The following is a 93,853-nucleotide window of genomic DNA, read 5'->3' on the forward strand; positions in this document are numbered from 1 at the left end:
GCCGCGGCGGCAGCGGCTCGCGCCAAACGCGCGGCTGCCGCCGCCGCCGCCGCTTCCGCTGCCGCTGCCGCTGCTGGCTCGGCTCCGGCGGCACCCGCACCCGCAGCCGCACCCGCACCCGCACCCGCACCCGCAGCGGCGCTCAGGTTGACGCCGGCACCCGGACCCGCGCCGGCAGCCTCGGACACGAGCGCCGGGCGGGGCGGCGGCAAATCTCAGTGAACCGGACCCCGTCGTAGCGCAACTCAGCGACGAACGACAGCCAGGACTGGAGACTCCCATGCGCCTTCTATTCAAGTTCAACCTGATCTTCCTGGTGGTCTTCGTGGCCGGCGTCTTGGGCACGGGGAAGATTTCGTATGACCTGCTGCAAAGCAATGCCAAGCAGGAAGTGCTGAACCAGTCGCGCCTGACCATGGAAAAGGCGCTGGCGATTCGCGCCTACACCAACGACCAGATCCGGCCGTTGCTCGAAACGCAGATGAAGTACACCTTCCTGCCCCAGACCGTGCCCGCGTATTCGGCCACCGAAGTGCTGGCGACGCTGTCCAAGAGCTTTGCCGACTACACCTACAAGGAAGCGACCCTGAATCCGACCAATCCGCGCGATCGTGCGGTGGACTGGGAAGCCGACATCGTGAATCGCTTTCGGAGCCAGGCCGACCAGAAGGAGTTCGTCGGCGAGCGCGAATCGGGCACCGGGCGGACGCTCTACATTGCACGCCCGATCCGCATCACGAACGCCGCCTGCCTGGCTTGCCACAGCACGGTCGAAGCCGCGCCGCACACGGTGATCGACAAGTACGGCCCGGCCAACGGCTTCGGCTGGCAGATGAACGAGGTGATCGGCGCGCAGGTCGTCTCGGTGCCCATGTCGGTGCCGCTGGCGCGCGCCGAGCAGACCTTCAAGGTCTTCATGGGTTCGCTCATCGGCATCTTCGTGGCCATTGGCATCGTGCTGAACCTGATGCTCTACCTGCTCGTGATCCGGCCCGTGGTGGCGCTCTCGAAGGTGGCGAACCGCGTCAGCCTGGGCGAGCCCGACGTGCCGGAGTTCGACACGCGTGGCCGCGACGAGATCGGGACGCTGGCGCATTCGTTCACCCGCATGCGACGCAGCCTCGACCAGGCCATCAAGATGATCGACACCTGAAGCACGCATCCCTATGTCGACGCCCACGCATGTCGGTCCGTACCCCATTCGCGGGGTGATCGGCTCGGGCGCGATGGGCATCGTCTACCTCGCGCACGATCCGGGGATCGACCGCGAGGTGGCCGTGAAGACGATCCACCGCCGCCTGCTCGATTCAAGCGACGACATGAGCGTCGCCGCGCGCTTCCGGGTCGAAGCCAAGGCGGCCGGACGGCTGACCCACCGCAACATCGTCTCGATCTATCAGTTCGGCGAGGACGAGGACTTCGCCTATATCGTCATGGAGTACGTTGCCGGACGCAACCTGCGCGACTACCTGCAGGCGCCGCGCAAGCTCGACGTGCCGCAAGTGCTGTGCGTGATGACGCAACTGCTCGACGGCCTGCACTATGCGCATGAGCGCGGCATCGTGCACCGGGACATCAAGCCGGCGAATCTGCTGATTGCCGACGATGGCCGCCTCAAGATCACCGATTTTGGAATCGCGCGGACCGAAACGTCGAACCTGACCCGCGCCAGTTCGATCGTCGGCTCACCGGGCTACATCGCGCCCGAGCAATACACCGACCGGGAGATCGACCGCCGCGTCGATGTCTTCTCGGCGGGCGTGCTGCTCTACCGGATGCTGAGCGGGACCACGCCCTTCGTCGGCACGGACGACGCCATCATGTACAAGATCGTCTACGAGCCGCACAAGCCGCTCAGCGAGCTGACGAACAACCCCGCACACAAGCCATTCGACGCGGTGCTCGACCTGGCACTGGCGAAGGACCCGGCGCAGCGCTTTGCGACCGCGATGGCCATGCGAACGGCGCTGCATGCGCTCGCCACCGAGACGCTGCCTGAAGTGCTCCCGGCGCAGATCCTGATGTCGCCTCTTCTGGAGGACATCAGGGAGAGCCCGACGCTGCGGGACCGGCCGGAGGGTCCCGATGCGTATTCGTCCATCGTGCCGACGGTGCCCGACTCGGCGCGGGTTCCCCAAGCCGCCGCGAAGTCGCTGCCGGGTAGCAGCCCCCCTTCGATTCCCACGCCGACCGGATGGGACAGCGCCGCGCTGGCCGAGGTCGAACGCGAACTCGCCCAGCATGTGGGCGCAGTCGCGCGCGTGCTGGTGCGTCGCGCCGCGCGTGGGTTGTCCACGCTGGCGGAAGTGCGCCATGCCGTCGCGAGTGCCATCGTCGACATCGAAGCGCGAGAGCGCTTCCTCGCCAAGGCCGGCGCGCTGCCGACGCATGGTGCGGTCTCTTCAGGAGCCTCCGGCTCCCAAGCCCCGCAAACCCGCGGCACGATGCTGAATGGCTCTCCGATGCGTGAAGGCGACGTGGAAAAGGCAGCCGCCGCGCTGCTTTCCTCACTGGGGCCGATTGCGCGCGTCGTCGCCAAGCGCTGTGCGGCGACCTCGAACACGCGCGAGCAGTTCGTTGCCAGCGTGATGGAACAGCTCACGCCAACGATCGATGCCCGCCGTGTGCAGGCCGACCTGTGGCGCGCGCTGGGCTGAATGCGGACGGAGCCGCACTTGATCGCGCTGCACGTCATGCGCCGCCCCGGGACCAGCGAGCCCGACGCAACGGCGCTCGCGCTGCCGCCGAAGGGCCTCGTCATCGGCCGATCGCCTGAATGCGACCTCGTGCTGGCGGATCCGCTGCGAAGGGTGTCGCGCCAGCACGCGGAGGTGGCCATGCTCGGCCAGGACGCGCTCGTGCGCTGCATCAGCGGCACCACGCCTTTGTGGGTCAACGATGCGCAGCTCGCACCGGGTGATCAACGGGTGCTTGCCGTGGGCGACTGCCTGCGCATCGGCGCGTTCGAATTGGCCGTCGAGTGCGTTGCGGCGCCGGAACCGCCGCGCGCGAGGCTGGATCGCTGGTTCGATCTGGACGGCGCGCACGATCCGCTTGCCGCTCAATCGCCTCTTCCCGCACTGGCGCCGGGGCTTGCTCCCGCACTGGACCCGCCGGAAGAAGTGACACCAGCGAGCGCGAGCGCAAGCGCAAGCGCCGTGGTGTCGTGGAAGACCGACCTCCTGGTCGTGCGAACCGGCACGCCGATGGTCCACAGCGCGCCAGCCGAGCCGCCGGCGGCCGCTGCCGCGCCAGAGAGCGGATCGATGACGCCGGAGTCTGTTCAATCGAGTTCGGCTGCGGCTGCGGCCGCGGAAGCCGGCTCGCCGGACCTGACCGAGCTTGCTGCCGCGTTCTGTCGTGGCGCCGAATTGACCGGCCCCCAGGTGCCGCCATTGACGCCGGAGTTGATGGAGCACCTCGGCGCGCTGCTGCGCGCGACCGCCGAAGGAACGCTCGCCTTGCTGAAAAGCCGTTCGGTCGCCAAACGCCACATGCGCGCCGAAGGCACGGTGATCGCGCCGCGTCACAACAACCCGCTCAAGTTCTCGCCGGACGCCACCGAAGCGTTGACCCGAATGTTGCAGCGCGTACCGAGCCCCGGCTTTCTCGGCCCGGTGGCGGCATTGCGCGATGCGAACCGCGATCTGCTGGTGCACCAGGTCGCCATGGTCGCCGGCATGCGCGCCGCGGTGTTCGAGCTTTTCTCCCGCCTGGGCCCTGAAGCCGCCGAGAACGCGGAGGGGCCGCCGCGCGACATTCTTTCGCGTCTTCCCAAACGTCGCGCGGCCGCCTTGTGGGAGCGCCATCGGCTGCAGCACGCCCATCTGCTCGAACACCTGGACGACGACTTCGAGGCCATCTTCGGACGCGAATTCCTGCGCGCCTATGAAGCCCAGTCGCGCGGCGACGCCGACGCGCCACCACCGGAGTCGCCATGGCACAGCGTGCGTTGAACGTCTCGGTCGCTGCGCTGTCGCAAACGGGCCGGCGCGGGTGCAACGAAGACGCCTTCGGCTATTGGCAGGGCGCCGACTCCCTCATCGCTACGCTGTGCGACGGCGCAGGTGGCCACGGCGGCGGGCAGACGGCGTCGCGCGCGGCCGTGACGCATGTGCTCGAGGCCTTCGCCCTGCGCCCCGAAGTCAGCCCGGGCGCACTGAAACGGCTCGTTCAGGGCGCCAACGACGCGGTGCTCGCGCAGCAGGTTGCGGGCACCATGACAGCGGACATGCGCACCACCATCGTCGTGCTCCTGGTCGACCTGCGCAGCGGCGCCGCCATCTGGGCGCATGCCGGCGACTCGCGCCTGTACCGTTGGCACGATGCCCGCTTGCTCGGACGCACGCGCGATCAAAGCCTCGCGCAGAGCCTCTGGGATGCGGGACTGAACGCAAGCGATGCGGCCCCGGGCCAGCTGACTTCGGCACTCGGCTCGCGCGAAGGCTTCGACGTCGAGGTCCTGGAGACGCCGCAGGTGCTGGCGTCGCGCGATGCGCTCCTGCTGTGCAGCGATGGCCTCTGGTCGGTCTTCGACGATCTGGCGATGGAGCGCAGCCTCGATGGCTGCAGCGGCATCCAGGCGTGGCTCGACCGGCTTGAAGCGGGTGTGCGGCGAGCCGATCGCATCGACCAGGACAACTATTCGGCGCTCGCGATCTGGTGCGAGGCGGGTTGAAGGTCGAGCAGTTCAAGCAGGAGTGCGGGTTCCGGCGGCCAGGCTGATGGCCGTGCAACGGCATCATCTGCAGCGGTGAGCGGCCACCAGAGGCTGGCAGGCTCCGGAGGCCACTCCCGTGTGGGTCCGGATGCCTTCTCGGGACGCGGCGGCAAGGCGGCGATCGCAGCCTCCAGCGCTTCCGGTCCTTCTGCGATGGCGTCAAGCAGCGACGCCAGCCGTGCGGCGCTTTCTTCGGATGAAGACGGCGCGTCGAGTCGTTCCACCAGCGTCATCGGAAACACGCGTCCGACCCGATCGCGTGACGCCGTGATGATGCCGCACCAGAATTCGCCGGGCATCGGATGCGCCAGGTATCGCCACGGCGCAAAGCTGCCCAGACGATCACGCAGCGTGGCGGCGTCGACGTGCGTGGCGGCGAGGGCGATACCAGCCTGCAGCCAGCCATCCCACTCATTGCGCCAACGCGCAGGGAGGCCACGGCCCACGAAGTCGCCGCGCGCGGGCAATTTTCCGTACCAGGAGACGCGACGCGACAGCGATCTGGCCATGTTCTTCACCATGTTCACCACGAGGCCTGCGGGCAACGAAAACGTGCCAGCTCCCGGAGGGTCCAGATATCGGAGCCGGGCGTTCCCGCTGCACTTGCCTCGACTTCGAGCGCGCGCGTATCGACGACGAATGTCAGCCGCGCCGGCCCGCCGTGCTCGCCTTTCCAGTCGCCGCGCAGCAATACCCGGACCCAGGCGAACGGACCTTCGTGGACTTCGGCGGCAACCCCGCCTGGGCCGGGCGGTAGCACGCGCATCAGGACCTTTTGCGTCGAAGCCGGTCCCGGCCAGACCAATTCCTTGGCGCGTCGGGGGCCGTTCTCGAAGCGCAGGAGCTGGCCGTCGACGTCGATGCTGAACTGCAGCAGTTCGGCATCCATGCGCTGCGGCGTCAGGCGCAGCCTGAGTTCAGGCAGCGGCGCGCCTTGGGGAAAGAACAGGCTGCCGATCGCCGCTGCCCGCTCGAATGCATCCGAATTGTTCGCATTGGCGCCTGCGCGGCGCCCTTTCAACTCCTTCAATTGATTGCGCCGGAAGTCGTCGAACAGGCCACCCGGGCCGAACAGGCGTGCAAAGTCGGAGGGCGCCATGTCCCGTGTCGCCGTAGCGCTGAACGGAAAGCGCTCGCGCGTCAACGTGCTGCAGGCTTGCGAGAGTTCGATCAGCGCGGCGTCGAAGCTCTGCTTCGCACCGCCGCGCGAGCGGATCAGTGTCCCGAGATCCAGGTAGAGCCTTCGCAGAGCCGCCGGCGCTTCGGCCGCCTCGGTGCGCAAGAGCGCATCGAGCTTGGCACTTTCAGTCTGGCCGCGCCCGCCTGCGGCGAGGGCCTGGAGCCTGTCGAGCGCTTGCGGGCCCGGCCCTGCCGCGTAGTCGCCGAGAGAACCGAAGCGCGCCCGCAGTGCGGTGTCGAAGGCAATCTCGGCCGCGCTGTTGCCCTGCGAGGTGGCGCTGAAATCGTCCGCGAGCCTCGTCAGCAGGCGGCGCAGCGGTGAATCGGGTGCCGTGAGTTCGGACGCCTGTCGGGATGCGTCGATTGCATCGCTGTCGGGCGCCAACGCCAGGGCATCGAGTTGGCGCGACCATGTGGCGATCACCCGTTCGGCCTGGCGTCGGCCGACCTGGGTGGCGATTTCATCGCGCCATGCGCGGTCTTTCTGCAGGCGTCGTACGTCGCCGCCGCTGTCGCCGAGCACCCAATCCGCTTCACTCGCGAGGTCGTCCATGGAGGATTCGAGGGCAGGCGCCAGATTGCGCCGCCAGTCGCTGGCGCTCGAATGCGCCGGCATCGTCCCGGCGCTCGAGGCCGCGAACAGAAGCGCGCTGGCCGCGCCAAGCCGCGTCGGCAGATCCTGGGGCGGTTCGGGATCGGGAACGTGTCGCAGCAAGTGCTCGTGGACCCGCTGCGCCACCGGGAGCGCCGCGAGGGCGCCGCGCGCGATGCGTACGCCGTCATCGTCGGGGCGCATCGCCTCGGGCAGCCCATTGCGTTCGAGCAAATTCTCGGCATGGCGCGCCACCTCGCCGTGCTCACCCGCGCCGCTGGCCTGTGCCAGCGTCTGTTCGACCCAGCCGCGCAACTCGCTGCGGACCAGGCGTGGTGGATTGGCGAGCATCAACGAAGTACGCAGCGCGTCGTAGCGGGTCGCGCCGTCCTCGGCCTGGCGCAGGTCGCGATGCAATCGTTCGACGAGCAGCGGCGCGAGGCTCCGGTCGAGCATCTCGCGGTAGACCTGTTCGGCCGAGCGCGCCAGCCGTGGTCCCTGAAAGAGCCCGAAGCCGAAGCCTGCAGGCGGTTGATCGGGATCGATGCCGTCGTTCGAGGCCAGATGCTCGAGCATCGAATAGAGCGGCAAAACTTGCTCCAGACTTGCCGATTCCAGCGGGCCGATGCGCCGCGTCAACCGCTCGACGCGTGTGCGCACGGCTTCGATGTAGTCGAGGTTGCGCAGATAGCTCTGCCACCACAGGCCGGACACGGCGAGCAGCGCGGCACCCGCCAGGGCCGCGCCGGCGATGCCGATGCGCCGACGCCATTGCAGCCGCTGCAAGCGCTGGCCTGCCAGCGGCGCTTCGACGATCACCAGGCGCTTGAGCAGCGCAGTCAGAAAGAACGATTTGCCGCCGGCATCCGGGCGCGGCAGCGGCTTCAGCGCGAGGCCGTGGCTGCGCGCGAGTTCGCCGATGACCCGGTCGATCGGGTTGCCCTCCTGCGTGCCACTCGTCAGTGCGATCGAGCGCAGGCGTTGCGCCGGTGCGGCGGCGATGTCGCCGAAGGCGTCACGCACGAATGCTTCGAGCGGCGCGAGCAGGGCCTTGAACTGCGCCGCGAACGCGTAGATCGGCAGGCGCCGCTGCGGCATGCGTTCCTGCTGCAGCAACGCGGGACTGCGCTGCGCCAGGCGGTGCCCGAGGTCGTCCAGGCGTGCTCCAAGGTCGGCCGGGATGCCCGCCACGTCGGCATCGAACACCAGTCCCCAGAGCTGCTCGCGTTGCGCGACGTCGAGATCACCGAAGGTTTCGACGAAGCCGGCAAGCAGGTCGCCCTTGGTGACCAGCAGGTAGATCGGAAAGGAGAGACCGAGCTCTCGGCGCAACTCTGCGAGGCGCGCCGCGACCGCCGCCGACTGGCGCGCGAGTTCCGCGCCGCCTTGCAGCAGGTCGGGCACGCTGACGCTGACGATCACGCCGTTGATCGGCTGCACGGGCCTGTGGCGCCGCAGGAGCGCGAGGAACTGCTGCCATTCGCCGGCGTCGGCCGTGGCGTCGCTGTCCTGCGTGGTGTAGCGCCCGGCGGTGTCGATGAAGACAGCGTCCTCGCTGAACCACCAGTCGCACTGGCGCGTGCCGCCGATGCCTGCGAGCGGGTCGCGTCCGAGCTTTTCTGCAAGCGGAAAGCGCAGGCCCGAATGCAGGAGCGCGGTGGTCTTGCCGCCGCCGGGCGCGCCGATGATCAGGTACCAGGGCAACTGCTGCACCTGTCGCCGACGCTGCCACCATCGATGTGCGCCTTGTGCGTCGACGCCTTGCCGCAACATCGCAAGCGCCTCGCGAAAACGCTGGCTCAGCTCGACGGTGGCATCGCCCGCTTCGAGGCTCTTCAGGAGCCTGTCGTTGCGCCGACGCGCCCACAATAAGCGCAGCCCATACAGGCCGGCCAATACGAGCGAGACCAGCACCAGCAAGGCCACGCGCGCGCGGATGCTGTCGAATGGCTGCCAGTTGCCAAAGGCCACCAGTGGTGCCGCAAACCACACCAGGACAGCCGCCGCGCCGAGGTTGACGGCGCGCTGGATGATGCGTGGCGAGAGCGTCATTGCGGAAACAAAACGATCTCGACGCGTCGCAGCGGCGCGCCGGCCGTGGGATCGACGCGGGCCTCGACAGCCAGCCGCTCACTGCCGAGTTGCGGCCGCAAGGCATCGGCCGTGCCACGCGCCCATTCCATCGCCTGATGCCAAGCCGAAGGCGTGCGCGCAGTCGGGGGATCGCTGCCGTCGGTATAGCCGATGACGAGCACCTTGCCCGGCACTTTCTTCAACGCTGCACTCACGCGCGTCAACGCGCCAGTGGCGTCGCCGAGTGCATCGGCGCCGATCACCACCACGCTGCGCAGCGCTTCGTCGCGCACGGACAGCCGGCCTGCATCGATGTCTTCACGCAGGCTCGAGGCCAGCCGCGGAGGCACCGGCATTGCGCTCACGGCTGCTTGCATTCCGGGCGCCTGCGCCGGCACGAGCCGCTGCAAGGACGCCAGCACCCCGTCGACGCGCGCTGCAAGCTGAAGCTGGCTTGCGGTGTAGATGCCTACGGCCAGCACGCCCAGGAGCAGGACCGCAGGCAATGCGATGCGCGACGCACGCGGCGGGCTGGCCGCGGCGGGCGCGCAGTGCCACGGCGCCACCAACGCCGGGGTAGCAGACGCCTGCTCCAGCGCGAGATGCACGCGTGCGCGCAAGGTCTCGTGGTCGCCGCTGCCGGACGACAGGCCCGCACGCAGGCCGAGACTGAGGCAGGTATGGAAGAGTTCGAGCAGGGCGCGATGCTCGCGCGGCCTTTCCGCGAGCCGCGACAGCAGGCGCAAGAGCTTGCCGCTCCCGTCGGCCTCGCCATGGAAACGCTGCAGGAGTCCGGCGGCCCGCGTGCCCGAGGGCGTGGCGCCCAACTGTTCGTCCGCCCAGGCGCACAGCACATAGCTTGCCGCTGCGACGCTGGGCTCGTCGACTCCCGCAACGCGTGCGTTGGCTTCGAAATGGGCGACCGCGGCAGCGAGCGTTCGGCGCAGCTCGGCCGGGTCGACCGGCGCCGAGTCGCGCAAGCGCGACAGCAGGGCAACGAGCGGGAGCGCCTCCATGCGCAAGGCGCGGGCTGCAGTCGGCTCGTCGACGGCTTGCGAATTCGCTCGCGTCATTTGGCCCATCCCAACTGCAGTCGGCGCGCCTGCGCATCGAGGCGGGCGCGCGCCAACGATCCACTCGGCAAAGGCAGCACCGCCCGCCACTGCGAACTCTCGATCTCGCGAAATGCACCGAATACCGCGACGGCACGTGCGTCGCCGCGCAGCTCGAGGTCCAGTTCCCGCGCCTCGCCGGGGCGCAGAAAGAGACTCTGGCGCGCGAGCATGTTCGATCCGAGCGTGCCTTCGTCATCGTCGTAGAGGCTGTCGAAGCTCGCCTTCTCGAATTCGCTCGCATCGCTCAGCACATAGACGCGCACCGCCAGCGAGGCCGATGCATCGCGCGCGTCGGTGTTCAGGCTGCGCTGGGCCTGCACGAGCAGCTGCAAACTGCGCTTCGGTCCGGCGAGTGTGGGCGCGGGGCCGGGGTTGAACATGAAGTTCACGACCATCGAGGTGTTGACCCATGGGATCTGGCGCTCCGCGGTATCGCGCAGCACCTTGATGCGCACGGTCTTCATCATTTCCTCGACGTCGACGCCCGGCGTGCGCATCTCGGTGGCGAGGTAGCGCGTGTAGATGCTGTTGCCGCCGACCGGACCGTCCTCGGCGACACGACCGGGCGCGGCGGAGAAGGCGATGAGCGCCCCCGGCGCCGCCATCTCGGCCAGCCCATTGGCGTTTCGCGAAGCGCCAGCACGCGACGCGAACGGGTCGTTGCGGCAGGCGTCGATGATGAAAATGCGCGCGCGCGCTCGCACCCGATCTACATGCGTGAGCAGTGCTTCCTGCAAGTCGATGGCTTCGTCGCGCACTTCGGCCTCGTCGCGCAAGGCGATGTCGACCGGCAGCAGGAAGTTGCGGCCTCCGATCTGCACGCCGTGGCCCGCGTAATAGAAGACCGAGGCGACCTGGTCGTCATCCATGCGGCGCCCGAATTCGCGCAGCACACGCTTGAATTCGCGCGCGTTGAGATTGAGATATTCACCCACCTCGAAATTGAGACCGCGCAGTGTCTGCGCGACCAGCCGCGCGTCATGCTCGGGATTGTTCAGTGGGAGTTCGGGGTAGCGCCCGTTGCCGATGACCAGCGCGATACGGCGTTGCCCCGGCGATTCGATCGCGGACCGCTGCGCTTGCGCCTGGGCCTGCGCAACGTCGGCCCGGCTCCACCACACAGGAATGAGACCGAAGCCAAGGCAGGAGAGCAGGCGACGGCGAATCATGGTGACGGCGCTGAGAATGAATGCTGCGGACTTCGAGGACTCCACTGGCGGTCGCACGCCATTCTCGGTTGAGCGCTGCGGCGGCACAAGGGGAGAGCGGGGGAGGGCGGAGGGACCTGCGCCCGCTCGGCAAGGACTGCTCAGGCGCCCCGGAATTGCACGCGGCGGTTGATGGCGGCGTAAGGGTCGGTGTCCTGGAGCGGCCGGTCTTCGCCATAGCCGACTGTCTTCAGGCGTGCGGCGTCGATGCCGTGATGCACGAGATAGTCGCGCACGGCGCGGGCCCGGTTGCGCGACAACTCGAGGTTGTAGGTCGGATCGCCGGCGGCGTCGGTGTGGCCTTCGATGGTGACCTTGCTTCCGGGCGCCATCAGCTCGATGCCCTTGGCGAGCGCGTCCAGCTGGGTGCGCGCGGCCGGGAGAATCTCGGCGGAATCGAAGCCGAAGCGCACCGGCAATGAGAGCGCGGAGGCATTGGCGTTGGCGTCATTGCGCGCAACACGGGCGGTTTCCGAGGGACGCGCCGATGCGTTCACGCGAGAGCCCGCCGCCATTGCTGTGACCTTGGCCGGTGCTGCGGCGGGTGCTTGGGGGCGGGCTTGGGCTTGGGTTTGGGCTTGGGCTGCCGGCGGCTCATCGAGCAAGCGGATCGACCGGTTCAGCACGTCCGCCACGTCCTGCGGAACCACAAGCTGGCCTTCGTGATAAATCATCACCTTCTCGGCCCTCGCGGCGGGGGCGATCATTGCAACGGCGGCGGCGAGGGCCAGTGCGAGAGTGCTGAGGTAGCGGATCATTTGAGGGCTCCTTGGGCGGTGGGGTTGATGCCCATGGGTTGCGCGTGCCGCTGGCCCGGTTCAATCTTTATCGACGCTGCCGATGCCGCTGATCGAGCGTGTCACCACGGGGTCGCCGTGATAGCGCACGTGGCCTACACCGCCGATGCGCACCGCCAGCGCATTGCGCGCGGCGAGCTGCGCTTCGCCGTTGCCGTCGATGGCGACCTCCGCACGCTCGCTGGCGAGCTTGGGCGCCGAATAGCTGCCGATGCCGGTGATGGCAACCTGCTGCGCCGCCACCTTGCCGCCGCCGACCGCGACATCCCCGGCTCCGGTGATCCGCACGTCGAGATTGCGCGCGTCTTCCAGGCGGTCGACACGGATGGAGCCGCCGCCTGCAAGCACCAGCGCGAGCGTGTCGCTGTGCAGCGGTCCGATGGTGATGGCGCTGATCGCGCGCGAATCGATGGCTCGCAGCTTCTGGACGCCGAGCTTCATCCGAATGGGCTGCTGCGTCTCGACCTTGCCGGGTGCAAGCCCGATGACCAAGCGCCGGCCATGCACCTCGGTCGTGATCTTGCTCAGCACCGCGGGTTCGGCCTCCAGGGTCAGTGATTCGCGCGGTCCCTGTTCGACGTTGATTTCGGCCGACACGGTGGACACCACTTCGTCGAAGCCGGCGACGTTGCGCGGTTCCGTCGCGGCCCGTGCGGGTGTGAACGGCGCAGCTGAAAGCAGCGCGGCGCAGGCTGCAGCGCGGATCCAGGAGGGACTCGGAAACACTTGTTCGAACCAGTTCATGGCGAACTCCGGAGGGTGGCGAAGGGGCGAAGGCGCTCTCAGCGCGGCAGCGCGAGGCTGGGCGGGGGCGGGGCAGGGCGGGCCAGGCAAGTGGTGCCGCCGAGATCGGCAGTGACGATCAAGGACCCGCCACGGCGGTCGGTCGCCACCATGCGTGCACCTTGCCGTGCATCGGCGCCGAGGGTGACCGGCCCCTCTTCGAACAGCAGCCGGCCGTTCTGCCAGCAGCGCAGTTGGTAGGTGGCCGGTGCGCGCCCGCTTGGTGAAGGCTGTAGGGGCTGCGCAGGTGGGCCCTGGACTGCGACGCGGTCGTCAGCGCCGATGGCAGCCACGCCTGCGGTGGCGCCGCGGGGCAACTGGAGCAGGCCGGTCACGGCAGCAAGCGCCACCAGGGAGACCACTGCCACGCGGGCGCCGCGCCGCTTCAGGCCATCGGGAATGAGATCACTTGGCTTGGACACGGAAGTTCTCCTGGGCGAGCATGCCGCCACTGGCTTTGTCGAAGGCGGCGCGGATCATCTCGAGCGTCACGCCGGGCAAGGGTTCGAAGTCGATGCCGACCAACGATTGCGGCAGCGAAGCCATCACATCGCTCGGCGTCGCGAAGCAGGTCACGGTCTCGGGCACGCCCTTCGTGTTCATCGAGAGCTGGAAGCGCATCGCGCCGGGCAGCGTGATCGGCTTGGCCGCTGCAACGCGGGAGTCCTGCGTGAATCGGTTGGGGAAGAAGCGCACCACCTTCGAGTCCTCGTCGCGGAGGTAGCAGTAGACATGCGCATCCTGCGAAGGCGCAAGGGACAGGTTGATCGACTCCCCGCGGGCAAACCGCGTCTGCTGGTTGGGGGCGGACACTGCCAGCTTCAGTGGCGTTGCCGAAGGGCCGGGCGCCGCCGCTGTGGGCGATCCAGCCGACGTCGCGAGCGAGCCGGGCGGAACGTAGCGTGCCGGTTGCGCCGGTCGCTTGATCTTGCTGTGGTCCGCAGCGAGGAAGGCGCTGAAGAACTTCTCGTCGAGCAATGCCGCGCGGCTGAGGCCGAGCTGTTCGCGATAGTTGGAAATCGCCTCGTCCATCGCAGGATTGAATTCGCCGTCGATCGGTCCGTCGTAGAACCCGCGCTGGCGCAGCTGGTTCTGGAAGTAGGCAATCAGCTCGACGCGCGTCGAAGCCATCGCGCTGTACCAATCGAGCATCTCCAGGCGCGTCTCTTCATTCGCTTTCGGATCGGAAACGCCCAGGCAGGTCCAGTAGGGGGTCTTCGTCAGCTTGCCGATGAGCTCCACGACCGCGAGTTCGACCAGCCCGCGCAGCGCCTGCGACTGGCCTTCGGAGCGGGCAAGGTTCATGCTGTAGTTGATGCCGAACTTGTGATACGCGGCATCGCCGTCGATGCCCTTGCCCTGCTTCATGATCACCACGGAGTTGCGTGACGTGACGCCCGGCAGCACGCCCATGTCGCTGGTTGTCAGCACGCTCAGGTCGAGCCCCAGCATGCTGGTGGATGCGTCGTTTGCGCTACCCAGGTTGAGGTAAGGAAAGAAGCCGAAGCCGAGATCCTTCTGGTTCTTGATCAGGTTCTCGTCGAACTGCGACACCGACCCCTTGATGTCGTAGCGCGGAATCGCCTGGTAGACCGCCGTGGTCTGCGCCGCCGACAGGAAGCTGACGACGTTCAGCGTGTCCTTGCCGAAGGCCACCAGGCGCACCGCACGGCTGCGCCGCGACATGTCCGACACCGCCGAGATCAGCATGTCGCGCGTTCCGGCGTTGAGCTTCTTCGTTTCGTCGTTGATTTCTTCGGTCAGCATCGTCACGTCATGCACGCCGTAGTCGAGCATCAGCGTGTCCATGCAGCGCAGCGCCGGCGAAAAGCCCGTGATCGAGCGCTGTGGGCGTTGCTCGGGGCCGACGCGGATCTCTGCGGTCTGTTCGATGGTGGGCTGCTTGACCTCCAGCGTCTGGCAGCCCGCGAGTGCTGCAAGTGCGGTGAGCGCCAGGAAGCGCGCGATGCGGGGCGGTTTCATGACATCTCCGTGGGGTGGATTTCAGGTCACTGGCAACCGCCGCGGCCGACGATGTTGATGGCATTGGGCGCAAACACGAACACTTCGCGCGGGGCGGTTCCGATGCGCCCGCCGGTGTCGAGATTGCCGATGTTCTGGCTCCCGCAGGTGCCCTGGTTCTGGATCTGGTCCTGGGTCCTCCCTTGCTCTTCAGCCTTGCGCTCCTGTGCGCTGATGCGGATCTTTTCCTTGGCGATCTTTGCGCGGAACCGCGAATCGACCTCCAGCAGCTCCTGCCCCGCGAATGCGCTGGCGCATCCGCCCAGCGTGATGGCCACAACGGCGATGCGGGTGGCGCGAACGAGGATGGCATTCATGAGGGGTCTCCTTGCTGGAAGACCGCCAGCGCCATGGGCGCTGGCGGATCAGGGGCGAAAACGCGGCACTGCTTACTTGGCGACGCCGATGCTTTGGGCGGCGGTGGACAGGAAGCCGCTGGCGCTGTTGTTCGAACCGTTGGCGACGACTGTCGCGTTGGTCAACTTGCCGTTGCCTTGTGCGCCGCCGATCTGCTGCGAAGCCGTCGACAGGAAGCCGCTGGCGCTGTTGCTGGCGTTGGTGGCTCGTACGACCGAGTTGCTCACCACGCCGTTGCCCTTGGCGAAGCCCACTTCCTGCGTGGCGGTGCTGAGGAAGCCAGACGCAGAGTTGTTCAGGTTCGTGCCCTGAATGTTGGTGTTGGTGATCTGGCCCTTGCCTTCGGCGTGGCCGACGTTTTGTGTTGCCGTGGAGAGGAAGCCGGAGGCGGAGTTGTTGGCGCCGTTCACCGTCACCGTGCTGTTGGCGATCTTCGAGTTTTGCTCGGAGACACCAATGTTCTGGCGGGCCGTGGCCAGGAAGCCCGACGAGTTGTTGTTGGCGTTGGTGGATTGCACCGTGGTGTTGGCGATCTCGCCGGCCATTGCGCCACCGAAGGCGAAACCAAGGGCGATGAGGATGGATGCTTTGCGAACGACTTGCATGACGATCTCCTAGGGATTGATGACAGGGATTGAGGTCGGGCTTGCCGAATTGCTTGCCTTCCCGCCCATGGGTTGCGGCGGCCGATCAATCGGTTCAAACAAATTTCCGGTGAACGGCGGGCGTCGTGCAGGCGTAGGATCGTTCGCGATGCCCGACAGCGCGCCGCCTGATCCGCCTGCGAAGCCCGCACGCCTGACGGGCGTGCGCGGTGCCTTCGACGTTTTGCGCAACTTGGGGTTGATGGGTCTCGGCTCGACGGGTGCGAGCGACTACGACAGCTTCACCGCCGGCGATGGCCACGTGGTTCCGGTGTGCGTGCTCGGGCGCGGTTCGCCGCTGGTGCTGGTGCATGGATTCGGATGCACTCACCGCGACTGGATGCCAGTCGCCAGGCGGCTGGCGCGGCGCCATTGCGTTCTCGCGTGGGACGCCCGGGGCCATGGCAGTTGCCGGGCGGCCAGCGGCAGCATCACGCTGGCTCGGCTGGCGAACGATCTGGCCGACGCACTCGACCACTTCGGGCTGCAGCGCTCGATCCTCGTGGGGCATTCGATGGGTGCGCTGACGTTGATGCAATACCTGCATCAGCATGGCACGGAGCGAGTGGCTGCCGTGGCGCTGGTCGATCAGTCGCCTCGCATCGTGACGGACGACGGCTGGCGTCTCGGGCTGTTCGGCGGCTGCAGCGCGTCAATGCTGGCTGGAATGATTGCTGGCGCGCGCCAGGACCTGGCCGGCATGCTGTTGAACGAGGTCGGCGCGCTCGGAGGTGCCTGGTTGCAGCGCCGGTTGGATGTCGAAGCGCTGCTCGGACGCGTGCTGCGCCGGCGCCTGGGGCGCATCGACGTGCGGCCGTTGCTCGATCTCGCCGAATCGATGGCCATGGCGGACTTCCGCGCTTCGCTGGCGCGCCTGGACACCCCGCTGCTGGTTGTGCTGGGGGCGCGCAGTCCGCACTACGCCGGTGTGCCGCTCGATGGCTGGTATCGCGACACGGTCAAGCATGCGCAGATTTCGGTCTACCCGCGCGCCGGCCACTCGCCGCACGTCAGCGAGCCGCTGCGCTTCGCGCGCGAGCTCGAGCGCTTCATCGACGACCACGCCTGAGCGGCCCGGCTCAACTGCCGCAGCGCCCCTTGTCGTCCGACTTGAAGCAGAAGTCGGCGGTCAGGCTGGACGATTCCCAGGGCACCTGCACGCGGCCGGTGTCTTCTGCGACGCCGATTCTCACGCGCTTGAAGAGCTGCTCGATCTGCAGCCCCGGCATGGACATGTTCGCCAGCAGGTGGCGTGCGTAGACGCTGTGGTCGCTGTTGGCGCTGTCGAGCGCCACGCCGTTGGGCGCCGTCGAGAAGGCCACCAGCGTGCCCACCGGCGCATCGAGCGTCGCCAGGCCACCCGGGGTCGCGCCGCGGAATTTGAGGCGCCGCCCGTCCGGACCGACGATGACACCGCCGGCAAAGGGGTTCACGCGGCAGGCATCGAGCACCACGATGTTGGCGCCGGTGCCGATGGCGCTGAGCCGGTCGACGAACTCGCCGACGTCCGCGCTTTGCCGCTGTATGTCTTCTTCGGATTGCGGATCGGCATCGATCGGCACCAGATAGTTGCGCCCCTTCACCTGGACCCCGTGGCCTGCATAGAACAGCACGCGAACCGCTGCCTTGGGCGCCCGGATCGAGAACTCGCGCAGGGATTCGATCAGGTCCGGCAGCCGCGTGTTCTGACGCAGGGTCACCTCGTAGCCAAGGCCGCGCAACGCGTTCGCGACGGCCATCGCATCGGCCGGCGGGTTCTTCAGGGGCGCACTGCGGTAGGCGCCGTTGCCGATCACCAGTGCAATGCGGGACCCGGGCGCCTTGACGTCCTTCAAATCGGCGGCGGCCATGGCGGCACCGAAGGGCAGGGCTGCGGCACCCAATGCGCCGCGCAGCAGCAGTCGGCGGGTCAGCAGTGTGGCCATGGGACTACTCCCTGGGTGGCACGCCCGGTGCGAGCGCTGCGGCCTGCACGATCGGGGCGGCCTGCACCTGTGCAAGCGCCGCCGCTTCGCTGCCGGACGGCACGCGCAGGTAGTAGTCGCCGAGCTGCCCGGGCCCGCCAGCCAGTTCGGCATGAATCCGGACCATCAGCATTCGGATGTCGGATTCCTTCGCGTCCGGCGCAAAGCTGACCTTCAGCATCGGGCCTTCTTCGACGCGAACCGAGTTCAGCGCGCGGATTTCGTCGGCGCTTTCACGCGCATCGCCCAGCAGCGCCGCGATGAGGCCGCCTTGCACTGCAATGACTGCCAGCGCGCCCAGCGCATAGCTCGGGCGCATGCCCAGGTTCCCGAAAAAGGCGCTGAAGCGCTCCGCCAGCGTCGGACGGTCGCCCTGGATCAGGCGCATGGTGCGAGCCAGGCCGATGGTTGCCGGCACGGGTGGGACGTTTTCCTGCACGCGCGCCTGCAACGACTGGTACCACTCCAGCTCGCTGCGAGCCTCGGGATGCTGTTCGATGTATGCGTCGACCCAGGCACGGTCATCGGCTCCCAGCGAGCCGTTGGCATACCAGGGGAGCAGTTCTTCGAAGCGTTCTTTCATGATGAGGGTGCTCCCGAATGCCGCGCGCTTACACAATATCGACTTGCGCGGCCGACCGCACCGAAACGCGATCTTCGTGCACGGGACATGCCCGTGTCCGCCTTGAGTTGCGCGAGCCCGCGGGAAGGTTCAAATTCATTTCTCAGGACGCGAGAGCGCCTCTGGCGCCGGGGGCACCGCCCTCACTGCGCAGCAGCGCCTGCAGGCAATTCTTCATCTTCTGGCGGGCGTGGAACAGGCGGGTCTTGACGGTGCCCTCGGGACAGCCTTGCACCTCGGCCACCTCGGCCAGGCCCATGCCCTCGTAGAACACCAGGTGCAGGCATTCGCGGTGCTCGTCCGACAGCTTGTCCATGCAATGCTGGACGCCTTCGCGCCGTTGCTTTCCCGCCAGTTCGGCGTAGGCGTCGGGTGCGTCGGAGGCGGTGGTTTCGGCGATGTCGTCGAGGTCTCCATGCACCTCGTCGGGCCGGCGCGCGCGGTACACCATCAGCGCCTTCCTGCGCGCGATGCCGATGAGCCAAGTGGAAAACTGCGAATCGCCGCGAAAGCGTTCGGGGTGCCGCCACACCTCGTAGAAAGAGTCCGCGAGGACTTCCTCGGCCCGCGCGTGGTCACCCAGCATGTTGAAGACATAGGCGTACACCTTGCGGCTGAACGCCTTGTAGAGCTGACGAAACGCTGCCTGGTCTTCGCGGCCGATGCGTACCAGCAACTGGTTGAGCTCGTCTTTGTCCATGCGGGCGGATGCCGTGGCGGTTGCGGTGAAGAAATATAGCGTTTCTGCCAATCAAGCAGAACCCATTTCGAGCTTCCTGCAACCCAGTGCCAGACAAGGACTAAGTAGGAGAGCGACATGGAACACGATCTTCGCCCCATCAACGTCATTCGTGCGGAACTGGCCCGCGCCAAAGATGTGCTCGCTGCCCTGGGCCCCGACTACGCCGGCTGCAGCGTTCATCTCGCTGCCCGCCGGCGTGTCAAGTGCCTGGCCGACGAGCTCCGCGTTGCCGAGGCCGCTGCCGAGCGCCTCGCGGAAGAGGTCGCGTTGAAGTGGATCAGTCGCTATGCGCGCATGGCGAGGGCCTGAGCCGCAAGACTGCTCACGTGGCCCTGGCCCCCGCTTTCATTCCAGTGCCGAAGCGGGCCCGAAAAACTCGTAGCGAACTTGCTTGTCCGGAACGCCCAAGGTCCGCAGCGCCTTCTTCGCTTGCTGCATGAACGGCTTCGGACCGAGGAAGTACGCATCGACGTTGCGCGTCCCGGGCGGCAGCCACTTGGCGAGCTTGTCCGCGTCGATCCGGCCGACGGCGTGGGGTTCATTGCCGACGCTCGACGGCTCGGGGGCCTCGTCATAGCAATAGAAGCGCATCAGCTGCGGATGCTTGTGCGCCAGCGCCTCGATGGCATCGCGAAACGCGTGCACGCTGCGAGTGCGCGCGAAATGAATGAAGTGCACCACGCGCGAAGTCTTCAACGCGGCCTCGAGCATCGCCAGCGTTGGCGTGATGCCCACGCCGCCGCTGATCAGGACCACTGGCCGGTCGCTTTCCTGGAGCGTGAACGCACCAGAGGGCGGGAACAGATCGAGCGCGCTGCCCACCTGCACGTGGTCATGCAAGTAGTTGGAAGCGAGACCACCGGCTTCCCGTTTCACGCTGATGCGATAGGTGCGACCATTCGGCGCGGCCGAAAGCGAATAGTTGCGCCGGATGTCCTGCCCCTCGAAGCGCAGACGCAGCGTGATGTACTGGCCCGGCTGGAAGTCGAGCACGGGCTTGCCGTCGACCGGCGCGAAGTAGAAGGACGTGATCTCGTCGCTTTCGACTTCCTTGCGCACGACAGTGAACTGGCGCTCACCGCGCCAGCCGCCGGGCGCCGCGGCCTTGCTGTCATAGATCTGCTTTTCAGCGCCGATCAGTATGTCGGCCAGTTGCCCGTAGGCGGCAGCCCAAGCGTCGATGACCTCGTCCGTCGCGACCTCGGCACCCAGCACTTCGCGAATGGCCCGCAGCAGGCAGGCGCCGACGATCGGATAGTGCTCCGGCAGTACCTGCAACGCGACGTGCTTGTTCACGATTTCGCCTGCCAGGTCGCCCAGCGCTTCGAGCCTGTCGATGTTCTTCGCGTACATGAGCACGCCGTTGGCAAGCGCGCGGGGCTGCTCTCCATTGGATTGGTGGGCCTGATTGAAAAGGGGGCGGACTTCGGGATGTTCGCTCAGGAGCATGGAATAGAAGTGCTTCGTCAGCGCTTCTCCACCGGTTTCGAGCAAGGGAACAGTGGCGGTCACGATGGCCTTGTGTGAGGCGGAAAGCATAGGAGAGTCTTTCGGTGATGGGAAATGGGTGGGAAATGGGTGGGAGATGGGTGGGAGATGGATGGTAGATCCCCTCTGGCATGCAAATGGTGCAAAAGGCGTTCCAGCCCCGCGCTTCAAACGAATCAAAGACTTGCGTGGCTATGATGTCTTTTTGACGCGGCTAGGATGGCGTCAAACCGACACGTTTTGAGTCAAAATGACAACACACCCCTTGCTCCAGGCCATCATCCCGCTCGTGGCCGATATTGCGCGCGAAATGCCCAGCGCCGAGCGCTACCGGCGCTTGCTGGAGGCTTTGCGGGTCGTGCTGCCCTGCGATGCCGCGGCCCTGCTGCAACTCGACGGCGAATGGCTGCTGCCGCTGGCGGTGGACGGCCTCAGCAGGGACACGCTCGGCCGCCGATTCCGCGTTGATGAACATCCGCGGTTCGCGGCGCTGCTCCAGGCGAACGGCCCGTTGCGATTTCCCGCGGACAGCGACCTGCCCGACCCCTACGACGGTCTGGTCGAGGGCGTCAAAGGTCATCTGCCGGTGCACGATTGCGTGGGTTGCGCAGTACGCGTCGACGACAGAACCTGGGGCCTGCTGACGCTGGACGACCTCGCGCCGGAGCGGTTCTCCCGGGTCGACCTGAAAGTCCTGCAGTCCTTTGGCAGCCTGGCCGCGGCGACCGTCAGTGTCGCGGGCCACATCGAGCAACTCAAGTCCCGCGTCCGCGACGAGAGCATTCGCGCTGAAGGCTATCGGCTGGCGGCGGCGCCGCGCGCGCGCGAACTCATCGGCCGCAGCCCCGCCATGAGGCAGCTCCAGAAGGAAATCGACCTGGTCAGCGGCAGCGAACTGCCGGTGCTGATCCAGGGAGAGACGGGCGTCGGCAAGGAATTGGTCGCCGAAGCGCTGCATGCGGGTTCGACCCGGGCGACGCGCCCCATGATCAGCCTGAACTGCGCCGCGCTGCCTGAGACATTGGTCGAAAGCGAACTCTTCGGGCATGTGAAAGGGGCGTTCACCGGGGCCGTCGGCGAGCGTCCTGGCAAGTTCGAATTGGCCGACGGCGGCACGCTCTTTCTCGATGAAGTGGGTGAACTCGCGCTGCCGGTGCAGGCCAAGCTGTTGCGCGTCCTGCAAAGCGGACAGCTGCAGAGGCTCGGTTCAGATCGCGAGCACCGGGTCGATGTGCGGCTCCTCGCTGCAAGCAATCGCAATCTGGCCGATGAGGTGCGGGCAGGGCGCTTGCGCGCGGACTTCTACCATCGCCTGAGCGTGTATCCGCTGCAGGTGCCACCGCTGCGCGAACGTGGACGCGACGTGCTGCTGCTCAGCGGCTTCTTCCTCGAAGAGAACCGCTCGCGCCTGGGGCTCAGCGGCTTGCGCCTCGATGCGAGTGCGCAGGCCGCGCTGCTCGCCCATGACTGGCCGGGAAACGTGCGCGAGCTGGAGCATCTGCTCGGCCGCAGCGTGCTGAAGGCGATGGGGCGGCATCCGCAGCGGCCACGCATCCTGAGCCTGACGTCGGCGGATCTCGATCTTGCGGGCGAACGCATGGGCGTCGAACCCCTCGAGATCGACGACGCCCGGAAGGGACCGTCGGCGTCGGCAAAACTGCGCGAGGGCGAGGGCCTTCGCGATGCGGTGATGCGCCTGGAGCGTGAACTGGTGGCCTCTGCATTGGCGAAGAACAACCACAACTGGGCCGCGGCCGGCAGAACACTCGGCATGGACCGCGGCAATCTTGCGCGGCTTGCCAAGCGGCTGGGGCTTGCGAGGCCGGCAAGTCAGTCGGTGCGTGGCGCATAGCCCTTGTTGGTCTGGCAGCCGAAACGGTCACAGCGCTTGACTGTCAACGGCGCATTTCGAACGCGCTCCTCGTACTCCCAGCGCGCGCGCGCTTCCGCATCCAGTTCGGCTTTTCGCTTCGCCATGTTCCGCTCTTCCTGCTCTCTGATGCGCTGATTCGGATCGTGATCCAGGATGACGGGGCCGGCGCCAGTCTGCGGTTGCGCTTGCTCGGGCATCGGGGCTCGCACGGCCGCGCGACGGGTCGTCGCGCACATCGTTGCCGCAGGGCGCATCGCATTGACAGCCTGCCGTTCGATGCCTTCCACCAAGGCAGTTTCCACTTCACGCTCCTCCTGCGTTTATTGCTTTCGCTTGGCGCTCGAGCTCCTGCAGTTTACATAAGATAAATTGTGTGATCATGCTATGTAGCGGCTGAATAGTAATGTCGCGTTTTGGCCAAGTAGAAATGTCGCAAAGTCTGCGCCTCCCGGGGCCGAGTTTGAGGTGCAGGGATGACGATGCTGAACAACACCATCACGATGACGATGCGTGCGATGGTGCTGGCTTACGCGGTGGGCGCCGGCGCGGCGCCGGAACGTCCGCGGCGGCATGCCCTCGGCGCGGCGTTGCTCGTCGTGATGCTTCTGTTCTCGTCCTTCGAGACGATTCGCCTCCTGCTCGATCGCTACTACCTGGCTTAGCAGGCCGCGGCGCCTTCGACAGCGCGACGGTTTCTGCCGCGGGGAATCACAATCGGCGGTGCAGGCGGATCTGGCGAGTATCGGCAGCATGGGCGTTGCCGGCGTCTTGCTCCAGCCTCACTGAAGGAAACCCGACATGTTGAGCATCCGCGGCCTGCGGTCGGTCCACGCAGGCCCGTTCGACTTCGATCTCGGACACGGCGAGTGCGCAAGCATCGTCGGACCGTCGGGCGTCGGCAAGAGTCTGTTCCTCCGACTGATCGCAGATCTGGACCCTGGGAGTGGCACGCTGACACTGGAGGGCCGGCCGCGCGATGCGTGTCCCCCTGTGGCGTGGCGCCGTCAGGTCATCTATCAGGCGGCAGAGCCTGCGTGGTGGGAGCCGACTGTGCGCCCGCACTTCCTTGCCGACTCGATCGAAGCTGTTGAGGCCGTTGAGGCCGCCCTGCCCTTGCTCGACCTGCCCGCGGCGATTCTCGATGCCGAGGTCGCGCGCTTGTCGACCGGCGAGCGCCAGCGCCTGGCGCTGTTGCGCTCGCTCTCGCGCAAGCCCGCTGTTCTTCTCCTTGACGAACCTACCGCATCGCTCGACGAAGCGTCCACCTTGGCGATGGAAGCGCTGCTGAAGGCGCGCCTGCGCAAGGGGCTGTCCATCATCTGGGTGACGCATTCGACCCAGCAGGCGGCGCGCGTGAGCCAGAGCCGCTACGCGATGACACGTGAAGGCTTGCAGGCACTGTGAACACCGTCGTACACCTCGGCGCACTCGACGTTGCCCTGGCGGCGGCGCTGGTACTCGCCAGCGCGGTGGCGTCGCTGCTGCTGCATCTCGACCTGCACCGACAGGTCCTCTGGGCCGCGACACGCATGGTCGTGCAATTGCTGCTGGTCGGACTGCTGCTGCGCGCCGTGTTCAAGGCAGCCTCGCCGGCCGTGACGCTCGCGATCGTCGTTCTGATGATCGCCGCTGCCGCGCGCGAAGTGGCTGTGCGGCCGACCCGGCGCCTTCGTTCGGCGGGCAATCACCGTATCAGTGTCGCGGTCGTCGGCATTTCGAGCGTCGCCACAGTCGCGCTGGCGCTCATGACGGCAATCCGCCCGCACCCGTGGTACGACCCCCGCTACGCGATCCCGCTGATGGGCATCGTGCTCGGCAGCGTGCTCAATTCGGCAAGCCTCGGCCTCGACAGCTTTCTGGAAGGCGTCGTGATCCGGCGTCCTGCGATAGAGGCTCAACTCGCGCTCGGCGCCTCTATCCATCAGGCGCTGCGCGGCCTGCTGAGATCGTCGATCCGGCGAGCGATGATCCCGATCGTCAACCAGATGTCGGCGGCCGGCATCATCACGCTGCCGGGAATCATGACGGGTCAGTTGCTCGCGGGCATGGACCCCATCGAAGCCGTCAAGTACCAGATCCTGCTGCTCTTCCTGCTCACCGGCGCAGGCGCCCTGGCCGCGGCGGGGGCGGTTTACCTGGCTGCACGCGCGATCACGGACGAGCGCCAGCGCCTCCGGTTGGACCGGCTGGCAATGAAGCAGGCCTGACCGGCCGAGTCGCGGGCACGTCGGGCCGACAGATCGGCCAAAACCCTACACATTCATTTCTTGCGGAGCGCATCCTTGGTCAATGCCGATGCCCTTGACTGCGAACCAGGCCAGTCTTTTCGAGGACCGCCCCGAGGACGGCGCGCCGGAAGGCTGGCGCTATGAGCCGGACTTTCTCGAGCTTCGAGAGGAAGCGTCGTTGGTCGCATTCATCCAGCAGTTGCCTTTGGCGCCAATGCGTTACAAGCAGTTCGTGGCACGGCGGCGAGGCATCAGCTTCGGCGGCCACTACGACTTCGATGCCAACCGGCTGGAGCCCTCGCCGCCGCTGCCCGATGAGTTGCTGCCGCTGAGGGCGCGGGCCGCGGCATGGCTAGGTTGTCGGGCCGAGTCGTTCGTTCACGCTTTGGTTGCCGAGTACCGGCCCGGCACGCCCCTGGGCTGGCACCGGGACGTGCCGGACTTCGAGGATGTCGTGGGCATATCGCTCGGCGGCGAAGGCCAGATGGAGTTCCGTCGCTATCCGCCGCGGCCTCGATCCCATCCACTCGGCGGGCGGCTTCGGGTCACCCTTGCGCCACGCTCCATCTATTGCATGAGAGGCCCGGCGCGATGGGAATGGCAGCACGCCGTCGTCGCCTCCGATGCGCTTCGCTATTCGATCACGCTGAGGACGGCGCGCCGGCCATCCGGCTTGCCGAGGCTCGCCTGAGACATGCATCCATCCATGAAGGGAATCACGATGACTGACAGCATCCCGAACAACCACCCGGCTCCGACACCCGAAGACTTGAAGAAAGCGGCCGATGCAATTCCTGAGGGACCGAATGTCGAGTACAGCCCGAACGAGTTGCAGGCAGCGAAGGGCGAAACGCCCCTGGAGGGCCCGCGTGCCGGAGACGAAGACGCTGAGGCTCGACTCAGTCCGAAGCCGACGAGCCCCACATCCGACGATGCCGAAGATGCCGAGGAAAAGGGCTGACGCGATACCTCGTCCCTCTCGATAGCTGGAGATCGCTGCCCGAAGGCACAGGCACAATCCGCCCCATGAGGCAATGGTTGCGTACGCAAGGTGGCTGGTGGCTCGCATGGCTGCTGGTCACCGGCGCCGGCGCGGTCTGGATCGCGCGCGCCGAGATCCAGCAACTGCACGAGGATTTCGAAGTCAACGGGCGCATCGCGCACCGGCTGATGAGCCAGCAAGTCGTGCAGTACGACGCCGTGCTCGCGACGCTCGCGCTGCTCGAGCCGATGACCGGTGCCAACCAGCCCGAGCGGCGGTTGCCCTCGGTGTATCCGTCGATCCTGGACGTGCAGCGGCGCGAGGCCGGTGCGTCCTGGGCGGACCCGGCCCTCGCGGAAGCCGAGTCCCGATCGCGCGAATTGCGGCGCCCTGAACTCGCGACGGCCGATTTCGCGAGCGGCCGATACCGCCTGGTCATGGGCGCGGTGCCGACAAGCTACGCCCTCGACATCGATCTCGCGACCGCCGTGCCCTGGCGCGACTGGCCGATGGACCCGAAGTCCAGTCCGGTGCGTGTGACGCTCGAAAATGCGGGGCAGTCCTTTGTGGTGCAGCCGGGGAATTCGACGATGCCCGATGGCTGGCGCTTCGAATTCCGCAAGCCGTTGGCTTCCGAAAGCCAGTCTTTCGATCTCGTGGCGGAGCGCCTCGTGTCCTGGCGCGAAATGCCCTGGGGCCTGATGGCCGCATGGGCTGTCGCTGCGGGTGTCGTGCTCGGTGGCGGCTACACGCTGCTGCGCCAGCGCGTCGCACGCCGGCGCGTCGAAGAATTGCTGCGACTCGGGCAGGTGGCTCGGCTCAATGCGCTCGGCGAGCTTGCGGCCGGCATGGCCCACGAACTCAACCAGCCACTGACAGCCATTCTGGCGAACACGCAAGCGGCCCAGCGACTGCTGAATGACGATCCGCCCGAACTGGCGACCGCGCGCACGGCCATGCGACACGCCTCGGAGCAGGCACGCCGCGCTGCGGACGTGATCGGCCGCCTTCGCCGGGTCATCGCAAGACCCGACCGGCAGGCAGAGACGCGGCCTATCGTGCTGCAGGAGGCGCTGCGCGGTGCGCTCCATCTTCTCGCACCCGAATTCGACCAGCGGGCGGTGACGCCGATCGTCGACGACACCACTCATGCGCCCGTCAAGGTGCGTGCAGATCCGGTCGCGCTCGAACAGATCCTGCACAACCTGCTGATGAATGCATTGCAGGCACTGGAGGAAATTCCCGCGAGTGATCGCGGCCTGCGCGTTTCCGCCAGCCGCGAAGGGGCACAGGGAGTGCTGGCCGTGACCGACAACGGACGCGGCATTTCGCCGGAAGCCCTGCCGCGCGTTTTCGAGCCCTTCTTCAGCACGCGAGAAGGCGGGCTGGGGCTCGGCCTGAGCCTGTGCGAAACGCTGGCCGTCGGCATGGGCGGCTCGCTCAGCGCCGAGGCAGCCTCGCCGCGAGGCGCGCGGTTCACGCTGCGGCTGCCGCTAGCGCTGCCGGCCAATGAACATGCTTCGCCGGAGCGGCACGCATGAGCCAGCCTCAATCGCCCCTCATCCACCTGATCGACGACGATTCGGCCGTGCGCGAGAGCCTCGCCCTGCTGATCGGCACGGTGGGCCTCCGCACTCAGGCTTGGGCGGAGCCGCAGGCTTTCATTGACGGCTTCGATCGCGGCGGCATCGGCGCCATTGTTCTCGACGTGCGCATGCCGGGCATCAGCGGCCTCACGTTGCTCGACACACTGATCGCGCAGGGCGTCGACCAGCCGGTGATCATGCTCACAGGCCACGCCACCGTGGACATGTGTCGGCGCGCCTTCAAGGCCGGCGCCGCGGAGTTTCTCGAAAAGCCCGTCGACGACGAGCAGTTGCTCGAAGCCTTGCAGCACGCGGTGCGGCAACACGTCGACTCGCGCGAGCGGAGCCAGGCCGACCAGGCGGCGCGTGAGCGCTTTCAGCAGCTTTCCGAGCGAGAGCGCGAAGTGCTCGGCTTCATCGTGACTGGCCTGACCAACAAGGAAATCGCGAGATCGCTGTCGTTGTCGCCGCGCACCGTCGAGACCCACCGCGCCAATCTGTTCGCGAAGCTGGAGTGCGATTCGCTCGCGCAGTTGATCCGGTGCTACGCCGTGCTGGTCGCCGCTCCGTAGTTCTACGGAGCTGCGGGCGTAGCCGCACGAATGGTCTTCGGGCCCGGCAATTTCTACAGTTGCCACGTCGTCGGCGGAATGCCGGCGCAAGCAACCCACCATCACCGGAGAACTCAATGCATTCGACCTTTCGCGTCGGCGGCCTCGCCGTCCTGCTCGCCGCTTCCGCTATGGCCGCGCAGGCGCAAGCCCAGGCGCCAAGCCCCGCCGTGCGCACCGAAAAGAGCATGTCCCTCGAACTCGCCAACCAGATCGCCGCCGCGAGCGTGGCCGCCTGCGCCGCGAACGGTTACGCGGTGGCCGCAACCGTGGTCGACCGCTCGGGCACCGTGCGTGCCGTGCAGCGCGCCGACAGCGCCGGTGCGCACACGCTGGCTGCCAGCGAGCGCAAGGCATGGACCTCGGCATCGGCCAAGACACCGACGCTCGCCATGATGGAAAACGCACAGAAGAACCCGGGCGCGGCCAACCTTGTCAACATTCCGGGCTTCCTGCTCTTGGGCGGCGGCGTTCCCGTGAAGTCCGGCAATGAAGTGATCGGCGCGGTCGGCGTGGGCGGGGCACCGGGCGGTCACCTGGACGAGCAATGTGCCAACGCAGCGCTCGAAAAGGTCAAGGGACAACTGGGCTGATCGCGACGCTTTTCAACCAGCGGTCAGTCCGGCTGCCTGCGCGCCGGCGATGCAGATGGTCTCGTCCTCGTCGCCGGTGCCGCCACTCGCGCCTATCGCGCCCAGCAGCTGGCCGGCAGCATCGCGGATCACCACCGCGCCGGTCTGCGGCAGAAACTTGCCGTTGGCCGTGGCGGCCAGTGCGACGAAGAAGTTGGGGTTGTCCTTGGCCCGCTCGGCCAGCTTGCGGCTGGCCACGCCCATGCCCACCGCGCCCCAGGCCTTGGCACGCGCGACGTCGAAGCGGAACATGCTGGCGCCGTCTTCGCTGGCAAAGGCCTTGAGGTTGCCCGCGGCATCGAGCACCGCAATTGCCATGGGCTGGTAGCCGGCTTCCCTGGACTTCTTCAAGGCGGCATCGATGATGGTCTGGGCTTGCTGCAGGGTAAGGCTGGACATGGGCTTTTCCTTTGCTTTCATGGAGTGGCGTCGGAGCGCGCGAGGGCCCCAAAGCCATAGCGGTTCATGCTCGCAAAGGCGGGCATGGCAGGGTGCGGCACGAAACGCGTGTGGCAATCGAGCACGGCCGGCAGGCCTGAGGCGAGCGCACGTCGGATCGCAGGGCCGACCTCGGCGAGCGCTGTCACGCGCTCGCCGTGACAACCGAAGCCACGCGCAATGGCCGCGTAGTCCGTCTCGTCGAGTGTTGTTCCAAGTTCAAAGCCAAGTGCATTGCGTTGCCCGGCGCGAATGATGCCCCAGGCGGAGTTGTTGTGCAGGATGCTGAGGATCGGCAGCCGATGGCGGCGTGCGGTATCCAGTTCGTTGAGCGTGAAGCCGAAGGACCCGTCGCCCGTGATGAGAGCAACGGCGCGTCCGGGCTGCTGCGCCTGCAACGCGATGGCATAAGGAAGTCCGAACCCCAGGTGGCTCATGCCCGGTTCATGGAAGCGCGTGCGCGCCTCGCGTACCGGTGTCAGGTCATTGCTCCAGAAGCTGGTGTGCCCGCCATCGAAAACAGCGAGGCAGTCTTGCGGCAGCGCCTGGCCGATGGCAAGTGCCAGAGCCGCAGGATGCATAGCTTGGCCGGGCTCGCCCTCCTCGCTCATGGCGACCAGGTGCGACTCATAGGCCGCGCGTGCCTGGCGCAGGCCCGGAAGCCACGCAGGGTCCACCTGCCGACCCAGATCCGCGTCGCTCACGGCCAGCAGATCGTCCAAGGCCGCGTTTGCGTCAGCCTGCAGCGCAACCTCGTGCAGCGCTGGCTGCCCGAGCGCCGAAGAGTCGATGTTGATGCTGACCAGCCGCTGCGAGCGCCGCACCAGCGGCCCGCGCTCGTCCCACATCCAGGATGACCAGCGGCATCCCACCGCCAGAACCAGATCCGCGCGCTCGAAAGCCAGGCGCACCGGCTCGCCGGCAATGAGACCTCCATGACCGATGAAGTGCGGGCTGTCGGATGCCACCACGCCCAACGCCATCTGCGTCGGTAGCACCGGGGCCTGCCAGCGTTGCGCCAGTGCGCGAACACTTTGGGCAGCGCCGCTCGCGATCACGCCGCCCCCCGCCACGATGAGCGGGCGCTTGGCTTGGCCCATGAGCGCTGCTGCCCGATGCGTGTCAGCGGCATCCGGCCGCACACGACCGAGAGCGCGATAGCGACAAGGCGAAGCATCGAACTCCGCCTCATCGAAGCTGCAGGGCTGACTCAGCACGTCCTGGGGGATGTCCAGGTGCACCGGACCGGGCCGACCGCTCAAGGCTTCGCGAAAGGCCCGACGCACGAGCTCGGGCATGCGACGCGCGTCGTGCACCACGGCGTTCCACTTGGTGAGGGAGCGAGTCGTGGCCACTGCGTCCAAGTCCATGAACATGCCAAGATGTGGATAGCTGGCCGCGCGATGCTGGTTCGTGGTGACGGCCAGGAGCGGCAGATTGTTGTTGAAGGCCACGCCCAGCCCGGAGATCAGGTTCAGGCCGCCCGGCCCCATTTCCCCCAGTGCCACCGCGATGCGTCCTGACGCGGCATGGACTGCGGCCGCCATCATGGGACCTGCTGCTTCGTGGCGCACGCCGAGGAACCGCATCTGCTCCTGTGCCGAGATGGCGTGCAGCAGCGGCCCGAGCTTGCCGCCGACGATGCCGAAGATGTCCCTCACCTGCTCCGCGAGCAGCAGCCGCACCAGCGCCTGGGCGCCATTGATCTGCAAGGCCACGTGCTAGTCCTCCGCGCTGAAATTGGTGGCCTTGACGATCGGTGCCCAGCGCTGCCGGTCCGCACGCACGAGGCGGGCGAACTCGTCGGCGCTCTGGTGCATCGGTTGCAGGCCCACCTTCGCCAGCGCCTCGACGAATTCAGGTGCCGCCAGCTCCTCGCGCACCAGCGCGTTCAGGCGCTGCACGGTCTCGGCCGGAGCACGAGCCGGCAGAAACCAGCCGAGCCATTCCTGAACCACGATGTCGGGGAATCCCTGCTCCACGAAGGTCGGCACTTCCGGCAAGAACGGCGAGCGGCTCGCGCTCGACACCGCCAACCCGCGCAGCTTGCCAGCGCGGATATAGGGCATCACTTCGCCCAGTACGCTCACGCTCACTGGCACTTGCCCGCCCAGGACATCGTTGAGCAGCGGCGCGCCGCCGCGGTAGGCCACTGCGGTGAGTTCCGCGCCGCTGGCCTTCTGCAACATCATGCCGACGAAATGCAGCGCGGAGCCGGCCGCCGGCACGCCGTAGCTGGCCTGCGACGGATGGGCCTTGGCCCACGTCACGTAGTCCGCCACGGTCTTCACCTCTGCGGGCAAGCCTGGTCCGGCCGTTAGCACGAAGGCATAGTTGACGGTGCTCGTCACCGGCACGAAGTCGGCCAACGAGTCGTAGTTGAGCTTCTTGTAGGTGTTCGGATAGAGCGTCATCGGCGAACTGGGAATCTGCAGGATGGTCAGGCCGTCGGGTGCTGCGCGCTTGACGTATTCAACCGCGATGCGCCCGCCCGCCCCTGTCTTCGACTCCACCATCAGGTTCGCGGCGTACTTGCCACGCAGCTTCTCGGCCAGCGGGCGGGCGACGTGGTCGCCCATGCCGCCCGCCGGAAAACCCGAGACGATGGATGCGTTGCCGCTGAGTTGCGCGAGCGCACGTCCTGCGGGCACGAGCGCGGTCATTGCGGCGCTCGCCTGAAGAAGATGAAGGAAGTCTCTGCGATCCACGGTGTGTCTCCTGGGTCTGCTGCCCTTTGGCTGTCGATGCCCTGGATCGTGCGGCCTCCCGGGGCTGACGCGAATGGACAAATGCCACCGCGACAGGTAGTTTTCCGGCATCGATCTTTCCTGCCCCTCATGAAGCCTGCCACCGCGCCCCTGCTCGTTGTTCCTTTCAGGGAAGTCCGCCACGAACAGCCGGACGATTGCCTGCACTATGAGCCGGTGGCGGTGCGTGGCCATGAGATGGACTGGACGATTCCGGCACACCGCCACGAGGGCCTGCACCAGATCCAGTTCCTGGAGCAAGGCGGCATCAGCGGCACGGTGGACGCACGGCCGGTGCAGGCGACGGCACCCGCGATCCTGATGATCGCGCCCGGATCGATGCACGGTTTTCGTCACACGCACGATAGCTCTGGGCACCAACTCACGATTCCCAGCGCCACCCTGCAACAACTCTTGGGTGGCACTGGCCTGGCAGACACGGATCTCGGAAATTCTTTCGTGCTGACGGACCTGTCAGCCGAAGCACGAACGGAATGCACCACCCTCTTCAGCATGCTGGCGCGCGAGTTCCATGGTCAATCGCCGGGACGAGTTGCGGCCCTGCTGGCCGTCGCCACCCTGCTGGCGGTGCGATTGCTGCGCTTGCGGGTCGAGCACATTCAGAGGGCGCAGACGCCAGGTCAGCGCGACGTTCTGGTGCAACGCTTTCGCGCATTGGCCGAGCAGCATTTTCGCGAGCATCGCGACTTGCTCTTCTACGCTCAGGCACTGGGCGTGTCGGCCGATCACCTGAGCCGCTGCTGTCGCAACATGACGCGGCAATCGGCTTTGCAAATCCTCCATGAGCGCCTCATGCTCGAAGCACGACGCCTGATCGCCTACACACCCATGCCTGTTTTGGAGGTAAGTGCCGCTCTTGGCTATCAAGACCCGGCCTATTTCAGCAAGTTCTTCGCCCGGGCCGTCGGCCATTCGCCATCGCACTACCGCAAGTTGGCGACCCAGGGAGTCAAGGCCCCCCGGTAGGCAAGCCGCAGGGGCGCAGGTGACGCAACGGCCGGGGGTTGATAGGATCCGCACCTGTGACGCTTCAAGGACTCGCTCGCTTCGCCATCATTGCTCTCGTGCTTGCGGCGGCCTTGGCCTTCGCAGTGATCGCGCTCTGGGGCGACGGCGCTCCGCCAGGGACCACCCGCTCGTCGGCCCCGCCCAAGGCCATCCCGCTGGCCGTGCTCGGTGATTCCAACAGCCACTCCTATCAAGATCGCGTTTCCTTTCCGCTCGGCAGCAGCGAACGCGGTGGCGCACAGCGCGCCCAGACTTTCCAGTGGACCGAGGTGCTGGCGCGGCTGCGCGGCAACGAAATCGACCTTGGCCCCTGGGTGCGCTGGGGACGGCCATGGCCGATTGCCTGGGCCCGCGAAACCATCGGGCTCTTGCCGTCGCGCTCACCGATCAAGGAGGACTACCTCTATAACTTCGCCTACTCGGGCGCCGGCTGCCGGCACTTGATGGGCGAGCGCCGCGGACAGCCTTTTCGCCAGGCGCCGCGACTGGTGGCGCTCATGGACAAGAGCCCCGAGCAATGGCGTCGCGGCGTGGTCGTCATCAACATGGGGGCCAACGACTGGTATCCGACGCTGGACCTGCAGGCGAGTGATCCGTCGGCACCTCAACTTCGCAGCGTGATCGACTACTGCGCTCAGCAGATTCGAGATGCCATCGATCTGATCCATGCATCGCATCCGTCCACCCGCATCCTGCTGACGGGATTGGGCAACGAAGCTGACGACCCCGAGAACTTCGACAAGTACAGGGACGCCACCTCCATGGCCAACATCCGAAAGGCTCTTGCAGGTGCCAACGCCGAGCTTCGCAAGATCGCCGAGTCCGATCCACGGCGGATCGCCTATGTCGACTATGACGCGTGGTTCATGCAGCGATGGGGACAAAGAGGCCCTGACGGCGAGCCTGACTACAAGACGGTGCAGATGGGCCCCAAGCTGCGCGTCACCAACACTGCCGGCGACACGCTCGACAACGCCCTGGTGGACGACCACCACGGAGGTACCGCATTCAACGCGATGTGGGCGCAGGCCATCGTGCAGTCGTTGCGCGAGAGCTTTGGAATCCCGCTGACGCCGATCAGCGATGAGGAATTGGTCCGCTTCGTCAACGCTGAACCCTGAACGCTGAAGGGAGCTGCTGCCGGCCAGTCAACGCTCGTCCTTGGGCGTCAGCTGCCCCGCCGCACCGCCTGCCGTCGAGTTGCCGGCGCGCCCGGTGGACGCGCCTTCGTGCACTGTTCCGACGGTGGTCGGCTCTTCGCGCTTTGCCTGTGACGCGGGGTTCACCCTGAAAGGCTCGCCCACCGTCCCCGCACGCTTGCGAGTCTGCCGCTCTGTCTTCGTGTCCGTCTTTCGTGTCATCTTGAACTCCTTTCTCGTTGAATAGGCCGGCAGCGGCTGACTACAGTTCGCCGCGCAGGGCCATGGCCTTGATGCGATCGGCGGTGCGACATGCGATCGCCTGGATGGTCAGCGACGGATTGACGCCGCCCACCGTCGGAAATACGGAGCCATCGCAAATCCACAGGTTGCGGATGTCCCAGCATCGGCAATCGGCATCGACGACGCTGTGCGCGGCATCGGCGCCCATGCGCGCAGTGCCGTTCAGATGGCAGGTGTCGTTCTCCTGGCGCCACAGTTCGGTCGCGCCGCTCGCCTGCAGACTCAGCGACATGAAATCCAGCGCGTGCGCAATCATGGCGCGGTCGTTGGCGCCATAGGAGAAACGCACGCGCGGGATGCGAAGGCCCAGGGCGTCGCGCTCGTCCGCCAACATCACGCAATTGCGCTCGTCGGGCAGCACCTCGCCCACCATCTTCAGCCCGACGCTGTGGTTTGCCCGGTTCATTTCGTCGACCAGGACCTGCCCCCAGAGGTGGCGCCCGCCCGAGAGTGTCTGGGCCCACGTCACCGGCAGCGGGCCCTGGCTCATGTAGCAGTAGCCGCCGAAGAAATCCTTGCCCTCGTCGACGTAGTTCCAGTGCTCCGTCAGCGCGAGACTGGGTGGTGCCTTGTACGAGCGGATCTCCTGTTTCATTTGTCCCCATACAGCCTGGTTCAGTTGCACCATCAGGTTTTTGCCGACGAGCCCGGAGCTGTTCGCAAGGCCATCGGGAAAGCTGCTGTTGGCAGAGTTCAGGAGCAGCCGCGGCGTCTCGATGGCGTAGCCGGCGACCACCACGTTGCGCGCACGCTGAAAGCGCCATCGCCCTTCACGGTGGTAGAGCACGCCGGTGGCTCTTGCGCCGTCGTCCAGCTCGACGCGGCCGACCATCGCGAGGTCACGGATTTCCGCTCCGGCCGCGAGTGCGCGCGGCACCCACGTGACGAGCACCGACTGCTTTGCATTGGTGGAGCACCCCGAGACGCAGAAGCCGCGGTAGACGCACGGATGCGCCTTGCCGCGCGGCGCCGACAAGGTCGCCAGGGGTGTTTCGGTCCAGCGGATGCCAAGCGCCTCGGCGCCGCGCGCCAGTACCTCTGCCGCGGCATTCAGGGGATGCGCGCGATAGGGGTATCGCGGACGCGGCGGTCCCCACGGATAAGTCAACGGACCCGAGATGCAAAGTGCGCGCTCGACCTGCGTGTAATAGCGCCACATCTCTCGCCAGTCGAGCGGCCAGTCCACGCCATAGCCGAGTGTGGAGCGGGCGCGAAACCATTCGGGTCGAAATCGAAGGGACACCATCGCGAAATGCACGGTGCTGCCGCCGACCGAGCGGCCCGAGTTGTTGGTGCCCAGCATGAGTGGGTTGTCGCCTTCGACGATGCGCTCGTCGTTCCAGAAGAGCTCGGCTTGGTGGTGCTCGTCCGACGCGAAGTCCTCCAGTGGCCGCCACCACGGACCCGCGTCGAACCCGACAACGGAGAAGCCCTCTTCCGCGAGGCGGCACGCCAGCGTGCCTCCACCGGCGCCGGTCCCGACGATCGCAAAATCGACGGGCTCGTCGTCTCTGTATTCGCGCATCGGTACCCAACCGCCCGGTGTGAAGACGTCAGGCGCGCGGCCGTCTCGTGCGCGCGGCCTGGTGTCTTCGCCCTCACCCCACATGGCGATTGCGCCATTGCACCGGAATGAGCTTGCCGTCGCCCTCCTCGGCCGCTTCCCATGGATCGCGGCGATCAGCCCGCAGGCGCACATAGCCGCGCGGTGATGCAGGTCCGCCGAAGCCCATCGCGCTCCAGGCGGACGGATGCGCGTAGTACGCGGACACGATGTCGGGCAGCAAGCGCCACGCAAAGAAGTCGGCCGGCGGAATGTCGCGCCAAGCATCGGCTTTGACCTCACCGCGCTCGACGCAAGCCAGGAGTGCGGTTGCCTCTTGCGGATCGAGGAAAGCAAAGCGACGCGCATGGCGCGCCAGTGCCTCGGCGTCCAGTGCGTCGAGACCCAGGCGCCACGCTTCATCGCGCACCGGCAGCGAGGCGGGACGAAAGCCAGTGCCGCGCTTCGCCTCCAGCTCGTCGACCAGGATGGCCGCCGTGTCGATGCGCGGGCGCCGCGCTGGCTGCGGAACAACGCAATCGACCAACCTGCGCAGCGTGTCGCGTTGCCGCTCATTCAAGGCGCCTGTGCCCATGGGCTGCGCAATGCGATGCTCGATCACGCGGCGAGTGGCGTCGTTCCAACTGGGCGAGTCGCGCTTCGAAAGCACGTCATAGCCGGGAAAGCGTTCTTCACTCATGGCTGACCTCCCGCATCAACAACAGCACCCCGAGTGCCGCGATGGCAAGGCCGGTGAAGGCCGGCGGCGCCGGCAAGGGCGGCCCGGCCAGGAGGTTCTGGCGCCAGTTGCGCCAGCCGCCCATCCGTCGGGAGATGCCGAAGGCGTGCAGGCCCGCCCCCGCGAGCCCCAATGATGCGGTGGTGGCCATCAAGGCAGTCGTCGTTCGATGCGGCGCGCCTTGCGAAAGATCGCGCACCAGCGACGCCGCGGCCACCGGCGGCACTGCAATCGGAAGCCACATCGCGGGATTGTGGAACGCACCCCGGAAATGCAGCAGCGCGGCTTCGCCCACGGTGCCCAGAAGACCGACGGCCGAGATCCAACCGGTGGCGCGCACCAGCGACGTGCTGCGGGCCAAGCGGTCACCGGCCTCGCCGAACGCACCTGCGAGCACCAGCGCGGCGGGCGCACCGGCGGGGGCTCCGTAGAACAAGTTGTTCCAGCGCGACTGGTGCGGCCGGTGCAGGATGTTCCACGCGTGGAAGCCCAGGCCGGCGAACCCTACCGCAGCGACTGTACGATGCAGGATGCGAGGGAGCTTGCTTCGAGCGCGCACTTGCCCAAGAGCGTTCCATGCCACGGAGGCGCTCGATGCGAGCAAAGGCAGCACCATCACGGGATTGCGAAAAGAGCCGCGATAGTGCTCCATGGCGCTGTCGAGAAGAACAGAAACGCCAAGCATCAGCGCTCCGGCCCGAACAAATCTGCGGGCGCGATCCGCGTGCGCGGCATTGCCATGGGCCTGCGTTGCCATGTCTCATCCTCGGCCCGACGACGTCGGATGGGGTCGGAGGCAAGACCTGCATCGTGCAAGACGTGGACGACATTCCGAAGTTCGTCAGTCTTGTCCTAGCGTTTTGTCTGTGTGTGTCCATGGAAGGTCCTTCGCGCGCACGAGCAATTCAGGGCCGAGTTCGTCGATGCTGGCAACGCCGATCTGGCCCAGCGCATTCATCATTTCGCTGCGGAGAATCTCGAGCGCGCGAGCCACGCCGTCGGCGCCACCCGCGCAGAGTCCATATAGCGGCGCGCGCCCTGCGAGCACCGCATCGGCTCCCAACGCGAGCGCCTTGAGGATGTCGGTGCCGCGCCGGATTCCGCCGGACATGAAGAGCAGGACGCGGCCCCCGACGATGCCCCGCGCGGCCGGCAGCACGTCGAGCGCGGACACTGCCCAGTCGAGCTGCCGGCCGCCGTGGGTGCCGAGCATGATGCCGTCCACGCCGCTGTCGCACGCGCGCCGCACGTCGTCGGGATGCAAGACTCCCTTGATGAAGAATGGCTTGCGCCACCTGGACCGTATCCTCGCGACGGTGTCCCAGGTCAACGAGAGCGACATCTGGTCGCGGATCCAGAACGCGCTCTGAAAAAAGCCGCGCTGACTCTTCGGGATGAAATCGACCACGTTCGCGAACACGGGCATGCCGTGCGTGAGCAGCGTGGAGGCGAGCCAGTGCGGATGCATCGCGGCGTCGAAGACCGAAATGGCCGACGGCCGCGAGCGCGACACCCGCGCGCGCTCATCCCACTCCCGGTTGCCATAGATCTGCGCGTTGGTCGTGAGCACGAGCGCTTCACAGCCGCAGTCCTCCGCGCGCTTCAGCAACTCCTGCCAGACTTCTTCGCCGCCGAACACGTAGAGCTGCCACCAGTGCCGCAACCCGGGAACCCTGGCGACCTCGGCCATGTTGTCGTTGGACATGGTGCTCTGGATGAACGGAACGCCCGCGCGTGCTGCGCCTTCGGCCAGCGCGACGTCGGCGCCATGCACGAAGAGGCCGTTCAGGCCGGTGGGCGCGATGAACAGCGGCATCGCGGGCGGCCGACCCGCAATGTCGCGCTCGACGCTGCGGTGCGCCACGTCGACGAGGGTTCGCGGCATGAAGCGCCATTCGGCAAACGCCTCGAGTTCGCGCTGCAGAGTGGCCTCATCCTCAGCGCCGCTTTCCAGGTACTCCAGCACGAAGCGTGGCATCCGCCGGTGCGTGCGTGCGCGCAAATCGTTGATGGTCAACGCTCTCTCCAGATCTGGCCCGCTGTAGTAGCTGCGGCCAGGCGCTGGGCACCGCGGGGCGGGATCGGATGGACGTTCTGGCATCGTCGTGGGGGTCACTCGCGGTCACCCGCTCATGCGATGAAGCGATCTTCCGTCGCCGGCTCGGGACGGCCGCGTAGGCCTGAGAGAACCGCCATGGTGGCGTCTTGTCCGACGCATCCCGTGGCGGGGTTCGGCCATAGGGGCGTACTTCGGAGGCGTTTGATGGACCGATGCCAGAACTCGCGCACTCTCATCACACCGCTTCGACGGGCGGCGAGCCCAAGGAGCGTCGACGCGTGGTCGTCGTCACCGGTGCTTCGGCCGGCGTCGGTCGCGCCATCGCGAAAGAGTTCGCCGGCCATGGCTGGCGCGTCGCGTTGCTGGCCCGAGGGCACGATGGACTGGAAGGGGCGCAGCGGGATGTGCAGCGGCTCGGCGGGGAAGCGCTTGTCATCCCCACGGATGTCGCCCGCGAGCAAGAGGTCGAGGCTGCCGCCGCACAGGTGGAAGCCACCTGGGGCTGCATCGACGTCTGGGTGAACGACGCCATGGCGACGATCTTCTCGGACGTGCTGCGCATCGCGCCGGAGGACTTCAGGCGCGCCACCGAGGTCACCTACCTCGGCGCAGTGTGGGGAACACTGGCCGCGCTGCGCCGGATGAAGCCGGCCCGTCGCGGATGCATCGTGCAGGTGGGTTCGGCCCTCGCGTATCGCTCAATACCGCTGCAGGCGCCCTACTGCGGCGCCAAGGCGGCGCTGCGCGGCTTCACCGATTCATTGCGCTGCGAACTGGCGCACGACGGCAGCAGCGTTCATGTGACGATGGTGCACCTCTCGGCTTTCAACACGCCGCAGTTCGAGTGGGGTCGCACGACCATGGACCGACGCCCCCGCCCCATGGGGAAAATCTTTCAGCCCGAGATCGCCGCGCGCGCCGTGTATTGGTCGGCCACGCACCGCAGGCGCGAGCTGTGGGTGGGCTGGCCGGCCGTGCAGGCGATTCTCGGAACACGCCTGATGCCGGGCCTGGCCGATCGGCTGCTGGGCCACTCCGCGGTGGATGGACAGCACACCGACGAACCCTTGCCATCCGGACGGCTCGACAATCTCTACGCCCCGGTGCCCGGCGACCACGGAGCGCACGGGCGCTTCGACGCGCAGGCTGTGCCGACGAGCGCGCAGCTGTGGCTCTCGACGCACCGAGGCTCGATGGCGCTCGCCGCTATCGCATTGGTGGCGTTCTCGGGCGCGGCGCTCGCTTGGGTGCATTGAACGCGGTCTCGACTCACCGGACTCACCACCGCAGCGCCGCGTTCCAGCGCCCGTACTGGTGCCGTACCGGGCCGCGAGGCAAGGCGAGGCCGATCAGTGCGGCGCCTGCAACCATCACTGCGACCGCGCCCGTCGGCGTCGCGCCTTCCAGGACCCACGGAGCGATGAGCAACCAGGCGCCGAACAATCCGTTGGCAAGCCGCATCGGTCGCACCACTTCGGCGAAGGCGCAAACCGAAACCGTGAAAACCAGCGAGCCCACCAGGTGATCGCTGTCGGCCATCGCCCCTGTATGGCCGAGGGACAGCCGCGTGAACATCAGCCAGATGCCAATCGACGCCGAAACAAGGAGCGCCAGCGGCAACGCCATGGCCTGTTCGTGCAATGCGCGCCAGCGGCCCTTGTTCATTTCGAGCGGCGGGGAGTCATCGGTGCTGCCGCCTTGGACCACCCCGCCATGCCAGAAGACCGGCCACAGCCGCTGGCCGGCGCGCCGGGCCTGCGCGAGGTACTGCAGCATCGCGACGACTTCGTCGAAGGTGTAGGGCAGCATGAAGACCATCGCTGCGGCCGAGACGAGGCACAGCGTGCACCACGTGCCGATCATGATTGGCTGGATCACGATGAAGAAGATGCTGACGGCGCCCAGCGGAATCACCAGCACGCCGAACATCGCCACCATCCACGGCATGGTGCGCCAGCGCGCGCGCCCGCCCATCATTCCCGACAGCCCTTCCAGCAGATAGCTCAACGCACCGAGGCCGGCATCCGGGATGGGCCAGGCCTTCGACACGTCCGACGTGATGATGGTGCGTGTGCCGTCGCTGAAGACGGGGTCCCATACGGCCGCGATGTGCCCCAACTGGTAAGCCGCCAGGTAGCGCGCGATGAAGAACCCGACGAAGCCCAGCGCGATGATGGGCAGCCGTTGCGACCAGGCCGAAGGCGAGTAGCTCCAACCCGGAGGAATGTCCTCTGGCGCCATCATGGCTGCCATGTCCATGCCCGGCATCATCGGCACGAGGATGGACAGCGCGATCGCGAAGGCCCCAACCAGCGTGTCGTTCGCATATTGCGACGCGAGCGGCGACCAGAAGAGCAAGGGTGCGGCAAGCAGCCACAGCCCCACGGCGCAGGTTCCCCATTGGGCCCAGCGCTGGCGAAACCAGAGCGACAGGCTGCCGAAGACGATCATCGCAACGCCGCTGGCCATGTCGCTCCACGCCATCCACTGCAGGCGCTCGGGGATTGGCTGCAGCCCCCGCGACCGAGTCACCTCCGCAACGCGTGCCGGAAGCTCGCCGACCTGCGGCATGCCGAAGGTCACGGGTGAGGTGAGCAGCCAGATCCCGAGCAGGATCACGCCGAAATGGACCCAGAGCAATTGTTGATGTTGCGCGCGCATGCCCTCCATGTGGTGCTGCATTTCGCTTTGGTGTGCCGCGTCCATGGCGCATCCTTTCAGCGGCAGTGAAGAGCCAGCCGGTCACCGGGGCCGATCAGCTGCACGCTGTCATTGCCGCGGGGGGTCCTGCTTGCAAGGTGCGGCGGAGCCAGCGCAGTTGTCTCCGGGCGATCGCGCCGATGGAGCCGATGGAGCCTGACGAGGCTTGCTGCCGTTGCGGTTGCCTTTGCCATTCGAACTGCCGTCGCTTGCGCCGGCATCGGCAGGCGGCTTCTCCACCATGCCTGGATCGACGTCGCGAGGCGCGGGCGCAGGCTGGGTCATCTGTGGATCCGTCCTGGCAGGCGGCTTGACGATCATGTGCGGGTCGGTCTGGGAAGGCGCCGCCTGTCCGCGGGCCGGCTGAGCGTGAACGGCCGCAGGCCATGGCGCGGCGAGGCTCAATGCCGAAACCGCGAATCCGGCCGCCGATCCGAACCGGGCAGCGCGGACCGACAACAACTTGGGCAGCATCCTGTCGTCCCTGCGAAGCCTCACTCGTTCATCGTCGGTGTCACTGTGGGCTGCGAATGAACGTTCGTGTAGGCATTCTTCACCGGCGGTCGTCCTTAACGACGAGCAACTGGCGCGTCAGGCTCGATCGGCTCGTGCGGCCGCTGTCTTCTCCGACGGGATCGTCATCTTCGTCTTCGTCGACCGGGGAAGCCGGGGTCGCTGGATCGTCTTCGATGCGAGCATCCAAAGCTCTGAATTGAAGGCTCGGTGCGTCCTCGAAGTCAGGCTGGGGTATGGCAATCGACATGATGAGCACTCCTTTCAACTGTGCATGCAGACAAGATACGTTGGCGGGATTGCATGCGCTGTAGGAAGCCGCGCGCGGCACAGAGTCACAGAATGGCCGCTTGGACGCGTCGATTGGTCCTACGGCTTGCATCCGCCGGTTTGATCGCCTTCGATACCCGAAGCGCCCCTGCGCGAGCCGGAAAGAGCAAAAAAATATCGGTCGACATGGGGAAATGCAGTTGCGGCCCGGGTGGCGACGCTCCTACCATGCGTCCAAAGGTGCGCGAAACCAAGCGAAACCAACCTCGAGACAACGGGTGCCAAGCCAACGATGGCTGGGTGCCCGGCGAAGGAGAGATGCCGATGAAGCCGGACCTGGAAGTTGTTCAGATAGGACGAGCGCAATCCTTCAAGGCTTGGGAGCACGGCTATCCGTTCCGGACCGTTCGGTGGCACTTCCACCCCGAGTGCGAACTGCACCATGTCGTCGGCACGACCGGCCGCTATTTCGTGGGCGATTTCATCGGCGAGTTCGCGCCGGGCAACCTGGTGCTCACCGGGCCCAATCTCCCGCACAACTGGGTCAGCGACGTGCCTTCAGGCGCCTTCGTGCCTCTTCGTGGGCGCGTCCTTCAGTTTGGTGAGCAGTTCATCCGCGATGCCGCCACGCTGCTGCCCGAACTCACGGCATTTCTTCCGGTGCTCGAAATGAGTCGGCGTGGCGTCCTGTTCACGCCGGAGACGGCCGCTTTGGTGGGGCCGATGATCAAGGAACTCATCGGTGCGACCGATATTCGCCGCATTGAACTCTTCGTGTGCATCCTGGGCACGCTGACCCGTGCGCAGGGAAGCAGCCGCGCGCTGACCAGCAGCGCGTACCTGCCCGATCCATCGGGCTTCATGGCCACCGGAATCAACGAGGCGCTCGAATACATCCGCGATCACCTGACCGAATCCTTCGGCGAGCAGGAGTTGGCTGCGATCTCGCGGCTCACCCCCAGCGCGTTCTCGCGCAGCTTCCGCCGCCACACAGGGATGGCGCTCAGCCGCTACGTGAATCGGCTCCGCATCAATCTCGCCACGCAGCTGCTCATGAGCGGCGAATCGGCCTCGGTTGCGGACATCTGTTTTACCGCGGGCTTCAAGAACATCTCGAACTTCAACCGGCAGTTCCTCCGTGAAAAGGGCATTCCGCCTTCACGCTTCAGGGCTTTGCTTGCGGAGAACTCGGTCGTCGCGAAGGCCGCCTGATCGATTCGCAAACCCCACGGCATTTTTCAGTGTGCCGAGATCGCAAAAAAAGGAGACAGTCCATGACCCAGCTATCCAACCCCATCGCGGCAGCAAGCTTGCTCGCATTCGGCCTCCTGGCCTCTACAGCCACCTCCGCGGCGCCGTCGGGCACGGTGGCGTTCCTGATGCCCGACCAGGCATCGACGCGCTATGAACAACACGACTATCCGGGCTTCAAGGCAGAAATGAGCAAGCTGTGTCCGGAGTGCAAGGTCCTCTATCAGAACGCAAATGGCGATGTCGCGCAGCAGCAGCAACAGTTCAACTCGGCCTTGTCTCAGGGCGCGAAGGTCATCGTGCTCGACCCGGTGGATTCCACGTCCGCGGCCTCGCTGGTCAAGCTCGCGCAGAGCAAGGGCGTGAAGGTCATCGCATACGACCGCCCCGTGCCTTCGACGCCGGCCGACTACTACGTCTCCTTCGACAACGAAGGCATCGGCAAGGACATCGCGCAGTCGCTCGTCAAGCATCTGAAGGACAACAAGGTGCCCACGGACAAAGGCGGCCTCCTCGAAGTCAACGGCTCGCCCACCGACGCTGCCGCGGGGCTGATCAAGAAGGGCATCCACGCTGGATTGCAAGGCAGCGGCTACAAGACGCTGGCCGAGTTCGACACGCCGGAATGGGCGCCCCCCAAGGCCCAGCAGTGGGTCAGCGGACAGATCACCCGCTTCCCGTCGCAGATCGTGGGCGTGGTGGCAGCCAACGACGGCACGGGCGGCGGTGCCATCGCGGCCTTCAAGGCAGCCGGCGTGAATCCGGTGCCGCCGGTCACGGGCAACGACGCGACCACCGCTGCCTTGCAGTTGATCATCGCCGGTGACCAATACAACACCATCTCCAAGCCGAGCGAGATCGTGGCGGCCGCCGCGGCGAAGGTGGCCGTCGGGTTCCTTTCGGGCCAGCAAGCAGCGTCGGAGGTGAAGCTCTACGACACGCCGTCGCAATTGTTCAAGCCTGCGGTCGTGACGGCGGAGAACCTCAAGGCGGAGATCATCGACAAGAAGATCGCCACCGCGAAGGAACTGTGCACCGGCCGCTATGCGGAAGGTTGCAAGAAGCTTGGGATTGCCGACTGAGTTTGGGACTTTGTGACGTCGGATATGGAGCAGGTTCCCAAGCAATGACTGATGCCAAGCGTCCCCGAAGCTCCCCAGGTGAACTGGTACTGAGCCTTCGCAACATCTCCAAGCGGTTCGGGGCAGTCTCCGCGCTGACGGACATCGACCTCGACGTACACGCCGGCGAAGTCGTCGCCCTGGTAGGCGACAACGGTGCGGGCAAGTCGACGCTCGTCAAGGTGCTGGCCGGCGTGCACCAGCCCACGGCTGGGACGATCACGTTCGGCGGCCGCGAGGTCACGCTGAACGATCCTGCCGCGGCACTCGACCTGGGCATTGCGACGGTGTTCCAGGACCTGGCGCTGTGCGAGAACCTCGACGTCGTGGCGAACATCTATCTGGGACGCGAGCTCCAGCCGTTTCGCCTCGACGAGGTGGCGATGGAGGTCAAGGCCTGGACGCTGCTGAACGAACTCTCCGCCCGCATCCCGGATGTGCGCGACGTGGTCGCATCGCTTTCCGGTGGCCAACGCCAGACGGTCGCCATCGCGCGCTCTCTCCTGCTCGATCCTCAGTTGATCATGCTCGACGAACCCACCGCCGCCCTCGGTGTCGCCCAGACCGCTGAAGTCCTGAACCTGATCGAGCGGGTGCGCGATCGGGGCCATGCGGTGATCATGATCAGCCACAACATGGAGGACGTTCGAGCCGTCGCTGATCGCATCGTCGTGCTGCGGCTGGGCCGCAACAACGGCGTCTTCTATCCCGACTCTTCCAACCAGGAGTTGGTGGCGGCCATCACCGGTGCGACGGAGAACTCGGTCTCGCGCCGTGCATCGCGCCGGCTGGAGCAGCCGCACGTGCAGAGCCAGGAGGCACCATGAGCACGAAAGAACAGGCCGCTGCACCGCCGCCCAAATTGCTCGACCGCAGCGACGTGCGGGTGAAGCACGCCGAAGGCTTCGCGGGCCAGGTCTCGGCGCTGATCGAGCGCATCCGCTCGGGGGATCTCGGCTCTCTGCCGGTCATCGTCGGGCTGATCCTCATCTGTGCTGTGTTCACCACCCTGAACCCGGTCTTCGTGTCCGCGGACAACCTCGTCAACCTGCTGTTCGATTGCTCGACGACGGGGGTGATCGCGCTGGGTATCGTCTGCGTGCTGATGGTCGGGCAGATCGACCTTTCCGTTGGCTCGATGAGCGGCTTCGCCTCGGCACTGGTCGGCGTGCTTTGGGTCAATCTGGAGTGGCCGCTGGCTGCGGCCATCGTTTGCGCGCTGGTCGTCGGAGGGCTCATTGGCGCGCTCTATGCGCTGCTGTTCAACCGGCTGGGCATGCCGAGCTTCGTCGCCACGCTGGCCGGCCTGCTCGCCATCCTGGGCTTGCAGCTTTATCTGCTCGGCAACAGCGGTTCCATCAACCTGCCCTATGGCTCGGCGATCGTCGACTTCGGCCAACTCGTCGTGATCCCGGCCATGGTCTCGCATGTGCTGGCGCTGTTGCCTGGCGTGATGATGTTGTGGATGGGCTTGCGCACGCGCGCGCGCCGGCAGGCCGCGAACCTTTCCGCGTCTTCGGTGAGCAGCCTGGCGGTACGCGCTATCGCCATCACCGTTCTGCTCGAGGCGGTCGTCGCCTACCTGAACCAGGGACGGGGCGTTCCGTTGATGTTCGGCCTCTTCGTCGCTCTCGCGGTGGCAATGGACTATGCGCTGCGACGCACTCGCTGGGGACGATCTATGACTGCGGTCGGCGGCAACCGCGAGGCTGCGCGAAGGGCCGGCATCAATGTACGCATGATCTTCACCAGCGCGTTCGTGCTGTGCGCCACTCTGGCAGCGCTCGGCGGTGTGCTGAGCGCCGCCCGCCTGGCCTCGGCAAGCCAGCAGGCAGGCACTGGCGACGTCAACCTCAACGCGATTGCCGCTGCCGTCATCGGCGGCACCAGCCTCTTCGGTGGCCGCGGCAGCGCCTATTCGGCCGTGCTCGGCATCATCGTGATCCAGTCGATTGCAAGCGGCCTGACCTTGCTCAACCTGTCGTCGTCGCTGCGATACATGATCACCGGCGCTGTGCTGGCGATCGCCGTCATCGTCGACTCGCTGGCGCGGCAGTCGCGTCTGTTGCACGGCAGGTCCTGACCCACTCCGGAGACTCGCACCATGACGGAATCCCTGAAGGGCCGCGTCGCGGCCATTACCGGCGCGGCGTCGGGCATCGGCCTCGAATGCGCGCGCGCGCTGATCGAAGCCGGGGCCAGGGTCGTGCTGATCGATCGCGACGGCGACAAGCTGGCGCAGGCATGCACGCAACTCGGCCCCGATGCGTTGGCGCTGCAGGTTGACCTGCTCCAGCCGCAGGAGAACTCGTCATTGCTGCCCCGGATCATCGCGCTCGCGGGCGGCCTTCACATCTTTCACGCCAATGCGGGCGCGTATGTCGGCGGCGATGTGGTCGAAGGCAATCCCGACGAGTGGGACCGGGTCATCAATCTGAATGTCAGTGCGGCGTTCCGTTCGGTGCATGCGGTGCTTCCGCACCTGGTCGCGCAAGGATCGGGCGACATCGTTTTCACCAGTTCGATCGCCGGCATCGTCCCCGTGGCGTGGGAGCCGATCTACACGGCATCCAAGTTCGCGGTGCAGGCCTTCGTCCACACGACTCGCCGGCAGCTTGCCAAGCACGGCGTGCGTGTCGGTGCGGTGGCGCCGGGGCCGGTCGTGACCGCTTTGCTCGACGATTGGCCCAAGGCCAAGATGGATGAAGCACTCGCCGCCGGCAGCCTGATGCAGCCGAAGGAAGTGGCCGATTGCGTCGTCTTCATGCTGACGAGGCCGCGCAACGTGACGATCCGCGACCTCGTGATTCTTCCGAACAGCGTGGATCTCTGATGGCCTCGACGACGACTGCGATGCAACGCGACCACGTCATCGGCGTCGACGTGGGCACCGGCAGCGCGCGCGCCGGTGTGTTCGACAGCGCGGGGCACATGATCGCTTCGGCCCAGCGCGACATCCACCTGTTCCATGCGCCGGGTTCCATCGTCGAACAGTCGAGCAACGAGATCTGGAACGCCGTGTGCGCATCGGTGCGCGAGGCGCTCGCAGTTTCGGGAATCGCGCCTGACCGGGTGGCCGGGGTCGGCTTCGACGCGACCTGCTCGCTGGTCGTCGTCGGCGAAGGCGGCCGGCCACTGCCGGTGGGGCCCAGTGAAGACCCCGAGCGCAACATCATCGTATGGATGGACCACCGCGCAGTGAAGCAGGCGGAGCGGATCAATGCCGGCGGCCATGACGTGCTGAAGTACGTCGGCGGGCGGATTTCACCCGAGATGGAAACGCCGAAGCTGCTGTGGTTGCTGGAGAACAAGCCCGAAGTCTTTGCGGACGCATCGCACTTCCTGGATCTCACGGATTTCCTCACGTGGCGGGCCACAGACGATCTCGCCCGCTCCACCTGCACGGTGACTTGCAAGTGGACTTACCTCGCACACGAGGACCGCTGGGACCCGGGCTATTTCCGCTCGATCGGCCTGGGCGTGCTGGCGGATGAAGGCTTCGAGCGCATCGGGCGCCACATCGTCGCGCCAGGGACTTCGCTCGGGAGCGGACTGACGCCGGTCGCTGCGGCCGAACTGGGACTGCGCGCGGGAACGGCCGTTGCCGCCGGCGTCATCGATGCGCATGCCGGCGGCATCGGCACGGTCGGCGTCGGCGGCGATCCCTTCGCTTCGTTGGCATATGTCTTTGGCACTTCGTCATGCACGATGACCAGCACCCGCGAGCCGGTCTTCGTGCCCGGTGTTTGGGGGCCCTATTTCTCGGCCATGGTGCCGCAGACGTGGCTCAACGAGGGCGGGCAGTCGGTCGCGGGCGCCGCCATCGAGCAACTGTTGTCGATGCATCCGCTGGCCCCCGAAGCGCGGCGCGAGGCTGAGGCTGCGGGGCAATCCTTGCCGACGCTGTTGGCGGGGCTCGCCGCGCAACATGCTCGCAGCCTGTCAGAGGTGGTCGGCCTCGCAGCCGGTCTGCACGTGGTGCCGGAGTTTCTCGGTAATCGCGCGCCGCTCGCGAATCCGCATGCGAGAGCCGTCATTGCCGGCCTTGGCATGGAGCGCGACATCGACAGCCTGGTCGCGCTCTACATCGCCGGCATCTGCGGCATCGCCTACGGACTGCGCCAGATCATCGAAGCCCAGGCCGCCGCCGGTGCGCCCGTCGAGCGCGTGATGATCAGCGGCGGCGCGGGCCGGCTCGATCTGGTGCGGCAATTGCTCGCCGACGCCACCGGCAAGCCCGTGATCGCCATCGAGGCGGAAGAGCCGGTCCTGCTCGGCGCTTCCATGCTGGGCAGCGTGGCGGGTGGCTTGTTCGGCGATATCGAGAGTGCGATGGCCGGCATGTCGAGGATCGGCAGGGTCTTCGAGCCTGAGCGCGGGACCATTGCCGAGACCCATCAGGCGCGTTTCAGCGCCTTCGAACAACTGCAGCGACTCGCCAGCAGCTTGCACGGATGAGGCTGCGTCAGCCCACCATTGCCTATCCGAACGATTCGACCAGAGCGCGCACTTCCTGCCGCGCCTGCGCTTGCAACTGCGCCAAGTCCAGCCCGGGAATGGCATCGTCCTCCGCGATCACATCGCCGGCGCACAGCAGCCAGCGCAAGCGCGGTCGGCCCCCGCTGACGATGGGGCCGATCGCGGGGTCGTGCAGTCCGAAGTAGCGAGGGTCGTCCAGGCTGTAGACGGCGAGGTCTGCCGCCTTGCCCGGTTGCAGTGCGCCCACGCCTTCGAAGCCCAGCACGCGTGCGCCGCCGCTGCTCGCCCAGTGCACGAGCTGCTCCACCGTCACTGCATCGGCGCCGGTTTCGCCCTCGCCTTCGGGGCGCGGCTTCGCTTGTGCACCAGCCTGCGCACGGTGTACCAGCCACGCGAAATGCAGTTCGCTGATCATGTCGGCCGCCTCGTTGGATGCAGCCCCATCCACGCCGATGGACACTGGCGAACCGAGCCGAGCCAATGCGGGAGCGGGTGCGATGCCATCGGCCAGGCGCGCGTTGCTCTGCGGGCAGTGCGCGATGCCGGTGCCGGTTTCGCCCAGCAGCCGCATCTCGCCCGGCGTGAGGTGCACCAGGTGCGCAAGCCATACGTCCGGTCCCAGCCATTCGTTCTCGGCGAGATATTCAATGGGCAGGCATCCGTGCACTTCGCGGCAGTATTCGTAGTACGCCACCGATTCGGACATGTGACTATGCAGCGGAATGCCCATCGCGCGAGCGGCCCGTGCAGCCACCTTCAGCTCTTCCTTGCGCAGTGAGACGTGCGCCGAGGTGGGCGCCATTGCCACACGCGTGCGTGCGACGGGGCCGCTCTGGTGGTAGCGCGCGACGGTGCGCTCCACGGCGGTGAGCATCTGGTCGAGCGTCTCCGGTTGCTGGTGCAGGCGTTCGCTGTCTTCGAGCTTGCGCGTGACGGTGCTGCCGCCGCGCAGCAGCATGAAGCGCAGCCCCAGGGCATCGGCCTCCTCGAACAGCAGCGCCGCCGCATCGTGCTCGGCGCCGGGCTGGAACAGATAGTGATGGTCGGCCACCGTCGTGCAGCCGGAGCGCAGCAGCTCGACCAAGCCAACGCGCGCGGCGACCCGCATGCGCTTCTCGTCGAAGCCGCGGCGCAGCGCGAAGGGCACGGCCTGCAGCCAGGGGCTGAGCGTCAGGTCGATGCCCGCCGGCACGCCCTTGAGCAGCGACTGGAACAGATGGTGGTGCGTGTTGACCCACCCCGGGTAGATCACGCAGTCAGTGGCGTCGAGCACCCGTTCTCCATCTTCTGGCGCAAGGCCGCGGCCCATCTCCGCGATCAAACCATTGGCAATGCGCAGGTCGGTCGCGCTGCTGCGCGCCGCGTCGCCGGGCATGCCTGTGAGCACTGCCTGCGCATGTCGAATCAGGACTCGCGATATTGTCGTTGGCATGCTAGGGCTTTGGCAGCAGGCCTTCAACGCCGCGCACCAGGTAGTTCATGTTGGCGAGATCGGCTTCGGAGATGGTCTGGCCCGCGGGCACGCGCACCTTGCCGTCCTGGTCGATCACCGGGCCGGCGAAGGGCTGCAGGCGCCCTTGCGCGATGTCCTCACCCATCTTCGTCACCTGCGCACGCACGTCGGGGGGGATGGCCGGGTTGAGCGGCGCGAGCTTGATCATTCCTTCGCGCATGCCGCCTTGCACGTTGCCAGCCTTCCAGCGGCCGGCCAGCACGTCCTCGACCACGTTGATGTAGTAGCTGCCCCAGGTCTGCACCACTGAAGTCAGGTTGGTCTTCGGACCGAACTTCGAAACGTCGGAGTAATAGCCCAGCGTGTAGACGCCCTTCTCCTCGCCGGTCGTGACGATGGACACGCCGGATGTTGCGTAAGCCACGACGTCGACGCCCAGCTTGATGAGTGCATTCGCTGCATCGCGTTCCTTGCCCGGGTCATACCAGGCATTGACCCAGATCAGGCGCACCTGCGCATTCGGGTTGACGCTGCGCATGCCCTGGGTGAAGGCGTTCACGCCCTGCAGCACCTCGGGGATGGGGAAAGCGCCAACATAGCCTACCGAACCGGACTTGCTCATGTGCCCGGCGATCACGCCTTCAAGGTAGCGGCCTTCGTAGTAGCGCGCGTTGTACACGCCCACGTTGGCCGCGGTCTTGTAGCCGGTGCCGTTCATGAAGATCACCTTGGGGGCCGTGCGCGCCACCTTCAGTGTGGGCTCCATGAAGCCGAACGAGGGTGTGAAGATGAGCTGGCAGCCGTCCTGCACGAAGTTGCGGATCACTCGTTCAGCGTCCGGTCCCTCGGCGATGTTCTCGACGTATTTGGTCGTGATCTTGTCGCCCATCGCGGCGACCAGTTCCTTGCGGGCGAGCTCATGCTGATAGGTCCAGCCGCTTTCGCCGATGGGATTCGAATAGAGAAAGCACACACGCAGCGGCTCGGCCGCAGCTACCGAACCGCTGAGTGCGGCCAGGATCCCGGCGCCGAGTGCGACTCGGCCGAGAGCGCGGCGCAGCCGCGGCAACATGAAAGCGTTCATCGTCATCTCCGTTGGGTTGTGGAAAGCAAGCGAAAGAAGCGCTCAGCGCTCGGGCCGGTAGGGCTGTCCGAGAGAGGCTGGCGAGTTGAGCCGGATGGTGGCCGGGTTGCGCGAGATCAGCACCAGCACCGCGATCGTGGCCAGATACGGCAGGGCCGTGAGCCACTGCGCAGGCACCTCCAGCGACATTCCGGAACCCTGCACGAAAAGCTGGGACACCAGCACGCCGCCGAACAGATAGGCCCCCAGCATCACGCGCCAAGGCCGCCATGTGGCGAACACCACCAGCGCCAGCGCGATCCAGCCGCGGCCAGCCACGATGCCCTCGGCCCATAGGGGCGTGTAGAACACCGACAGGAACGCACCGCCCAGTCCCGCCATGGCGCCGCCAAAGGCGACGGCTGCATAGCGGATCGCGATCACCGGATAGCCCACCGCGTGCGCGGCCGAAGGCGATTCGCCGACCGCGCGCAGCACGAGCCCCGGACGGCTGCGGTCGAGGAACCAGGCCACGCCGGCCACCAGTGCCCATGACACGTAGACCAGTGCGGGCTGATTGAACAGCGCCGGCCCCACGAGCGGCAGATCGGCCAGGCCCGGGACGCGCAACGGCGGCACCGCGTTCAGCGGCGCCGATTCGTAAGGCTTGCCCAGGAAGGCCGACAGGCCCACGCCGAAGATGGCGAGCGCGAGCCCCGAAGCGACCTGGTTGGCCTGCATCGTCAGGCTCAGGTAGCCGAACATCAGCGACATGACGCAACCCGCTGCCATTCCCACTGCCGCTGCGGTCCAGGGGCCGGACCCGCCGTGCGCCGCCGCGAAAGCCGCAACTGCGCCGACCGCCATCATGCCTTCGGCACCCAGGTTGAGCACGCCCGAGCGCTCGACGACGAGCTCGCCGACGGCCACGATGATGAGCGGCGTGCCCGCGACCAGCGTGGCCGCCACCACCGACGAAATCAGCGACGCATCCATACCCGCTCCTTCCATGCGCTGCGCTCCCAGCGCAGCCGATAGCCGATGAACAGCTCCGAAGCCAGGAGGAAGAACAGCAACATGCCCTGGAACACCTTCGAGATCGAAGAAGGCAGGTTCAACTGCTGCTGCGCCTGTTCTCCGCCCAGGAAGAGCAGCGCCATCAGCAGGCTCGCGAAGAAGATGCCTACCGGGTGCAGACGGCCAACGAAGGCGACGATGATCGCCGCGAAGCCGTAGCCGGCCGAGATCTGCGCCGTGAGCTGGCCCATGGGGCCGGCCACCTCGGTCATGCCGGCAACGCCCGCCAGGCCGCCGCCGATCAGCAGCCCCAGCCAGACGGCACGCCGGGCCGAGAAGCCCGCATAGCGCGCCGCATCGGCCGCCTGCCCGCCCACCTGCATCTGGAAGCCCTGGAAGCTGCGCTGCAGGAACACATAGCCGGCCGCAAGCATCACCAGCGCGAGCAGAAAGCCCGCGTGCAGGCGTGTGCCTTCGACGAGCACGGGCAGCAGGGCACTGTCTCCGAAGCTGCGCGTTTGCGGAAAGTTGTAGCCGTTCGGGTCCTTCCACGGCCCGTACACCAGCCATGAAGCCATCAGTTGCGCGACATAGACCAGCATCAGCGACACGAGGATCTCGTTGGTGCCCCACCGGTTGCGCAGCCATGCCGGAATGGCGGCCCACAGTGCGCCGCCCAGTGCGCCCGCCAGCACCATCACCGGAAGCGCCCACGGTGCGGCATGGTCGCCGACTTGGAGGCCCACGCCGGTGGCGAACAACGCGCCCACGATGAACTGGCCCTCGGCGCCGATGTTCCAGACGCCCGCACGAAATCCCGCCGCCAGGCCCAGGCCGATCAGCATCAGCGGCGTTGCCTTGAGCAACAGTTCGCTCCAGCCATACAAGTCGCCCAGCGGCGCGAGAAAGTAGACGCGCAGGCCGTGAAGCGGGTTCTGCCCCAATGCTGCGAACAGCGCCAGGCCGCCCGCCAGCGTGAGCAGCACCGCCAGCAGCGGTGAAAGCCATCGCATGAGGCGCGAGGACTCGGGACGCACTTCCAGCCTAGGCCACATGGCGCACCTCCTCTTCCGAGCCGTTCGTGGCACACGATGCTGCCGCTGCGGCGCTGCCTTCGGGCCACATGCCGCTCATCCACAGGCCGATGGTTTGCGCATCCGTTTGGTGGGTCGGCACGGCGGGCGAAAGACGGCCGTTGGCGATCACGGCGATGCGGTCGCACACCTCGAAAAGCTCCTCCAGTTCCTCCGATACCACCAGCACTGCGGCACCCGCGTCGCGCAGTGCCACGAGCTGCTGGCGGATGAAGGCCGCGGCGCCGACGTCCACGCCCCAGGTGGGCTGCGCCGCGACCAGCACCCGTGGCTGCTGCAGCAGTTCACGGCCGACGATGAACTTCTGCAGGTTGCCGCCCGAGAGGGAGTTGGCGGGCGCCTGCGCACCGGAGCACTTGACGTTGAAGCGATCGATGCAGCGCCGCGCGAACTCGCGTACTGCCTCGCGCCGGATCAGTCCATGGCGCAACAGCCCCTGCCGATGCGCCGTGAGCAGGAAGTTGTCGGCGAGGCTCATGCCCGGCACCGCGCCACGCCCCAGACGTTCCTCAGGCACGAAGCCCAGCCCGCGAGCCCGCCGCGCTGCGCTGCCCAGATGGCCCACGGGCTTTCCGACAAGGCACACCATGCATGACGAGCCAGTGGGCAACGGCGCTTCGCCGGAGATGGCGCGAAGCAACTCCTGCTGCCCGTTGCCCGAGACGCCCGCAATGCCGACGATCTCGCCCCCCTTCACATCGAGCGAGACTTCGTGCAGCGCGGTGCCGAAAGCGTGCGGCGCCGGCCGGCTGAGCCGCAGCGACAGGCGGACTTCGCCCACGGCAGTCGCTTGCCCGCGCTCGCAGCCGACGAGCTGCTTGCCGATCATCATCCTGGCCATCGAGGCCGGCGTCTCGCGCGAGGGCGTGCAGTGCCCCGTCACGCGGCCGCCGCGCAGCACCGTCGCGCTGTGGCAGAGCTCACGGACCTCATCGAGCTTGTGGCTGATGTAGAGGATGCTGCAGCCTTCGCCCGAAAGTTGACGCAGGGTCTCGAACAGCTTTCGCACCGCTTGCGGAGTCAACACCGAAGTGGGCTCGTCCATGATCAGGAGCCGCGGGTTCTGCAGCAGGCAGCGAACGATCTCCACCCGCTGGCGTTCACCGACAGACAACGTATGCACGAGGCGCCGCGGATCCACCGGCAAGCCGTAGCGACGGCCGACGGCATCGATGCGCGTCGCCAGGTCGTGAAGGTCGGGCCGACCCGGCAAGGCCAGCGCAACGTTCTGTACGACCGTGAGCGTCTCGAAGAGCTGGAAGTGCTGGAACACCATCCCGATGCCCAGGCTGCGCGCACGGCTCGGGCTCGCCACCTGCACTTCATCGCCGCGCCACCGAATGCTGCCGGAAGTCGGCGCGGTGACGCCATAGATGATCTTCATCAACGTGGACTTGCCCGCGCCGTTCTCGCCGAGCACCGCGTGAATCTCGCCGGGCTGCACCGAAAGATCGATGCCGTCGTTGGCGACCACCGGCCCGTAGACCTTGCGGATGCCGCAAAGCTGCAATTGCGGCGCGGCCATCTCAGACGGCCTCGCGCAGTTGCTGCTGCGGCTCGGCCTCGGCCGCACGATCGCGCCCGTTGAGCATCAGGTTCAGCAGCACTGCCGACAGCGTGCCCAGCAGGATGCCGTTCTGGCAGAACTTGGCGAGCAGATCGGGCAGTTGCGAGAAGAAGCGGTCGGCCAGCAGCGGGATCATGCCCAGGCCGAGGCTCAGCGCCACCACGTAGGCGTTCCTGCAGTTGCCGACGAAATCGACGTGACTGAGGATGCGAATGCCCGCGGCCGCCACCATGCCGAACATCACCAGCGCGGCGCCTCCAAGCACGTACTGCGGCACCGATGCGGCCACGAAAGCCAGTTTGGGCAGGCAACCGAGCACGATCAGCATGGCGCCGGCCGTCACGCACACCCAGCGGCTGCGAACACCGGTGACCTGCACCAGCCCCACGTTTTGCGCATAGGAGGTGTAGGTGAAGGTGTTGAAGATGCCGCCGACGATGGCGCCGACGCCGTCCGCACGCAGGCCGCGCGCGATGTCGTCTGCGTTCAGCGGCTTGCCGACCACCTCGCTCAGCGCCAGGAACTGGCCCACGCCCTCGATCATGATCACCAGCATCACCACGCACATGGTGATGGCGGTCATCGCGTCCAGTGTGGGCAACCCGAAGTGAAAAGGCGTGATCACGCGCACCCACTGCGCGTCCGCCATGCCGGCGAAGCTGACCCCACCCAGGGCCGCAGCGATGCAGAAGCCGACCCCGATGCCCACCAGTGCGGCGATGTTCGCCAGGAAGCCCCGACACCACGCCACGATGGCCAGGATGATCAACAGCACGAGCCCGGAGATGGCGATGTGCATCGGCACGCCGTACGCCGGGTTGGGCATGGGCCCCGACGGCCCGTTGATGGTCGGATTGCCGCCGGCCGCCCAGTTGATGCCCACGCGCATGAGCGAGATGCCGATGATCAGCACGACCGAACCGGTGACCACCGGCGGAAACCATCGCACCATGCGGCCGATGTAGGGTGCCACGAGCAGCGTGAAGACCCCCGCCACGATGACGGACCCGAACACCGCCCGCATGCCCAAATCAGGATTGGAGCCCGTGGCAATGATGGGCGCGATGGCGGTGAAGGTGACGCCCATCATCATCGGCAGGCGGATGCCGACCTTGCCGATTCCCATGCTCTGGATGATGGTGACGATGCCGCAGCAGAAGAGATCCGCTGCGATGAGAAAGGCAATGTCGTCCTTGGGCAGCTTGAGCGCGCCGCCGATGATCAGCGGCACCGCGATGGCGCCGGCATACATCACCAGCACATGCTGCAGGCCCAGCGCGGCCATCTTGTGCAGCGGGAGGATTTCGTCGACGGGATGCACCTGCGGCGCATCGATCGTATTCGTGGCGTTCGTCATGTCTTGTCTCCGTGTCTCTTTCGGTGCAATCCATCCGTGGCCGGCACGCGGGCGTCTGGCGCACCCGTCGAGCCGCACGGCCGAGCCGTTGTGCAGGCCGCTCAGGCGGCCCACGCTCCTGCGCTGTGCGCCAGCAGCGATTCGGCACGCGCCATGGCGGCCTCGTCGATGCGGGCGCGCACGCCGTCGAAGTCGGGGCCGCGCGTCGCGTCCAGCCCCATGCGCGATGTGGTGCCGACGCCCGAGGCGGAGGGGTCCAGCGCGCTGCCGGGCAGCCCGTCGACCACCACCACGTCGAGATGCGGCTGGAGGTGGGTGGCGATGGCCCACAGCACCTCTTCGTCGCGCGTGATGTCCACGTCCTCGTCCACTGCAACCACCGTCTTCAGGTACGGGTCCCAACCCAGCAGGCCCAGCATCACCTGCCGCGCCTCGCCCGGCCGGCTCTGGCGCAGCGCCACGTACGCGTGGAAGTGCGTGCCCGAGCTGGGGTAGTGCACCGCCGTCACGCCGGGAAAGCGCTCCTTGAGCTTTTCCACCATTTCCGATTCGCGCGGGATGCGCCCGAGGTTGAGGTGCTCGGCCGAGTTGCCGCCCACCACATCCAGCAGCCATGCGTTCTTGCGGCGCATGAGCGTCTGCACGCGCAGCAAGTTGTTGGTGGAACGATCGGACGAATAGCCGGTGAACTCGCCGAAAGGCCCCTCTTCGGCGTGCGCCTGCGGATCGATCTCGCCTTCCAGGACGAACTCCGCATGCGCAGGCACCGCGATGCCGTGGCGCGGCGTGCGCACGACCTCCAGCGGCGCACCGAAGAGGCCGCCGGCCACTTCCCGCTCGTCGACGCCGTAAGGCAGCCGCGCGGCGGCGGCGAGCATGAACAGCGGATGCGCGCCGATCACCATCGCGACGGGCAGCGGCTTGCCGCGCTCGGCGCTGGCCTGCAGCATGCGCCAGAGGTGACCGCGCGAATGCAGGCTGGTGGCGATCTCCTGCGGCGAATGCACCATCGATCGGTGGTAGCTCACATTGCCGATGCCGGCTTCGCGGTCTTCGGCAATCACCACCGCGTTGGTGATGTAGGCGCCCCGGTCTGTGGCGAAGTGCCGGATCGCCGGCACGCTCGCCAGGTCGAAGCCCCCGGTGTGCACCACTTCCGTCGCCGCGCCGGATTGCACCTCGCGCGGGGCCACCCTGCGGCGACTGCGCGCCTGGTACTCGGCGTGGATGCCGGCGGCAGGCACGCCGCCCAGCATGCGCCCTACCCGCTCGCGGGACGCGAAAAGGTTCGTCACGAGCGGTCCCTGAAAGCCTCTCAGGCCCTCCACCCGCTCGAACACCAGCGCCGGATGACGACCTCGCGCGGCCAGCGCCCAGACCGCAGCGGTAACGTCCTGATCGGCGCTTGCCGGCTCTTTCACCGTGAGCACGTCCTCCGCATACAACGCGCGATAGGCGTCGACGAAGCGATGCAGGTCCTGGCCGCTGCCGGCCAGATCCGCAGCGCGCGGATCGGGGCGGTGGTTCATTTCGCGGGCCGGCCGTAGGTGTCGAGCAGACGCAGCTTGGCTTCGTTGAGGCTGCGCGGCGGCGAGGTGGTCTCGATGCCCACCAGGCGGGCGATGTTGTTGCCGAGATAGTCCTCCAGCGTGTCCTCGTCGATGCCGATGCCATGGGGCGCGGGCCGGCAGAGCATCTCGAGTTCGCGCAACCACATGCCGGGTTCGTTGGGTGGGCTGTCGGTGCCGAACACCAGCTTGTGGCGCGGCAACTCCTTGGCGAACTCGGCGATGCGCGCCTGGAAGCACCAGCCCGATTCGACGTACACGTTGGGCGTGTCCATCGCCATCCAGAAGGTCTCGAACGAGTAGTTGCCGCCGGTCTGGATGCCGAAGTGCGCGATGACGAAGTTCACCATCGGGAACTCGCGGATGATCGGATAGAACATCGTCGGGATGGTGAAGGGGCCGTCGCCCGTGTGGATCAGCACCACGATGTTGTACTTGGCGCACACCTTCATGGCCGGGCGAAGCCACTCCAGGGCGCGATCGGGCCGGTAGCCATGCATGTTGGCGTGCAGCTTGATCATCTTGAAGCCGTATTCCTTGTGATGGAATTCGATCTCCGCCGCGCCGTTCTCGGGACCCCAACGCGGGTTGTACGTGAAGTTGCCGATGAAGCGGTCCGGGTACTTCTGCGTGAGCTCGGCGATGTAGGCCATGTAGTCGCGAATGCCTTCGCGCCCGCGGCGATTGCCGTCCCTGTAGCCGGTGTTGCCCGGCGGCGGCTGGATGAAGCCCATGTCGATGCGGCGCGGCTTGCCGTTGATCATGTAGGGGCCGTCCATGAGCTTGAGCATGCGCTCGCCGTTGAAGGGCGTGCCCGTGTGGCGCCAGGCCTCGTCGACGAGGTTGGTGGGGTGCAGGTGGGTGTCGATGATCATGTTGTCGTCTCCGGCTTCTCTTCTTTCAGTACAGGGCGATCACGGGCTGCGGATCGATCTTCCGGCCCAGGTGCTTGCAGGCCTCCTCGAAGCTGCGAGGCGCGGGTGTGGCCTCGAGGCCGACCATGCGGGCGATGTTGTTGCCCAGGTAGTCCTCGAGCGTTTCCTCGTCCAGGTTCAGGCCCTGCGGCGGGTTGGTGCAGAGCACCTCCAGCAGCCGCAGCCACATCCCGGGCTCGTTCGGCGGCGTGTCGGTGCCGAAGATGATCTTGTTCTTCGGCAGCACCTTGGCGAATTCGACGATGCGCGATTGCAGGCACCAGCCCGATTCGCAGAACACGTTGGGCAGTTCCATCGCCCACTGGAAGGGTTCGAAGCAATACACCCCGCCGGTCTGCACGCCGAAGTGCGCCATGATGAAGTTCACGCTCGGGAACTCCTTGATCATCGGCACCCATTCCGTGGGGATGCTGTAGGGGCCGTCGCCGGTGTGCAGCTTCACGGGCACGCCCAGTTCCGCGCACTTTTCGAATGCGGGCCGCACCCAGTCGAGCGCGCGGTCGGGCCGATAGGCGTGCATGTTGGCCTGCATCTGCACCATCTTGAAACCGTGCTCCTTGACGTAGCGCTCGATCGCCTCCACGCCATTCTTCACGCCACAGCGCGGGTTGTAGACGAAGCAGCCGATGAAGCGATCGGGGTGCTCCTGCACGCACTTGAGCGTGTAGGCCATGTAGTCGTCGATGGACTGCCGCCCTGACTTGTCGCCATCGGTCCAGGTGTAGATGGTGTTGCCCTGCGGCGGCTGGATGAAGGCCTTGTCGATGCGCCGCGGCTTGCCGTTGACCCAGTAGGGTCCGTCCATCGTCGCCAGCAGGCGATCGGCGGTGTAGGCCTCGCCGTCGTGCCACCAGGCCAGGTCGACCTGGTCGGTGGGGTAGCAGCTGATGTCGATGATCATGGGTGATGTCTCCTTGTCGAACGTTGCGAAGTTGCAGTTGAAGCGCTTCAGGCGGCTTCCAGCGCCTCTTGGAATGGGGATGCGGGTGGGGCGTCGTCGGTGCTCAGGCAGGCCTCGAGGCGCGCGCGCAGCTTCTGGTCCTGGAGATGCCGGCCGATGAAGACCAGCTTGCTGGCGGGCGTCTCGTCCCACCACGGCAGCGAAGGCTTGAGTTCCAGCAGACGGTGCACGCCCTGCAGCACGTGGCGACGCTCGTCGCCTTGCACATGCAGGATCCCCTTCACGCGGAAGATGTCGTCGCCGCGGATGGCGAGCAATTCGTGCAGGGAGCGCTGCAGGCGTTCGGCGTCGAACGGGCGGTCGAAGGTGAAGGAGACGGAACTGACCGATGGGTCGTGCGTGTGGGTGGGCGAATGCGGGAGATGGTCGTGCTCGCATTGCGCGTCGCAGACATGGACATCTCCATGGTGATGTCCATCGTCGTGCCCGTGCGCCTTTTCCATGAAGTGCGGATCGGTCATCGACAGCGCGTCCGACTCGAAGGACTGCAGCCCGAGGATCATCGACAGGTCCACATTGGCGTGGGCCGTGCGCAGGATCGGCGCGCTGCCGTTCAGCATGCGGATGCGTGCTTCCAGGGCATCCAGCTGTGCCGCATCGACGAGGTCTGTCTTGTTGAGCAGGATGCGGTCGGCCACCACCAATTGCGTGACCGCCTGGTTGTCATGATTGGCAAGCGCCGGGTCGTCCAGGTGCGGCTGCACGTGCAGCGCATCGACGAGCGCCACCACGCCGTCGAGCACCACCTTCTTCGCGACTTCGTTGTCCATGAAGAAGGTCGCGGCAACCGGCGTGGGATCGGCGAGGCCGCTGGTCTCGACCAGGATGTGGTCGAACTGATCCTTGCGTTCCAGCAGCTTCTGAAGGATCTTGACGAGGTCGTTGCGCACGTCGACGACGCAGCAAATGCAACCGTTGGCTACCTGGAAGATCTCTTCTTCCGAAGCCAGCACGAGGTCGGAGTCCACGTCGACTTCGCCGAACTCGTTCTCGATCACCGCGATGCGATGGCCGTGGCGCTCGGTCAAGATGTGGTTGAGCAGCGTGGTCTTGCCGGCTCCCAGAAAGCCCGTGAGGATGGTGACGGGCACCGGGCGTTGGACGGGGGTGGTCATGCGGACACTCCTTCTTCGGTTTGGATCTGCTGCTTCTCGCGCAGCGCCTGCAGCACCTGTTCGGGCTTGATGGGGTAATGGCGAAAGCGCACGCCGATGGCGTCGTAGATGGCATTGGCGATGGCCGGCCCGATGGCGACGATCGGGTCTTCGCCGACGCCCTTGGCACCGAACGGGCCGCCCGGGTCGGGCGCGGTTTCGAGGAGCACTGTCTCGATCGGCGGCATGTCCATCGACAGCGGCATCTTGTAGTCGACGAAGTTGGCGTTCAGCGAGCGGCCTGTCTTCATGTCGATCTGGTAGTCCTCGTACAGCGCATGGCCGATGCCCTGCTGGATTCCGCCCTCGATCTGCCCGGCCGCGCCCACCGGGTGGATGACCTTGCCGACCTCGTGCACAGGCACCACGCGGCGCACGCCAATGCGACCGGTCTCGGTGTCGACTTCCACCTCCACGAAATGCGCGGCGAAGGAATAGGACTTGGTCGGGTGGTAGGTGGCGCTGCCGACGAACTGGGCTGCGGGGATGCCTTTGCGGGGGCCCACGACGTCCTTGATGCTCATGCGGTGGTCAGGGTGGTTGCGAACGAACACGTGGTCCTCGCGCACCTCCAGCTCGTCGGCTGCCGATTCCGCCACTTGCATCAGCATGGCGGCACGCTCCAGAAGTTCGGCCTTCACCTTCGCAGCGGCCATCTGCGCGGCGCGTCCGCCCATGTAGGTCGTGTGGCTCGCGAAGGCGCCGATGTCCCATGGCACCACATCGGTGTCTCCATGAACGCAGCTCACGCGGTCGAAGGACACGCCCAGCTCTTCAGCGACGATCTGCGACAGGGCCGTGTGCGCGCCGGTCCCCAGGCCTGCCGTGCCCGTGAGCAGCACCACCGTGCCGTCCTCGTTCATCTTGACGATCGCGTTGCCCTGCTCCTTGATGCCGGGATAGGCACTGCTGCCATGCATTTCGCAGCCGATGCCCCAGCCCGTCTTGAGCACGCCCTTGTCGCGGGCATAGCGGCGCACTGCGGGCCAGCCCACGCGCTCGCGTCCGTGCCGAATGCAATCCTCCAGGCCGTGGCCGATCAGCGGGTGGTTGGACGGAGCGATGTCGCCCTCACCGACGGCGTTCTTCAGCTTCAGCTCGGCCGGGTCCATGCCCAGGGCTTCGGCTGCTTCATCCATCTGGATGTCCAGCGCGTAGTAGGCCTGTACCACGCCGTAGCCGCGAAACGCGCCGGCGATCGGGCTGTTGGTGTAGACGCAGCGGCCTTCGAGATGCACATTGGGGCAGCGATACAGCGACACCAGCGATGACGTGCCGACGATGGTGACACCGGGCCCATGCGAGCCATAGGCGCCGGAGTTGTAGACCAGGCGGGCCTGGCGTGCGGTGATCGTGCCGTCCTTGCGAAAGCCCTGCTTCAGCCAGATGCGCATCGGGTGGCGCGAACGACCGCCCAGGAAGGTCTCTTCGCGCGTGAACTCCATGCGCACCGGTCGGCGCGTCGCTTTCGCGAGCAGCGCGCAGAGAAACTCGTGCTGAAACAAGTCCTGCTTGGCGCCGAAGCCGCCGCCCATGTGATCCACCAGCACCCGCACCTTGGACAGCGGCAGGCCCAGCACCTCGGCCATGATGCCGCGCACCATGAAGGCGGTCTGCGTGGAGATCCACACGGTGAGGTTGCCGTTGCCGTCCCACTGGCAGGCGCAGACGTTCGGCTCCATGTAGGCCGGCGTCGGGCGGCCTCCCTCGTACTCGCCTTCGATCACGAAGTCGGCTTCGGCAAAACCTTGCGCCACGTCTCCGCGCTCGAACACCTGCGGCGCCAGCACCAGGTTGTGCCCGAAGCCGCGGTCGTGAATGGCGGGCGATTCGGGGCGCTGCGCCTCCTGCACATCGAACACCGCCGGCAATTCCTCGTACTCCACCTCGATCAGATCGAGCGCGGCCTCGGCGATCTCCTCGGTGGTCGCAGCCACTGCCGCCACGCCCTCTCCCCAGTAGCGAACGCGATCGTCCAGGATGTACTGGTCGCAGGTGACCGAAGCCGAACGCGGGTGGGGCGAGCCCGCATGCAGCACGCGCGGCACGTTCTCATGCGTGAGCACCGCCTTCACGCCCGGCAGCGCCAGCGCACGGCTCGCGTCGATGCGCACGATGCGCGCATGCGCCACATTGGAGCGCTTGATGCGCCCGTAAAGCATGCCGGGCCACGAGAAGTCGCCCGCATATTTGGCCTCGCCGGTCACCTTGCCCAGCAGATCGGTGCGCTTGACGCTGCGACCGACGACGCCATGCTCGACAGTGGGCTTGTTCATGACCGCACCCCCTGCGCCGTCTCGGCAATGGCCTGGATGATCTTGGTGTAGCCGGTGCAGCGGCAGATGTTGCCGGCGATCGCGAATCGGATCTCGTCGGTGGTGGGCGCCGGGTTCTCGTCCAGCAGCGCCTTGGCCGCCATGATGATTCCCGGCGTGCAGAAGCCGCATTGCGCCGCCCCGCAGCGCATGAAGTTCTCCTGCAGCGGGTGCAGTGTGTCGGCCGAGCACTGCACGCCTTCAATGGTGGTGAGCGTGGCGCCCTGCGCCTCCAGTGCCAGCACCAGGCAGGAGTTGACCGGCTTGCCGTTCATCACGACGGTGCAGGAGCCGCACTCGCCGACGTCGCAGCCCTTCTTGGTGCCGGTCAAACCCGTCTCGCAACGCAGCGCGTCCAGCAGGCTGCGGTTCGGCTCGACCGCAATCTCGCGCTCCTCGCCATTGACGGTGAATGTCACGATGCTTTTCATGCGAGCTCCTCGACGGCTTGTTCGATTGCGCGGCGGCTGAGCACGCGCACCATCTCGCGCCGGTAATCGGCACTGCCGCGCACGTCCCCGATGGGGCGTGCCTCCTCGCCGGCGGCCTGCGCGGCGGCGGCGATCCGTTCGGTGGTCAGCGGCTGGCCGCGCAGCAGCGCCTCGGCGCGAACCGCTCGCAGCGGCGTGGGTGCCACAGCGGCCAACACGATCGCGATGCCAGTGCAGGTGGCGTCCTGCAGGGTCAGGGTTACCGCGACACCCACGGTGGCCAGTTCCATCTGCGCGCGCCGGCCGTGTTTGATGTAGACCTTGCCGGTGCCCGGCAGTGGAGCGGGAATGAGGATGTGCGTCACGATCTCGCCTGCTCCGAGCGCGGTACGGCCGGGGCCGATGCAGAAGTCCTCGACGCGGCATTCGCGCCTGCCTGCAGGACCTTCAATGCGCAGCATGGCGCCGTCCGCAATCAGCGGCGGCAGCGTGTCCGCCGACGGCGAGGCGCGGCACACGTTGCCCACAACCGTGGCCCGGTTGCGCACCTGGATGGATGCAAAGTCGGTGCTGGCCTTTGCGAGGCTGGCGTAGTGCTGCAGCGTGACGGGCGCGGTCTCGACCTGGCGCACCGTGACCAGCGCGCCCAGCGTCAATCCCGACTTCGGATCGAATCCGAAGTCGTCCATGCCCGGGATCTTCTTGATGTTGATGACGCGCGCTGGCGAGCGCACGTGCTCCTTCATCTGCACCATCAGGTCGGTGCCACCCGCCATCAGGCTCGCCTGGCCGCCGCCCGCATGCAACAGGCCCATGGCCTCATGCAGCGTGGCCGGCTCCGCATAGTCGAAGTACTTCATGGTCAAGAGGAGGTTGAATTTGCTTCGTCGAAGGAACGCCCCGAAGCGGGCCCCGTCCAGCGCCTGACTGCGCCGACGTCGATGTCGAACAGGTCGAGCACGCGGCCCAGCGTGTGGTCCACCATCTGCTCGAGGTCGCGCGGTTGCGCGTAGAAGGCCGGCACCGGCGGCGCGACGATGGCGCCCATCTCGGTGACCGTCGTCATGTTTCGCAGGTGCACCAGCGTGAGCGGCGTCTCGCGCGCCAGCAGCACCAGGCGGCGGCGCTCCTTGAGCATCACGTCGGCCGCGCGGGCGACCAGCGTGCCGCCGGTGCCCGAGGCGATCTCGGCCAGCGTTTTCATCGAGCATGGCGCCACGATCATGCCCAGCGTGCGGTAGGACCCGCTGGCCACGCAGGCGCCGATGTCTTCGTTCTTGTGCACCTTGTCGGCCAGTGCGGTGACGTCCGAGAGATGCAGTTGGGTCTCGCACGCCATCGTGAGTTGTGCTGCGCGGCTGACGATCAGGTGCACCTCGATGTCCAGCGGCTGCAGCAGTTGCAGCAAGCGGTGGCCGTAGACGAATCCCGATGCGCCCGTGATGGCGACGATGAGTCGGCGTGGCGTGGTCATGGCGGATGCCCGGCTGTTCATGCGGTCAGGCTGCCGCATACTCGCGAGCGCCATGATCCATGACGACGCCTGGGATTACATCGTCCGCGCCTACGCCCAGCCCGGTGCGGCGCGGGAGCTGCTGCGGCGCCAGGACGAGGAAGGTCTGGACGTGGTGCTGCACCTCTTCTGCTGCTGGGCCGCCGACCGGGGCCAAGCGTTGGATGAGCCCGCATTGCGCGAAGCGGAGGCCCTGGTGCGCACATGGCGTGAGCAAATCGTGCAGCCGCTGCGCGCGCTGCACCGGGCGATGAAGTCCGTGAAAGCCGATGCGGATCGCCGGGACGCCGTCAGGGCGCAGGTGCAGGCGGCGGAGTTGGCGGCGGAGCGGGCACAGCTTGAGTTGCTGTGCGACTGGCTGGCTGCGCAGTGACGCCTGGCGAGACTTGGACATCGTGGGCTCCTGAGAACGCGGAACACCAACCCGGCGAAGCCTTTTCCGCCACGGGCATGCGACGCATAGTGGCAGGCCCAAATCATTTGATAAATGGCCGAATCCTTATATATTCATTGAACTACTCCATGAATCCATGAACGTCACCCTGCGCCAGTTGCGCGCCTTCATCGCGGTTGCCGAGGCGCAGCATTTCACCCGCGCGGGGGACGCGCTCAATCTCACGCAATCCACGGTGAGCACGCTCGTGCGTGAGCTCGAAGCCAACCTGGAGTTGCGCCTGTTCGATCGGCACACGCGGATGCTGCGCCTCACCGATGCCGGCGCCGAGATCCTTCCGCTCGCACGCAAGGCCGTGGCCGACCTCGACAGCGTGATCGGCAGTTCCGCACAACTCAAGACGCTGGGGCGCGGGCGCGTCTCGCTGGCGGTTTCATCGGTGCAGGCGGCACTGGTCATGCCGCGCCTGATCCGGGAGTTCTGCGATCGCAATCCTGGCGTGCGGGTCGTGATGCACGACGTGGTGCAGGAAGAAGTGCTCAACATGGTCCGCGCTGGTGATGTGGATTTCGGCCTGGGCACTGCGTTCGGTGCGCGCCATGACCTGGGCATGCGCCTGCTGTGGTCGGAGACCTTCCACGCCATCCTCCCGACGGACCATCCACTGGCGCGCGCCGAGGAAATCACCTGGAAAGAGCTGCGCAGCGTGCCGCTGATCGGTCCGCGTCCCGGCAACCCGGTGCGCGAGCAGATGGACTTTGCGCTGGCACGCGACGGCGTGTCCCTGCCCTTCACCTATGAAGTCTCGCTGCCCATGACCATCCTCGGAATGGTCGAAGGCGGGCTGGGCGTGGGCGTGCTCACCACCTCGATGCGGCGCGTGGTCGATGCGCTGGGTCTCACCATGCGCCCGATCGTGCGGCCTGTGGTCAAACGTGAAGTGGTGCTGGTCTTCCATGCCGACCGTTCGCTGTCCCCGGCAGCGCAGAAGTTCCGCGACCTGTTGATGGAGCGCCGCAGCGAGCTGGGGCACGGCTGATCAACCGGTGAGTGCTAGATCGCGGCGGCCGTGCCCTGTTCAAAGATGCTGGCAGTGCGGCGGTAATGTGCCGCGAGCAATTTTTTGGCTTCCTCCTCGCGACCCCCCAGAACCGCATCGAAGATCGCCCGGTGCTCGTCCAGTTCGTTGCGCCGCTTGTAGGCCGTGCGCGCGGCCAACTGGCGGAAGCGGTAGGCGCGGTCATAGAGCTGCTCGCAAAAGTTCAGGAGCAACTCGGAGCCGCAGCCTGAAAGCAGTACGCGATGAAAGTCCCGATGCAGCCTTTCCCACTCAGGGTTTTCTTCGTAGGACTCGGGCGTTGCGGACCGGGGTGTTCGGGACAGCCGGTGAAACGCGAGCAACATTTGCTCCTCCCAAGCCGGCGTGCGGCGCTTGCATGCTTGGTCGATCGCGAGTGACTCAATAGCGATGCGCGTGTTCACGAGATCATCCAGCTCCGCCTGACCATGAAACCGCGCTGGTCGTTGTGAACCACCCATTCTTCGCTCGCAAGGCGAGCGCCTCACGCAGCGGGCTCGCGCCAAGTTGGTAGCGTCGATGCAGGCTGGACAACCTTCTCGGATTGGCGCCTGAAGGAAAACATCACGCCCATCGAAAACGCGATGCAGCGGCTTCGGCTGATCACTGGCTGCACGCTCGACCGCATCAACCTCAAGAACTATGACGGCACGCCAGTGCATCAGGCAAGGGTGATCGCGCAGGACGTGCGCGCGGCGCTGCCCGAAGCGACGTCCCAAGACTCCGACGAGCAGCACCTGCTCTCGGTCGAGCCGCTCGGGCTCATCGCGCTCCTGACCAAGGCCGTGAAGGAACTGGACAGCCGCATCGCTCAACTCGAACTCGCATAGGCGCGCGGGCGTTGGCTTCCTTCACCCTCTACCAACAAAGGAAGCGTCATCTCGAATCTCATCATTTGCTGATCGACAGTATTCAGGCTCAGCTTAGGCAGCAGGCAAAACAGGCGCAGCAGGAACAGACTGCGATCTCGCTCGCCGGATGAGTGAAGAAAAGAAGTATGAACTTTTGTTTGACTCCGGATCGACTTAGGCGGTGATTTTCATTTCGATTTTCGGACGAATCTGAAGGACGCGGCTAAAAAAATGAACGAGCCTATCTTTTTTCAAAAAAGATGGAGAAGAAGTGAGTTCATTTTTGCGTTGGCTGGTGGCTGCAATCCTGTTCTGTCTGTCAAATTTTAGTAGCGCCGAAAACTTAGCGCCGGGCTGGTCCCTCTATCCTGGGGCCGGCATCTATTCGGATGACCGCCAGTACTTGCTGATCATGCAAGGCGACGGGAATCTCGTTTACTACAGGACCTCTGACTGGGCTGTTCGATGGGCCAGTTATACGAATGGAAAAGGAGGAAGTGTGTCGGTGATGCAAGGCGACGGGAATTTCGTCGTGTACAACAGCGGATGGGGCGCTCTTTGGAATGCGGCTACGCATAATCACCCAGGCGCATACGTCTCAGCTCAGAATGATGGAAATCTTGTAATTTACTGGAATGGTCAGGCTCTATGGAACATCGGGCAGGACCCCGATTTAATTAAACCGGAGCCGAGACAGGCGGGTGACGTGGTAGGCCGCACCTTGGCCAGTTTTCCTGCTTTTCCCGGGCATGTCGGTTTCTTCGATGGAGGAAATATTTATCAAGTAATGAATGAGCCGCAAGTCGTTCAGTACGTGACTGTCGCTAATTTCAAGGCGACAGTGGCATATCAGGGGCCGACGGGTTATTGGGGTGCGGGCTACCCGAATATTCCGAATTACTATGTCAAGGGGTGTTTCGAGGCTGTTTGCTACAACACCGGTCAGGTGTGGAGCAGTCGTAGCGCTATGGTCATGCGTGCTTACCAGATATGGCAATTGGGTGCCAAGTACACGCTTGCGTTTACGGCGACCCCGGCCCTCCCAAGAACAACGTCTACAGGCGCGCAACAGGGGTCATATCGCTGCGACACCTACGTTCTCGATATCTACAGCATATATAACGCGGGTGGTCAAACAGATGTTAAAGGAAATCCAATTCAGGTGAATTACAATGCGGCTTACGACCGTTGGATTTTCTTTGTAAATTACACTTTGCGGCAAACTGTCGTGCCGGCAGTGTTGTTTCAGCTTGCAAAGACATACGCGGGATAAATTCGGATGAAAAAAATTCGTTGGATGTTGGTCGGCATCGTTTGCGTCGGAGTGTTGGCCTTCGCTCTGTATCGCAATGACACATCGCAGGTCGAGATCTCAGCAACCAAAGTCGGCGCGGTGGTCAGTGGCGTCAGCACAACTCAGCCTGACGGCGGCGCAGCATATCAGGCCAACGTAGCAATTGCGAAATCAAAAATCGACGACCAAAATCCCTTGCGCTTCTATAAGCCAACATTGGGGCTCGCTGGACGCATTGCATTGGAGGAAATGTATGCAAAGGGAATTCCGGCAACCCCTAAATCAGCGAGATTAGCTCTTGAACTCCTGCGCGGCGGGCAATTGAGCGACGATGAAAAAATTGCGATGGTTTCTATTCTCTCCGGGATTCATAACCGGGATAACACGTCCGGCGCGAATCTGGAAATCGCGCTTGAATTGAAAAAGCTCGCCGCCGATCCGAACAAGCAAATTGCCGCCTATGCCGCGACGGACTACGCAAGATTGGAATATTTTCCGGACACCGAATACGTGTTGAAAGATGCCCTGAAAAGCGGCGCTTTAGACGCCGATTCATATTATCGCGAAATGGCACATCTAATAGCCAGCGCGCCATCCGAGAAGCAAAAAGAACTTTTGGCGGAAATTGCAGCGTCGAAGAATCCACTCGCTTCGTCGGTTCTGGCGAATGCGCTCAATAGCGGCCAAGACTTCAACGCGGCGCCGTTTCTGAAGTCTTCCGACGACATGGCCAAGCTTCTGCGAGGCACCGAACCTCAATTTGATAATGCGGTCGGGAAGTTCGGAGGGGTGGATGGGATGCGCTATAACGACTGGCTGCGCGCGAGCGCCGCCATCGAAAGTCAGAAGACTGGGCAAAGTATGGATGACATCATCGTCACCAAATTGAGCGAGCCGAGCACCGATGCGCGCAAGGTTCTGTCCTATTTGTCGTCACCGGAGGCGATGCCGTTGCTTGCGCAGGCGGCACCAGATTCGCAGGTGCAGAAGCTGGCAGAGATCGCCCGGCGCCAGTCCAATCAGAACCCGGGCAACACCTACATGGCCCAACTCGCGGACCAGATCGAGGCGCGTATGTCGAACCCGCCGCCTGCGACCACAAAGCCTGTGTTCGCCCCGCCCACGGCCCCGGTGATGCCTCCTAAGTACGCGCCCCAAGCCCCGCAAACTATGCCTCGACCTTGAGGCGCATACCCTGATCGAAAAAGCCCCTGAGATGTGAATCTCAGGGGCGGCGCTCTTGGTGGCCTGCGTCGATGGACAACGTAGGCCCGCACCGGTTACCTTCGATTACCCAGAGATTTCATGCTGCCGCAGCGTAGGCGATGCCGGGCACGTCGAGCGCTTCGTGCAAGTCCTGCGGGTGGTAGTAAGTCTGTTCCATGATCGGGGTCGACGTGCCGGCAATCTCGGCGATCGTCGGAAGCGGCACGGGCAGGTTGCGCGCTTCGACGAGATCGGTGATCCGCGAGCGACGCAGCCAGTACAGCGTAAAGCCTGCGTTGTCGGCGCGCACGAGCGCGTTCCCATGGCGTTGGGCTGGCTGCGAGCGTCGCGCCGCATGGCGTCCGTGGCACACCCATGACGAAGTGCAAAAACTCGCTGAGTTCAGGAGGCACGCGCTTTGCTACCGCACACCCCAACGCCAGCAAAGTCTTGGAAGCAGGCGACGCATGCTCATCAATGACGTCCTACGTTCACCCGCGAAGTCTCTGACGGCACGCGCATCGCAAGGGTAGAAACCATCGGCTCTCCACAGCTTTCAATGGGGAGAATCGATGTCAATTCATCTCAAGCCTCTCGACCGGCAGGTCGTCGTGTTGACGGGAGCTTCCAGCGGGATCGGCCTGTGCACCGCTCGTCAGGCAGCAGAGCGCGGGGCGCGCCTGGTGCTCGTTGCCCGAAGTACCGAAGTGCTGGATCGACTCGCGGCGGAGCTCAACGGGAACGCGATCGACGGCAAGCGGCGGGCGGTGGTGGTCGCTGCTGACGTTTCCGATCGCCGGCAGCTCGAAGAAGTGCCGCGCGTGGCGATCGACACCTTCGGCCGCATCGACACCTGGATCAACAATGCCGGCGTCTCGATCTTCGGACGCCTCGACCAGGTCGACGAAAAGGACAGCCGCCGAATGTTCGACATCAATTTCTGGGGCGTCGTGAACGGCTCTTTGATTGCCTTGCCGCATCTGAAGCGCGAAGGCGGCGCGCTCATCAATCTCGGCAGCGAGGCATCGGACGCCGTCATTCCGCTGCAGGGCATGTATTCCGCGTCCAAGCACGCGGTGAAGGGGTTCACCGATGCGCTGAGGGTCGAGATCGAAGACGTCGACAAAAGCCCCGTGAGCATCACGCTCATCCAGCCCACCGCGGTGAACACGCCCTACCCGGAGCACGCCAGGAACTACATGGACCAGGAGCCGAAGCTGCCGGATCCGATGATCGATCCGGAGGATGTCGCACGCGCGATTCTCAAGGCGGCGACGGAGGGCGGGCGCGATATCAAGGTCGGCTCCATGTCCGTTCTGAACACGACCATGTCGAAGATCATGCCCTCGGTAGCCGACAAGATGTCGGCCAGGCAGGTCGATCGGCAGCAGAAATGGGAAGACCCGAAGCATCCGCAAGGCACGCTGTACGAGCCTGGCCATTCGGGTCGGACACACGGGCGTGCTGAAATCGGCTAGGGCCTCAAGACGCTGATCGGCTTTCGGCGCTACGTCAGTTCCATCGGCCTCGAAAGCCCCGAAAAGACCGAGTCGCCGCGCTCGACCTTGAGATTCAGCGTGATGCAAACGCCCCCTGAAGGAGGCTGCTCCACACGCAGCCGAGCGCCGATGGCCGCGGCGCGCGAGCGCATGTTGTCGAGCCCGCGTCCGCCTCGACGTCTTGCCGGTTCTGCCGCACCGGCAGAGGGGTGGCGAAGCCCGACGCCGTTGTCCTCGATCTGGAGGGTGACGGCAGGCTCGTCTTCGCGCAGTCGCGCACGCACGACGATGCGCGATGCCCGCGCATGTTTGAGCACATTGGTGAAGGCTTCGAGCAGGATGCGTTGCACGTGCATGACGACGTTGGGCGAGAGCTCACGCAGCTCCGGCAGCTCGGCGACTTCCCACACCACCGCGATGCCCGCGGCCTCCAGGCGCGGCTGCAGGCGATAGCGCAGCGTTGCGAGCACGGTGGCGAGATCGTCGTTCGCAGGCTGCAGCGAGTCGACGGCCATGCGCATTTCATCGAGAGCCACCTGGACGTGTTCGCGCAACGCGCCGGCATCGGCGCCGGGGCGGGCGACCATGTTGAGCAGAGCCACCAACTGCGATCCGACGCCGTCGTGAATCTCGCGCATGATGCGCTGCCGCTCGTTCGATACGGACTGATGGTGCTGTTGCTCGCGCAGCGCGTCGAACGCAGCCTTGAGCTGATGCTCTCGCTCGTCGACGCGGCGCGAGAGATTGGCGTTGAGCGCGTGGAAGTTCGTCACCGTGCGGCTGTAGCGCTCGGCAATGATCCAGCCCATGATTGGCACGAACGCGAACATCGCGTGCTGCACGTAGGTGGTCCGCAAGCCGTTCGCGCTCGCGATGCGGATTGCAATGAGGTCGTGCAGGCCAGCGGCAATCGAAGCCGTGAGCGCAGCAGCAATCAGCCAAGCCCGGAGCCTTGGGTCGCCGCCAAGCCATGCGCGGCGGATGACGGTCCACAGCGACAACAGGGACATCGGAACGATCGAGCACAGTGCCAATGTCAGCAGCAACGGCTGCCGCATGCCGAAAGACAGGCAGGCGAGCACCGAGCTGAGCACGATTGCGATGTCGACGCTCCGGCTGGCCCAGCGTGCGGCAGGCTCGACGGCCAGCAGGGCAAAGCGGCACATCAGCGCCATGTGCGACATGAAGCAGATCGCCACCATTGCGCCCAGCAGCGGCCAGGGCACGGGCACGTCGGGCCACGCACGGTCGAGGATGCGAATGAAGCCGAGCGCCGCGCCGAGGCTGAACCAGCCATACATCGGCTCCCGCTGCCGAAGCCACAGCACGCCCGTGAACACGCCCATGCCGAGAAGGCCCGCAGCGAAGACGAGCATCGCGACGTCACGGCGCAGCCGGTGCGCGTCGTAGATCGGCTCGATTGCCGCCTGGGGTCCGTAGCGGAACACCGAGAGGCCCCCCAGGCGCTGCGGCTGGATGGTGGCTTCGACGCGCAATTCGTTCTCGCGATCGCTGTGCAGCAACGATGCCGGGACCGTCACCATCACTGGTGTCTTGGCCGCGTCGAACAGCGGATCACCGAGGGTGCCCCAGTGTCGGATCACGCTGCCATTGACAAGCACGTCGACCTGATTGCCGACGCGCGAGAACAGCAGCGCCATCGGCTCGGGGCTGCGCCTCGGCGGCAGCATGATGCGGTAGCTGGCGCGACCGCCGCGTCCCGGAAAGTCCGCGTCCCAGCGGCGACCGAGATCGACGGGCCCCTCTCTCGGCGGCAAGCCCTCCGGTTCGAGGACGGCCTCGGCGCTCTCGAAGGTGCGGATATCGCCCAGTTCGTCAGGTCCAGCCCAGGTGGCTCCCGGCGCAAGGCAAAGGACGATCACTGTGAGCGCTGAAAGCCAGCGGGCGACAAGCCGCCAAGCGTGCGCCACCGGGTTCGAGGGCCAAAAGAGCATGCGCGCGGCCGCTAGTTCAGCAGCCCGAGTTGCCGCGCCTCGAACAGGGCTTCGGCCTTGTTGTGCACGTCGAGCTTGCCGTAGATGTTGCGCACGTGGCTCTGCACGGTGGACAGCAGGATGCCAAGGCGTTCCGCCACCTCGGTGTAGGTGAAGCCGCGAGCGATGAGCGCGAGCACTTCGGATTCGCGCGGCGACAGCGACTCATTCGATGACGGTGCCGTCGCCGGCTGCGCGGCGGCCTGACGGCCTTGCCAGCGCACGAGCAGTTGCCTCGCGATGGTCGGCGACATCGGCGAACCACCCCCATGAAGGCTCAGGATGTGCATGGCCAGATCGGCTTCGGTGCCGTCCTTGAGCAGGTAGCCGCTGGCGCCGGCTTCGAAKGCGCTGAGCATGTTGGCCTCGTCGCCGAAGATCGTGAGAACCATCATCGCGCAGGCGGGCTGAACGTCACGGCAGCGGCGGATGACCTCCAGTCCCGAGCAGTCCGGCAGGCCCAGGTCGACGAGCAGCACGTCGACCGGGTTTTGCGCGAACCACGACAGCAGTTCGCCCGCGGTCGATGCGCCGAAGGCAAAGCGCAGGCTGGGCTCCGCCCGGATCACGCGTTCGAAGGCTTCGCGCATGGCGGGGTCGTCTTCGACCAGTGCGACACGGACAGGGGCTTGGAGGGTCATCTCAGGGCAAGCGATGTTGCTTTTGCGGCTTTCCGTGGATGTTCGCACGATCGCCCCGCCGAATGTGGGGGGACCCACCCCATGAACTGAGGATGTCGGCAGTGAGCCACGCCGATAGCCTCCTCTCCGCAACAAACAACAACTTTGGCGAATGGAGCAGGAATGGAGCAGGTATTGAAATCGATCAAATCAGCAAGGCGTTGGGGCGTTCATGGCGCCGTCATGGCGCTGGTGGCCAGCTTGGCCGCGTGTGGGGGCGGCGGCAGTGGCGGCGGCTTTGGCGCGGTGGCGGTCGGCACCAACGGCACGGCAGCGACGGGCGGCACGAACACCGGCACCAGCAACGGAACGAACGGCAACGGCGTTGCACAGACCGGCGCGCAGATCTCGGGCGTTGCCGCCGTCGGCGCACCGCTGGTGGGCACCGTGACGGTCAAGGACGCCAAAGGCGTGACGCGCACCGCACCGATCGGCACCAACGGCAGCTATTCGGTCGACGTCAGCGGCATGACGGCGCCGTTCGTGTTTCGTGCCGAGGGTTCGGTGAACGGCACCACCGCCATCGTCCACTCGATCGCCACCGCGGCCGATCTCGACGGACGCATCAACATCACGCAACTGACGGACTTGATCGTCTCGAACGTCGCCGGGCAGCTTGCGCAAGCCTACTTCGACAACTTCGAGCAAAGCGGCAAAGCCGAGCTCGCGAGCAAGGGGCAGATCGATGCCGAAGTCGCGAAGCTCAAGGAGAAGCTGTTGCCGGTGCTGAGCGCGCTGGGCGTCGATACTGCGATCGACCTGCTTCACACCGCATTCACACCGCTATCCGACCCGCTCGACAAGGCGCTGGACGTGATCCGCGTCAGCTATGACACGGCCGCCAATACAGCCACCATCTCGAACGTCGTCAACACGACGACGGTGGTCGACCAGCTGGACGTGAAGGCTGCGGCCGAGACTTCGACGGCGACCTTGAGCAGCACCAACGTAGCGACGGGCGCCACCGACCAGGATCTGGTCAAGCAGGTGCTGAAGGACTTCACGGCCAAGTACGCCAATGGCCTGCCCTCTTCGGGCGCCTTGTCGCCCCTCATGACGAGCAGCTTCCGTTGGAACGACATGAATCTCGCGAACTCGCTGGCCGAGCTGACGAACAACTCCGATTTCGTCGGCGTGTCATTCACCGACGTCGAGATTCGCCAGATCGACTACAGCGATCCGAGCAAGATCACCGCACATCTTTCGTTCTCGGTGAAGACGCCGCAGGGCGTGGAACTCGGCCGGCTCGACAACTGGAAGGTGCGCAAGGGCACGGACGGCATCTGGCGCCTGCATGGCGACCAGCGCGTGCTCAACCTGGACTGGTTCAACACTACGGCCGTGCATCATGGACTTCCGGGCTCGACCCCGTGCGTGAACACCGGCCTCGAATTCAACATCGAGGATACGGACGCGAGCAACGATGGCGGCGCCATTGCCTACATCGTGGTCAAGGGCCCGGGGCTGCCGCCCGCGGGACTCAAATACATGCCGCCCGCGCTGGGAGGCCGCTGGATGATCGATGGCGCCAACATGGAAACCTACATGGTGGCCTCCACCTGCGCAGGCGCGCAAGCTTCGGCGCTGACCGATGCGCAGATTGCCGCCATCCCCGACAAGGCGCAATACACGCTCACCGCCTATGGCGCCGGCGGCGCGCAGGTGTCGTTCCCCACCGGCACATCGGACGGCATCTACCGCGTCACGATGGAGCGCCGCCCGCTGACGCTGGCAGAGGCCGCTGGTGGCTCGGTGTTCCCGGTGATCGAGCAGGCGACCATCGACGCCTTCAATGCCTTCGACTCGTCCGTGGGCGGGACCATCGCCTTCAATGCGCGCAACCTCAATCCGCTCACGCAAGCCTATGTGCAGATGCGGCGCAGGGACGGCGCTCAGACGCAAGTCGACAGCCTCGAAAAGGCGGCGTCGCCGAACGCATCGGGCCAGCTCAGCACGAGCCTGAGCTTCGCGGGCAATCCGACGATCGCGGCCTCCGTCATGTGGGTCGAGTCACCGGACAAATACCGCCGCAACCTGCCGAGCTACTACCAAAGGTAAGGCGCCGGGACCGGCGTGCGCGCCGCCGGTCTCCTACACCCTTGCGGGGCTGCACCTGACAGCGAGCGCATCGTGCCATTCGAAGACTCCCGCGAGGAGATCTTGATGAACGATAAGAAGCGCACGCACCGCTGGTGGAGCGGTACGAATATCCTCGGCAGCTTGCTGCTCCTGATCGGTCTGGTGGTTGGCGCGGCCGGCGTATGGCTGGCCACGCTTGGCGGTAGCCTCTACTACGTGCTCGCGGGCATCGGCCTTGTTTTGGCAGGCGTACTGCTGGTGCGCAGGGCGCAAGAGGCCCTCTGGCTCTATGCGTTGATGGTGGCCGCCACCTTGATCTGGTCGCTCTGGGAGGCAGGCGTGGACTGGTGGCCGCTCACAGCGCGGATGGACGTGCTGTTCATCCTCGGGCTCCTGCTGTTGACGCCATGGGTCACGCGCGGCCTGGGCTGGCGAACGCCATCATCCCGGGTGTCGCCCTGGCGAGGCGGTGGCCTGGCGCTCACGATCGTTCTGGCCGCCTTTGCGGTGGTCGCCGTTGCATCGTGGCTTCATGACCCGCACGACATCGCGGGCCGCATCGCATCCCGGCCGGCGTCCTCGGGTGCTGCGCAAGCGGACGCCAATCTGCCTCCGGGAGAGTGGCATGCCTATGGCCGCACCGCATTCGGGCAGCGCTACTCGCCGCTTGATCAACTCACGCCTGCCAATGTGGACAAGCTCCAGATCGCGTGGCAGATGCACACCGGCGACGTGCGTGGCCGGCCCGGCGATCCCGAGGAGACGACCTTCGAAGTCACGCCGCTGAAGATCGGCAATCGCCTCATCCTGTGTACACCGCATCAACGCGTCCTGGCGCTCGACGCCACCACGGGTGCGGAGGTCTGGCGCTTCGACCCGAAGGTCGACATCGAGGGCCACCTCGCGCTTCAGCATCTGACTTGCCGAGGCCTGTCGTACCAGCCACCCGAAGCGGCGGCCGCCAATGCTGCGGCCGGCAATGCGGCGGCAGGCGCCTGTCCTGGCAAGCTCTTCATGCCGACCGCGGATGGCAGGCTGCTGGCGCTCAATCCGGATACCGGTACGCCCTGCGCGAGTTTCGGTGGCGGAACGGGCCAGATCGACCTTTGGGCTCACATGCCCAACCGGCAGCCCGGTGCCTACTACTCGACGTCGCCTGTCGTGGTGACGCGCAAGCTCGTCATCGTCGGCGGAACGGTGCTGGACAACGTCTCGACGAACGAACAGTCGGGCGTGATCCGCGCTTTCGACATCGACACCGGCGCCCTCGTCTGGAACTGGGATTCGGCCAAGCCCGAAGCGACGGCGCCGATTGCGGCTGGCGAAAGCTACACCGCGAATTCGCCGAACAGTTGGTCCATCTCCAGCGTGGACGAAGGCTTGGGACTGGTGTACGTGCCGATGGGCAATCAGCCGCCGGACCAGTGGGGAGGCCAGCGCAGCGAAGCGGTGGAGCGCTTCTCGTCGGCGGTGGTCGCGTTGGAGCTTGCGACCGGGCGTGTGCGGTGGAGCTTTCAGACGGTGCACCACGACCTCTGGGACTACGACGTACCCGCGCAACCCACTCTGGTGGACCTTCAGGTGGGCGGCAGCGTCGTGCCCGCGCTGGTACAGCCCACGAAGCAAGGCGAATTGTTCGTTCTCGACCGCCGCACGGGCACGCCGGTATTTCCGGTGACCGAGACCCCTGCCCCGCAAGGTGCCGCGACCGGCGACAAGGCGGCGGCTTCCCAGCCCCGCTCCACCCTCTCCTTCGACCCGCAGCCGCTGACGGGCAAGGACATGTGGGGCACGACGATGTTCGACCAGCTCTACTGCCGCATCGCGTTTCATCGCCTGCGCTACGAAGGCCGCTTCACACCGCCCTCCACGCGCGGCACGCTGGTCTATCCAGGCAACTTCGGCGTGTTCAATTGGGGCGGCATTGCGGTGGATCCCGTGCGCCGCATCGGCTTCACGACGCCGACCTACCTGGCCTTCGTCTCGCGCCTCGTGCCGCGCACAGACGAAACGTCCATGCTGGTGCAGGGCAAGGAGCGTCCCAAGGGCAGCCTTCCCGCACTTGGCGAGAACTTCGGTGCGCCGTTTGCCGTCAAGCTCTCCGCATTCGTGAGTCCGCTCGGCATTCCGTGCCAGGCGCCGCCGTGGGGCTATGTTGCCGGCGTCGATTTCGATCAGGCGAAGGTCCTCTGGAAGCACCGCAACGGCACCGTGCGAGATCTGGCGCCTGTGCCCTTGCCTTTCAGGATGGGCGTGCCCAACCTTGGCGGTCCTGTTGTCACGGCAGGCGGGGTCGCCTTCCTCTCCGGCACGCTGGACAACTACGTCCGCGCCTACGACATGACGGACGGCCGGGAACTCTGGCGCAGCCGGTTGCCCGCCGGGGGTCAGGCAACGCCCATGACCTATTCGGGCGCGGACGGCCGCCAATACCTGCTGGTGGTCGCAGGCGGGCATGGTTCGCTCGGCACCAAGGCCGGAGACAGCGTCATCGCGTACGCATTGCCTCGTTAGCCGCAGAGCCGCTGTCGACCACTCCTACAAGCGCCAGGCGGGCTCGCCCACAGTGCGGGCGGCTGTGGGCGAGAACATGGGTCCTTGCGCGCATTGCTGCGGCAAATCAACCCAGGAGTACACATGGCTACATCGCCCAAGCAAACGATCGAGGACGACGGTCTGCCGGACGCGATCGGCCCCCATGGCCCGCAACCACCCTCCCGGGGGCGGATTGATCGCAGGCCCGATGAAGGCGCGCCCGAGCCGCTGGACTTCGATGATGACGAAATCATGTCCGGTCGCGGCAAGGCGCAAAGAGCTGGAGGCACTTCTGCAGCCGAAGGCGCCGACAGCGGCCGGCTCGGGCCGCCTTCCGAACAGCTGTCGGACTCGAATCTCCCGAGTGACGAGCCGACGCCCAAAAGCAGGCGATGAAAGCAAGGGGCGGCCATGGACACCCAAACCACACCTGCAAGCGGGGTCGCCAGCAACGAGGCCATCCCCATCAACCTGCACATCAACAATGTCGACCGCGAGACACGAGTGCCGCCCTGGGTGACCTTGCTCGATCTGTTGCGCGAAGAGATGCAACTGACGGGAACGAAGAAGGGTTGTGACCACGGCCAGTGCGGCGCGTGCACGGTCCTCCTCGATGACCGCCGGGTGAACAGCTGCCTGGTGCTGGCTGTGAGCGTGGACGGTTCGTCCGTTCGCACGATCGAAGGCATGGCGTCAAGCGATGGCGCCGAAGGGCTGGACCCGCTCCAGCAGGCCTTCATGGAGCACGATGCATTCCAGTGCGGCTATTGCACGCCGGGTCAGATCTGCTCGGCGCGGGGTCTGCTCGAGGAAGGCAAAGCCCGCACGCGAGACGAAGTGCGGGAGCTGATGAGCGGCAACCTGTGCCGCTGCGGTGCCTATACGAACATCGTGGATGCGGTCATGTCCGTGATGGAGCGCGAAGAGGCGCGGCGATGAACCGCTTCGAATACAGCCGCGCGCATGACACAGCCCAGGCGATCCAGTTCGCCGGCGTGCAGGGCGCGCGCTTTCTCGCGGGCGGGACCAACCTCGTCGACCTGATGAAGGAGAACGTGGAGCGGCCGGCCACTGTGGTCGATATCCGCCGCTTGCCACTGCGAGAGATCTCCGACATCGATGGCGGCGGCCTGCGCCTGGGCGCATTGGCGACAAACGCCGACACCGCATACGACGCGCGGGTGGCGGCCCGCTATCCACTCCTGTCATCCGCGATCCTCGCCGGGGCCAGCCCGCAATTGCGCAATGCGGCGACCAACGGCGGCAACCTCAACCAGCGCACGCGCTGCTACTACTTCTACGACACTGCGACAGCGTGCAACAAGCGCACGCCCGGCGCCGGTTGCGGAGCCATCGGTGGTGTGACGCGCATCCACGCGATTCTCGGCGCGAGCGAACATTGCATCGCAACACATCCGTCGGACATGTGCGTTGCGTTGGCCGCACTGGACGCCCAAGTGCGCGTGCAGGGCCCGGCGGGAGAACGCACGATCGCCTTTGCCCAATACCATCGCTTGCCGGAAGACGATCCATCGCGCGACAACACGCTCCAACCCGGCGAACTCGTGACCGCGATCGACCTGCCCGCGGAAGACTTCAGCGAGCACTACACGTACCTGAAACTGCGTGACAGGCTTTCCTATGCGTTCGCACTGGTCTCGGTCGCTGCGGCTCTGCGCTTCGATGGCGATGGTCGCATCGAGGTAGCGCGCGTGGCACTCGGCGGCGTCGCGCACAAGCCCTGGCGCGTGCCCGAGGCGGAGGCGTTGCTGACCGGCGCGACCCCCTCCGACGCAATCTTCGCCAAAGCGGCCGATCGGCTCCTGGCGGGCGCTTCGGGCCAAGGCGGAAACGACTTCAAGATCGAGCTCGGACGACGCGCCATCGTGCGAGCGTTGCGGCAGGCGGCCGCAAAGACCCCTCAATCTCAAAACGACAAACGCGTGGCATGACATGAACGCATCCAATACGAGTGCCCGCATCGGTGACGCCATCAACCGGGTGGACGGGTTCGAGAAGGTGACGGGCCGGGCTCGCTATGCGGCCGAGCACAGCGCAGCCGACCTGCTGTACGGCTGGGTGGTCTCGGGCGACATCGCCAAGGGCAAAGTGCTGTCGATCGACGACTCGGCGGCCCGGGCCATCGAGGGCGTGGTGGAAGTGATCAGCCATTTCAACCGCCCGCACGTTGCATGGTTGGACCGCAGCTACCAGGACGAGGTCGCGGTGCCTGGCTCGCCGTTTCGCCCGCTCTACGACGGCACCGTCGTCTTCAGCGGGCAACCGCTGGCGCTGGTGGTGGCGCAAACGCTGGAAGCGGCGCGCGATGCGGCAGCGCTGGTGCGGGTGACCTACGCGCCAGAGCCCCACAACACGGACTTCATGGTCGCTCTCAAGGAAAAGTTCGAGCCCGTCAGAAAGCGCGGCACCTTCCAGTCGCCCAAGGCACGTGGCGATGCCAAGGCGGGGTTCGACGCAGCGCCGCTGAAGCATGCCGCCGACTACCACCTGCCCTTGCATTTCCACAACCCGATGGAAATGCACGCATCGACCGTGATCTGGGAAGGCGGAGGCAAGATCACCGTCTACGACAAGACGCAGGGTTCGCAGAATGTCCAGTCCTACCTTGCTTCGGTCTTCGGGTTCTCCCCCGATGACGTGCGCGTGCTGAACCCCTACGTCGGCGGCGCGTTCGGCTCCGGCCTTCGGCCGCAATACCAGGTCTATCTCGCGACCCTGGCGGCCAAGATGCTCGAACGCTCGGTGCGCGTGGTGCTCACGCGCCAACAGATGTTCACCCACGTGCACCGGCCGGAGGCGCTCCAGTCGGTGCGCCTGGCGACGGATGCGCAGGGCCGGCTGCAGTCCATCGTCAACGATGCGACCACGTCCACATCGCGCTTCGAGAACTACATGGAGGTGGTCTGCAACTGGGGCTTGATGAACTATGCGTGCGAGAACGCATCGGGTGAGTACACCCTCGCGCCCGTGGACACGTACACCCCCGGGGACATGCGCGCGCCCGGCGCAGCCACCGGCATGACGCTGTTCGAGATCGCCATCGACGAGATGGCCTGCCTCGCCAAGGTGGATCCGCTGGCGTTCCGTCTGCTCAATTACTCCGAGGTCGACGCGATGGGCGACAAGCCCTTTACGTCGAAAGCGCTGCGCCAGGCCTACGAACAAGGGGCAGCCCGGTTCGGATGGAATCGGCGCTCGCCTGCGCCGCGATCGATGCGAGAGGGCTCCGAGCTTGTCGGCTTCGGCGTGGCGACCGGCATGTGGGATGCGATGTTCATGAAAACCACGGCCAGTGCACGCCTGAGCGCCGAAGGGGATCTGGTCGTCGCCTGCGCGGCCTCGGACATCGGCACCGGCACCTATACCGTGATGGCCCAGGTCGCCTCCGACACCCTGGGCTTGCCGCTGGCGCGCATCACGCCGCAACTCGGCGACAGCGCGCTGCCTGCATCGCCCGTCGAAGGCGGTTCATGGATGGCGGCATCGGCCGGTGCTGCGGTGCAGCTCGCCTGCCAGTCGATCGGTAGACAACTGATCGACGCAGCCCACGGGATGGACGGCAAGCCCCTCGGCAAGCCGAAGCTCGAGGAGGTGGAGTTTCGGGGCGGAATGATCGTGCTGAAATCCGACCCGTCACGCTCCGTGAGCATCGCCGACGTGATGCGTGCGTCCGGCAAGGATGCGTTGAGCGCCGAGGAAACCGCCAAGCCCGGCATCGGCGACAAGATCGGCCAGATGCTCAAGGCAAGCAATACGCACAGCGCGATCTTTGCGGAGGTAAAGGTCGATGAAGAACTCGGCGTCGTGCGGGTCACTCGCATCGTGTCCGCCGTGGCGGCGGGAAGAATCATCAACCCGAAGACTGCACGCAGCCAGATTCTTGGCGGTGTGGTCATGGGCATCGGAATGGCCTTGCACGAGGACGCATTCACCGATCACCGGCTCGGGCGAGTGATGAATCACAACTTTGCCGAATACCACGTGGCAGCAAACGCGGACATCTACGACATCGAAGTCATCTTCGTTGAAGAGCCCGATCCGGAAGTGACGCCGCTCGGCGTCAAGGGACTGGGCGAGATCGGCATCGTGGGGACAGCGGCCGCGGTGGTCAACGCCATCTTTCACGCCACGGGCAAGCGCGTGCGCGACCTGCCCGCGACCATCGACAAGCTCCTGTGAGCGGCCTCTACTCCCGCAGGCCGCCAAAGCCGAAGCGCTTGCCGCCGCGCTGCTCCGCAGCTTCGTCCGGAGGCTTCTCCGCAGTCCCTTCCCGCGGTCCCGTGTCCAAATCGCCCACCATGGCCTGCAGCGCCATCAAGCCCGCGGCCATGGCTTCGTGATAGGTGGCTGCCGATGAATCGGCCCGGCGGATCGGCTTCCACTCATGGGACTCGGTGTCCTTTTCCATCAGCACCCAATCAAAGCGGCCTTCACGGATCTCGTCGACTGTGACGGCGATGCGGCGCAGGCTGGCCATGGTCATCAGGGCCGTCGATGGTCAGGCCACTTTGCGCGATTTCGCGGGCGCCGCCTTCCTTGCCTTGGAGGGGCTCGCCGCCTTTCGTGGGGCGGCCTTTTTTGCGGTGGCCTTGCGCGGGCCTTTGTCCCCCTTCAGGCTGCGCGCCAGCAGTTCGGTCAGGTCAATGATTTCAGCGCCTTCGGAGGGCGCTTCCTCCTGCGGTTCGATCACGGTTTCGGTGTCGCCTGCCTTGACCTTCTTGTCGACGAGCTTCATCACGGCATGCTTGAACTCGTCCTGGAAGTCTTCGGGCTTCCACTCGCCGGACAGGTCCTTGACGAGTTGTTCGGCCATCTTCATTTCGGCAGCGCTGATGTTCGATGACTTCGCACCCGCGGCTGGAAGGTCGAGCCCTTCGAGCGACTTCACCTCGTCGCCCCACCGCATCAGGTTCAGCACGAGTGCCTTGTCGCTGGGCACCAAGGCTGCCAGGTGCTGCTTGGTGGCAATGACCACCTTGGCCAGCCCAATCTTCCCTGTCTTCAGGAGCACCTCGCGGAGCAGTGCGTAGACCTTCTGGCCCCTGTTCACCGGCGCGACGTAATAGGGGCGCTCCAGGTAGACGAACGGGATCGCATTGGCATCCACGAAGCGTTGGATCTCGATGGTCTGGGTCGTTCGCGGATAGGCGGCCTCGATCTCTTCAGGCGAGATGACGACGTACTTGCCGTCTTCGTATTCGACGCCCTTGACGATGTCGTCCTTGTCGATCTCCTTGCCCGTTCTCTTGTTGATTCGCTTGTAGCCGACCGGGTCCATGCTGCGCTTGTCCAGCCAGTCGAAGTCCACGCCTTGTTCCGTCGTTGCGGTGTGAAGCCCGACGGGGATGTTGACCAGTCCGAAGGTGATGGCGCCCTTCCAGAGCGTTCTGCCGCCGGTGGCCATTTCAGCGATTCCCTGCCGCACGCGGATGCTTCGCGGCCTTGACGAGGTCTGCCATGGGGTCTCCTTGATCTGCAGCAAATCTAGCCGCACCCCGCGCGCAACCTGCCGGACAAGGCTCTGACTGCATGAAGGACAGCATCGACTGCCCGCCGGCGCGCGTCGTCCTTGGCGGGTGCGTCAATGACGCCAGGGAGCCCGCTCCCTTTCAGCTTTCGACAGCGCGCTCCGTCACCTCGATCCAGCACGCGAAGATCGGGTGGCCGCCGACGATCATCGGCGGGCCTGCGCGATGCGCACGAAAGCCTTCGCGGCGCAGCAGTCGTTCGACGCCGAGCGGGGAGACCGTGATGATGCGCTCGACGCCGCTTCGGCGGGCGATCGCCAGTGATTCTTCGAGAAGCGCGACGGCTACCGGCGACGAAAACTGGTGCAGCGCATTGCCTTGCGTCGCCGCGAAGTCGACGGCGGCGAATCGCGAAAGCTCCCAGATCCGCGGATCGCAAGGAACAGGCTCGCCGCCGAGCAATTGGGGGAAGACGTCGCCCAGCAGATAAGGCCGGTCCGTGGGCAGCAGCCTCGCGGTTCCGACAATGTTCTGCCCGACGTCTCGCGCGGCGAGGTAGAGCGTGTCGTCGCGGTCGAACTGGTCTCTTTCCTTCCCTTCTTCGGTGAGGAGATCCCAGCCCAGCGTCTCCACGAACACCTTGTGGCGGTAGCGTGCGACTTCGTCGAGGATGTGCGGCGCCATCTCGGTCGGCCGTCCTGCCAATATTTCCATTGCCATTGCTTGTTCCCGGTTGTAGGTCGGGAAGATTTCAGCCGCCATGAGTCGGCGGCGAAACTATCATTTCTGACAGGTCAGGCGGCGTAGCGCTCGCACACCGCCCGGAAAGCCAGCGCATTCCAGGCAAAGCCGTCGATGAAATTGGCGAGCATTTGCAGGCTTTCATTCCATGGCAAGGCCGCTCCATCGCCGTCGAGCAGCAGGATGTTGGTGCGCGGCAGTCCGATTCTGCAGATTTGCGGAGGCGACGCGGCTTCGTCGAACTGCCAGTCCCACCCGAGGCTGAGGCGGGGCTGTGCGGGACAGACCCACTCCGTGTAGCCCGACAGCGCGATGACCGCCCCACAGGCGCGGGCCTGTCCCGCGTCATCGTCGAGACCGGAGACCAGATGGGCCAGCTGCAGCTGGTCGAGATCGCGTCGTGCGATCCGAAGCAGTCCAGTGGACAAGGGAATGATCATGTCGTGGCTCCTGTGCAAGTGCGTCGAACCGTGCAAACGGTCCTGATTTGGAGGCCGCGCGATGCAGGCGTCGCAGCGGCGGTGATGCGTTTCCGCTAGATTGGTGGCTTGTTTCACGCAGGCGCGAGAATTCGCACTGCTGCCGCATATCCCGAGAGTCCCTCTTCCACCCAGCCGCCGACGCGACGCCAAAGCTGCCAACGAGCCCACTTTCATGCGTGCGTTCAACGAAAACCTGCTCACGGCGCTCGATCGAGCGTCCGGCGAGGACGTCGTCTTCGAGGCCTTGCTGGCGGCGGCCCGCGAACTGGGCTTCGAGCACTGCGCGTACGGCCTTCGACTCGCCGTGCCCGTGTCGAACCCGAAGGTCATCACGCTGAACAACTACCCGAAAGCGTGGCAGGAGAGATATCAGAAGGCCGGCTATCTGGCCATTGACCCCAGCGTTCGACATGGCAGTCTCAGTCAGCGCCCGCTGCTGTGGACTGACGATGTATTCGCATCTTCGAAGGAGTTCTGGGCCGAAGCGAGGGAGCAAGGCCTGCGGGTCGGCTGGGCGCAGTCGAGCCTGGACGGCTTCGGTATCGGCGGAATGCTGACGCTGTCGCGCTCGGGCGATCCGCTGACTGCGAACGAGCTCGCGTCGAAGGAAAGCGAAATGCGTTGGCTGGTGCAGGCGGCGCACCTTGCGATGTCGCGATTGCTCAAGCCGAAGTATGTGGTGCAGCCGGATGCCGCCCTGACGGCGCGTGAAATCGAGGTGCTCAAGTGGAGCGCCGATGGCAAGACCGCCGCGGAAATCGGCGACATCCTTTCCATTTCGATCCCGACGGTCAACTTTCATATCAAGAACGCGGTTCAAAAAATGAAGGCGGCGAACAAGACAGCCGCCGTGGTCCAGGCCCTGATGGCCGGGCTGCTGAACTGATTCGCTCCTGCCCGCGCTTGATCCAACGCGCCGCCGCGCTGCGAGGGCTGGGGCTCGCAGGTACTTTGTCACAGAGCGGTCGCACGCGAGGGGGTTTTCGCGGGCTACCTACCAGAATTGCTAGTTATCGGGTTGCGGCTGCTCGCCTCAAATCGAGGCATGAAACTGCCTGTGACTCGCTGCGGGAGCCCGCGACAAGCGAAGCTCGCCGCATCGCCTGGTCGCCGCATGGGGCGTCGGCTATGACGTCGCTTCTGAGCCGTGCGGAAATACGCGTGCATCTCGCGCCGCGTACCCTGATCGCTTGCGAGGTGGCGCGCCTCTGGCTCAGGCCGCTGATCACGCGCAAAGCTCACTTCGATTTCGCCGATGGCGACCGGGGCGCCGCCATGGAGGCCCTGGCCTCCTGGATCGGGCAGGGCCCGGCGGGCCGGGCACTGACTTGGATCATCGGAGCGGGCGAGACGCAGTACTTCGTGCTGCCCTGGTCCCCCGCATTGATCGATCGGGGCCTGCGCGATGCCTATGCCCGCGCGCGCTTCGAGCAATTGTTCGATCAGGACGCGAGCTCTTCAGCCTTCTATTTTTCAGCGCCTTCGGACGACAACGGGCAGCTCGTCTCCTGCGTGCCGCTCGAATTGCCGAAAGAACTCGCGGCCTTCGCACGTCGCACGGGATGCGAGCTCGCCGGCATCAAGCCGTCCGTTCCGATGGTCTGGGATCAGTTTCGCGACGTGCTGGAGACCGAGCGGGGCACGCTTTGTGTCGTCGACGGCGACCGGCAGGCCATCGTCCGCCACGACAGAAAGCGCATCAAGGACATCACCGTGAGGCCTTCCTCGAAGCCCGCGGTTGCGACGTCGAAGCGCGAAGGCGTTTTCAGGCGCTTCTCGAACAATCCATCCATTGCGCCGCCGCCATCGACCGCCGATCTCCGGCTTCCCGGCCAACCAGGGTTCGTGGCGGCCCAAGACGCCGCTTATGCATTTGCCCTTTGTGGGGCGATCTGAGGCGCCGGCAGCCTCTCAGTTCACTGAATCGCGCTCGAATGTGCGATCGACATCGTGGCCTTCGGCTTGCGCCAGCAGGCGCGCTGCCGCACCCGCTGCCATTTCAAGCCGTCGCACATCGCGCTCGTCCAGGTGATCGCAGGCGGTAAAGCTGAAGCCGCAGAGAACGCCGTAGAGGCTGCCGTCTGAAAACCTGACCGGCACGCCGATATGTCCGCCCAATACGTCGTAGTGCTCCGGCAATCCGTAACGCGCGCGCTCCTGCCGCGCGCTCTTCAATAGCCGGGGCATTCGCCCATCGACGATGCGCTGGCAAATGGTCTTGTCCAGCGCGTGCGACTGCCCGATCTGGATGACCGGGGCCGGCGCTTTCGCCGAAACGTGACGGAACACGCGCTCGCCGCCAACGAATTCGCCGACGAAAACCACTTCCAGGTTGAGCTGCTCGCGCACCACGCGAAGCAGCGCGCTCATCGAGCGTTCCAGGTGCTCGAGACCACGTAAATCGGCCTCGGCCGTCAGCACGGCGAGTTGGCCGCCCCAGCGCCCCAGGTCGCCGTCTTGTAGATTCGTTTCCATCAATAACTACTCTCCGTGCGGTCATCCTAAGTCAGCTGCGAAGAGCCAATGTGTGGAAAAGGACTTGAATCACATGGAAATTGACATTGGGCGAAAGCCTGCAATGGGCAAACTAGTTCTATTGAATTCACTTTCCATTCGCCGTCCCTTCAATTCGACCGGAAGGAGCGCGGGCAGATCCGGCTAAGCTCAGCGCATGGTCATCACCATGAACTCGCTGGAAACCGCGATCCGCGGATCAATCAGGACCCATGCCAACGGCAAGGGACGCAGACTCGGACTGCGCGTCGAATGACGGCGGTGGGACTGCGCCTCACCGGCCCGGGCGGCTGCCAATACGATCTTGGCGACCCCATCCATGTTTTCGACGGGCAGACGCTGATCGGACGTGTTCAGTCCGTGAGGCTCAGTCCGGACGGAGCGGAGGTGTTGATCGAGAACTTCATCACCGTCGATTTCCAGGGCTTTCGGATCGGTGCCCTCCCCAAGCTGGTGTTGGCCGAGGTGGTCAGCTTCATCGCTGATCTGCGCCCGTCGATTCATACGATCGGCATCGAGCTCAGTCGCGAGATCGCCGACTTCGATGGCCGCGAGGCTTTGCTGGCCAATGCGCGGTCCGAGATTCTGCAGAGCATTGGCGCCCAGGACATCCGGCTAACGCCCAAGGCGGCGCATTTCGTGGTCACCGGCATCTGGCGCTACGACAGTGCAAGCGTCGCCGCTCTGGCAGCCGCCTTGCAGGTGCAGCGCGATGCCTACCGTGCGGGCAAGAGTGCGATGCCCGCCCCGCTGAGGACGCGCTTGGGCAAACTGCTGCGCAAGAAGACTTCCTGACTTCAGAAGGGCATCAGTTTCTTGATTTCGTCGGCGACCTGGACAACCGGCACCTGCGTCAGCGCGACGCAAATCAGCGGTATGAGCGCAGCCATGACGATCGGGATCACGCTTTCCAGATTGACCGGCACAGGCAGCATTCGCCTGATGAGGTCGTAGCCCGCCGCGAAATCCGCCAATGAGGATGGGTCCGGAGACCCAAGCAACTCCTCGGCCGGCTTCTTGCCGGAGATCCATTTCGCATCGAACGAGAGGTTGTGCTTGCTCGCCAATGAGCCGTAGTGCGCAAGTCCCTGGTGCTTGAGCGCAACCAGTTGCGGCATGAACACCGCCAGTGGAACGATAAAGGCAAGCGCGAAGAGCACGATCATCCCAAGGAGCGCGAACTTGAATCCCATCAAGCTGGCGCCGCCATACACCACCGCCTTGAGCACGGTCGCCGACACGACGGTGCTTTCCGCGAACACGAACAGCACATAGGTTCTTGGGTACTGTCCCACGAAGGCGAGGCCGCCGCAGCGATCCGGGTGGGTGGCGACGAGGCGCAGTCCGCAACGGGAGATATCGAAGAGCATGATCCCCCAGGTGACGAAGCGCCATAGCCAGCGGCCGAAGAGAAACCAGTACAGAGGCAGCGAGACAAGGGCCACCCACCAGCCGGCAAGGGTGAGTTGGAGGGAGCCGTCGACCATGCGTCCATGCCAGGCGCCCTGATCGGTCGTCATGGGCGCGTTCAGGAGCCAGAGGTATGCCAAGGCGTACGCCAACACCAGGATGGCTGCTTCGGCAAGGGACGAGCCGGTGCGTCGGCCCATGTTCGCCTTGGCCCTCGCCATGCAGATGCGGGACGCTTCAGTCACGATCCCGCGCGCCTCGAACTCGTTGACGAGCCGGGCCATGCGCGTGTCCGATGACTGCTCCATCAGCACGAAGCAAACGATCGCGATTGCCAAGGCGTAGGTGCTGTAGTCAAGCAGGATCGCCCGCTCGTGGTGGGGACCGATCGCGAGCCCCTGGGTTGCTGCAAGGACCACGGCCGGTATCCAGGCCACCGCTACGAACAGCATCGCGCGGCGACGCACACCGAGGTCGGTTTCGCTGAGAAGGCCAAGCCTGCGCTGCAGTCGATAGAAGGGTCCGTGCCTGTTGAACGAGATCGGCATGGGCTGCGAATCCTATGAGGTGTTTTGCTGTCCTCCCGTGGCGCGTCACATCCTAGCGGGAACGGCAAACGGTGTCGCGGACAACTTGTCCTATTCCCAATGGGCTCGCCCTCATGTTCAATAGCACTTCTCGCAGAACCGCTGCAGCAGCCTTCCATGGAGATGCCAAGAGATGGATTCACTCACGCTCGCCCGCATCCAATTCGGCTTCACGATCTCGTTTCACATCATCTTTCCGGCGCTCACCATCGGCCTGGCAAGCTATCTGGCCGTGCTGGAGGCGCTGTGGCTTCGCACTCACCGCAAGGTCTACATCGATCTCTATCAGTTCTGGATCAAGGTGTTCTCGGTGGCCTTCGGCATGGGGGTGGTGTCGGGCCTGGTGATGGCCTACCAGTTCGGCACCAACTGGAGCAACTTCTCCCGGTTCGCGGGTGGCGTGACCGGGCCGCTCCTCACCTACGAGGTACTCACCGCTTTCTTCCTCGAGGCAGGCTTTCTCGGCGTGATGCTGTTCGGGCGCGACCGGGTCGGGCCCGGCCTGCACTTCATCGCGACGCTCGCCGTGGCCGTCGGCACGCTGGTGTCGGCGACCTGGATCCTCGCATCCAACAGTTGGATGCAGACGCCGCAGGGCCACGAGATCATCGACGGCCGGGTGGTGCCGGTCGATTGGGTCAAGGTGATCCTCAACCCGTCTTTTCCCTATCGCCTCGCGCACACCGTGGTCGCCTCCTACATCGCCACCGCGCTGATGGTGGGCGGCGCGGCCGCATGGCACTTGCTGCGGGGGCGCGACAACAGCGGTGTTCGCACGATGTTTTCAATGGCGCTCTGGATGCTGCTCGTGGCTGCACCGATCCAGGCGCTCATCGGCGATCAGCACGGCCTCAACACGATGGAGCACCAGCCGGCCAAGCTGGCCGCGATCGAAGGCCACTGGGAGCGCACGCCCGAAGGCGAAGGCGTTCCGCTGCTGCTGTTCGGCTGGCCCGACATGGAAGCCGAAGTGACTCGCTTCGCGATCGAGATTCCGCGCGCGGGCAGCCTGCTTCTTGCCCATAGCTGGGACGGGCAGATTCCCGCGCTGAAAGACTTCGCCAGGGAAGACCGGCCGAACTCGACGATTGTGTTCTGGACCTTTCGCGCGATGGTCGGAATGGGCTTGCTGATGATCGCGCTGGCGCTCTGGGGACTTTGGTTGCGCCGCGGACAGCGGTTGTTCAGTCATCGCTGGTTCCTGCGTTTCGCCCTCGCCCTTTCGCCCGCGGGCCTGGCGGCGATCCTGGCGGGCTGGTTCACGACCGAAATCGGACGGCAACCCTGGATCGTCTACGGACTCATGCGCACTGCCGAGGCGGCTTCGCCACAGCATTCGGCTTCGCAGGTGGGTTTCACGCTCGCACTGTTCGTGCTGGTGTATTTCGTCGTGTTCGGCGCGGGCACTGCCTACGGACTGCGCCTGATTGCAAAGGGGCCATCGACCAACGAAGGCGACCTGCCGGCACACGGCGGGCCCGGAGAGTCGCGCCAACCGATGCGCCCGCTCTCGGCCGCGTCCGATGGCATCGATGAACAAGGCGATCTCGCCGCACCGGAGGCCGTGTAATGGGTATTGACCTTCCCCTCATCTGGGCCGTGATCATCCTGTTCGGCATCATGATGTATGTCGTGATGGATGGGTTCGATCTCGGCATCGGCATCCTCTTTCCGTTCTTTCCCGCCAAGGCGGACCGCGACGTCATGATGAACACCGTCGCACCTGTGTGGGACGGCAACGAGACCTGGCTGGTGCTGGGCGGTGCCGGTTTGCTGGCTGCATTTCCGCTGGCGTATGCGGTCATCCTCAGCGCCTTCTACCTGCCGCTCATCCTGATGCTGGTGGGGCTCGTGTTCCGCGGCGTGGCCTTCGAGTTTCGCTTCAAGGCACGTGCCGGCAAGCGTCGCTGGTGGGATGCGGCCTTTATCGGCGGCTCGATCACTGCCACCTTCTTTCAAGGCGTGACCCTGGGCGCCTTCCTCAATGGCTTGAAGGTCGTGGACGGCAACTTCGCCGGCGGGCCTTTCGATTGGGTGACCCCGTTCGCGATCTTCACGGGGCTGGCGCTGGTGGCGGCCTATGCATTGCTGGGCGCGACCTGGCTGCTGATGAAGACCGAGGGCGAGCTGCACGACCGCATGCGCAAGCTCTCACGGCCGCTGGTGTGGGTGATGCTCGGCGTCATCGGCGCGCTGAGCGTGTGGACGCCCTTGGCGCATGCCGCAATCGCAGCGCGCTGGTTCACGCTGCCCAACCTGCTCTACTTCGCGCCGGTGCCCCTGCTGGTTTGCTTGGTCGTGTGGCGGCTGCTGCAGGACCTGCGGGGTGACGCGCATGCGTCGCCCTTCGTGCTCACGCTGGCATTGCTCTTCCTTGGATACAGCGGACTGGGCATCAGCCTTTGGCCCAACGTGATCCCGCCGGACATCTCGATCTGGCAAGCCTCCGGTCCGCCTCAAAGCCTGGGCTTCGCCCTGGTCGGGGCGCTGATGATCATCCCGATCATCCTGATGTACACGGCGTGGAGCTATTGGGTGTTCCGCGGCAAGGTGCGGCATGGCGATGGCTACCACTGAGGCCCTGCGCGGTTGGCAGCTTTGGCTGCGGAGGCTCGGATGGTTGGCAGCCCTGTGGGCGGTGAGCGTCGGCACGCTCTTCCTGCTGGCATTGCTCGTGCGTTTCCTCATGGGCTCGGTCGGCCTCACGCGCTGAGATCGCAGCCAGCATTTGCTTCTTCGTTTCGTGAAGTAGTCTCCATTGCTGAGTGGCGCTTTCCAGACGCTTCGTCGCCAGGGCTTCGCTCATGAGATTATTTTTCCTTCACGTCACCCTGATCCTTTGAAGCGAGGTTGCTCAATGACGACCACCGCAACGCGAACACTCCACCCCATCATCCGCGACCGAGCGGGCGAGGTCGAACCCATCCCGGCGGCACTGGCGGCGATCACCGGTCAGGCGCTGACGGTGGTGGACCGCATGCTGAGGCAGTGCATGGCCGACCTGAAGGGACTCTCAGGCGTCAACGGCGGGGTTTCTCCCGAAGACGCATGCCACGCGGCGTTCTTTCGGTTCGGCTATGACCCGCATCGGCTGTATGCCGACGTGCGCCGCCGGCCAGCCATGGGCGAGCTGCTCCGCGCCTATGCCCGAACGCCGGGCCCGACCGAACGGCTTTTCGCGATCTGCGATGGCGGTGCGTTCGCATTCCTGGGCAGCCAGGCCGCGGCGTGGACAAGAAGCGCGCCGGCCGACCTCGGCACGCTGGTTCGCGACGGAATGCTGGACATGCAAGCGTCGGTTCGGTTTGCCTTCACCGTGACTCGCCAGCGAGTGGTTGCCCTTGCCCCGCCGGACCACAAGTTCCTTGAATCCGTGGCGGTGCCGGCGTTCGCGTTGGCCGATGCCTACAACATCGAAGTGAGGCCGATGGGTTGGCCCTACTGGAACCTCTCCTTCCCGGGAGAGATGACGGACGGTGCGCCGGAGTCCGGTGCGACCCTGGTGTGCGGCGAACACGAACTGCTCAGCGTGATCAACGATCGTGTGCGCCAGCTCGAACGGGCTGACGAGACCGCCGAGGCGCTCATCGCCCAGCTGCGGCGGCGCTGCCAGCGCCGAGCTTGAACACGCTCACAGCTTGCGACAAGCTGGCCGCCTGATCCTGCAGCGAGCCTGCCGCAGCGGCGGCCTCTTCGACCAGCGCCGCGTTCTGCTGCGTGACCTGGTCCATCTGCGTGATCGCCTGATTGATCTGCTCGATGCCGGACGTCTGCTCCTGGCTCGCGGCAGTGATCTCGCCCATGATGTCCGTCACGCGCTTGACGCTGTCGACGATCTCTTCCATGGTCTTTCCGGCTTCGGCCACCTGCTTGCTGCCTTCCTCGACCTTTTCGACCGAGTCGCCGATGAGCGTCTTGATTTCCTTGGCTGCGGCGGCTGAGCGTTGGGCCAGGCTGCGCACTTCGGAGGCCACGACGGCGAAGCCGCGGCCCTGCTCGCCAGCGCGGGCGGCTTCGACTGCTGCGTTCAATGCAAGGATGTT

The 93,853-nt window shown here is 65.7% G+C and carries 95 protein-coding genes; 44 read left to right on the forward strand and 51 right to left on the reverse strand.

The features are described from left to right. Positions 1-212: hypothetical protein (locus AC1DMA_RS28035; protein ID WP_478146174.1), on the reverse strand; the 212-nt coding region annotated here is incomplete at its 3' end. 68 nt (positions 213-280) lie between these two features. Between AC1DMA_RS28035 and AC1DMA_RS28040 the strand changes: the two genes are divergently transcribed. The 4 genes from AC1DMA_RS28040 to AC1DMA_RS28055 are packed head-to-tail and all read left to right on the forward strand — an operon-like array spanning position 281 to position 4,678. Further along, complete coding sequence (locus AC1DMA_RS28040; RefSeq protein WP_478146175.1) at positions 281-1,153, forward strand: c-type heme family protein; 873 nt, start codon at positions 281-283, stop codon at positions 1,151-1,153. Between the two features lie 13 nt (positions 1,154-1,166). Further along, entirely contained in the window at positions 1,167-2,657 is a 1,491-nt protein-coding gene (locus AC1DMA_RS28045; RefSeq protein ID WP_478146176.1) for a serine/threonine-protein kinase, read from the forward strand. Between the two features lie 18 nt (positions 2,658-2,675). Next, entirely contained in the window at positions 2,676-3,956 is a 1,281-nt protein-coding gene (tagH, locus tag AC1DMA_RS28050) for a type VI secretion system-associated FHA domain protein TagH (RefSeq protein ID WP_478146177.1), read from the forward strand. After that, complete coding sequence (locus tag AC1DMA_RS28055) at positions 3,938-4,678, forward strand: PP2C family protein-serine/threonine phosphatase (RefSeq protein WP_478127867.1); 741 nt, start codon at positions 3,938-3,940, stop codon at positions 4,676-4,678. Before tagH ends, AC1DMA_RS28055 begins: the two co-directional genes overlap by 19 nt. Here AC1DMA_RS28055 and tagF read toward each other — a convergent pair. From tagF to AC1DMA_RS28105, 10 genes are all read right to left on the reverse strand, one after another. Next, positions 4,642-5,229 (reverse strand): type VI secretion system-associated protein TagF, encoded by a 588-nt coding sequence (gene tagF, locus AC1DMA_RS28060; protein ID WP_478146178.1) that lies wholly within the window; start codon positions 5,227-5,229, stop codon positions 4,642-4,644. The two genes, AC1DMA_RS28055 and tagF, sit on opposite strands and share 37 nt — an antisense overlap. 14 nt (positions 5,230-5,243) lie before the next feature. Next, on the reverse strand, positions 5,244-8,543 hold the full coding sequence (gene tssM, locus AC1DMA_RS28065; RefSeq protein WP_478146179.1) for a type VI secretion system membrane subunit TssM: 3,300 nt from the start codon (positions 8,541-8,543) through the stop codon (positions 5,244-5,246). Further along, a complete protein-coding gene (locus AC1DMA_RS28070; protein ID WP_478146180.1) occupies positions 8,540-9,637 on the reverse strand; it encodes a DotU/TssL family secretion system protein in 1,098 nt (365 codons plus the stop codon). The genes tssM and AC1DMA_RS28070 overlap by 4 nt, the downstream gene beginning before the upstream one ends. Continuing rightward, positions 9,634-10,848: a type VI secretion system lipoprotein TssJ gene (gene tssJ / locus AC1DMA_RS28075; RefSeq protein WP_478146181.1), complete on the reverse strand. Its 1,215-nt coding sequence runs from the start codon at positions 10,846-10,848 to the stop codon at positions 9,634-9,636. The genes AC1DMA_RS28070 and tssJ overlap by 4 nt, the downstream gene beginning before the upstream one ends. A gap of 140 nt (positions 10,849-10,988) precedes the next feature. Then, positions 10,989-11,645 (reverse strand): OmpA family protein, encoded by a 657-nt coding sequence (locus tag AC1DMA_RS28080; protein WP_478146182.1) that lies wholly within the window; start codon positions 11,643-11,645, stop codon positions 10,989-10,991. 60 nt (positions 11,646-11,705) lie between these two features. Further along, a complete protein-coding gene (locus AC1DMA_RS28085) occupies positions 11,706-12,428 on the reverse strand; it encodes a GIN domain-containing protein (protein ID WP_478146183.1) in 723 nt (240 codons plus the stop codon). Positions 12,429-12,466: 38 nt separating this feature from the next. Then, positions 12,467-12,889: a hypothetical protein gene (locus tag AC1DMA_RS28090; RefSeq protein ID WP_478146184.1), complete on the reverse strand. Its 423-nt coding sequence runs from the start codon at positions 12,887-12,889 to the stop codon at positions 12,467-12,469. Then, on the reverse strand, positions 12,873-14,450 hold the full coding sequence (locus AC1DMA_RS28095; protein WP_478146185.1) for a DUF4384 domain-containing protein: 1,578 nt from the start codon (positions 14,448-14,450) through the stop codon (positions 12,873-12,875). The genes AC1DMA_RS28090 and AC1DMA_RS28095 overlap by 17 nt, the downstream gene beginning before the upstream one ends. 26 nt (positions 14,451-14,476) lie before the next feature. Then, entirely contained in the window at positions 14,477-14,806 is a 330-nt protein-coding gene (locus AC1DMA_RS28100) for a hypothetical protein (RefSeq protein WP_478146186.1), read from the reverse strand. Between the two features lie 72 nt (positions 14,807-14,878). Continuing rightward, positions 14,879-15,451, reverse strand: coding sequence for a hypothetical protein (locus AC1DMA_RS28105; protein WP_478146187.1), 573 nt, complete (start codon positions 15,449-15,451; stop codon positions 14,879-14,881). 148 nt (positions 15,452-15,599) lie between these two features. Here AC1DMA_RS28105 and AC1DMA_RS28110 point away from each other — a divergent pair, with 148 nt between their 5' ends. Then, on the forward strand, positions 15,600-16,559 hold the full coding sequence (locus AC1DMA_RS28110) for an alpha/beta fold hydrolase (RefSeq protein ID WP_478146188.1): 960 nt from the start codon (positions 15,600-15,602) through the stop codon (positions 16,557-16,559). A 10-nt stretch (positions 16,560-16,569) separates the two neighbouring features. Here AC1DMA_RS28110 and AC1DMA_RS28115 read toward each other — a convergent pair whose 3' ends face one another. From AC1DMA_RS28115 to AC1DMA_RS28125, 3 genes are all read right to left on the reverse strand, one after another. Further along, positions 16,570-17,415 carry a caspase family protein gene (locus AC1DMA_RS28115; protein ID WP_478146189.1) on the reverse strand — a complete coding sequence of 282 codons (846 nt, stop codon included), beginning with the start codon at positions 17,413-17,415 and terminating at the stop codon, positions 16,570-16,572. A gap of 4 nt (positions 17,416-17,419) precedes the next feature. Beyond that, positions 17,420-18,037 (reverse strand): anti-sigma factor family protein, encoded by a 618-nt coding sequence (locus AC1DMA_RS28120; protein ID WP_478127854.1) that lies wholly within the window; start codon positions 18,035-18,037, stop codon positions 17,420-17,422. A 142-nt stretch (positions 18,038-18,179) separates the two neighbouring features. Beyond that, positions 18,180-18,776, reverse strand: a complete 597-nt coding sequence (locus AC1DMA_RS28125; RefSeq protein WP_478127853.1) for an RNA polymerase sigma factor — start codon at positions 18,774-18,776, stop codon at positions 18,180-18,182. 117 nt (positions 18,777-18,893) lie between these two features. Between AC1DMA_RS28125 and AC1DMA_RS28130 the strand changes: the two genes are divergently transcribed. Then, positions 18,894-19,127 (forward strand): hypothetical protein, encoded by a 234-nt coding sequence (locus tag AC1DMA_RS28130; RefSeq protein WP_478146190.1) that lies wholly within the window; start codon positions 18,894-18,896, stop codon positions 19,125-19,127. Positions 19,128-19,163: 36 nt separating this feature from the next. Here the strand turns inward: AC1DMA_RS28130 and hmpA are convergent, their stop codons facing one another. Further along, positions 19,164-20,357: an NO-inducible flavohemoprotein gene (hmpA, locus tag AC1DMA_RS28135; protein ID WP_478146191.1), complete on the reverse strand. Its 1,194-nt coding sequence runs from the start codon at positions 20,355-20,357 to the stop codon at positions 19,164-19,166. Positions 20,358-20,556: 199 nt separating this feature from the next. Here hmpA and norR point away from each other — a divergent pair, with 199 nt between their 5' ends. Continuing rightward, positions 20,557-22,158: a nitric oxide reductase transcriptional regulator NorR gene (gene norR / locus AC1DMA_RS28140; RefSeq protein ID WP_478146192.1), complete on the forward strand. Its 1,602-nt coding sequence runs from the start codon at positions 20,557-20,559 to the stop codon at positions 22,156-22,158. Here the strand turns inward: norR and AC1DMA_RS28145 are convergent. Next, complete coding sequence (locus AC1DMA_RS28145; protein ID WP_478146193.1) at positions 22,137-22,481, reverse strand: hypothetical protein; 345 nt, start codon at positions 22,479-22,481, stop codon at positions 22,137-22,139. The genes norR and AC1DMA_RS28145 overlap by 22 nt on opposite strands. Positions 22,482-22,652: 171 nt before the next feature. Here AC1DMA_RS28145 and AC1DMA_RS28150 point away from each other — a divergent pair, with 171 nt between their 5' ends. From AC1DMA_RS28150 to AC1DMA_RS28185, 8 genes are all read left to right on the forward strand, one after another. Beyond that, complete coding sequence (locus AC1DMA_RS28150; protein ID WP_478146194.1) at positions 22,653-22,841, forward strand: hypothetical protein; 189 nt, start codon at positions 22,653-22,655, stop codon at positions 22,839-22,841. A 136-nt stretch (positions 22,842-22,977) separates the two neighbouring features. Beyond that, positions 22,978-23,583 carry an ABC transporter ATP-binding protein gene (locus AC1DMA_RS28155; RefSeq protein ID WP_478146195.1) on the forward strand — a complete coding sequence of 202 codons (606 nt, stop codon included), beginning with the start codon at positions 22,978-22,980 and terminating at the stop codon, positions 23,581-23,583. Further along, entirely contained in the window at positions 23,580-24,386 is an 807-nt protein-coding gene (locus AC1DMA_RS28160; RefSeq protein ID WP_478146196.1) for an ABC transporter permease, read from the forward strand. The genes AC1DMA_RS28155 and AC1DMA_RS28160 overlap by 4 nt, the downstream gene beginning before the upstream one ends. A 94-nt stretch (positions 24,387-24,480) precedes the next feature. Further along, positions 24,481-25,098 carry an alpha-ketoglutarate-dependent dioxygenase AlkB gene (locus tag AC1DMA_RS28165; RefSeq protein WP_478146197.1) on the forward strand — a complete coding sequence of 206 codons (618 nt, stop codon included), beginning with the start codon at positions 24,481-24,483 and terminating at the stop codon, positions 25,096-25,098. Positions 25,099-25,128: 30 nt separating this feature from the next. Further along, on the forward strand, positions 25,129-25,368 hold the full coding sequence (locus AC1DMA_RS28170; protein ID WP_478127844.1) for a hypothetical protein: 240 nt from the start codon (positions 25,129-25,131) through the stop codon (positions 25,366-25,368). Between the two features lie 65 nt (positions 25,369-25,433). Then, complete coding sequence (locus tag AC1DMA_RS28175) at positions 25,434-26,930, forward strand: sensor histidine kinase (RefSeq protein ID WP_478146198.1); 1,497 nt, start codon at positions 25,434-25,436, stop codon at positions 26,928-26,930. Then, entirely contained in the window at positions 26,927-27,547 is a 621-nt protein-coding gene (locus AC1DMA_RS28180; protein WP_478146199.1) for a response regulator transcription factor, read from the forward strand. The genes AC1DMA_RS28175 and AC1DMA_RS28180 overlap by 4 nt, the downstream gene beginning before the upstream one ends. A gap of 116 nt (positions 27,548-27,663) precedes the next feature. Then, entirely contained in the window at positions 27,664-28,179 is a 516-nt protein-coding gene (locus AC1DMA_RS28185) for a GlcG/HbpS family heme-binding protein (protein ID WP_478146200.1), read from the forward strand. Between the two features lie 12 nt (positions 28,180-28,191). Here AC1DMA_RS28185 and AC1DMA_RS28190 read toward each other — a convergent pair whose 3' ends face one another. The 3 genes from AC1DMA_RS28190 to AC1DMA_RS28200 are packed head-to-tail and all read right to left on the reverse strand — an operon-like array spanning position 28,192 to position 31,364. Next, on the reverse strand, positions 28,192-28,617 hold the full coding sequence (locus AC1DMA_RS28190; RefSeq protein WP_478146201.1) for a GlcG/HbpS family heme-binding protein: 426 nt from the start codon (positions 28,615-28,617) through the stop codon (positions 28,192-28,194). 17 nt (positions 28,618-28,634) lie between these two features. After that, positions 28,635-30,374, reverse strand: a complete 1,740-nt coding sequence (locus AC1DMA_RS28195) for a thiamine pyrophosphate-binding protein (protein WP_478146202.1) — start codon at positions 30,372-30,374, stop codon at positions 28,635-28,637. Between the two features lie 3 nt (positions 30,375-30,377). Continuing rightward, positions 30,378-31,364 carry a Bug family tripartite tricarboxylate transporter substrate binding protein gene (locus tag AC1DMA_RS28200; protein WP_478146203.1) on the reverse strand — a complete coding sequence of 329 codons (987 nt, stop codon included), beginning with the start codon at positions 31,362-31,364 and terminating at the stop codon, positions 30,378-30,380. Between the two features lie 129 nt (positions 31,365-31,493). On the opposite strand from AC1DMA_RS28200, the gene AC1DMA_RS28205 reads away from it, so the two are divergent. Together AC1DMA_RS28205 and AC1DMA_RS28210 are read left to right on the forward strand one after the other, a co-directional pair. After that, on the forward strand, positions 31,494-32,390 hold the full coding sequence (locus tag AC1DMA_RS28205; protein ID WP_478146204.1) for a helix-turn-helix domain-containing protein: 897 nt from the start codon (positions 31,494-31,496) through the stop codon (positions 32,388-32,390). Between the two features lie 56 nt (positions 32,391-32,446). Further along, entirely contained in the window at positions 32,447-33,553 is a 1,107-nt protein-coding gene (locus AC1DMA_RS28210) for an SGNH/GDSL hydrolase family protein (protein WP_478146205.1), read from the forward strand. Between the two features lie 27 nt (positions 33,554-33,580). On the opposite strand, the gene AC1DMA_RS28215 is transcribed toward AC1DMA_RS28210, so the two are convergent. The 5 genes from AC1DMA_RS28215 to AC1DMA_RS28235 form a co-directional block, all read right to left on the reverse strand. After that, positions 33,581-33,793, reverse strand: a complete 213-nt coding sequence (locus AC1DMA_RS28215; protein WP_478127835.1) for a hypothetical protein — start codon at positions 33,791-33,793, stop codon at positions 33,581-33,583. A gap of 40 nt (positions 33,794-33,833) precedes the next feature. After that, entirely contained in the window at positions 33,834-35,483 is a 1,650-nt protein-coding gene (locus AC1DMA_RS28220; protein WP_478127834.1) for a GMC family oxidoreductase, read from the reverse strand. Then, entirely contained in the window at positions 35,473-36,117 is a 645-nt protein-coding gene (locus AC1DMA_RS28225) for a gluconate 2-dehydrogenase subunit 3 family protein (RefSeq protein ID WP_478127833.1), read from the reverse strand. The genes AC1DMA_RS28220 and AC1DMA_RS28225 overlap by 11 nt, the downstream gene beginning before the upstream one ends. Continuing rightward, positions 36,110-36,913: a hypothetical protein gene (locus AC1DMA_RS28230; RefSeq protein WP_478146206.1), complete on the reverse strand. Its 804-nt coding sequence runs from the start codon at positions 36,911-36,913 to the stop codon at positions 36,110-36,112. Before AC1DMA_RS28230 ends, AC1DMA_RS28225 begins: the two co-directional genes overlap by 8 nt. Positions 36,914-36,997: 84 nt before the next feature. Beyond that, the gene (locus AC1DMA_RS28235; protein WP_478146207.1) at positions 36,998-38,173 is read right to left on the reverse strand and encodes an alpha-hydroxy acid oxidase; all 1,176 of its coding nucleotides are present in this window, start codon (positions 38,171-38,173) and stop codon (positions 36,998-37,000) included. Between the two features lie 254 nt (positions 38,174-38,427). Here AC1DMA_RS28235 and AC1DMA_RS28240 point away from each other — a divergent pair, with 254 nt between their 5' ends. Beyond that, complete coding sequence (locus AC1DMA_RS28240; RefSeq protein WP_478146208.1) at positions 38,428-39,471, forward strand: SDR family oxidoreductase; 1,044 nt, start codon at positions 38,428-38,430, stop codon at positions 39,469-39,471. Positions 39,472-39,493: 22 nt separating this feature from the next. Here AC1DMA_RS28240 and AC1DMA_RS28245 read toward each other — a convergent pair whose 3' ends face one another. Both AC1DMA_RS28245 and AC1DMA_RS28250 read right to left on the reverse strand, forming a co-directional pair. Then, positions 39,494-40,921, reverse strand: a complete 1,428-nt coding sequence (locus tag AC1DMA_RS28245; protein WP_478146209.1) for a vitamin K epoxide reductase family protein — start codon at positions 40,919-40,921, stop codon at positions 39,494-39,496. 547 nt (positions 40,922-41,468) lie between these two features. Then, on the reverse strand, positions 41,469-41,678 hold the full coding sequence (locus AC1DMA_RS28250) for a hypothetical protein (RefSeq protein ID WP_478146210.1): 210 nt from the start codon (positions 41,676-41,678) through the stop codon (positions 41,469-41,471). A gap of 344 nt (positions 41,679-42,022) precedes the next feature. Here AC1DMA_RS28250 and AC1DMA_RS28255 point away from each other — a divergent pair, with 344 nt between their 5' ends. The 6 genes from AC1DMA_RS28255 to AC1DMA_RS28280 all read left to right on the forward strand — a co-directional run bounded on the left by AC1DMA_RS28255 (position 42,023) and on the right by AC1DMA_RS28280 (position 48,528). After that, on the forward strand, positions 42,023-42,910 hold the full coding sequence (locus AC1DMA_RS28255) for a helix-turn-helix domain-containing protein (protein ID WP_478146211.1): 888 nt from the start codon (positions 42,023-42,025) through the stop codon (positions 42,908-42,910). A 62-nt stretch (positions 42,911-42,972) separates the two neighbouring features. Continuing rightward, complete coding sequence (locus AC1DMA_RS28260; protein WP_478146212.1) at positions 42,973-44,031, forward strand: ABC transporter substrate-binding protein; 1,059 nt, start codon at positions 42,973-42,975, stop codon at positions 44,029-44,031. 44 nt (positions 44,032-44,075) lie between these two features. After that, on the forward strand, positions 44,076-44,897 hold the full coding sequence (locus tag AC1DMA_RS28265; RefSeq protein WP_478127824.1) for an ATP-binding cassette domain-containing protein: 822 nt from the start codon (positions 44,076-44,078) through the stop codon (positions 44,895-44,897). Then, positions 44,894-46,153 carry a sugar ABC transporter permease gene (locus AC1DMA_RS28270; protein WP_478146213.1) on the forward strand — a complete coding sequence of 420 codons (1,260 nt, stop codon included), beginning with the start codon at positions 44,894-44,896 and terminating at the stop codon, positions 46,151-46,153. The genes AC1DMA_RS28265 and AC1DMA_RS28270 overlap by 4 nt, the downstream gene beginning before the upstream one ends. A gap of 21 nt (positions 46,154-46,174) precedes the next feature. Then, on the forward strand, positions 46,175-46,903 hold the full coding sequence (locus AC1DMA_RS28275; protein ID WP_478146214.1) for an SDR family oxidoreductase: 729 nt from the start codon (positions 46,175-46,177) through the stop codon (positions 46,901-46,903). Beyond that, positions 46,903-48,528: an FGGY-family carbohydrate kinase gene (locus tag AC1DMA_RS28280; protein ID WP_478146215.1), complete on the forward strand. Its 1,626-nt coding sequence runs from the start codon at positions 46,903-46,905 to the stop codon at positions 48,526-48,528. The genes AC1DMA_RS28275 and AC1DMA_RS28280 overlap by 1 nt, the downstream gene beginning before the upstream one ends. A 22-nt stretch (positions 48,529-48,550) precedes the next feature. Here the strand turns inward: AC1DMA_RS28280 and AC1DMA_RS28285 are convergent, their stop codons facing one another. The 14 genes from AC1DMA_RS28285 to AC1DMA_RS28350 form a co-directional block, all read right to left on the reverse strand. Continuing rightward, entirely contained in the window at positions 48,551-49,981 is a 1,431-nt protein-coding gene (locus AC1DMA_RS28285; protein WP_478146216.1) for an amidohydrolase family protein, read from the reverse strand. Between the two features lies 1 nt (position 49,982). After that, on the reverse strand, positions 49,983-51,086 hold the full coding sequence (locus AC1DMA_RS28290) for a BMP family ABC transporter substrate-binding protein (protein WP_478146217.1): 1,104 nt from the start codon (positions 51,084-51,086) through the stop codon (positions 49,983-49,985). Positions 51,087-51,128: 42 nt separating this feature from the next. Next, positions 51,129-52,061, reverse strand: a complete 933-nt coding sequence (locus AC1DMA_RS28295; protein WP_478146218.1) for an ABC transporter permease — start codon at positions 52,059-52,061, stop codon at positions 51,129-51,131. Then, positions 52,046-53,137, reverse strand: coding sequence for an ABC transporter permease (locus AC1DMA_RS28300; protein WP_478146219.1), 1,092 nt, complete (start codon positions 53,135-53,137; stop codon positions 52,046-52,048). The genes AC1DMA_RS28295 and AC1DMA_RS28300 overlap by 16 nt, the downstream gene beginning before the upstream one ends. Further along, positions 53,127-54,701, reverse strand: coding sequence for an ABC transporter ATP-binding protein (locus tag AC1DMA_RS28305; protein WP_478146220.1), 1,575 nt, complete (start codon positions 54,699-54,701; stop codon positions 53,127-53,129). The genes AC1DMA_RS28300 and AC1DMA_RS28305 overlap by 11 nt, the downstream gene beginning before the upstream one ends. A gap of 1 nt (position 54,702) precedes the next feature. Beyond that, complete coding sequence (locus tag AC1DMA_RS28310; RefSeq protein ID WP_478146221.1) at positions 54,703-56,100, reverse strand: nucleobase:cation symporter-2 family protein; 1,398 nt, start codon at positions 56,098-56,100, stop codon at positions 54,703-54,705. Between the two features lie 101 nt (positions 56,101-56,201). Continuing rightward, a complete protein-coding gene (locus tag AC1DMA_RS28315; RefSeq protein ID WP_478146222.1) occupies positions 56,202-57,629 on the reverse strand; it encodes a UbiD family decarboxylase in 1,428 nt (475 codons plus the stop codon). Next, positions 57,626-58,543, reverse strand: a complete 918-nt coding sequence (locus AC1DMA_RS28320; protein ID WP_478127813.1) for an amidohydrolase family protein — start codon at positions 58,541-58,543, stop codon at positions 57,626-57,628. Before AC1DMA_RS28320 ends, AC1DMA_RS28315 begins: the two co-directional genes overlap by 4 nt. A 25-nt stretch (positions 58,544-58,568) precedes the next feature. Further along, positions 58,569-59,504 (reverse strand): amidohydrolase family protein, encoded by a 936-nt coding sequence (locus tag AC1DMA_RS28325; protein ID WP_478146223.1) that lies wholly within the window; start codon positions 59,502-59,504, stop codon positions 58,569-58,571. A 47-nt stretch (positions 59,505-59,551) separates the two neighbouring features. Continuing rightward, entirely contained in the window at positions 59,552-60,679 is a 1,128-nt protein-coding gene (locus AC1DMA_RS28330) for a CobW family GTP-binding protein (RefSeq protein WP_478146224.1), read from the reverse strand. Further along, the gene (locus tag AC1DMA_RS28335; RefSeq protein ID WP_478146225.1) at positions 60,676-62,994 is read right to left on the reverse strand and encodes a xanthine dehydrogenase family protein molybdopterin-binding subunit; all 2,319 of its coding nucleotides are present in this window, start codon (positions 62,992-62,994) and stop codon (positions 60,676-60,678) included. The genes AC1DMA_RS28330 and AC1DMA_RS28335 overlap by 4 nt, the downstream gene beginning before the upstream one ends. Further along, complete coding sequence (locus AC1DMA_RS28340) at positions 62,991-63,464, reverse strand: (2Fe-2S)-binding protein (protein ID WP_478127809.1); 474 nt, start codon at positions 63,462-63,464, stop codon at positions 62,991-62,993. The genes AC1DMA_RS28335 and AC1DMA_RS28340 overlap by 4 nt, the downstream gene beginning before the upstream one ends. Continuing rightward, the gene (locus AC1DMA_RS28345) at positions 63,461-64,324 is read right to left on the reverse strand and encodes an FAD binding domain-containing protein (protein ID WP_478146250.1); all 864 of its coding nucleotides are present in this window, start codon (positions 64,322-64,324) and stop codon (positions 63,461-63,463) included. Before AC1DMA_RS28345 ends, AC1DMA_RS28340 begins: the two co-directional genes overlap by 4 nt. A gap of 2 nt (positions 64,325-64,326) precedes the next feature. Continuing rightward, complete coding sequence (locus AC1DMA_RS28350; RefSeq protein WP_478146226.1) at positions 64,327-64,938, reverse strand: UbiX family flavin prenyltransferase; 612 nt, start codon at positions 64,936-64,938, stop codon at positions 64,327-64,329. Between the two features lie 52 nt (positions 64,939-64,990). Between AC1DMA_RS28350 and AC1DMA_RS28355 the strand changes: the two genes are divergently transcribed. Together AC1DMA_RS28355 and AC1DMA_RS28360 are read left to right on the forward strand one after the other, a co-directional pair. Further along, a complete protein-coding gene (locus AC1DMA_RS28355) occupies positions 64,991-65,350 on the forward strand; it encodes a TIGR02444 family protein (RefSeq protein WP_478146227.1) in 360 nt (119 codons plus the stop codon). 157 nt (positions 65,351-65,507) lie between these two features. After that, a complete protein-coding gene (locus AC1DMA_RS28360; protein ID WP_478146228.1) occupies positions 65,508-66,410 on the forward strand; it encodes a LysR family transcriptional regulator in 903 nt (300 codons plus the stop codon). A 14-nt stretch (positions 66,411-66,424) separates the two neighbouring features. On the opposite strand, the gene AC1DMA_RS28365 is transcribed toward AC1DMA_RS28360, so the two are convergent. Next, a complete protein-coding gene (locus AC1DMA_RS28365; RefSeq protein WP_478146229.1) occupies positions 66,425-66,853 on the reverse strand; it encodes a GntR family transcriptional regulator in 429 nt (142 codons plus the stop codon). 147 nt (positions 66,854-67,000) lie between these two features. Here AC1DMA_RS28365 and AC1DMA_RS28370 point away from each other — a divergent pair, with 147 nt between their 5' ends. The 4 genes from AC1DMA_RS28370 (at position 67,001) to AC1DMA_RS28385 (ending at position 69,779) form a co-directional block, all read left to right on the forward strand. Next, on the forward strand, positions 67,001-67,279 hold the full coding sequence (locus AC1DMA_RS28370; RefSeq protein ID WP_478146251.1) for a tail fiber domain-containing protein: 279 nt from the start codon (positions 67,001-67,003) through the stop codon (positions 67,277-67,279). An 11-nt stretch (positions 67,280-67,290) separates the two neighbouring features. Further along, the gene (locus AC1DMA_RS28375) at positions 67,291-67,431 is read left to right on the forward strand and encodes a hypothetical protein (RefSeq protein ID WP_478146230.1); all 141 of its coding nucleotides are present in this window, start codon (positions 67,291-67,293) and stop codon (positions 67,429-67,431) included. Between the two features lie 140 nt (positions 67,432-67,571). Next, on the forward strand, positions 67,572-68,573 hold the full coding sequence (locus AC1DMA_RS28380) for a hypothetical protein (RefSeq protein ID WP_478146231.1): 1,002 nt from the start codon (positions 67,572-67,574) through the stop codon (positions 68,571-68,573). 6 nt (positions 68,574-68,579) lie between these two features. Next, positions 68,580-69,779: a hypothetical protein gene (locus AC1DMA_RS28385; RefSeq protein WP_478146232.1), complete on the forward strand. Its 1,200-nt coding sequence runs from the start codon at positions 68,580-68,582 to the stop codon at positions 69,777-69,779. A 118-nt stretch (positions 69,780-69,897) separates the two neighbouring features. Here AC1DMA_RS28385 and AC1DMA_RS28390 read toward each other — a convergent pair whose 3' ends face one another. Next, positions 69,898-70,110: a hypothetical protein gene (locus tag AC1DMA_RS28390; protein WP_478146233.1), complete on the reverse strand. Its 213-nt coding sequence runs from the start codon at positions 70,108-70,110 to the stop codon at positions 69,898-69,900. A gap of 262 nt (positions 70,111-70,372) precedes the next feature. Between AC1DMA_RS28390 and AC1DMA_RS28395 the strand changes: the two genes are divergently transcribed. Further along, positions 70,373-71,278 (forward strand): SDR family oxidoreductase, encoded by a 906-nt coding sequence (locus AC1DMA_RS28395; RefSeq protein WP_478146234.1) that lies wholly within the window; start codon positions 70,373-70,375, stop codon positions 71,276-71,278. Between the two features lie 29 nt (positions 71,279-71,307). Here AC1DMA_RS28395 and AC1DMA_RS28400 read toward each other — a convergent pair whose 3' ends face one another. Both AC1DMA_RS28400 and AC1DMA_RS28405 read right to left on the reverse strand, forming a co-directional pair. Further along, entirely contained in the window at positions 71,308-73,254 is a 1,947-nt protein-coding gene (locus AC1DMA_RS28400) for a sensor histidine kinase (RefSeq protein ID WP_478146235.1), read from the reverse strand. Between the two features lie 11 nt (positions 73,255-73,265). Next, positions 73,266-73,934, reverse strand: a complete 669-nt coding sequence (locus AC1DMA_RS28405) for a response regulator (protein ID WP_478146236.1) — start codon at positions 73,932-73,934, stop codon at positions 73,266-73,268. Positions 73,935-74,108: 174 nt separating this feature from the next. Between AC1DMA_RS28405 and AC1DMA_RS28410 the strand changes: the two genes are divergently transcribed. The 6 genes from AC1DMA_RS28410 to AC1DMA_RS28435 all read left to right on the forward strand — a co-directional run bounded on the left by AC1DMA_RS28410 (position 74,109) and on the right by AC1DMA_RS28435 (position 82,787). Continuing rightward, positions 74,109-76,031, forward strand: a complete 1,923-nt coding sequence (locus tag AC1DMA_RS28410; RefSeq protein WP_478146237.1) for a hypothetical protein — start codon at positions 74,109-74,111, stop codon at positions 76,029-76,031. A 105-nt stretch (positions 76,032-76,136) separates the two neighbouring features. Then, a complete protein-coding gene (locus tag AC1DMA_RS28415) occupies positions 76,137-78,566 on the forward strand; it encodes a membrane-bound PQQ-dependent dehydrogenase, glucose/quinate/shikimate family (protein WP_478146238.1) in 2,430 nt (809 codons plus the stop codon). A 123-nt stretch (positions 78,567-78,689) separates the two neighbouring features. After that, complete coding sequence (locus AC1DMA_RS28420; RefSeq protein ID WP_478146239.1) at positions 78,690-78,983, forward strand: hypothetical protein; 294 nt, start codon at positions 78,690-78,692, stop codon at positions 78,981-78,983. A gap of 15 nt (positions 78,984-78,998) precedes the next feature. Continuing rightward, complete coding sequence (locus tag AC1DMA_RS28425) at positions 78,999-79,526, forward strand: (2Fe-2S)-binding protein (protein WP_478146240.1); 528 nt, start codon at positions 78,999-79,001, stop codon at positions 79,524-79,526. Continuing rightward, positions 79,523-80,539, forward strand: a complete 1,017-nt coding sequence (locus tag AC1DMA_RS28430) for an FAD binding domain-containing protein (RefSeq protein WP_478146241.1) — start codon at positions 79,523-79,525, stop codon at positions 80,537-80,539. The genes AC1DMA_RS28425 and AC1DMA_RS28430 overlap by 4 nt, the downstream gene beginning before the upstream one ends. A gap of 1 nt (position 80,540) precedes the next feature. Then, positions 80,541-82,787 carry a xanthine dehydrogenase family protein molybdopterin-binding subunit gene (locus AC1DMA_RS28435; protein WP_478146242.1) on the forward strand — a complete coding sequence of 749 codons (2,247 nt, stop codon included), beginning with the start codon at positions 80,541-80,543 and terminating at the stop codon, positions 82,785-82,787. A gap of 7 nt (positions 82,788-82,794) precedes the next feature. Here AC1DMA_RS28435 and AC1DMA_RS28440 read toward each other — a convergent pair whose 3' ends face one another. From AC1DMA_RS28440 to AC1DMA_RS28455, 4 genes are all read right to left on the reverse strand, one after another. After that, positions 82,795-83,085 carry a hypothetical protein gene (locus AC1DMA_RS28440; RefSeq protein WP_478146243.1) on the reverse strand — a complete coding sequence of 97 codons (291 nt, stop codon included), beginning with the start codon at positions 83,083-83,085 and terminating at the stop codon, positions 82,795-82,797. Between the two features lie 21 nt (positions 83,086-83,106). Beyond that, positions 83,107-84,012 carry a non-homologous end joining protein Ku gene (gene ku / locus AC1DMA_RS28445; RefSeq protein WP_478146244.1) on the reverse strand — a complete coding sequence of 302 codons (906 nt, stop codon included), beginning with the start codon at positions 84,010-84,012 and terminating at the stop codon, positions 83,107-83,109. A gap of 205 nt (positions 84,013-84,217) precedes the next feature. Continuing rightward, positions 84,218-84,838: an acyl-homoserine-lactone synthase gene (locus tag AC1DMA_RS28450; protein WP_478127788.1), complete on the reverse strand. Its 621-nt coding sequence runs from the start codon at positions 84,836-84,838 to the stop codon at positions 84,218-84,220. A gap of 32 nt (positions 84,839-84,870) precedes the next feature. Beyond that, positions 84,871-85,257, reverse strand: coding sequence for a DUF4902 domain-containing protein (locus tag AC1DMA_RS28455; protein ID WP_478127787.1), 387 nt, complete (start codon positions 85,255-85,257; stop codon positions 84,871-84,873). A 214-nt stretch (positions 85,258-85,471) separates the two neighbouring features. Between AC1DMA_RS28455 and AC1DMA_RS28460 the strand changes: the two genes are divergently transcribed. Further along, complete coding sequence (locus tag AC1DMA_RS28460) at positions 85,472-86,185, forward strand: autoinducer binding domain-containing protein (RefSeq protein ID WP_478127786.1); 714 nt, start codon at positions 85,472-85,474, stop codon at positions 86,183-86,185. 242 nt (positions 86,186-86,427) lie between these two features. After that, a complete protein-coding gene (locus AC1DMA_RS28465; RefSeq protein ID WP_478127785.1) occupies positions 86,428-87,195 on the forward strand; it encodes a hypothetical protein in 768 nt (255 codons plus the stop codon). Positions 87,196-87,210: 15 nt separating this feature from the next. Here AC1DMA_RS28465 and AC1DMA_RS28470 read toward each other — a convergent pair whose 3' ends face one another. After that, on the reverse strand, positions 87,211-87,774 hold the full coding sequence (locus AC1DMA_RS28470; RefSeq protein WP_478127784.1) for a GAF domain-containing protein: 564 nt from the start codon (positions 87,772-87,774) through the stop codon (positions 87,211-87,213). A gap of 291 nt (positions 87,775-88,065) precedes the next feature. On the opposite strand from AC1DMA_RS28470, the gene AC1DMA_RS28475 reads away from it, so the two are divergent. Beyond that, positions 88,066-88,608 (forward strand): hypothetical protein, encoded by a 543-nt coding sequence (locus AC1DMA_RS28475; protein ID WP_478146245.1) that lies wholly within the window; start codon positions 88,066-88,068, stop codon positions 88,606-88,608. A 2-nt stretch (positions 88,609-88,610) separates the two neighbouring features. Here the strand turns inward: AC1DMA_RS28475 and AC1DMA_RS28480 are convergent, their stop codons facing one another. Next, entirely contained in the window at positions 88,611-89,771 is a 1,161-nt protein-coding gene (locus AC1DMA_RS28480; protein ID WP_478146246.1) for a hypothetical protein, read from the reverse strand. A 172-nt stretch (positions 89,772-89,943) separates the two neighbouring features. Between AC1DMA_RS28480 and AC1DMA_RS28485 the strand changes: the two genes are divergently transcribed. The 4 genes from AC1DMA_RS28485 (at position 89,944) to AC1DMA_RS28500 (ending at position 93,435) form a co-directional block, all read left to right on the forward strand. Then, complete coding sequence (locus AC1DMA_RS28485) at positions 89,944-91,380, forward strand: cytochrome ubiquinol oxidase subunit I (protein ID WP_478146247.1); 1,437 nt, start codon at positions 89,944-89,946, stop codon at positions 91,378-91,380. Next, complete coding sequence (cydB, locus tag AC1DMA_RS28490) at positions 91,380-92,387, forward strand: cytochrome d ubiquinol oxidase subunit II (RefSeq protein ID WP_478127780.1); 1,008 nt, start codon at positions 91,380-91,382, stop codon at positions 92,385-92,387. Before AC1DMA_RS28485 ends, cydB begins: the two co-directional genes overlap by 1 nt. Further along, positions 92,374-92,523, forward strand: coding sequence for a DUF2474 domain-containing protein (locus AC1DMA_RS28495; RefSeq protein WP_478146248.1), 150 nt, complete (start codon positions 92,374-92,376; stop codon positions 92,521-92,523). Before cydB ends, AC1DMA_RS28495 begins: the two co-directional genes overlap by 14 nt. A gap of 144 nt (positions 92,524-92,667) precedes the next feature. Continuing rightward, positions 92,668-93,435 (forward strand): hypothetical protein, encoded by a 768-nt coding sequence (locus AC1DMA_RS28500; RefSeq protein ID WP_478127778.1) that lies wholly within the window; start codon positions 92,668-92,670, stop codon positions 93,433-93,435. Here AC1DMA_RS28500 and AC1DMA_RS28505 read toward each other — a convergent pair. Next, the coding region (locus tag AC1DMA_RS28505) for a methyl-accepting chemotaxis protein (RefSeq protein ID WP_478146249.1) at positions 93,395-93,853 on the reverse strand (459 nt) is incomplete at its 5' end. The genes AC1DMA_RS28500 and AC1DMA_RS28505 overlap by 41 nt on opposite strands.

This window comes from Variovorax sp. 05N34, from assembly GCF_056397405.1.

Excerpts from the sequence above, each read along its gene's own strand:
- tagF (WP_478146178.1), bottom strand. The coding sequence starts at position 5,229 with ATGGCCAGATCGCTGTCGCGTCGCGTCTCCTGGTACGGAAAATTGCCC.
- AC1DMA_RS28155 (WP_478146195.1), top strand. The coding sequence starts at position 22,978 with ATGTTGAGCATCCGCGGCCTGCGGTCGGTCCACGCAGGCCCGTTCGAC.
- AC1DMA_RS28455 (WP_478127787.1), bottom strand. The coding sequence starts at position 85,257 with ATGATCATTCCCTTGTCCACTGGACTGCTTCGGATCGCACGACGCGAT.
- AC1DMA_RS28350 (WP_478146226.1), bottom strand. The coding sequence starts at position 64,938 with ATGACCACGCCACGCCGACTCATCGTCGCCATCACGGGCGCATCGGGA.
- AC1DMA_RS28255 (WP_478146211.1), top strand. The coding sequence starts at position 42,023 with ATGAAGCCGGACCTGGAAGTTGTTCAGATAGGACGAGCGCAATCCTTC.
- AC1DMA_RS28325 (WP_478146223.1), bottom strand. The coding sequence starts at position 59,504 with ATGATCATCGACATCAGCTGCTACCCCACCGACCAGGTCGACCTGGCC.
- AC1DMA_RS28130 (WP_478146190.1), top strand. The coding sequence starts at position 18,894 with ATGGAACACGATCTTCGCCCCATCAACGTCATTCGTGCGGAACTGGCC.
- AC1DMA_RS28040 (WP_478146175.1), top strand. The coding sequence starts at position 281 with ATGCGCCTTCTATTCAAGTTCAACCTGATCTTCCTGGTGGTCTTCGTG.
- AC1DMA_RS28465 (WP_478127785.1), top strand. The coding sequence starts at position 86,428 with ATGACGTCGCTTCTGAGCCGTGCGGAAATACGCGTGCATCTCGCGCCG.
- AC1DMA_RS28485 (WP_478146247.1), top strand. The coding sequence starts at position 89,944 with ATGGATTCACTCACGCTCGCCCGCATCCAATTCGGCTTCACGATCTCG.
- AC1DMA_RS28340 (WP_478127809.1), bottom strand. The coding sequence starts at position 63,464 with ATGAAAAGCATCGTGACATTCACCGTCAATGGCGAGGAGCGCGAGATT.
- AC1DMA_RS28225 (WP_478127833.1), bottom strand. The coding sequence starts at position 36,117 with ATGAGTGAAGAACGCTTTCCCGGCTATGACGTGCTTTCGAAGCGCGAC.
- AC1DMA_RS28095 (WP_478146185.1), bottom strand. The coding sequence starts at position 14,450 with ATGAAACCGCCCCGCATCGCGCGCTTCCTGGCGCTCACCGCACTTGCA.
- AC1DMA_RS28470 (WP_478127784.1), bottom strand. The coding sequence starts at position 87,774 with ATGGAAACGAATCTACAAGACGGCGACCTGGGGCGCTGGGGCGGCCAA.
- AC1DMA_RS28085 (WP_478146183.1), bottom strand. The coding sequence starts at position 12,428 with ATGAACTGGTTCGAACAAGTGTTTCCGAGTCCCTCCTGGATCCGCGCT.
- AC1DMA_RS28170 (WP_478127844.1), top strand. The coding sequence starts at position 25,129 with ATGACTGACAGCATCCCGAACAACCACCCGGCTCCGACACCCGAAGAC.
- tssM (WP_478146179.1), bottom strand. The coding sequence starts at position 8,543 with ATGACGCTCTCGCCACGCATCATCCAGCGCGCCGTCAACCTCGGCGCG.
- AC1DMA_RS28230 (WP_478146206.1), bottom strand. The coding sequence starts at position 36,913 with ATGGCAACGCAGGCCCATGGCAATGCCGCGCACGCGGATCGCGCCCGC.
- AC1DMA_RS28115 (WP_478146189.1), bottom strand. The coding sequence starts at position 17,415 with ATGGCCACACTGCTGACCCGCCGACTGCTGCTGCGCGGCGCATTGGGT.
- AC1DMA_RS28280 (WP_478146215.1), top strand. The coding sequence starts at position 46,903 with ATGGCCTCGACGACGACTGCGATGCAACGCGACCACGTCATCGGCGTC.
- AC1DMA_RS28220 (WP_478127834.1), bottom strand. The coding sequence starts at position 35,483 with ATGTGGGGTGAGGGCGAAGACACCAGGCCGCGCGCACGAGACGGCCGC.
- AC1DMA_RS28330 (WP_478146224.1), bottom strand. The coding sequence starts at position 60,679 with ATGACCACCCCCGTCCAACGCCCGGTGCCCGTCACCATCCTCACGGGC.
- AC1DMA_RS28475 (WP_478146245.1), top strand. The coding sequence starts at position 88,066 with ATGACGGCGGTGGGACTGCGCCTCACCGGCCCGGGCGGCTGCCAATAC.
- AC1DMA_RS28205 (WP_478146204.1), top strand. The coding sequence starts at position 31,494 with ATGAAGCCTGCCACCGCGCCCCTGCTCGTTGTTCCTTTCAGGGAAGTC.
- AC1DMA_RS28265 (WP_478127824.1), top strand. The coding sequence starts at position 44,076 with ATGACTGATGCCAAGCGTCCCCGAAGCTCCCCAGGTGAACTGGTACTG.
- tssJ (WP_478146181.1), bottom strand. The coding sequence starts at position 10,848 with ATGATTCGCCGTCGCCTGCTCTCCTGCCTTGGCTTCGGTCTCATTCCT.
- AC1DMA_RS28315 (WP_478146222.1), bottom strand. The coding sequence starts at position 57,629 with ATGAACCACCGCCCCGATCCGCGCGCTGCGGATCTGGCCGGCAGCGGC.
- AC1DMA_RS28335 (WP_478146225.1), bottom strand. The coding sequence starts at position 62,994 with ATGAACAAGCCCACTGTCGAGCATGGCGTCGTCGGTCGCAGCGTCAAG.
- AC1DMA_RS28400 (WP_478146235.1), bottom strand. The coding sequence starts at position 73,254 with ATGCTCTTTTGGCCCTCGAACCCGGTGGCGCACGCTTGGCGGCTTGTC.
- AC1DMA_RS28360 (WP_478146228.1), top strand. The coding sequence starts at position 65,508 with ATGAACGTCACCCTGCGCCAGTTGCGCGCCTTCATCGCGGTTGCCGAG.
- AC1DMA_RS28055 (WP_478127867.1), top strand. The coding sequence starts at position 3,938 with ATGGCACAGCGTGCGTTGAACGTCTCGGTCGCTGCGCTGTCGCAAACG.
- AC1DMA_RS28125 (WP_478127853.1), bottom strand. The coding sequence starts at position 18,776 with ATGGACAAAGACGAGCTCAACCAGTTGCTGGTACGCATCGGCCGCGAA.
- AC1DMA_RS28435 (WP_478146242.1), top strand. The coding sequence starts at position 80,541 with ATGAACGCATCCAATACGAGTGCCCGCATCGGTGACGCCATCAACCGG.
- AC1DMA_RS28150 (WP_478146194.1), top strand. The coding sequence starts at position 22,653 with ATGACGATGCTGAACAACACCATCACGATGACGATGCGTGCGATGGTG.
- AC1DMA_RS28175 (WP_478146198.1), top strand. The coding sequence starts at position 25,434 with ATGAGGCAATGGTTGCGTACGCAAGGTGGCTGGTGGCTCGCATGGCTG.
- AC1DMA_RS28185 (WP_478146200.1), top strand. The coding sequence starts at position 27,664 with ATGCATTCGACCTTTCGCGTCGGCGGCCTCGCCGTCCTGCTCGCCGCT.
- AC1DMA_RS28440 (WP_478146243.1), bottom strand. The coding sequence starts at position 83,085 with ATGGCCAGCCTGCGCCGCATCGCCGTCACAGTCGACGAGATCCGTGAA.
- AC1DMA_RS28430 (WP_478146241.1), top strand. The coding sequence starts at position 79,523 with ATGAACCGCTTCGAATACAGCCGCGCGCATGACACAGCCCAGGCGATC.
- AC1DMA_RS28345 (WP_478146250.1), bottom strand. The coding sequence starts at position 64,324 with ATGAAGTACTTCGACTATGCGGAGCCGGCCACGCTGCATGAGGCCATG.
- AC1DMA_RS28240 (WP_478146208.1), top strand. The coding sequence starts at position 38,428 with ATGCCAGAACTCGCGCACTCTCATCACACCGCTTCGACGGGCGGCGAG.
- AC1DMA_RS28070 (WP_478146180.1), bottom strand. The coding sequence starts at position 9,637 with ATGACGCGAGCGAATTCGCAAGCCGTCGACGAGCCGACTGCAGCCCGC.
- AC1DMA_RS28285 (WP_478146216.1), bottom strand. The coding sequence starts at position 49,981 with ATGCCAACGACAATATCGCGAGTCCTGATTCGACATGCGCAGGCAGTG.
- AC1DMA_RS28105 (WP_478146187.1), bottom strand. The coding sequence starts at position 15,451 with ATGCAAGTCGTTCGCAAAGCATCCATCCTCATCGCCCTTGGTTTCGCC.
- AC1DMA_RS28180 (WP_478146199.1), top strand. The coding sequence starts at position 26,927 with ATGAGCCAGCCTCAATCGCCCCTCATCCACCTGATCGACGACGATTCG.
- AC1DMA_RS28395 (WP_478146234.1), top strand. The coding sequence starts at position 70,373 with ATGTCAATTCATCTCAAGCCTCTCGACCGGCAGGTCGTCGTGTTGACG.
- AC1DMA_RS28275 (WP_478146214.1), top strand. The coding sequence starts at position 46,175 with ATGACGGAATCCCTGAAGGGCCGCGTCGCGGCCATTACCGGCGCGGCG.
- AC1DMA_RS28460 (WP_478127786.1), top strand. The coding sequence starts at position 85,472 with ATGCGTGCGTTCAACGAAAACCTGCTCACGGCGCTCGATCGAGCGTCC.
- hmpA (WP_478146191.1), bottom strand. The coding sequence starts at position 20,357 with ATGCTTTCCGCCTCACACAAGGCCATCGTGACCGCCACTGTTCCCTTG.
- AC1DMA_RS28250 (WP_478146210.1), bottom strand. The coding sequence starts at position 41,678 with ATGTCGATTGCCATACCCCAGCCTGACTTCGAGGACGCACCGAGCCTT.
- AC1DMA_RS28260 (WP_478146212.1), top strand. The coding sequence starts at position 42,973 with ATGACCCAGCTATCCAACCCCATCGCGGCAGCAAGCTTGCTCGCATTC.
- AC1DMA_RS28190 (WP_478146201.1), bottom strand. The coding sequence starts at position 28,617 with ATGTCCAGCCTTACCCTGCAGCAAGCCCAGACCATCATCGATGCCGCC.
- AC1DMA_RS28500 (WP_478127778.1), top strand. The coding sequence starts at position 92,668 with ATGACGACCACCGCAACGCGAACACTCCACCCCATCATCCGCGACCGA.
- AC1DMA_RS28110 (WP_478146188.1), top strand. The coding sequence starts at position 15,600 with ATGCCCGACAGCGCGCCGCCTGATCCGCCTGCGAAGCCCGCACGCCTG.
- AC1DMA_RS28305 (WP_478146220.1), bottom strand. The coding sequence starts at position 54,701 with ATGGCCGCGCCGCAATTGCAGCTTTGCGGCATCCGCAAGGTCTACGGG.
- AC1DMA_RS28215 (WP_478127835.1), bottom strand. The coding sequence starts at position 33,793 with ATGACACGAAAGACGGACACGAAGACAGAGCGGCAGACTCGCAAGCGT.
- AC1DMA_RS28415 (WP_478146238.1), top strand. The coding sequence starts at position 76,137 with ATGAACGATAAGAAGCGCACGCACCGCTGGTGGAGCGGTACGAATATC.
- AC1DMA_RS28295 (WP_478146218.1), bottom strand. The coding sequence starts at position 52,061 with ATGGATGCGTCGCTGATTTCGTCGGTGGTGGCGGCCACGCTGGTCGCG.
- AC1DMA_RS28385 (WP_478146232.1), top strand. The coding sequence starts at position 68,580 with ATGAAAAAAATTCGTTGGATGTTGGTCGGCATCGTTTGCGTCGGAGTG.
- AC1DMA_RS28480 (WP_478146246.1), bottom strand. The coding sequence starts at position 89,771 with ATGCCGATCTCGTTCAACAGGCACGGACCCTTCTATCGACTGCAGCGC.
- AC1DMA_RS28045 (WP_478146176.1), top strand. The coding sequence starts at position 1,167 with ATGTCGACGCCCACGCATGTCGGTCCGTACCCCATTCGCGGGGTGATC.
- AC1DMA_RS28245 (WP_478146209.1), bottom strand. The coding sequence starts at position 40,921 with ATGGACGCGGCACACCAAAGCGAAATGCAGCACCACATGGAGGGCATG.
- AC1DMA_RS28310 (WP_478146221.1), bottom strand. The coding sequence starts at position 56,100 with ATGACGAACGCCACGAATACGATCGATGCGCCGCAGGTGCATCCCGTC.
- AC1DMA_RS28425 (WP_478146240.1), top strand. The coding sequence starts at position 78,999 with ATGGACACCCAAACCACACCTGCAAGCGGGGTCGCCAGCAACGAGGCC.
- AC1DMA_RS28290 (WP_478146217.1), bottom strand. The coding sequence starts at position 51,086 with ATGAACGCTTTCATGTTGCCGCGGCTGCGCCGCGCTCTCGGCCGAGTC.
- AC1DMA_RS28120 (WP_478127854.1), bottom strand. The coding sequence starts at position 18,037 with ATGAAAGAACGCTTCGAAGAACTGCTCCCCTGGTATGCCAACGGCTCG.
- AC1DMA_RS28300 (WP_478146219.1), bottom strand. The coding sequence starts at position 53,137 with ATGTGGCCTAGGCTGGAAGTGCGTCCCGAGTCCTCGCGCCTCATGCGA.
- AC1DMA_RS28080 (WP_478146182.1), bottom strand. The coding sequence starts at position 11,645 with ATGATCCGCTACCTCAGCACTCTCGCACTGGCCCTCGCCGCCGCCGTT.
- AC1DMA_RS28450 (WP_478127788.1), bottom strand. The coding sequence starts at position 84,838 with ATGGCGGCTGAAATCTTCCCGACCTACAACCGGGAACAAGCAATGGCA.
- ku (WP_478146244.1), bottom strand. The coding sequence starts at position 84,012 with ATGGCCACCGGCGGCAGAACGCTCTGGAAGGGCGCCATCACCTTCGGA.
- AC1DMA_RS28420 (WP_478146239.1), top strand. The coding sequence starts at position 78,690 with ATGGCTACATCGCCCAAGCAAACGATCGAGGACGACGGTCTGCCGGAC.
- AC1DMA_RS28100 (WP_478146186.1), bottom strand. The coding sequence starts at position 14,806 with ATGAATGCCATCCTCGTTCGCGCCACCCGCATCGCCGTTGTGGCCATC.
- AC1DMA_RS28320 (WP_478127813.1), bottom strand. The coding sequence starts at position 58,543 with ATGATCATCGACACCCACCTGCACCCCACCAACCTCGTCGACGAGGCC.
- norR (WP_478146192.1), top strand. The coding sequence starts at position 20,557 with ATGACAACACACCCCTTGCTCCAGGCCATCATCCCGCTCGTGGCCGAT.
- AC1DMA_RS28495 (WP_478146248.1), top strand. The coding sequence starts at position 92,374 with ATGGCTACCACTGAGGCCCTGCGCGGTTGGCAGCTTTGGCTGCGGAGG.
- cydB (WP_478127780.1), top strand. The coding sequence starts at position 91,380 with ATGGGTATTGACCTTCCCCTCATCTGGGCCGTGATCATCCTGTTCGGC.
- AC1DMA_RS28355 (WP_478146227.1), top strand. The coding sequence starts at position 64,991 with ATGATCCATGACGACGCCTGGGATTACATCGTCCGCGCCTACGCCCAG.
- AC1DMA_RS28270 (WP_478146213.1), top strand. The coding sequence starts at position 44,894 with ATGAGCACGAAAGAACAGGCCGCTGCACCGCCGCCCAAATTGCTCGAC.